At 70.0% G+C, this 115343-nt stretch carries 90 protein-coding genes, 1 pseudogene and 3 riboswitches (1 of these 94 running past the window's edge); of the genes and pseudogenes, 24 read left to right on the forward strand and 67 right to left on the reverse strand.

Going from position 1 to position 115343, the window contains the following annotated elements:
* Positions 1–236, forward strand: the end of a protein-coding gene (locus tag ACV22V_RS06120; RefSeq protein ID WP_448013245.1) for a GNAT family N-acetyltransferase. Its footprint begins 508 nt before the window's first position; only the last 236 of its 744 coding nucleotides appear in the window; its start codon lies beyond the left edge, outside the window; the stop codon is at positions 234–236.
* Positions 237–294: 58 nt separating this feature from the next.
* On the opposite strand, the gene ACV22V_RS06125 is transcribed toward ACV22V_RS06120, so the two are convergent.
* The 7 genes from ACV22V_RS06125 to ACV22V_RS06155 form a co-directional block, all read right to left on the reverse strand.
* Complete coding sequence (locus ACV22V_RS06125; RefSeq protein ID WP_059524298.1) at positions 295–750, reverse strand: MarR family winged helix-turn-helix transcriptional regulator; 456 nt, start codon at positions 748–750, stop codon at positions 295–297.
* A 126-nt stretch (positions 751–876) separates the two neighbouring features.
* Positions 877–1020: a hypothetical protein gene (locus ACV22V_RS06130; RefSeq protein WP_448013246.1), complete on the reverse strand. Its 144-nt coding sequence runs from the start codon at positions 1018–1020 to the stop codon at positions 877–879.
* A complete protein-coding gene (locus tag ACV22V_RS06135) occupies positions 1017–1388 on the reverse strand; it encodes a GFA family protein (RefSeq protein ID WP_448013247.1) in 372 nt (123 codons plus the stop codon). The genes ACV22V_RS06130 and ACV22V_RS06135 overlap by 4 nt, the downstream gene beginning before the upstream one ends.
* Before the next feature lie 168 nt (positions 1389–1556).
* Entirely contained in the window at positions 1557–2657 is a 1101-nt protein-coding gene (locus tag ACV22V_RS06140; RefSeq protein ID WP_448013248.1) for an NAD(P)H-dependent flavin oxidoreductase, read from the reverse strand.
* 193 nt (positions 2658–2850) lie between these two features.
* Positions 2851–4110 carry an MFS transporter gene (locus ACV22V_RS06145; RefSeq protein ID WP_448013249.1) on the reverse strand — a complete coding sequence of 420 codons (1260 nt, stop codon included), beginning with the start codon at positions 4108–4110 and terminating at the stop codon, positions 2851–2853.
* Positions 4107–5309 carry a YbfB/YjiJ family MFS transporter gene (locus tag ACV22V_RS06150; protein ID WP_448013250.1) on the reverse strand — a complete coding sequence of 401 codons (1203 nt, stop codon included), beginning with the start codon at positions 5307–5309 and terminating at the stop codon, positions 4107–4109. Before ACV22V_RS06150 ends, ACV22V_RS06145 begins: the two co-directional genes overlap by 4 nt.
* 118 nt (positions 5310–5427) lie before the next feature.
* Positions 5428–6354: a LysR family transcriptional regulator gene (locus ACV22V_RS06155; RefSeq protein WP_059691691.1), complete on the reverse strand. Its 927-nt coding sequence runs from the start codon at positions 6352–6354 to the stop codon at positions 5428–5430.
* Between the two features lie 143 nt (positions 6355–6497).
* Between ACV22V_RS06155 and ACV22V_RS06160 the strand changes: the two genes are divergently transcribed.
* Positions 6498–7673, forward strand: a complete 1176-nt coding sequence (locus ACV22V_RS06160; RefSeq protein ID WP_448013251.1) for a hypothetical protein — start codon at positions 6498–6500, stop codon at positions 7671–7673.
* 448 nt (positions 7674–8121) lie between these two features.
* The gene (locus tag ACV22V_RS06165) at positions 8122–9579 is read left to right on the forward strand and encodes an MFS transporter (protein WP_448013252.1); all 1458 of its coding nucleotides are present in this window, start codon (positions 8122–8124) and stop codon (positions 9577–9579) included.
* A 71-nt stretch (positions 9580–9650) separates the two neighbouring features.
* Here the strand turns inward: ACV22V_RS06165 and ACV22V_RS06170 are convergent, their stop codons facing one another.
* From ACV22V_RS06170 to ACV22V_RS06250, 17 genes are all read right to left on the reverse strand, one after another.
* Positions 9651–10544: a LysR family transcriptional regulator gene (locus ACV22V_RS06170; RefSeq protein ID WP_059691694.1), complete on the reverse strand. Its 894-nt coding sequence runs from the start codon at positions 10542–10544 to the stop codon at positions 9651–9653.
* Between the two features lie 119 nt (positions 10545–10663).
* Complete coding sequence (locus tag ACV22V_RS06175) at positions 10664–11491, reverse strand: alpha/beta hydrolase (protein WP_448013253.1); 828 nt, start codon at positions 11489–11491, stop codon at positions 10664–10666.
* 233 nt (positions 11492–11724) lie between these two features.
* The gene (locus tag ACV22V_RS06180; RefSeq protein ID WP_059524323.1) at positions 11725–12108 is read right to left on the reverse strand and encodes a VOC family protein; all 384 of its coding nucleotides are present in this window, start codon (positions 12106–12108) and stop codon (positions 11725–11727) included.
* Positions 12109–12132: 24 nt separating this feature from the next.
* Positions 12133–13095, reverse strand: coding sequence for a hydroxymethylglutaryl-CoA lyase (locus tag ACV22V_RS06185; protein ID WP_448013254.1), 963 nt, complete (start codon positions 13093–13095; stop codon positions 12133–12135).
* A 29-nt stretch (positions 13096–13124) separates the two neighbouring features.
* The gene (locus ACV22V_RS06190) at positions 13125–14315 is read right to left on the reverse strand and encodes a CaiB/BaiF CoA transferase family protein (RefSeq protein ID WP_448013255.1); all 1191 of its coding nucleotides are present in this window, start codon (positions 14313–14315) and stop codon (positions 13125–13127) included.
* A gap of 349 nt (positions 14316–14664) precedes the next feature.
* The gene (locus tag ACV22V_RS06195; protein WP_059467484.1) at positions 14665–14877 is read right to left on the reverse strand and encodes a hypothetical protein; all 213 of its coding nucleotides are present in this window, start codon (positions 14875–14877) and stop codon (positions 14665–14667) included.
* Between the two features lie 250 nt (positions 14878–15127).
* Entirely contained in the window at positions 15128–15565 is a 438-nt protein-coding gene (locus ACV22V_RS06200; RefSeq protein ID WP_059449716.1) for a hypothetical protein, read from the reverse strand.
* A 182-nt stretch (positions 15566–15747) separates the two neighbouring features.
* On the reverse strand, positions 15748–16671 hold the full coding sequence (locus ACV22V_RS06205) for an ABC transporter permease (protein WP_448013256.1): 924 nt from the start codon (positions 16669–16671) through the stop codon (positions 15748–15750).
* Entirely contained in the window at positions 16671–17543 is an 873-nt protein-coding gene (locus ACV22V_RS06210) for an ABC transporter permease (RefSeq protein WP_448013257.1), read from the reverse strand. Before ACV22V_RS06210 ends, ACV22V_RS06205 begins: the two co-directional genes overlap by 1 nt.
* Before the next feature lie 46 nt (positions 17544–17589).
* Entirely contained in the window at positions 17590–18669 is a 1080-nt protein-coding gene (locus ACV22V_RS06215; RefSeq protein WP_448013258.1) for an ABC transporter ATP-binding protein, read from the reverse strand.
* Between the two features lie 49 nt (positions 18670–18718).
* A complete protein-coding gene (locus tag ACV22V_RS06220) occupies positions 18719–19885 on the reverse strand; it encodes an ABC transporter substrate-binding protein (protein WP_448013259.1) in 1167 nt (388 codons plus the stop codon).
* Between the two features lie 263 nt (positions 19886–20148).
* Positions 20149–20724: an RBBP9/YdeN family alpha/beta hydrolase gene (locus ACV22V_RS06225; RefSeq protein ID WP_448013260.1), complete on the reverse strand. Its 576-nt coding sequence runs from the start codon at positions 20722–20724 to the stop codon at positions 20149–20151.
* 22 nt (positions 20725–20746) lie between these two features.
* On the reverse strand, positions 20747–22075 hold the full coding sequence (locus tag ACV22V_RS06230) for an MFS transporter (protein WP_059691702.1): 1329 nt from the start codon (positions 22073–22075) through the stop codon (positions 20747–20749).
* Positions 22076–22231: 156 nt separating this feature from the next.
* Complete coding sequence (locus ACV22V_RS06235) at positions 22232–23287, reverse strand: BKACE family enzyme (RefSeq protein ID WP_059524336.1); 1056 nt, start codon at positions 23285–23287, stop codon at positions 22232–22234.
* A 125-nt stretch (positions 23288–23412) separates the two neighbouring features.
* Positions 23413–24261, reverse strand: coding sequence for a TauD/TfdA dioxygenase family protein (locus tag ACV22V_RS06240; protein ID WP_059691703.1), 849 nt, complete (start codon positions 24259–24261; stop codon positions 23413–23415).
* A 10-nt stretch (positions 24262–24271) separates the two neighbouring features.
* Complete coding sequence (locus ACV22V_RS06245; RefSeq protein ID WP_059524340.1) at positions 24272–25252, reverse strand: quinone oxidoreductase family protein; 981 nt, start codon at positions 25250–25252, stop codon at positions 24272–24274.
* A 33-nt stretch (positions 25253–25285) separates the two neighbouring features.
* Positions 25286–26212, reverse strand: coding sequence for a universal stress protein (locus ACV22V_RS06250; protein WP_448013261.1), 927 nt, complete (start codon positions 26210–26212; stop codon positions 25286–25288).
* 254 nt (positions 26213–26466) lie between these two features.
* On the opposite strand from ACV22V_RS06250, the gene ACV22V_RS06255 reads away from it, so the two are divergent.
* The 3 genes from ACV22V_RS06255 (at position 26467) to ACV22V_RS06265 (ending at position 31435) form a co-directional block, all read left to right on the forward strand.
* Complete coding sequence (locus tag ACV22V_RS06255) at positions 26467–29160, forward strand: LuxR C-terminal-related transcriptional regulator (RefSeq protein WP_448013262.1); 2694 nt, start codon at positions 26467–26469, stop codon at positions 29158–29160.
* Between the two features lie 249 nt (positions 29161–29409).
* On the forward strand, positions 29410–30534 hold the full coding sequence (locus ACV22V_RS06260; RefSeq protein ID WP_448013263.1) for a porin: 1125 nt from the start codon (positions 29410–29412) through the stop codon (positions 30532–30534).
* 196 nt (positions 30535–30730) lie between these two features.
* A complete protein-coding gene (locus tag ACV22V_RS06265; protein ID WP_448013264.1) occupies positions 30731–31435 on the forward strand; it encodes a glutathione S-transferase N-terminal domain-containing protein in 705 nt (234 codons plus the stop codon).
* Positions 31436–31570: 135 nt separating this feature from the next.
* On the opposite strand, the gene ACV22V_RS06270 is transcribed toward ACV22V_RS06265, so the two are convergent.
* Positions 31571–32083: a MarR family winged helix-turn-helix transcriptional regulator gene (locus tag ACV22V_RS06270; protein WP_059818240.1), complete on the reverse strand. Its 513-nt coding sequence runs from the start codon at positions 32081–32083 to the stop codon at positions 31571–31573.
* Positions 32084–32215: 132 nt separating this feature from the next.
* Between ACV22V_RS06270 and ACV22V_RS06275 the strand changes: the two genes are divergently transcribed.
* On the forward strand, positions 32216–33400 hold the full coding sequence (locus ACV22V_RS06275; RefSeq protein WP_448013265.1) for an MFS transporter: 1185 nt from the start codon (positions 32216–32218) through the stop codon (positions 33398–33400).
* Positions 33401–33580: 180 nt separating this feature from the next.
* Here ACV22V_RS06275 and cobM read toward each other — a convergent pair whose 3' ends face one another.
* The 4 genes from cobM to cbiE are packed head-to-tail and all read right to left on the reverse strand — an operon-like array spanning position 33581 to position 37403.
* Complete coding sequence (cobM, locus tag ACV22V_RS06280; RefSeq protein ID WP_059818239.1) at positions 33581–34309, reverse strand: precorrin-4 C(11)-methyltransferase; 729 nt, start codon at positions 34307–34309, stop codon at positions 33581–33583.
* 42 nt (positions 34310–34351) lie between these two features.
* Positions 34352–35083, reverse strand: coding sequence for a cobalt-precorrin-6A reductase (locus ACV22V_RS06285; protein WP_448013266.1), 732 nt, complete (start codon positions 35081–35083; stop codon positions 34352–34354).
* Positions 35080–36168: a cobalt-precorrin-5B (C(1))-methyltransferase gene (locus ACV22V_RS06290; protein WP_059691711.1), complete on the reverse strand. Its 1089-nt coding sequence runs from the start codon at positions 36166–36168 to the stop codon at positions 35080–35082. The genes ACV22V_RS06285 and ACV22V_RS06290 overlap by 4 nt, the downstream gene beginning before the upstream one ends.
* Positions 36168–37403 (reverse strand): precorrin-6y C5,15-methyltransferase (decarboxylating) subunit CbiE, encoded by a 1236-nt coding sequence (gene cbiE / locus ACV22V_RS06295; RefSeq protein ID WP_448013267.1) that lies wholly within the window; start codon positions 37401–37403, stop codon positions 36168–36170. Before cbiE ends, ACV22V_RS06290 begins: the two co-directional genes overlap by 1 nt.
* A gap of 203 nt (positions 37404–37606) precedes the next feature.
* Positions 37607–37797, forward strand: a riboswitch (cobalamin riboswitch).
* 107 nt (positions 37798–37904) lie between these two features.
* Here cbiE and cobG point away from each other — a divergent pair.
* The 5 genes from cobG to ACV22V_RS06320 all read left to right on the forward strand — a co-directional run bounded on the left by cobG (position 37905) and on the right by ACV22V_RS06320 (position 43932).
* Complete coding sequence (cobG, locus tag ACV22V_RS06300) at positions 37905–39260, forward strand: precorrin-3B synthase (RefSeq protein ID WP_448013316.1); 1356 nt, start codon at positions 37905–37907, stop codon at positions 39258–39260.
* On the forward strand, positions 39253–39879 hold the full coding sequence (locus ACV22V_RS06305) for a precorrin-8X methylmutase (RefSeq protein ID WP_448013268.1): 627 nt from the start codon (positions 39253–39255) through the stop codon (positions 39877–39879). Before cobG ends, ACV22V_RS06305 begins: the two co-directional genes overlap by 8 nt.
* A complete protein-coding gene (locus ACV22V_RS06310; protein ID WP_059502040.1) occupies positions 39876–40610 on the forward strand; it encodes a precorrin-2 C(20)-methyltransferase in 735 nt (244 codons plus the stop codon). Before ACV22V_RS06305 ends, ACV22V_RS06310 begins: the two co-directional genes overlap by 4 nt.
* Positions 40607–42322, forward strand: a complete 1716-nt coding sequence (gene cobJ / locus ACV22V_RS06315; RefSeq protein WP_448013269.1) for a precorrin-3B C(17)-methyltransferase — start codon at positions 40607–40609, stop codon at positions 42320–42322. The genes ACV22V_RS06310 and cobJ overlap by 4 nt, the downstream gene beginning before the upstream one ends.
* Positions 42323–42576: 254 nt before the next feature.
* Positions 42577–43932: a chitinase gene (locus ACV22V_RS06320; RefSeq protein ID WP_059701198.1), complete on the forward strand. Its 1356-nt coding sequence runs from the start codon at positions 42577–42579 to the stop codon at positions 43930–43932.
* Positions 43933–44039: 107 nt separating this feature from the next.
* Here ACV22V_RS06320 and ACV22V_RS06325 read toward each other — a convergent pair whose 3' ends face one another.
* The 3 genes from ACV22V_RS06325 to ACV22V_RS06335 all read right to left on the reverse strand — a co-directional run bounded on the left by ACV22V_RS06325 (position 44040) and on the right by ACV22V_RS06335 (position 47301).
* Positions 44040–44783 carry an IclR family transcriptional regulator gene (locus ACV22V_RS06325; protein ID WP_448013270.1) on the reverse strand — a complete coding sequence of 248 codons (744 nt, stop codon included), beginning with the start codon at positions 44781–44783 and terminating at the stop codon, positions 44040–44042.
* A gap of 53 nt (positions 44784–44836) precedes the next feature.
* Positions 44837–46003: an acyl-CoA dehydrogenase family protein gene (locus tag ACV22V_RS06330; RefSeq protein ID WP_059524367.1), complete on the reverse strand. Its 1167-nt coding sequence runs from the start codon at positions 46001–46003 to the stop codon at positions 44837–44839.
* A 131-nt stretch (positions 46004–46134) separates the two neighbouring features.
* Positions 46135–47301, reverse strand: a complete 1167-nt coding sequence (locus ACV22V_RS06335) for a CaiB/BaiF CoA transferase family protein (RefSeq protein WP_448013271.1) — start codon at positions 47299–47301, stop codon at positions 46135–46137.
* Between the two features lie 272 nt (positions 47302–47573).
* Between ACV22V_RS06335 and ACV22V_RS06340 the strand changes: the two genes are divergently transcribed.
* Together ACV22V_RS06340 and ACV22V_RS06345 are read left to right on the forward strand one after the other, a co-directional pair.
* On the forward strand, positions 47574–47819 hold the full coding sequence (locus ACV22V_RS06340) for a hypothetical protein (protein WP_448013272.1): 246 nt from the start codon (positions 47574–47576) through the stop codon (positions 47817–47819).
* A gap of 169 nt (positions 47820–47988) precedes the next feature.
* Entirely contained in the window at positions 47989–48423 is a 435-nt protein-coding gene (locus ACV22V_RS06345; protein WP_175910955.1) for an NUDIX hydrolase, read from the forward strand.
* 15 nt (positions 48424–48438) lie between these two features.
* Here ACV22V_RS06345 and ACV22V_RS06350 read toward each other — a convergent pair whose 3' ends face one another.
* From ACV22V_RS06350 to ACV22V_RS06385, 8 genes are all read right to left on the reverse strand, one after another.
* Entirely contained in the window at positions 48439–48765 is a 327-nt protein-coding gene (locus tag ACV22V_RS06350) for a low molecular weight protein tyrosine phosphatase family protein (protein ID WP_059524375.1), read from the reverse strand.
* A gap of 36 nt (positions 48766–48801) precedes the next feature.
* Complete coding sequence (locus ACV22V_RS06355) at positions 48802–49374, reverse strand: DUF1993 domain-containing protein (protein WP_448013273.1); 573 nt, start codon at positions 49372–49374, stop codon at positions 48802–48804.
* 120 nt (positions 49375–49494) lie between these two features.
* Entirely contained in the window at positions 49495–49947 is a 453-nt protein-coding gene (locus tag ACV22V_RS06360; RefSeq protein ID WP_059524379.1) for a YaiI/YqxD family protein, read from the reverse strand.
* Positions 49948–50023: 76 nt separating this feature from the next.
* The gene (locus ACV22V_RS06365; protein ID WP_448013274.1) at positions 50024–50632 is read right to left on the reverse strand and encodes a vWA domain-containing protein; all 609 of its coding nucleotides are present in this window, start codon (positions 50630–50632) and stop codon (positions 50024–50026) included.
* Positions 50633–50700: 68 nt separating this feature from the next.
* Positions 50701–51798, reverse strand: coding sequence for an ATP-binding protein (locus ACV22V_RS06370; protein WP_448013275.1), 1098 nt, complete (start codon positions 51796–51798; stop codon positions 50701–50703).
* The gene (gene cobN, locus ACV22V_RS06375) at positions 51795–55610 is read right to left on the reverse strand and encodes a cobaltochelatase subunit CobN (RefSeq protein ID WP_448013276.1); all 3816 of its coding nucleotides are present in this window, start codon (positions 55608–55610) and stop codon (positions 51795–51797) included. The genes ACV22V_RS06370 and cobN overlap by 4 nt, the downstream gene beginning before the upstream one ends.
* Before the next feature lie 6 nt (positions 55611–55616).
* Complete coding sequence (gene cobW / locus ACV22V_RS06380) at positions 55617–56705, reverse strand: cobalamin biosynthesis protein CobW (RefSeq protein WP_448013277.1); 1089 nt, start codon at positions 56703–56705, stop codon at positions 55617–55619.
* A 25-nt stretch (positions 56706–56730) separates the two neighbouring features.
* Positions 56731–57789: a HoxN/HupN/NixA family nickel/cobalt transporter gene (locus tag ACV22V_RS06385; RefSeq protein ID WP_059524389.1), complete on the reverse strand. Its 1059-nt coding sequence runs from the start codon at positions 57787–57789 to the stop codon at positions 56731–56733.
* A 185-nt stretch (positions 57790–57974) separates the two neighbouring features.
* Positions 57975–58237: riboswitch (cobalamin riboswitch) on the reverse strand.
* Between the two features lie 124 nt (positions 58238–58361).
* Positions 58362–58598, forward strand: a riboswitch (cobalamin riboswitch).
* Positions 58599–58768: 170 nt separating this feature from the next.
* On the opposite strand from ACV22V_RS06385, the gene cobA reads away from it, so the two are divergent.
* From cobA to ACV22V_RS06405, 4 genes are read left to right on the forward strand one after another with little or no spacing between them, the layout of a single operon-like run.
* Positions 58769–59518: a uroporphyrinogen-III C-methyltransferase gene (gene cobA / locus ACV22V_RS06390; RefSeq protein WP_448013278.1), complete on the forward strand. Its 750-nt coding sequence runs from the start codon at positions 58769–58771 to the stop codon at positions 59516–59518.
* The gene (locus ACV22V_RS06395; protein ID WP_059691724.1) at positions 59515–59892 is read left to right on the forward strand and encodes a cobalamin biosynthesis protein; all 378 of its coding nucleotides are present in this window, start codon (positions 59515–59517) and stop codon (positions 59890–59892) included. Before cobA ends, ACV22V_RS06395 begins: the two co-directional genes overlap by 4 nt.
* A 34-nt stretch (positions 59893–59926) precedes the next feature.
* Positions 59927–60529, forward strand: a complete 603-nt coding sequence (cobO, locus tag ACV22V_RS06400) for a cob(I)yrinic acid a,c-diamide adenosyltransferase (protein WP_448013279.1) — start codon at positions 59927–59929, stop codon at positions 60527–60529.
* Positions 60530–60532: 3 nt separating this feature from the next.
* Entirely contained in the window at positions 60533–61837 is a 1305-nt protein-coding gene (locus tag ACV22V_RS06405) for a cobyrinate a,c-diamide synthase (protein WP_448013280.1), read from the forward strand.
* A gap of 24 nt (positions 61838–61861) precedes the next feature.
* On the opposite strand, the gene bamE is transcribed toward ACV22V_RS06405, so the two are convergent.
* Complete coding sequence (gene bamE / locus ACV22V_RS06410; RefSeq protein ID WP_059701505.1) at positions 61862–62401, reverse strand: outer membrane protein assembly factor BamE domain-containing protein; 540 nt, start codon at positions 62399–62401, stop codon at positions 61862–61864.
* A gap of 171 nt (positions 62402–62572) precedes the next feature.
* Positions 62573–63736: a M20 aminoacylase family protein gene (locus tag ACV22V_RS06415; RefSeq protein WP_059818211.1), complete on the reverse strand. Its 1164-nt coding sequence runs from the start codon at positions 63734–63736 to the stop codon at positions 62573–62575.
* Positions 63737–64103: 367 nt separating this feature from the next.
* Between ACV22V_RS06415 and ACV22V_RS06420 the strand changes: the two genes are divergently transcribed.
* Positions 64104–65171: a type IV toxin-antitoxin system AbiEi family antitoxin gene (locus ACV22V_RS06420; protein WP_448013281.1), complete on the forward strand. Its 1068-nt coding sequence runs from the start codon at positions 64104–64106 to the stop codon at positions 65169–65171.
* A complete protein-coding gene (locus ACV22V_RS06425) occupies positions 65140–66045 on the forward strand; it encodes a nucleotidyl transferase AbiEii/AbiGii toxin family protein (protein ID WP_448013282.1) in 906 nt (301 codons plus the stop codon). Before ACV22V_RS06420 ends, ACV22V_RS06425 begins: the two co-directional genes overlap by 32 nt.
* Positions 66046–66090: 45 nt before the next feature.
* On the opposite strand, the gene ACV22V_RS06430 is transcribed toward ACV22V_RS06425, so the two are convergent.
* From ACV22V_RS06430 to ACV22V_RS06460, 7 genes are all read right to left on the reverse strand, one after another.
* Positions 66091–67110: a GNAT family N-acetyltransferase gene (locus tag ACV22V_RS06430; RefSeq protein ID WP_448013283.1), complete on the reverse strand. Its 1020-nt coding sequence runs from the start codon at positions 67108–67110 to the stop codon at positions 66091–66093.
* Entirely contained in the window at positions 67110–67949 is an 840-nt protein-coding gene (locus tag ACV22V_RS06435) for a formyltransferase family protein (RefSeq protein ID WP_448013284.1), read from the reverse strand. The genes ACV22V_RS06430 and ACV22V_RS06435 overlap by 1 nt, the downstream gene beginning before the upstream one ends.
* A gap of 86 nt (positions 67950–68035) precedes the next feature.
* On the reverse strand, positions 68036–70288 hold the full coding sequence (locus ACV22V_RS06440) for a TonB-dependent siderophore receptor (RefSeq protein WP_448013285.1): 2253 nt from the start codon (positions 70286–70288) through the stop codon (positions 68036–68038).
* A gap of 46 nt (positions 70289–70334) precedes the next feature.
* On the reverse strand, positions 70335–71711 hold the full coding sequence (locus ACV22V_RS06445) for a lysine N(6)-hydroxylase/L-ornithine N(5)-oxygenase family protein (RefSeq protein ID WP_448013286.1): 1377 nt from the start codon (positions 71709–71711) through the stop codon (positions 70335–70337).
* Positions 71712–71745: 34 nt separating this feature from the next.
* Positions 71746–72771 carry a GNAT family N-acetyltransferase gene (locus ACV22V_RS06450; RefSeq protein ID WP_448013287.1) on the reverse strand — a complete coding sequence of 342 codons (1026 nt, stop codon included), beginning with the start codon at positions 72769–72771 and terminating at the stop codon, positions 71746–71748.
* Complete coding sequence (locus ACV22V_RS06455) at positions 72761–77755, reverse strand: amino acid adenylation domain-containing protein (protein ID WP_448013288.1); 4995 nt, start codon at positions 77753–77755, stop codon at positions 72761–72763. The genes ACV22V_RS06450 and ACV22V_RS06455 overlap by 11 nt, the downstream gene beginning before the upstream one ends.
* A 9-nt stretch (positions 77756–77764) precedes the next feature.
* Positions 77765–87454, reverse strand: coding sequence for an amino acid adenylation domain-containing protein (locus ACV22V_RS06460; protein WP_448013317.1), 9690 nt, complete (start codon positions 87452–87454; stop codon positions 77765–77767).
* 270 nt (positions 87455–87724) lie between these two features.
* Here ACV22V_RS06460 and ACV22V_RS06465 point away from each other — a divergent pair, with 270 nt between their 5' ends.
* Positions 87725–89470: a cyclic peptide export ABC transporter gene (locus ACV22V_RS06465; protein WP_059691735.1), complete on the forward strand. Its 1746-nt coding sequence runs from the start codon at positions 87725–87727 to the stop codon at positions 89468–89470.
* A gap of 215 nt (positions 89471–89685) precedes the next feature.
* Here the strand turns inward: ACV22V_RS06465 and ACV22V_RS06470 are convergent, their stop codons facing one another.
* From ACV22V_RS06470 to ACV22V_RS06500, 7 genes are all read right to left on the reverse strand, one after another.
* On the reverse strand, positions 89686–90726 hold the full coding sequence (locus ACV22V_RS06470) for an ABC transporter substrate-binding protein (protein ID WP_448013289.1): 1041 nt from the start codon (positions 90724–90726) through the stop codon (positions 89686–89688).
* Positions 90726–91526, reverse strand: coding sequence for a siderophore-iron reductase FhuF (fhuF, locus tag ACV22V_RS06475; protein ID WP_448013290.1), 801 nt, complete (start codon positions 91524–91526; stop codon positions 90726–90728). The genes ACV22V_RS06470 and fhuF overlap by 1 nt, the downstream gene beginning before the upstream one ends.
* A complete protein-coding gene (gene fhuB, locus ACV22V_RS06480) occupies positions 91523–93616 on the reverse strand; it encodes a Fe(3+)-hydroxamate ABC transporter permease FhuB (RefSeq protein WP_448013291.1) in 2094 nt (697 codons plus the stop codon). The genes fhuF and fhuB overlap by 4 nt, the downstream gene beginning before the upstream one ends.
* Positions 93613–94464: an ABC transporter ATP-binding protein gene (locus ACV22V_RS06485; protein ID WP_448013292.1), complete on the reverse strand. Its 852-nt coding sequence runs from the start codon at positions 94462–94464 to the stop codon at positions 93613–93615. Before ACV22V_RS06485 ends, fhuB begins: the two co-directional genes overlap by 4 nt.
* A complete protein-coding gene (locus ACV22V_RS06490) occupies positions 94454–95473 on the reverse strand; it encodes a TauD/TfdA family dioxygenase (RefSeq protein WP_448013293.1) in 1020 nt (339 codons plus the stop codon). The genes ACV22V_RS06485 and ACV22V_RS06490 overlap by 11 nt, the downstream gene beginning before the upstream one ends.
* A 45-nt stretch (positions 95474–95518) precedes the next feature.
* Positions 95519–95761, reverse strand: coding sequence for an MbtH family protein (locus tag ACV22V_RS06495; protein WP_059510746.1), 243 nt, complete (start codon positions 95759–95761; stop codon positions 95519–95521).
* Positions 95762–95855: 94 nt separating this feature from the next.
* Positions 95856–96524, reverse strand: a complete 669-nt coding sequence (locus ACV22V_RS06500; RefSeq protein ID WP_448013294.1) for an RNA polymerase factor sigma-70 — start codon at positions 96522–96524, stop codon at positions 95856–95858.
* Positions 96525–96952: 428 nt separating this feature from the next.
* Between ACV22V_RS06500 and ACV22V_RS06505 the strand changes: the two genes are divergently transcribed.
* Positions 96953–97075, forward strand: a complete 123-nt coding sequence (locus ACV22V_RS06505) for an HHHH-motif protein (RefSeq protein WP_257127748.1) — start codon at positions 96953–96955, stop codon at positions 97073–97075.
* Between the two features lie 65 nt (positions 97076–97140).
* Here the strand turns inward: ACV22V_RS06505 and ACV22V_RS06510 are convergent, their stop codons facing one another.
* The 8 genes from ACV22V_RS06510 to ACV22V_RS06545 all read right to left on the reverse strand — a co-directional run bounded on the left by ACV22V_RS06510 (position 97141) and on the right by ACV22V_RS06545 (position 110087).
* Positions 97141–98517 (reverse strand): calcium-binding protein, encoded by a 1377-nt coding sequence (locus tag ACV22V_RS06510; protein WP_448013295.1) that lies wholly within the window; start codon positions 98515–98517, stop codon positions 97141–97143.
* Between the two features lie 48 nt (positions 98518–98565).
* Complete coding sequence (locus ACV22V_RS06515) at positions 98566–99597, reverse strand: fimbrial protein (RefSeq protein ID WP_059524434.1); 1032 nt, start codon at positions 99595–99597, stop codon at positions 98566–98568.
* Positions 99594–100340, reverse strand: a complete 747-nt coding sequence (locus tag ACV22V_RS06520; RefSeq protein WP_448013296.1) for a fimbrial biogenesis chaperone — start codon at positions 100338–100340, stop codon at positions 99594–99596. The genes ACV22V_RS06515 and ACV22V_RS06520 overlap by 4 nt, the downstream gene beginning before the upstream one ends.
* A gap of 16 nt (positions 100341–100356) precedes the next feature.
* Entirely contained in the window at positions 100357–102810 is a 2454-nt protein-coding gene (locus tag ACV22V_RS06525) for a fimbria/pilus outer membrane usher protein (protein ID WP_448013318.1), read from the reverse strand.
* Positions 102811–102932: 122 nt separating this feature from the next.
* On the reverse strand, positions 102933–103445 hold the full coding sequence (locus ACV22V_RS06530) for a fimbrial protein (RefSeq protein WP_059524437.1): 513 nt from the start codon (positions 103443–103445) through the stop codon (positions 102933–102935).
* A gap of 834 nt (positions 103446–104279) precedes the next feature.
* Positions 104280–105746 carry an efflux transporter outer membrane subunit gene (locus ACV22V_RS06535; RefSeq protein ID WP_448013297.1) on the reverse strand — a complete coding sequence of 489 codons (1467 nt, stop codon included), beginning with the start codon at positions 105744–105746 and terminating at the stop codon, positions 104280–104282.
* A complete protein-coding gene (locus ACV22V_RS06540; protein WP_448013298.1) occupies positions 105743–108880 on the reverse strand; it encodes a multidrug efflux RND transporter permease subunit in 3138 nt (1045 codons plus the stop codon). The genes ACV22V_RS06535 and ACV22V_RS06540 overlap by 4 nt, the downstream gene beginning before the upstream one ends.
* Before the next feature lie 19 nt (positions 108881–108899).
* Positions 108900–110087, reverse strand: coding sequence for a MexX/AxyX family multidrug efflux RND transporter periplasmic adaptor subunit (locus tag ACV22V_RS06545; RefSeq protein ID WP_321849643.1), 1188 nt, complete (start codon positions 110085–110087; stop codon positions 108900–108902).
* A gap of 150 nt (positions 110088–110237) precedes the next feature.
* Here ACV22V_RS06545 and ACV22V_RS06550 point away from each other — a divergent pair, with 150 nt between their 5' ends.
* On the forward strand, positions 110238–110903 hold the full coding sequence (locus tag ACV22V_RS06550; protein WP_059524445.1) for a TetR family transcriptional regulator: 666 nt from the start codon (positions 110238–110240) through the stop codon (positions 110901–110903).
* Between the two features lie 311 nt (positions 110904–111214).
* Positions 111215–112492 (forward strand): M23 family metallopeptidase, encoded by a 1278-nt coding sequence (locus ACV22V_RS06555; protein ID WP_059818181.1) that lies wholly within the window; start codon positions 111215–111217, stop codon positions 112490–112492.
* Between the two features lie 63 nt (positions 112493–112555).
* Here the strand turns inward: ACV22V_RS06555 and ACV22V_RS06560 are convergent, their stop codons facing one another.
* The 3 genes and pseudogenes from ACV22V_RS06560 to ACV22V_RS06570 all read right to left on the reverse strand — a co-directional run bounded on the left by ACV22V_RS06560 (position 112556) and on the right by ACV22V_RS06570 (position 114919).
* The gene (locus ACV22V_RS06560) at positions 112556–113278 is read right to left on the reverse strand and encodes an amino acid ABC transporter permease (RefSeq protein ID WP_059701251.1); all 723 of its coding nucleotides are present in this window, start codon (positions 113276–113278) and stop codon (positions 112556–112558) included.
* Between the two features lie 2 nt (positions 113279–113280).
* Positions 113281–114003, reverse strand: a pseudogene (locus ACV22V_RS06565) (amino acid ABC transporter permease).
* A gap of 106 nt (positions 114004–114109) precedes the next feature.
* Entirely contained in the window at positions 114110–114919 is an 810-nt protein-coding gene (locus ACV22V_RS06570; RefSeq protein ID WP_448013299.1) for an ABC transporter substrate-binding protein, read from the reverse strand.
* Between the last annotated feature and the right edge of the window lie 424 nt (positions 114920–115343).

The following is a 115343-nucleotide window of genomic DNA, read 5'->3' on the forward strand; positions in this document are numbered from 1 at the left end:
GCGCGGTGTGTGTGGATGCGGCTTTCCGGGGCCAAGGCCTCGCGGCCGGACTGATCCGGTCGTTGGTCGCGACCATCCGCGCGCGGGCGGAAACGCCGTTCCTGCATGTGCTCACGTCGAACCACGGCGCGATCGAGCGCTATCGCGCACTCGGCTTCGTGACGCGTCGCGACATGCATTTGCTGGTGCTGGGGCCCGAGAAAACCGGGACGGGCCAGCCGGAGCGCCGGCCATAAGAACGGGTCGCGCCGGCAATCGCACCGCAGGCTCGACATCGAGCCTGCGTTTAATCGTCTATTCGTCGATCGAATTGATCAGGTTGCCGCGCAGCGTGACGATGGCCTTCTGCATCTTCGCGAATTCGTCGGGTTTCAGCCCGGTGGCTTCGACCAGATTCATGTCGAGCCCCTTCTCGCGCACGCGACGGCCGCTTTTCGTCAGGCTCACGAGCACCTGGCGCTCGTCCGACGGATCGCGGTGCCGCTCCAGATAGCCCATCGCCTCGAGCTTCTTCAGGATCGGCGTCAGCGTGTTCGATTCGAGGAACAGTTTTTCGCCGAGTTGCCCGACCGTCTGGTTGCCCTCCTCCCACAGCGCGATGATCGTGATGTATTGCGTGTACGTGAGGCCGAGCTCTTCGAGGATCGGTTTGTATGCCTTGCCGAACGCGAGATTCGTCGAGTAAATCGCAAAACACAGGAACTCGGACAGCTTCGGTGCGGCGGGCGATTGTGTTTCGGTCGGTTTCATGGGCGTTCTCCAGCGACGGCGGATCGTGTCGCAGATGGACGCATTATATATCGCGTGCGATCTTATCGGTAGCATGATTATCGTTTCCGATCAACATGACTCGACGCCCACGGCACCTGTTCCGGTTCAGTCTTGTCCGCCGTCGTTCCGACCCCGTCGGTCGCCGGTCCGCTGGCGGCTGACCGACAGCAGCGAACACTGCACCGGATGCGCGATTTCGGTCGCGAGGCCGCCGACGGCGAACAGCAGGACCATCAGCCAGCGCTTCATGCGTCCTCCACGACGGAAAGGCTTGCGCCGTCGGCGACGGTCGCATCGAGCGCATAGGGATCGACACCGTCGAGGCAACCGAGATTGACGCGCCAGCACGCGGGATCCTTGCGCGTCTGATGAAACGGATAGACGCCGCAGCGGCTGCAGAAATAGTGACGGGCCGTGTGCGTGTTGAAGCGGTAGAGCGTCAGCGCGTCCTCGCCTTCGACGATCTTCAGGTCGGCCGCGGCGAACATCGGGCTCATCAGCGCGCCGCGACGGCGGCAGAGGCTGCAGTTGCAGCGAGTCGCCGGCGCGAGCGCGGTCCGGACTTCGAATTTCACGGCGCCGCAATGGCAGGATCCGTTGAACCATGTAGCAGACATGTCGTGCTCCTCAAGAGGTCATGTCCGCTTTATAACGGGCCTTCGCCGATGCGTTGTATCACGCTGTATCCGCGCCGCGCGCGGATACAGGACGTTGCAATTTTGTCCCCGGCCATGCGCATGGCGGCTCATTCGCCGAGCACCGGCGCGCCGCGTGCCGCCGGGAAATCAGTCCAGCGCATGCTGTAACCGTGCGATGGCCGCCCGTGTCTCGCGCTCGAGCGTCGCGAACAGTTCGGCCGCCGGCAGCGACCGGGCGAGCGGCGCCGCCTGCCCGGCCCATTGCGCGCCGTAGCCGAACTCGCCGTTCGCCTTCGCGGCCGCATGCAGTGCCTTGCCGGCGTCGTATGCGATCGGATAGGCCGGCGTGGCCGGCGCGTGCGGATCGTCGCCGAGCGCGGTCAGCCGGTTCGCGATGCCGCGCGCGATCCGTCCGGAGACCGCGGTCGTCAATGTCGTGCGGCGCGCTGCGTCGCCGAGGATCGCGCGGCGATAACCGTCGTCGATCGACGTCTCCGGGCACGCGACGAAGGCGGTGCCGAGCTGCGCGGCCTGCGCGCCGAGCGCCAGCGCGGCGGCGATGCCGTCGCCGTCCATGATGCCGCCGGCCGCGATCACCGGCAGTGCGCATTCGCGCACCAGCAGGCGCGTCAGCGCGAACGTGCCGAGCCGGTCGTCGTGCGCCGTCGAGTCGAATACGCCACGGTGCCCGCCGGCCTCGATGCCCTGCGCAACGATCGCGTCGATGCCGGCCGCGACGATCTGCCGGGCTTCGTCGGGATTCGTCGCGGACGCGAACAGCGTGATGCCCGCGCGCTTCAGCACGGCAATGGCCTCATCGGACGGCAACCCGAAATGAAAGCTGACGACCGCCGGTTTTTCTTCGATCAGCATCGCGAGCATCGCATCGTCCGCGACGAAGCTCGTGTAGATCTCCGACAACGACGCCGGCGGCGTCGCGCCCTGTTCGCGGAACGCGGGCGCGAGCCAGTCGAGCCACGCGCGTTCGACGACAGCGTCGGCGCGGGCCGGCTGGTGGCAGAACAGATTGATGTTGAACGGCCGGTCAGTGAGCGCGCGCGTGTCGCGGATCATCTTGCGCGCACCGTCGGCGTTCGTCGCGCCGACGCCGAGCGAGCCGAGCCCGCCCGCATTCGACACGGCGGCCGCCAGCGCGGGCGTGCTGACGCCGGCCATCGGCGCCTGGATGATCGGGGTGCGGATGCCGAGCGTGCGCAACAGCGTCCGGTTGTCGGTCGGTCGATTCATGTCGTTGCCTCCTGCAACGTCCGGGATCGGAATGCTTCGGCCGGGTGCCGGCCGAAGCTGCCGGGTCGGGTCCGGCACGCGGTATGCGGCATGTTCACGGCGCGACGCGCATCCGAACGGTGCGCGAACAGCCACCCGCAACTGCGCCCATGCTACGCCAGCCTGCCGCCCGCGGGCCAGCCCAACCTTGCTGCTATCGATTGCGTACCCGATAGGCGAGCCCCGCGCAGGCCGTCAGCAGCGCGGCCGTCACGAAGAACACCGAATGCAGGCCGAGCGCGACGCCGATCTGTCCGCCGATCACGGGGCCGATCACCTGCCCGCCGAATTGCGCGGATTGCAGGTAGCCGAGCATCTGGCCCGTCGCGCGCTCGTCGACGGACTGCCGGACCAGCTTGCCGATCGACGGCAGCAGCCCGGCGAGCGTCATCCCCATCAGCACGCGCAGTGCCGCGAGTTGCCACCAGTGCGAGACGAACGCCTGCGGCACCATTGCGAGCGCGGTCAGCAGCAGGCAGCCGACGATTACGTTCCAGCTGCCGATACGGTCGGCGAGCGCGCCGAGCCGCGCGGCGGTCAGCATACTGCCTAATGCGGAACAGGCCATCACGACGCCGGCGACGCGCGCCAGATGACTGCCGTCGACGCCGAGCCCGCCGATATAGACCGTGATGATCGGCTCGATCGACATGTTCGCGAGCAGCACCATCATTGCCGTCACCAGGAGCGCGGCGACCGCCGTACGATCGGTGCGCCGTGTCGTAGCCTCGGTCGTCGCGCGGGCGTGTCGCGCCAGTGCGTCGGTGTCCGCGTGAAAGTCCTCCTTCACGACCAGGATCGTCAGCAGCGCGGCGACGGCGATCATCGCCCCACCCGCGAAAAACGTCCCGCGGATGCCGAGCCAGCCCGGCAGCAGGCCGCCGACGAGCGGCCCGACGAGGTTGCCCGCGAGCGCGCCGGTCGACAGAATGCCGAGCGCCCAGCCCGCACGCTCGCGCGGTGCCTGAGTGCCCACCATGACGGTCGATGCCGATGCATAGCCGCCGACGAGTCCGGCGACGAGCCTCAGTGCGACGAGCTCCTGGACGTTGTGCGCAATACCGATCAGCGACATCACGACGGCCATTCCGAGCGCAGCGCGCACGAGCATGGGTTTGCGGCCGAAGCGATCCGCGAGACGGCCCCACAGTGGTGCTGTGACTGCGGTGCCGAGAAACGTCGCGCCGAACGCGACGCCGGACCATTCGATCACGGCCGATTGCGCATCGACGCCGAGCTGCCGCACGTAGAGCGGCAGGAACGGCAGCAGCATGCTCAGGCTGACGAGCGTCGTGAACGAGCCGAACACGCACACGGCGAGATTGCGCCGCCAGTAGCGTGCGTTGCGTTCGGCATAACTGGCGGCGGACCGGCCGGCGCGCACCGTATCGGGTGCCGGGAAGGTCGTGCTCATCGCGCCCTCGCCGTGGCGGCGACGTCGACCGCGAGCGCCAGCAGCAGCGCGGCGGCCCCGACGGCGAACAACGTTTCGTATCGACCGCCGCTCGATGCGAACAGATACGACAGGCCGTAGGCGGCCATCGCCTGCATGATCGCGAAGCTGGTCGTCGCACTGCGCCATGCGCGTTTCGCAACCGACGGATGATGCGCGAGCAGTTCATTCACGCGGCCGAGCGCGAGCGGGACGATGCCGGGTGTGAACGCGCCGACCAGCACGCTCGATACGATCAGCGAGGCGGGTCCCATCCCCAGCAGCGGCAGCACGACGGCGATGGCCTCGATCGCGAATGCAATGCGCAGTGCGCGACCGAATCCCGCCCGATCGGCGAGATGCCCGCACGCGAGCGGCCCGACGATCGCGCCGAGGCCGTACAGCACCCAATACTGCGCGCCCGCGTCCACGCCCTTGTCGAGTCCGCGCGCAACGTAGTCGACGAGGAAGATCATGTGCGGGACCAGCCCGACTGCGTTGAGCCCGTATTCGACGTACAGCGCGCGCAGGCTGCCGGTCGGGAGGTTACGGGCGTGCGTGGCCGGCGACGCGACCGCCGCGGGCGACGCATCGTCCGTTGGCCAGCCGCGCCACGCGACGGCGGTCAGCAGCAGCGACACGATCGCGAGCCCGAGCCACGTCGCGGTGAGACCCTGCCGCAGCAGGATCGGCACGATCGTGCCCGACGCCGCGATGCCGAGACCGATTCCCGTAAAGATGCCGCCGCTTGCGAAACCGCGGCGCGCCGGCGGCACGTGCGTGAGGATCGCCGGCGCGGCGAGCACCATCAGGGCGCCCCCCGACAGGCCGGACGCGAAGCGCCACACGAAGAACCACAGGAACGACACGGGCGCCGCGCACGCGACGAACGCAAGGGTCGCGAGCAGCATCATCGCGCGCAGCACGGCGGTCGAGCCGGCGCGGCGCGCGAGCGCGCCGGCGACCAGCGCACCGGCCAGATAGCCACCGAGGTTGGCCGCACCCAGATAGGCGGCCGTCGACGCGGGAAACCAGTGCGCGCCGATGATCGCGGGCAGCAGCGGCGTATACGCGAATCGCGCCAGACCGATGCCGATCAGGCTCGCACTGGCGCCGGACACCGTGCCGCGCCACACGTTGAACGCGGGGGCATGCTGCCGGTCGAGAAGCGCTTGTTGCATTGAAGGACCTCCATTCGCTGCGCGGACGCATGCGCGTCCGACGGTTGAAGGAAGTCTAGATTGAACCGGGTGCCGGGAGAATCCATGCGTCGCGGAAGCCATTCTTCCGCAGTTCGGTTCAATCTTCGTCGGTGATGGTGGCCAGCCGGGCGAAGTGCTCGCGCAATCTCGGCGCGGCGAAATCGACGAACGTCCGCACCTTCGGCACCGACAGCCGTCCGTAAGGCGTGACGAGGTGGATCGGCAGCGGCGCATGCTCGCTGTCGCGCAGCACGATTCGCAGCGCGCCGTCCCGAACCTGCTCGGCGACGTGATATGAGAAGAGGCGCGTGACGCCATGGCCGGCGAGCGCCGACGCGAGCGCGCCGCGGATCGTGTTGACGATGAACCGCGGCGCGAACTGGACCACCTGTGGCAGCGCCGACTGGCCGGACGGCGGGAAGCTCCATGAATCGAGCCCGAAGTGCGTCATCGAGATGATCCGGTGCCGTGCGAGATCGGCCGGCGCGGTGATCGGCGGATGCTCCGCCAGATAGTCGGGTGACGCGACGACGACGCGTCGCACCGCGCCCACTGGAATCGCGACAAGCGTCGAATCCGTCAGATGCGCGATGCGCAGCGCGACGTCGATTCCCTCGTCGATCAGGCTGACGGGGCGGTCGAGCAGTTGCAGCCGAATCGACACGGCCGGATGGCGGTCGATGAACTCGTCGATGAGTGCGCGCAGCACGTCCTCGCCCGCGGCGACCGGTGCCGTGATCGTCAGCAGGCCGCGCGGCGCCGAGCGTTCGTCGGCGATCAGCATGTCCGCTTCCTCGAGATCCGCGAGGATACGGCGGCACGCTGCGGCGTAGCGTTCACCGGCTTCGCTCAGGCGAATCGTCCGGGTGGTCCGGTACAGCAGCGCGGTGCCCGTGTGTTCCTCGAGAAACGCGATCGCGCGGCTGACTGCCGCCGGCGAGCGGCCGAGACGGCGGCTCGCGCCTGCGAGACTGCCCTCGTCCAGCGTGGCGACGAACACCTTCATCGCATCGATTCGGTCCATGGGTGTGAGTGAGCGCGAGTGGTCGTGTCATTGGCGGCGGGAACGCCAGCGAGCAGTCTACCGTACGCTTTCGGCGATGACCGGTCGGCCTCGTCGTGCCGCTTCGTGAAATACTGCGGCCACGCGTCCTCCGGAACTCCGCAATGAGTGAAATGCCCGCCATGCCCTCGTTCTGTTGCCCGATCGTGCGTTTCGCACTGACGTGCGTCGTGGCGTTGCTGGTCGTCGGGCCGGCGACGGCCGCCTCGGCCACGAATGCCATGCACTTGCCTGGCGGGTCGCCCGTACCGGCAGCGCGCACGCCGCAACGCATCCTGTTCGTGGGCGACAGCCTCACGCACGGCCGTTACACGCCCGTGCGTTCGTACGGTGCGATGCGGTCCGGCCGCGAGGATATGGGCGGGACCGCGCGGGTCGTCGATGAAAACTTCGGGCAGACCGGGGCCCGCGCCGAACGCGAGCCGGGCCCGTGGGGCGGGATTCCGGGGATCTTCGCGCGCTTCGCCGCCGAAGCCGGACTCGACTACGAGGTTCATCTGGAAGCGATGTCGGCGACGAGCCTCGCGAAACATGACCGCGTCGCATCGGACGTGATCGATCGGCCCACGTGGGATGTGGTGGTCCTGCAGGAACTGAGCGCGAAGCCGCTGCCGCTCGCGCTCACGCACAGCCGCGCCAGCGATCCGGCCGGTTTCCGTGAGAGCGTCGCGAAGCTCGCACGCGGCATCCGTGCGGCGGCGCCGCACGCGCGTGTCTATCTGTATGAAACCTGGCCACGCGCCGATCTCGCGAAAGCGCTGGCGGGCGAGCCGGAGAGCGCCGGTTTTCACGCGCGGTACGTCGATCGTCTCGCCGACCTCGTCGCAGCGTATCGCGATGCATACGACGGCGCGCGCCGCACCGATCCGTCGATCGCCGCCGTCGTGCCGGTCGGCCGTGCGTGGCAGCGTGCGTGGACGACCGGCGTCGCCGATCCCGACCCGTATGCGCCGTCCGGCGCGCCGCTGCTGTGGTACGGCATGCGCGCGCAGAACGACCCGCCGATCTCGCGGCCCGATTATCTGCATCCGGGCGTGCTGGGCGCTTATCTGAGCGCGCTCGTGCTGATTCAGCAGATCGCCGGGGTCGACGTCCGTACGTTCGGCCCGCAGGAGCACGCTGCCGCGCAGCTCGGCATCGCGCCGGACATGGCTGCAAGGTTGCAGGCAGTTGCGTCGGATACGGTCCGCCAGGAACGCGCCGACGCCGGCTCTGCCCCCGCTGTCGATGCCGGTCGGACGGCGACAGCCGGATGCCCTGAGCCATGCGCGTCGCAATGAACGGCAATGCGGCGCGCACGGCGCATCACGTCGAGCGGTGGACGCATGACGAATGCGGAGGGCTGAGCCTGCCGCTCCACTCCGTTGCGTAGCGCCGCCGGTCCCGCCAATGCCGAACCGCTCCGCGCGGCATCGCGGCCCGCCGAATGCACGCAGTATCACCCATGGTTTTCCCTGCCCTCGTACTTCCGCAGCGGCCGGACCTTCATCCGAAGCCCGCCCGGCGGGCGTTCCGCAGCCTTTCTGCGCAGGAAAGGATGCTTGAAGCATGCGCAATTATCGTGTCGCGCAAATTCACCGACGATGTTTCGGACGATCGGCGCCACCCATGCAACCGGCCTTTCGCGGGCCTGGCGCGCACGCGCGCCGCGTCGCGCGGCCGGAGCCGCAAGGCCGGCCGCGAACGGCCGGGCGTCGCGCCACGGCAAATCGATAATCAGGAGACACGATGAACAGCCAATCCCTCGACCTCGGCGGCACCGCGGGCGACCCCGCGTCCGCCGTACCGTCCGCGGCCCGGGCCGGCGCCGGTGCGACGGCCCTGCCCGCCCGTGGCGTCACGCTCGGCGAATTCATGGACGACCTGCCCGTCGGTGCGCTGCACCGCTTCGTCGTCTGGGTGATCGGCGTCGGGCTGTTCTTCGACATGTACGAGATCTTCCTCGTCAGCACGATCGGCTCCGCGTTGCAGAACGAATATGGGCTGAGCCGGCAAAGCGCCGATTTCAAGCTGCTGCTGGCCTCGGCATTCATCGGGATGTTCGTCGGCGCGATGTGTCTCGGCAGCCTTGCCGACCGCATCGGGCGGCGCAAGGCGTTCCTGTTGACGCTCGTCTGGTACAGCGCGTTTTCGCTGATCGGCGCGTTCTCCGTGAACGCCGACATGCTGGTCGCATGCCGGTTCATGACGGGCATCGGCGTCGGCGCGATCTACCCGGTCGCCGACAGCTTCCTGTCGGAAATCCTGCCGAAGGACAAGCGCGGGCGGTTCGCCGCTTGGGGCTATACGACTTCCTACGTCGCGGTGCCGCTGGTCGGCTTCCTCGCGCTGTGGCTGAATCCGCTGCATGTCTCGGGTGTGGCCGGCTGGCGCATCATCCTCGCGATCGGCAGCCTCGGCGCGGTCTACGTGCTGCTGGTCCAGCATCGGCTGCCGGAAAGCCCGCGCTGGCTGCTCGCGCAGGGCCGCGTCGCGGATGCGCATGCCGCGGCGCGGCGCTTCGCGGACAGCGCGGGCGTGCGCGTGCCCGAGCAGTTCGCGGCATCGGCCGAACCGCAGCGTCCGCTGCGCCTCGGCGAGCGCATCGCGCTGCTGCGCCGCCGGCCTTACGGCGCGCGCTACCTGATGCTCGCGGTGTTCCACTTGTTCCAGGGCTTCGGCTATTACGGTTTCGGCACGCTCGCGGGCACGGTCGTCAAGAGCCGCGGGTTCGACGTCACGGACAGCACGCTGTTCATAGCGCTGTCGTTCATCGGTTATCCGATCGGCTCGCTGCTGTCCATTCCGCTGCTGAACTGGATCGAGCGCCGCACGCTCGTGATCGGGTCGATCCTGTCGATCGCCGCGTTCGGGCTGTGCTTCGCGTATTCCGGCAACACGGTGCTGATCGTCTACTTCGGTTTCCTGACGACCTGCGCGTCGAACGTGTTCAGCAACGCGTATCACGTGTACCAGGCGGAGATCTTTCCGGCACGTGCGCGCTCGACCGCGATCGGCAGCACGTACGCGCTGTCGCGCATCGTCAGCGGCGCGCTGCCGTTCGTGCTGCTGCCGGTGCTGGCCGCGCATGGCGCCGGCGCGATGTTCGGCGTGATCTCGGTCGCGCTCGGCATCGTTGCCGTCACGCTGCGCGTGCTGGGGCCGCTGACCTCCCGGCGCAGCCACGACGACATCAACCCGGTATGACACGGCGACCGGCACGGGGCATGCGCATGCGTGCCCCGTGCATCGCGCATGCGGCGCGCTGTTGAGCGGATTCAGCGTGCCGACATGAAATCGAACAGCTTCGCGATGTCGGTGGTCAGCACGGCGCCTGCCTTCACGCCGACCCACAACGTGCGCGTCGCCCACGCGTCGTCGAGTTTCACGACCCCGAGCCGCGCCGCGCGCTCGCCGGTCACCGCATCGCGCGGCAGCACGCCGATCCCGAGCCCGGCCTCGATCATCCGGCTCACCCCGTCGAAATTCGACACCTGGATGCGCAGCTTCAGCGAGCGCTCGGCCGCGAACGCGGCGTCGGTCATGCGCGCGAGCAGCGAACTGCCGTCGCTCAGGCCGACGTAGTCTTCATCGAGCGTATCCGCGAAGCGGATGCTGTCGTGCGCGGCGAAGCGATGCCCGCGCGGCACGAGCAGCACCAGCTCGTCGCGCCGGTACAGGCGGCGTTCGATGCCGGGCGCCGGCACGTTGTCCGCGAACACGCCGAGATCGGCCTTGCCGGCCGCGAGCGCGTCGACGATTTCGTGACTCAGCCGCTCCTCCAGGCTGACCTTGATGCCCGGGTTGTCGGTGAGAAACGCGGCGAGATCGGCCGGCAGGAACTGGACGATGGCCGACGTATTGGTCCACACGTGGATGTGGCCGCGCACGCCCGCAACGTAGTCGCTCATCTCGTGCGCCATCCGGTTGACCTGCTCGATCACCTTCGCCGCATGGTCGAGCAGTGCGCGGCCCGCCGGCGTCAGCTCGACGCCGCGCGCATGCCGGACGAACAGCGCGCTGCCGGTCACGCTTTCGAGTTCGGCGATCCGCTTGCTGACCGCGGACAACGTCAGCTGGCCGTGTTCGGCCGCCTTGGTCAGGCTGCCGTGCTCGGCGACGAGCGCGAACACGCGCAGCGACTGCAGATCGAAATGAAGCGGGTTCACCATGATGAAGGTCCCGGGAAGCACCGTGCGGGGCGCGCGTGCCGCGCCAGGCAGGCCTGAAGCGATCATACGCCCGGCCGCGCGCGGCGCGAAATCACGCAAGGCGACGCAACACGGCGCGGTCAGTGCGGCGCGATCGCCTGCAACGCAGCGAGCATCGCGCTCTCCGGTTTCGCGAGATCGTCGAGCACCGTGAAGTGCTGCATGCCGGGCAGCCATGCGCGCGCGATCCGTTCGCCGGCCGCTTCGCAGGCGTCCGCGTATTCGTGCGCTTGGCGCACGAGCTCCGGCAGCTCGGCCGCGCCGACCGCGACGACGGTCGGTGCGCCCGGCCCGATGTGATGCAGCGGGCTGTATGCGGCGATTTCCTGCGCGGTGAGCTTCAGCTTGTCGTCGAGCACGCACAGCGAGATCGGTTCGAGATCGACGAGCGGGCTGATCGCGAGCGCCGACACGACGGCCGGATGCGCGCGATGCACGGCCGTCAGGTGGCCGCCGGCCGAGTGACCGCTCAGATGGATCGGTCGTCCCGCGGTGCCGATGCCGTCGGGGTCGGCCGCGAGATGGTCGAGCAATGCGCCGATCTCGCCGACGATGTCGGTCATCGATGCGGCCGGTGCGAGCGTGTATTCGGCGAGCACGACGTCGAAGCCGCGTGCGAGCGGCCCGGCGGCCGCATACGCGAAATCCTCTTTCGCGCGGTGCTGCCAGTAGCCGCCGTGAATGAACACGAACAGCGGCGCGTCGGCCACGCCGCACTGCAGCCAGTCGAAGCGCTGCGCCGGACGCGCACCGTAACGCAGGTCGCGCTGCCCGGGCGTCGCATCGTAAAGCGCCGCGCTGCGTGCCTGGCAGGACGCGAGCACCGCGGGAAAATCGGGAATGGCTCTCGTGTTCAGGTAGGCGGCGTCGAGCGCCGCGCGGTCCATGCCGCGATAGAGGATCGTCATTCGGGAAGCGCCTGGTCGGATTGCGGATGCGCGGGACGTTCGCGGTGCCCCGCCACGAAGGCGCCGGACGGGCCGACGCCGTTGCGCCATTATGCGTAGCGCAACCGGGGCCGGCTATCCGGAATCGGCGGGGGCGGCGTGCGCCTGTCCGCTTTCGGCGGAGGACTGTCGAGCAGCGCGCGTGTCGTGCCGGCGCATGCGCGAACGGGCGGACCGGCGCAACGGATCGGCACTCAGATCAGTTCGGATATCTCGATGAGGTTCAGGTCCGGGTCGCGCACGTACACCGACCGTATTTTCTGCGTCGCGCCGGTGCGCTCGACGGGCCCTTCGACGATCGGCCAGTCGACGCGGCGCAGATGCGCGATCACGTCGTCGAGCGGCACCGACGCGATGAAGCACAGGTCGAGCGCGCCGGGCACCGGCACGTGCGCTTTCGGCTCGAACTCCGCGCCGCGCACGTGCAGGTTGATCTTCTGGTTGCCGAAGCGGAATGCGAGCCGGCCCGCACCGAAGGTTTCGAGCTGCATCTGCAGCACTTCCGTGTAGAAGTGCCTGGTCCGCTCCGGATCGACGCAGGTCAGCACGAGGTGGTCGAGGTGGTCAATCAGCGCCATGTGGTTCGCTCCTGTTCGACGCGTTCACGAGAAAGCCCGCTGCGTCGGCATGTCGCCGGTTTCGGCGCGCGGCGGCGGATGAAGGTCCGAGCGGCGCCCGGCCTTCAGGATCTGGCTCGGCACGTCATGCCCGATCAGCGCGGGCAGCCGCGCAGCCGCGGCAAGCACGGCCGCGAGGTCGATGCCCGTATCGTAGCCGTCGAGCGCGAGCATGTGGACCAATTCCTCGGTGCACGCATTGCCGGTCGCGCCCGGCGCGTACGGGCACCCGCCGAGCCCGCCGAGCGACGCGTCGAAGCGGTCGATACCGGCGTCGAGCGCGGCGAGCGTGTTGGCGAGCGCCATTCCGCGCGTGTTGTGAAAGTGCAGCGTGAGCTGCAGCGCGCCGAAGCGCTCGCGTGCGCGTTCGGCCAGCTCGCGCACCTGGGACGGATATGCCATGCCGGTCGTGTCGCACAGCGTGACGCCGTGCACGCCGAGATCCGCGAAGCGCTGCATCCACGCGAGCACGGTTTCCGCGCGCACGTCGCCCTCCATCGGGCAGCCCATCGCGGTCGACAGCGACACGTTGATCGCGACGCCCGTGCCGCGCACCGCGTCGATCACGTCGCGCAACTGCTCGAACGACTGCTCGCGGGTCATCCGCAGGTTCGCGCGGTTGTGGCTCTCGCTCATCGACATCACGAGGTTCACCTCGTCGACGCCGCACGACAGCGCGCGCTCCGCGCCGCGCACGTTCGGCACGAGCACCGTATAGACGACGCCCGGCGCGCGCACGATGCCGTGCATCACGGCCTCCGCGTCGCGCAGCGCGGGGATCGCCTTCGGCGACGTGAACGACGTGACCTCGATCTTCGCGTAGCCGCATGCGCTCAATGCGTCGACGAGCGCGATCTTGTCGTCGGTGTCGACGAACGCCGCTTCATTCTGGAAACCGTCGCGTGTCGCGACTTCGTGGATGTAGAGTCGTTGGGGAGGCTTGCTCATGTCGTCGTCCCGGAGGCTGGCCGGCCGGTTCAGATCACGCCGCGCGCGCGCCAGTCGTCGCGCGTCGCGGCATCGATGCCGATCGATTCGAGTACCGCGTCCGTATCGGCGCCGAGCGCGGGCGCCGGACGCTCGATGCGTCCCGGCGTCGCGCCGAGCTTCGGCACGATGCCCGGCACGAGCACAGGCGTGCCGTCGGGCAGCGCGGCGGCGACGATCATGTCGCGCGCACGGTAATGCGGATCGGCCGCGATGTCCGCGACGTCGTAGATGCGCCCGGACGGGATACGCGCGTCGTTCAACGCGGCGAGCACGTCGTCGAGATCGTGTCGCGCGCTCCATTCGCCGATCGCCGCGTCGATGCGCGCGACCTGCGCGACGCGTCCGTCGTTGTGCGCGAGCGCCGGATCGTGGCCGAGATCGGGGCGCCCGATCAGTTCCATCAACCGTCGGAAGATGCTGTCGCCGTTGCCGGCGATCAGCGCGTACTTGCCGTCGCGGCAGCGGTACGCGTTGGTCGGTGCGATGCCGGGCAGGCTGCTGCCGGCCGCTTCGCGCACCGCGCCGAACGCCGCGTATTCGGGCAACAGGCTTTCCATCATGTTGAACACCGATTCGTACAGCGCGACGTCGACGACCTGCCCTTGGCCGCCCTGCTGCTCGCGATGGCGCAGCGCGAGCAGGACGCCGATCACGCCGTGCAGTGCCGACAGCGAATCGCCGAGCGACACGCCGACACGCACCGGCGTGCGGCCGGGCTCGCCGGTCAGGTGCCGCAGGCCGCCCATCGCCTCGGCGATCACGCCGAAGCCGGGGCGGTCGCGATACGGGCCGGTCTGACCGAAGCCCGATACGCGCAGCATCACGAGCCCCGGGTTGATCGCGGACAGCGTCTCCCAGCCGAGCCCCCAGCCTTCGAGCGTGCCGGGCCGGAAATTCTCGATCAGCACGTCGGTCTCGGCGACGAGGCGCCGCACGACGTCCTGCCCTTCCGGCGTGCGCAGGTCGAGCGCGAGCGAGGTCTTGTTGCGCGACTGCGCGGCCCACCAGACCGACGTGCCGTCGTGCAGCAGCCGCCATTTGCGCAGCGGATCGCCGACGCCGGGCGGCTCCACCTTGATCACGTCCGCGCCGAATTCGGCGAGCATCCGGCCCGCGAACGGCCCGGCGATCAGTTGGCCGAGTTCCAGCACGCGGATACCGTCCAGGGGGCGCGTCATGGCTGTCTCCGAAGAAATCGCGTTGTCGATGACGGCGATCATGACGACGTTCGCATTCGCCGAAAATCGATCGATGCTCAACCAGCCTTTCCCGAACGGAAAGGCACGCATGACGGCGAGCCGCAGCACGTCGCGACGATGGATCGAGCGGGGAGAAAGACGTGACGACGCCTTGCGGACAGGACGCCGCGGCGGAATCGGAGAATCGGGGAATCGGAAAAGCGGGGTTTCAGGCGGTGCGCGGCGGGCACCGGCATGCGCGGGTGCGCGATGCGCACCGCCGACGCGTGTCGGCCATCGGCCGCGCGTCGGCGGGAATCAGCGGCGCTGCGTCAACGCGAGACGAGGCTCAGTAAGCGGACATCTCGACGCAAGGATCGACCTTGGACGGCGAGCAGATGACCGAATACTTGGCGCTTTCGCGCATCAGCGCCTCGCCTTCGTGCAGCGCGATCTTGATCTCGGGGTGACGCTCGTACGCGAGGAATGCGGAGCAGAAGACCGCGGACATCACGACCAGGGAAAACACGAATTTTTCAAGGGATTGGAAACGTTCGGGCATGGTTCGACCTTTCTTCTAGCCCGGGATTATATCGCGAATTAAGGGTTTTCCCTATATGTCGATCCGCATACCGAGGATGGCTTCGACCGAGGGCAGGCGGTGTTTGCGCCCTTTTTCACCGTGACACAGGTTCGAGCATCGGACGAGACGAAGGGACTGGTCGCCTTCAACGGAAGGCAGGCGACGGTTCGGCACGCATCGTCCGCACGGCATTTCGGCGGGAGCGGCGACGAAGCCCGTCGCCGGCGCGTCATTGCGGTGCCGATGCACCGCTGGCCGCGTTGCCCGGCCATGCCTTGCCGATCTTGTCGATCAGCGACTTGGCGGCGCCGGTCGCGATGGCGGCGTCGACGCCCGAGGTCTGCCACGAACCGTCGGCGGCCTGCACGAAGGTCAGGTTCGCACGCGACGGCGTGTAATCGCTGTTGCGCCACGTGATCACGACGTCGCACGCGTAGGTGCGTTCGCCGGTCTTCCTGCAGTCGCCGTCGGGCTTCGCCGAGATCACGTCGGCCGATACGGGCAGCGGCTGGCCGAACAGCGCGTTCAGGCCGCCGTGGTTTTCCGCTTCGAGCGCGCGGCGCACCGCGGCATCGACGTCGCTCGATCCGGGGCCGTCGTGGAGCAGGTGGCAGGCGGCGAGCAGCGTGGCGGCACAGCCGAGCGTCAGCAGCGTGGGAAACTTCATGGAACTCCGCGAATCGGGTGAACGTCGGGCGGCATGCGGCGATGGCCGTTTAAGCATCGCCGAGCCGGTATGCCGCGTAGTCTGCAACGTCCGCGCGTGGTTCGCGGTATCCATTTGTAACCAATTGCACGGACGGCAGAAACGGCGCGACCGCCCCGCCGCCCCGCCGCCTTCGTGCGCGGCTACTGCCGCTCCTGCTTCACGCGACTCACGAGCTGCGTCGGGCTCACGAACTGCAGCGCGATCACGACCCACACGAGCGTGATGGCCATGTAGATCATCGCCATCGCGTCGATCGACTGCGGTGCGCGCACGCCGGTCGAGAACACGGCGTAATACAGCGCGACGACGAGCGTCTGCGTGCTCGGGCCCGCGGTGAAGAAGGTCAGCTCGAACATCCCGATCGTGCGCACCAGCACGAGCAGCCCGGCCGCCAGCATGCCGGGCACCAGCAGCGGCAGCAGCACGTAGCGGAAATAGCGCCACGTGTTCGCGCCGAAGATGCGCGCGGCGGCTTCGAGATTCGGATCGATCTGCTCGATGAACGGCGTCATCACGAGGATCACGAACGGCAGCGCCGGCACGAGGTTCGCGAGGATCACGCCGGGCAGCGTGCCGGCGAGCCCGACCTTGTACATCACGGTCGCCATCGGGATCCCGTACGTGACGGGCGGCACCATCAGCGGCAGCAGGAACACCAGCAGCGCGAAGCGCTTGCCGCGGAACTGCACGCGCGCGAGCGCGTAGGCGGCCGGCACGCCGAGCGCAACCGACAGCAGCACGACCGCGCCGACGACTTCGACGGTCACCCACAGCACGCTGGCGAGCTGGAAGTCTTCCCACGCCTTCGCATACCAGTGCAGCGTGAAGCCCTGCGGCAGCGGCGTGCCGAACCAGCGCGTCGCGACCGAGTTGACCGCGACGGTCGCGATCAGCAGCATCACGTTCAGCAGGAAGAACGCCATCAGCCCCCACACGAGCGCCTTCCACGCGCGGCCGGCGACGCTGTCGCGCAGTTTCCGCGGCTTCATCGCGTTGACGGGCTGCGCGCCGGGCGGGCTGTGCTTCGGCGGCCATGCCGGCGCCGCATGATTGTCGGTCGCCATCAGCCCTTGCCTCCCGTGACCGGACCGGTATAGAAGAAGCGGCGCGCGCCGAGCATCGACGCGACCACCAGCAACTGCACGAAGCCCATCACGATCGCGATCGCCGATGCGAGCGAATAGTCGTAGCTCTCGAACGCGGCTTCGGCGGCCGCGATCGAGATCACGCGCGTCGGCCCGGCCGGCGCGCCGAGCAGCACGGCCGACGGGAACACCGAGAACGCCTGCACGAACGACAGACATGCGGCCATCGTGAGCCCCGGCACGAGCAGCGGCAGGTAGATCCGCCGGAACTGCTGCCACGGGTTCGCGCCGAGCGTCGCCGCGGCGCGCGCGAGCGTCGGGTCGATGCCGCTGATGTACGACAGCATCAGCAGGAACGCGAACGGAAAACCCGACACGATCAGCGACAGCAGCACGCCCCAATAATTGTGCGTGAGGCGCACTTCGTCCGTGTACAGGTGCAGCCCCTGCAGCGCCTGCGGAAACCAGCCGTTCGGTCCGAAATACGTGAGCATCCCGTCGGCGACGAGCACCGTGCCGAGCGTGACGGGAATCACGAGCAGCGTCGTGACGAACTTCTGATACGGCGAGTTGCGGCGCAGCGCGAACGCGACGGGCACCGAGATGCCGACGTTGATCAGCGTCGCCGGCACCGCGAGCTTCAGCGTGACGAGCACGGTCGGCCACATCGCGGTGTCGGTGAAGAACTGCACGTAGTTCGCGAGCGCGCCGCCGCCGTTCATCGGCTGGAACGACAGGACCAGGCCGTAAGCGAACGGATAGATGAACAGCGCGACGATGAACGCGAGCGCCGGCGTGACGAGCCACGCCTTCGCGTCGCGCGGCGCGCCGCCGGGCGCGAGCGTGCTCATGCGGCCTCCGGGCGGCGCGCGGCCGCGCACGCGGCGCGGCGGCCGTTCATTGCGCGTCTCCCGCATAGACGAGCGTGCGCGCCGGCGCGACGCGCAGCCGCAACCGCTCGCCCTCCGCGAATTCGCCGGCGACCCGCGCCCAGATCGGGCCGAACGGCGTGATCGCGCGGATGAGTGAGTCGCGGCCGCCGTATTCGACCGTTTCGACGGTCGCATCGAATGCGTTGTCGGCCCCTTCTTCCGCCCGCTCGATGTCGTCGGGGCGCAGCGCGACCACGACGTCCTTGCCGTCGAAACCGGCCATCGGCACGCCCGCGATGCGCACGCCCGCCGCGGCGACGTTCACGTGGTCGCCGGCCATCCCTTCGAGCGTGAACGGCAGCACGTTGCGATAGCCCATGAAGCGTGCGACGTGCAGGTTGTGCGGGCGCGTGTACACGTCTTTCGGCGATGCAATCTGCTGCACGACGCCCTCCTTCATCACGACGATCCGGTCGGCCATCGACAGCGCCTCGTCCTGGTCGTGCGTCACGTAGATCGTCGCGCGTTCGAGCTGCGTGTGGATGCGGCGGATCTCGGCACGCATCTCGATGCGCAGCTTCGTGTCGAGGTTCGACAGCGGCTCGTCCATCAGCACGAGCGGCGGCTCGATGACGATCGCGCGCGCGATCGCGACGCGCTGCTGCTGCCCGCCCGACAGCTGCCCGGGCAGCTTGCTCTCGTGGCCGACGAGCTGCACGAGTTCGAGCGCCTGCTGCGCGCGCCGCCGCGTTTCCTGCTTCGGCACGCCGCGCATCTTCAGCCCGAAGCCGACGTTCTCGAGCACCGACATGTGCGGAAACAGCGCGTAGTTCTGGAACACCATGCCGAAGCCGCGGCGCTCGGGCGGCAATACGTCGATGCGCGTGTCGTCGAGCCAGATGCCGCCGCTCGTGAGCGGCTGCAGCCCGGCGATGCAGTTCAGTGCGGTCGACTTGCCGCAGCCCGACGGGCCGAGCAGCGCGATGAACTCGCCGCGCCGGATGTCGAGATCGAGCCCGTTCAGTGCGGCGACCTGTGCGCCCTCCGCATTGGTGAAGCTGCGGCACACGCCGTCGAGCCGCAACCGTTCGAAACTGTGCTTCATTACGCGAACTCCGTCGGCGCGGGCGCCGCGGCGCCCGCGGGTTCATGCGTCATTTCGACTTCTGCGAACCGATCTCGCGGTCCCACTTCTGGAACGCGGCGACCATCGCCTGCGCGTTGAGCGGCTGCACGTGCGGACGATCCGCGAGCAGCTTCGCGTACTCGGGGCGGCCGAACTTCCGGATCACCTCCTGGCTGTGCGCGGGCGCCATCTTGAGCGTCACGCCCTTCACCGCCGGGCCCGGATAGAAGTAGCCGTCGTCGTAGGTCATCGCCTGCTGCGCCGGTTCGAGCAGGAAGTTCATCAGCTTGAACAGCACGTCGAGCTTGTCCTTCGCGACGCCCTTCGGAATCACCATGAAGTGCGCGTCGTTGACCCACGTCATGTTGTCGAATGCCTGGACCCGGAAGTCGGCCGGCACGATGCCGAGCGCGCGCGGGTTGAGGTCCCAGCCGGTCACGGTCACCGTCATGTCGCGCGTGCCTTCGCCGAGCTCCTTCATCACGGCCGACGTGCCGCCCGGGTAGTACGGCACGCAGTCGTTGAGCTGCTTCAGGAACGCCCAGGTCTTGTCCCAGCCGTTGATCGGGTCTTGCGGGTTCTTGTCGCCGAGCACGTACGGCAGCCCCATCAGGAAGGTGCGGCCGGGGCCCGAGTTCGCCGGGCGTGCGTAGATCAGCTTGTTCGGATGCGCCTTGCACCACGCGAGCAGTTGCTCGGGCGTCTTCGGCGGATCGCTGACCTTCGCCGGGTTGTATTCGAGCAGCGGGCCGGCCGGCATGTAGGTCACTTCGAGACCGAAGCCCTGCGCGAGATCCTGCATCTTGCGCGGGCCGGGCGCGTATTTGTCGAGCACGCCGGGGAACGCGCCCGCGCTGTCGGGCAACAGCTTCAGCCACAGGTTCTGCTCGATGCCGGCGGCCAGCGCGTCGGTGCCCGTCAGCACGAGGTCGATGTCGGCCCGTCCCGCGGCCTGCATCGCCTTGATCTTGCCCGGCAACTGCGGCGCGGGCGCGTTCGTGAACGTGACGTTCGAGACGAGATTCGGGTTCTTTTCCTTGAACGCCTCGATGGCCTTCTGCGTGAGCTGCAGGTTGCCCGCGACGTCGACGACATTCAGCGACACGGGAGCGGCGACGGCGGCCGTGGCCGGCAGCGTCAGGCCCAGCGCCAGGGCGATCCGGCGGACACGGCGCGCGATCGTGGTGGTGTTCATGTCTCCTCGCTTCGGTCGGTGGATGGGACCGTTCTTTCGGGAAATCATGACGGCGTTATACGATGTCGGTCAACAAAAAACCGACCCGCGCGGGGCGGGAATTTCCCTAACAAAAACCTTCCGTTTGTCGAGGATGTGCTTCTTGGCCATTGCGACGGATACGTCGCATGTTAGGACGTCGTATATCAACGGACGCCGAACCGGAATCGGTTCGGACGGACGCGCCGGCATGAAAAGCGTGCGCGGCGCGTTGCGGACGGCGCTCAGGCCGCACGGAGCGCGATCACCTCCCCGATCAATCGCTCCGCATCCTGCCATTCGCCGAAACCCGAAGCCGGGTTCAGGTGTCCGACTTCGCCGAGATCGACGAGCCGGCTGCCCCACCCGGCTGCCAGCGCCTGCGTGCGTTCGAATCGCGCGAGCGGATCGTTGCGGCTCGCGGCCACGATGCTCGGAAACGGCAGCGGCCGGGTCGGCACCGGCGTCCAGCCGTGCGCGTCGAGCGCATCCGGTGTCGGATAGCCTGCGGGCATCGGCGTATCGAGATCGGCCGGTGCGGCGAGCAGCGCGCCGTCGATGGCACGCGTGGCCTGCAGCGCCCAATGCACGGTGATCATCACCCCCGCGCTGTGCGCGACGAGGATCACGGGGCCGTCGATCGCGGCCAGCGCCGCATCGAGCGCCGCGACGCGCGCGGCGCGGCTCAGCTTGTCGGCTTCGAGCGGCGCGACGGCGCGGGCGTTCGGCAGGCGCCGTTGCAGATGCGTCTGCCAGTGATCTTCGACGTGATCGCGCAAGCCGGGCACGATCAGGATGGTGGGCGCGTTCGCCAGGGTCATGCTGCCTCCGGGAGGGTTCGGTTCAGGAAAGATGTGACGCGCGCCGTTCGCGTTCGACGCGCGCGAGATCGGCCGCGTAGCTCGCGCGTCCGATCGCGAACAGCGCGGCGGCCGCGAGCGGCACGGCGGGAATCCATTGCAGTGCGCCGACAAGGCCGGCGCGATCGGCGACCCACCCCGTCAGCAGCGGGCCCGGCGCCATGCCGAGCAGGTTGTTGGCGAGCGTGAGCGTCGCGAACGCCGATGCGTGGATCGCGGCCGGCGTGAGGTTCGCGACCATCGCGCCCGATGCGCCCGACGCGCCCGCGCCGACCAGCATGCCCGCGCAGATCAACGCGAGTTGCAGCGGCCCGGGCGGCAGCCGGAACGCGATCGCGAGGCACACGCCCGTCAGCACGCAATACGCGATCGCGGTCAGCCATTTGCGCGAGCCGTCGGCGCGTCCGACGCGGTCGGTGACGATCCCGCAGCCGACCATCCCGACGCCCGACAGCAGCACGAAGCCGGCCGCAAGCACGGCGGCACGGTCCGGCGCCATCGCGTAATAGCGGTTCAGGTAGCTCGGCAGCCAGGCGAACAGCGCGCCGGGCACGAACAGGTGCAGCCCGCTGCCGACATACGCGCAGATCACCGAACGGGATGCGAACAGCCCCGACATCAGCGCGCGCACGCTGCCGCGCAGGTCGCGCGGCGCATCGGCATGGGGCCGGCACGGTTCGACGCGGCATGCCGCGAGCCGCCGTTCGGTGACGATGCCGCGGTACGCGACGAGCAGGACGATGCCGAGCGCGGCCATCACGCCGAACGACCAGCGCCAGCCGAGATGCGCGCCGACGAGGCCGCCGAGCGCCATCCCGAACACGGAGCCGAACGCGCCGCCGGCCATGAACGCGCCGGTCAACGTCGCGCGCAGGCGCGCCGGAAAGATGCTGAGGATCAGCGCGACGCCGACGCTGCCGTACGCGGCTTCGCCGAGGCCGACGAGCCCGCGCGCCACGAGCATTTCGGCGTAGTTGGTCGACAGCGCGCAGCCGAGCGTCGCGACGCTCCACAGCGCGGCCATCAGCACGATGCTGCGCACGCGGCCGAAGCGGTCGGCGAGCACCGACAGCGGAAACGTCAGCAGCCCGACGAGCAGCGCGACGACGCCGGACAGCGAGCCGAGCTGCGTGTCCGACAGCCCCCACGCGTGCTTGAGCAGCGGAAACACGGCATTGAGCACCTGCCGCGACATGTAGTCCGACAGCAGCAGGCCGACGGTCAGCCCGAACACGAGCCAGGCATAGGCCGGCGCGCGCCGCCCGGTGGCCGCCACGTCCTGCAGCGACGGCTCGACGTGATGAATCAGCATGCGTGTCTCCTCCGGCGCCGGTGCGGCAATGCGCCGGCGCGGCTTGCGCGGCCCCGCTCCGTTCGTCGGAGCTTGCCTCGCGCACCGCGCGAGGGTGGGTGCCGCGCCACATCGATCGGCGGGCGGCGCGGGCGCGCCGCCCGGATGCGCGGTGCGTCAGGCCGCGCGCAGCGGCACGCTCAGCTGGCCGGGCCGGCGGTTCGGCGCCATCCCGAGCTGCGCGAGCGTCTCGTCGACGCCGTCGTACTGCACGCCGATCCGGTAGATCGCCTTCGCCTCCTTGCCGGTCGCGATATCGCGGCCGAGTTCGCGCGCGATCCGCACGCACTGCTCGACCTGCTGCACCGACGTCATCCGGTTGCCCTTCTGGTCGATGATCGTGTCCTCGATCCCGCAGCGCGGATGCAGCCCGAGCGCCATCGCGACGGTGTTGATCGGCAGCACGTTCTTCATCAGCGATTCGAGCGTGATGCACGCGCCGTCCGGGCAGCGCCGCACGAATTCCATGAAGTTGTACGGATTCGGGCCGTCGAAGCCGCCGCCGATGCCGACCCACGTGACGTTCAGCGGGCCGCGATAGACGCCGCGGCGGATGATCCGCTCGAGCGTCTCGAGCGCGTGCATGCCGGTGAGCTGGAAATGCGGCTGGATGCCGGCCGCCTGCAGCCGGCGCAGATGCTCGTCGACCCACCCGGGGCCGGCCGGCACGGTCATCTCGCGGTATGCGTCCCACAGCGCCGCCTCGTTCAGCGACGTGCCGGCGATGTCCTTGCGGTTCATCAGCTCGGTGATGTTCATCTGCACGGTGTTGATCGCGACCGTCACCTGGTCGGGCTTCGGCGTCAGCTCGGCGAGCATGTGGCGCGTGTCGTCGGACAGCCATTTCGCTTCTGCGCCGTCGCCTTCCGGCGCGAACGAGATCGAGCCGCCGACCTGCAGGATCATGTCGGGCACCGCCTCGCGCAGCCGGCCGAGCAGCTCGTTGAATTTCGACAGCCGCTTGCTGCCCTTGCCGTCGAGCTCGCGCACGTGCAGGTGCAGCACCGTCGCGCCCGCGTTGTAGCAGTCGACGGCCTTCTGCACGTGCTCGTCCATCGTCACCGGAATGTCTTCCGGGAAATCCGCGGGCATCCATTCGGGGCCGTACGGCGCGACCGTGATGACTACCTTGTCCTGGTTTTCCGGGTGCAGCGAATCGTCGAGAAATTGCATGTCGTCCTCCAGATGGAATCGTTGTGTTCGGGGCGTACGGGCGTGCGTGTCCCGTCGCGCCGGGCGGCAGGCCCGGCGTGTTGCATGGGGTTTCAGGAACCGGTTAAGGCGCGGGCGCGTTCAGATCAGAACGGCACGTCGCCGACGATGCCCGCGCGCTCCATCTTGCGCACGCAGGGCGGGTAGTCCATCACCGCGTAATGCTGCGTGGCGCGGTTGTCCCAGATCGCGACGCTGTTCTTCCTCCAGCGCCAGCGCACCTGGTATTCGGGGATATACGCCTGGCTGATCAGGTATTGCAGCAACTGGCCGGCGCCGGGGTTCGCGTCCTGCCCGTAGCGCACGCGCCCGGGCGTGTGGAAGTTCGTGAAGTGCGTCGTGAACGCGTTCACGTACAGCACCTTCTCGCCCGTTTCGGGATGCGTGCGCACGACCGGATGCTCGGCGTCCGGATACTGCGCCTTCAGCGCGAGACGCTTGTCGATCGGCATCGCCGCGCCGAAGCTCGCCTCGATGCTGTGACGCGCGCGCAAGTCCGCGATCTGCTGCTTCACGTGTTCCGGCAGATGCTCGTACGCGAGCACCATGTTCGCCCACATCGTGTCGCCGCCAACCGGCGGACCGTCGATGCAGCGCAGCACGCAGCCGAACGGCGGCGCCACGCGCCAGCTCGCATCGCTGTGCCACGCATTCTCGTAGCGGTCGTTCGGCTGGTCGGGCGACTTGTAGATCCGCACGAGGCCCGGGTGCTCGGGGTCGCTGCCGGCGACCGGATGATCCTCGAGCTCGCCGAAGCGGCGCGCGAACGCGACGTGCTCGGCGCGCGTGATGTCCTGGTCGCGCAGGAACAGCACGCGATGACGCAGCAACTGCGCGCGGATCTCGGCGAACAGGCCGTCGTCGTGCACGGCGTCGGCGAGGCTCACGTCCAGCAACTCCGCGCCGATCGCACAGGTCAGGGGTTCGACTCGCATGCGCGTCTCCTCAGACGATGAATACCGACGAGCCGGTCGTCTTGCGCGATTCCAGGTCGCGGTGCGCCTGCGCCGCGTCCTGCAGCGCATAACGCTGGTTGATCTCGATCCGGATGCGGCCGGCCGCGACGTGCGCGAACAGTTCGCCGGCCAGGTCGTTCTTCTCGGCCGGATCGGCGATGTAGTCGGCCAGCGCCGGGCGCGTCAGGTACAGCGAGCCCTTCATCGCGAGGCGCTGCGGGTCGAACGGCGGGATCGGGCCCGACGCCGTGCCGACGCAGACCATCAGCCCGCGCCGCTTCAGCGAATCGAGCGAGCCTTCGAAGGTGTCCTTGCCGACGCTGTCGAACACGACGTCGACGCCGACGCCGTCCGTCAGTTCGCGCACGCGTTTCGCGACGTCCTCGCGGCTGTAGTCGATCGTGTGGTCGCAGCCGTGTGCGCGGGCGACCGCGGCCTTGTGTTCGCTCGACACGGTGCCGATCACGGTGAGCCCGAGCAGCTTCGCCCATTGCGACACGATCAGCCCGACGCCGCCCGCGGCCGCATGCAGCAGGATCGTGTCGCCCGGCGCGAACGCGTGGATGCGGCGCAGCAGGTAGGCCGAGGTCAGCCCGCGCATCGTCATCGCCGCGGCCGTTTCGCATGCGATGCCGGCGGGCAGCTTCACGAGCGGCGCGGCCGGAATCAGCCGTTCGGTGCTGTACGCGCCGAGCGTGTTGAGGAAGCCGGTGTAGGTCACGCGATCGCCGACGGCGACGTTCGTCACGCCGGGGCCGACGGCCTCGACCACGCCGGCCGCCTCGACGCCGATGCCCGCCGGCAGCGGAACCGGATACAGGCCGCTGCGGAAGTACGTGTCGGCGAAATTCAGGCCGACGGCCTCGTGCCGCAGGCGAACCTGCCCGGCGCCCGGCTCGCCGACTTCGACCGCTTCCCAGCGCAGCACGTCGGGGCCGCCGGTTTCGTGGAATCGCACTGCATGTGCCATCGTGTTCTCCGTAAGTATTCAGTCGGATGCGCGTCACGCATCGTCGGATTCGTCCGCGCCCGGCGTCGTCGCGGCTGTGCCGCTCGCCGGGGGCGCGTCCAGTTCGTTCCAGTCTGCGTCGCCCAGATAGCGCCGCGCGGCCGGGAAAATCACGCCTTCGATGCGCCCCATCTGCTCGAACGCGCCGCGCGCATAGTCGGCGAGCGCGGCATCGAACGCGGCCGACGGCAACCCGTCGGCGGCGAGCCGCGCCAGCGCGTCGAGCGCGTGCGCATCGCGGCGCCGCTGGCGGTCGAGCTCGTCGAGTTCGGCCGCGGTGCTCTCCGCCCGCATGCGCAATGCCGCGAACAGGCGTGCTTCGGCGGACGCGCCGAAGCGTGCGTTCTGCAGCGCCGCGAGCGATGCCAGCGCGGCCAGCGGGTCGCCCGCGTCGCCGGTCGGCCGCGTTGCCGCGTCCGGGGTGTCGCTCGCCATCGTCAGCGCCCGCAGCTGCTCGCCGAGCGCGCGATGCGCCGCGAGACAGCGGGCCATCACGCGCGCCTCGGCCGGCGCACGCCGTGCCGGGCACACGAGCACCGGCACGCCGCTCGTCGCCAGCAGCACCCGCCGTTGCGCGGTCGCGGCAGCATCGGCATCGTGCGGCAGCGCCGCGACGGCGATCAGGTCGCAGCCGAGCTCGCCGGCGAGCGTGGCCGGCGAGGCGTCGCCGGCCCTCGGATGGCCGGCCCCCGGACGGCCGGCCCCCGCGATCGCATGGGACAGGCCCTGCGCCCGTGCGGCGGCTTCCACTTTCGCACCGTGTTCCGGCATCCGCGCTCCGGATAAACGCGAGTCCGGCGCGGCGGCGGACAGCACGAACGTGACCCGCGCGCCGACCGCACGCGCCAGTTCGAGCGCATGGCCGATCGCATCGATGCCGCCGGGCACGCCGTCGACCGTCACGAGCAGATGGCGATACATCGTGCCGCTCCGCTTATCCGGCGCTCGGTGCGCTGCGTCGCGCGCCGGTCGATACGATGTTCATGGTCCCTCCTCGTTGCATTCGTCGGTTGCGTTCGTCACGCATCGGAACCCATGCTATCGACCGGGCGGCGGTGCGGCCCCACTCGTCGCGGGGGGGATTGACGCGCGAACGCGGTTCGGTCGATCCTTCCCCCCACGCCCACCCCGGACGCTGGCCCGCACGGCATCGCCGGATTCCGACTCCTGCCCCGATGGCCCACCCACCCGATCGCGCCGACGCGCCCCCCACCGAACTCGTGCTGAAGACGACCGCGCCGCGCGTGCCGGCGCAGTTGCTCGCGCGTGCGCGGCTGAGCCTTGCCGCGCCGGCGTTCGACGCGCGGCCCGTCACGCTCGTGCAGGCGCCGGCCGGCTACGGCAAGACCTCGCTGCTCGCGCAATGGCGGCGCGAATCCCTCGCGCTCGGCCGCGCGGTCGTGTGGCTGTCCGCCGACGAGCGCGACGACGCGCCGCGCCTGCTGCAGGGGCTCGTGCAGGCGGTGCGCACCGGTTGCGCGCGGCCCGGCTTCGGGCGCCTGATTCCGGACGGCGCGGCCCGCGCGCTGGAAGGACTGACCGCCTGGCTCGCCGAAGTCGCGCAACTGTCGATCGACGCGCTGCTGATCGTCGACGACGCGGAGCGGTTGCCGCCCGCCGGCCTCGACGCGCTGACCTACGTGCTGCACAACGCGCCGCAGAACCTGCGGGTGGTCGTCGCGGCCCGGCGCGGGCTCGATCACGCGGCCGGCGACCTGCTCGCCGGCGGGCAATGCACGCTCGCGGGCCCCGACTGGCTGCGCTTCACGCTCGACGAGACGATCGCGCTGGTCGGCGCGCGCTTTGCGCAGCGGGTCGACGCCGACGCGTGCGCGCGCCTGTTCGAACGCGTCGACGGCTGGCCGCTCGGGCTGCAGCTCGCGATGGCCGCGATGGCGCGCTCGGCCGATCCGCGCCAGGCCGTCGACGCGCTTGCCGCGCGGATGGACGGCACCCGCGACCGGCTCGTCGAGCTGCTGCTCGCGAATTTGTCGGCCGACGACACCGCGTTCCTCACGCGCACGAGTGTCGCCGATCGCCTGCATCCGTCGCTGTGCGCCGCGCTGCTCGACGACGCAAACGCCCCCGACCGGCTCGCGCGGCTCGCGCGCGACACGCCGCTGTTCATCGCGTCCGACGATTCCGACTGGTGCCGGCTGCATCCGCTCGTGCGCGATACGTTGCGCGACCGCCTCGCGGCGAGCCCCGACGCCGAGCGCAGCGCGCTGCACGCGCGCGCGGCCGCGTGGCTCGACGCGCACGGGATGACGGAGGAAGCCGCGCGCCACGCGTACGCGGCCGGCCAGTTCGACACGGCATACGCGCTTGCGCAGCGCTGCCTCGAGGACGCGATCAAGCAGGGCCGCATCAACGACGTGCTCGACTGGCTCGCGCTGCTGCCCGATGCGGAACTCGACAAGCGCCCGACGCTGCGGATCGCGGTCGCCTGGGCGCTGGCACTCGGCGAGCGCCATGTCGAGGCGCAGCGCCAGATCGCCGGTATCCTGGCCGATGCCGGCACGCCGGCCGCGATGCGCTACGAATGCGCGCTGATCCTCAGCGCGGCGGCCTATTACGCGGATGAAATCGACCGGTTCGTCGAGCTGTTCGAACCGTGGGCCGACTTCGCGCCGCCCGCGGCGACGTGGCTCGCGCAGATGCACGCGAACCGCCTGTCGGCGCGCGCGATCATCGTCGGCGAACCGGCGCAGGCACGCCGCTTCCAGCAGGCCGCGCCGCGCGGCGAGACGGCGGCCGGATTCGGCTACGTCGCGCGCTGGGGCGAACTGATCACCGGCCTGAGCTACCTGCGCGAAGGCCAGATCCGGCTCGCGGACGACGCGTTGTCGCCGGCACTCGCGCGCGCGGAAGCCGACCTCGGGCGCCGCCATCCGCTGACCTGCATGCTCGCGGCGATGTGCGCGGCGATCGCGTACGAGGCCGATCGCGTCGACCAGGCCGCCGCGCTGCTCGCGAACCGGCTCGACGTGCTCGAGCACGCGGGCACGCCCGACACCGTGCTGCTCGGCTACCGGACGGCCGCGCGCATCGCGCTGCTGCACGGCGTCGAGCACCGCGCGATCGACCTGCTCGAGGCGCTCGACGCGATGGGTGTCGCGCGCCGGCTGCCGCGCCTGTCGGTCGCGAGTCTCGCCGAGCAGGTGCGCATTCACGCGGCCCGCTATCGCGAGGCGACGTGCCATGCGCTCGTGGAACGGATCGATGCGATCGCCGCGGCGGAGTTTCCATCGCACGGGCCGCTGTGGCGACGCCCCGTCGTGCTGCTGCAGGCGACGGCGCATGCGGGCGCCGCGCTTGCCGCGCGCCGCTGGGACGATGCGTGCGCGGCGCTCGACGAAGCGGCGGTGCTGGCGCGCGAGATGAGCATGGGACGCGAGCGCATCGAGATCATGGCGCTCAGCGCGTTCGCGCTCGAACAGTCCGGGCACGGCGGCCGCGCGCTGCTCGACGAGGCGATGAACCTCGCGGACATGTTCGGCCTCACGCGCACGCTCGCCGACGCGCATCCGGCCGTCGCCGACTGGGCGCGCCGCATCGGCGACGAAGCGGCCGCGGGCGACGGCCCCGTGCGGCCCGCGCAGCCGCAGCCGCGCATCGTGCCGCCCGCGCCGCGCAGCCCGGCGAGCCCGCGCGCGGTGCCGAGCGTCGTGCTGACGCCCAAGGAACGCGCGATTCTCGAATTGCTCGCGCGCAACCTCTCGAACAAGGAGATCGCGGTGGCGCTCGCCGTCGGCGAGGAAACCGTGAAGTGGCACCTGAAGAACCTGTTCGGCAAGCTCGACGCCAGCTCGCGCAAGCACGCGGTGCGCCGCGCGCTGGTGCTCGGATTGCTCGAAAGCGCGCCTTGAACGCCGCCTGCGCACGTCCGTAGCGGCCTTGCCCGGCCGTCGGCGGCCACCTCGTCGCCGGCCGCCCTTCGATTCTCCGCAACCCTGCCCCCCGCGCATGGGGGGGAGCGGCCGCGCGTCGTTGCGTAACCTTTCCGCACGGCTCGCACCGGCGTCGCCTCACGCGCCTTCCCGCCTGCCTCGATGCTTCCCCCGCTCTACCCGCCCGGGCTCGATCCCGTGCGGTCCATTACGATCCTGGAGACTTCGATGAAGACGAAACTGGCCGCGCTCGCGGCGCTTGCCGGCTGTTCGGCGCTCGCGCATGCGCAATCCTCCGTCACGCTGTACGGCGTGGTCGACACGGGCCTGCTGTACCAGAGCACGTCGGCCGCGTCGTTCGGCCCGAAAGCGCCGAACACCGGCAAGGTGTTCCGCATGAAGGACGGCGGCATCTATTCGAGCTTCTGGGGTATCAAGGGCAGCGAGGACCTGGGCGGCGGCTACAAGGTCAACTTCAAGCTGCAGGGTTCGTTCGACAGCGGCACCGGCAAGATGCAGCTGAGCGACACGCCGGGCGCCGTCGCGATCTTCAACCAGGTTGCGTCGCTCGGTGTGTCGGGGCCGTTCGGCACGTTCACGGCCGGCCGCCAGATCGTGCCGATGATCTACGCGATGGCCGACACCGACGTGCGCAACGCGCAGTTCTTCGGCAGCGTGCTGACCGCGTGGCTCGGCCTGAACACCGCGGCCGGCTGGCCGGGAACGAGCACCAACGGCGCGATCGGCGCGCTGTACGACAGCAATGCGCTGGTCTATCAGTCGCCGACGTTCGCGGGCGCGTCGATCGCGCTCGAATACGCACCCGGCGGCGTCGCCGGGCAGTTCCAGGGCGGCACGCGCGAGTCGGTCGTGCTGCGTTACTCGAACTACGGGCTCAATGCATCGGCCGTCTACTACAACGGTCACGACACGAATCCGGCGCCGGGTGTCGCGCCGACCGGCGTCGACAACAACCGCTTCGTCTACGTCGGCGCGAGATACACGATCCACGATTTCTCGGTGTCGGCGTCGTACGGCAACGGCCGGAATCCGTCGCATGCGGACAAGGTGAACCTCGACATGCTGTCGGCCGGCGTCGGCTATCGCTTCACGCCCGCGCTGCAGGTCGCCTCCGCCGTGTACTACCTGAAGGACCGCAACCGCGCCGAGAACCGGTCGACGGCCGTCGTGCTCACGGCCGACTACAGCCTGTCGAAGCGGACGATGGTGTATGCGCAGGTCGGCCACGTGAACAACCGCGGCACGATGAACCAGATGCTCGTGTACGGGCAGCCGGTCGCGCCCGGGGTCGGCACGACCGCCGCGATGCTCGGGCTGCGGCACAACTTCTGACGAAGCGGCGGCGCTCGGGCAAGGCGCGCGGCCGCCGTCTGCAACGATCGCGGGGATCGGCTACAGTGGGCGTTTTCGGCGCGCCCCGCCCGTCTGTCGAAGTGTTCGTCCCGTTCCTGTCGTGGTGTCAGGGGCGGTCGGCGATGCGCGGCAGGACGGCGGAGCGCGGATCCTCCACGTTGACGAGCGAACCTCCATGCCCGATCTGTCCGCCTTCCCGATCACGAAGAAATGGCCTGCCCAGCATCCCGACCGTCTGCAGCTGTACTCGCTGCCGACGCCGAACGGCGTCAAGGTGTCGATCATGCTCGAGGAGACCGGCCTGCCGTACGAGCCGCACCTCGTGCGCTTCGACACCGACGACCAGCTGTCGCCCGAATTCCTGTCGCTGAACCCGAACAACAAGATCCCGGCGATCATCGATCCGAACGGCCCGGACGGCCGGCCGCTGCCGCTGTTCGAATCCGGCGCGATCCTGATCTATCTCGCGGAAAAGACGGGCCAGCTGATCCCGAAGGATCCCGCGGGCCGCTACGAGACGATCCAGTGGGTGATGTTCCAGATGGGCGGCATCGGCCCGATGTTCGGGCAGGTCGGCTTCTTCCACAAGTTCGCGGGCCGCGATTACGAAGACAAGCGTCCGCGCGACCGCTACGTCGCCGAATCGAAGCGCCTGCTCGCCGTGCTCGACGCGCATCTGGCGAACCGCAAGTGGGTGATGGGCGACACGTACACGATCGCCGACATCGCGATCTTCCCGTGGGTGCGTAACCTCGTCGGTTTCTACGAAGCGGGCGACCTGGTCGGCTTCGGCGAATTCAAGCACGTCGCGCGGGCGCTCGATGCGTTCGTCGCGCGTCCGGCCGTCGCGCGCGGGCTCAACATCCCCGCACGCGGCTGAGCTGCGCAGCGGGCGCACCTCGCGGCCCGCGCTCTGCCTGGCCCGCCGCATCGCGCGGCGGGCGATTCTCCCGCTTCCTTCCGGCGTTTTCGTTTCCCGCTCGCTGCGTTCATTCGACGCGCCGATTCGGCGGCGCTATTTTTCGGCGGACGTCGACGCCGCTTCCCCCAGTCCCGCCAGCAGCTTTGCCAGCAGCGCTGAAAGCTGCGCCTGCTCCGCCTCCGACAGCGCGGCCAGCATCGCGCGCTGATTGTCGACGTGCGCGACCACCGCATCGTCGATCAGCGCGCGGCCGGCGTCGGTCAGCGCGACGAGCGTGCCGCGGCCGTCGGCCGGGTTCGGACGGCGCTCGACCCATCCGGCCTTCTGCAGCCGGTCGATGCGCGCGGTCATTCCGCCCGACGACATCATCAGCGCGTCGTACAGCGCGGTCGGCGTCAGCGCGAACGGCGCGCCGCTGCGCCGCAGCGTCGCCAGCACGTCGAATTCGCCCGGCTGCATCCCGTAGCGCGCGAACAACGGATTGAGACCGTCGCGCGCGATCACCAGCGCGGCCTCCTGCAGCCGTCCCATCACGAGCATCGACGACGCGTCCAGATCCGGGCGCTCGACGCGCCATTGCGCGAGCGCATGCGCGGCTCGATCCATTAACCCTCCTCGGCTCACCAGTTATCTTGACGTCGAGATAAATCGGCATTTATCTTGATGTCGAGACACTTTACATGAAAACGCGCGGCACCCCGGACGGACGTGTCGCGCACCGATACCGAGGGCCGTTCCATGAATCGCTTTACTTCTCCCGGATGGCGGCTTGCCGCCATCGTGCTGGTCGGACTGAACCTGCGGCCGGCGCTGGCCGCGATCGGTCCGCTGCTCGACATGATCCAGCGCGCGACCGGCATCGGCGACGGCGCGGCGAGCCTGCTGACCACGATCCCGATCCTGCTGATGGGCCTGGGCGCGCTGAGCGCGCGGCGGCTGCAGCGCGTGACGGGAATCGTGGGCGGCGTATGGCTGGGCGTCGCGCTGATCGGCTTCGCGTGCGCGTCGCGCATCGGCGCGCAGCACGCATGGCTGCTGCTCGCGAGCGCGTGCTGCGCGGGCCTCGGGATCGCGATGGTGCAGGCGTTGCTGCCGGGATTCGTGAAGGCGCATTTCGCGACGCGGATCGGCGGCGCGATGGGCGTCTATTCGACGTCGATCATGGGCGGTGCGGTGCTCGCGAGCGTCGTCGCGCCGTTCGCCGCGGCCCGCTGGGGCTGGCTGGTCGCGCTCGCGGGCTGGGCGCTGCCGGCCGCGCTCGCGGCGCTCGCGTGGCCGCTGGCCAGCCGGGGCGGCGACGCGTGGGTGTCCGTGCCGACGTCGGCGTCGATGGTGCAGGCGCGGCCGTCGCGCTCGCCGCGCGCGTGGCGGCTCGCGCTGTTCTTCGGGATCGCGACGGGCGCCTATACCCTCGTGCTGGCATGGCTGCCGCCGTACTACATGCGGCTCGGCTGGTCGCCGACCGCGGCCGGCAGCCTGCTCGGCGGCGTGACGCTCGCCGAAGTCGTCGCGGGGCTCGCGGTCTCGGCGACGATCGACCGCCTGCCCGATCGCCGGCCCGCGCTGCACGCGGCGATCGCGTCGCTGCTCGCGGGGCTGCTGGTGATGCTGGCCGCGCCGCAGGCACTTGCGCTGCCGGCTGCGCTGCTGATGGGTGCCGGTATCGGCGCGCTGTTTCCGTTGTCGCTGATCGTCACGGTCGATCATGCGGCGACACCGGCCGATGCGGCGTCGTTGACGGGGTTCGTGCAGGGCGTCGGCTATCTGATCGCCGGGTTGTTTCCGTTCGCGGCGGGCATCGTGCGCCACCATCTCGCGGATCTGTCGCCCGCGTGGGTCGCGATGGCTTGCCTGTGCGTCGTGCTGTTCGCGCTGGCGACGGGGTTCGCGCCGCGGTTTGCGCGGCGCGTTGCGCGGGCGTAGCGCGAGTCAGGCGCTGTGCGTGAAGGCGTTGACCCGGTTCGTGGCGGGTGCGCGGTCGTTCGTCGTTGTTCGGTCACGCCGGATGGCACGGTTGCCGCCGTTCGGCCAGGGGCGTTGATCGGCGGGCCGGCTCGCGAGAAACCCCGTCGCCGCGATGCCTCGCGTTCCCTGCACGCTCAATCAACTGCCGCTCGCATACAGCGTCGAATCCGCGAACCCTTCCGCATCGAGCACGCGCCCGATCAGGATCAGCGCGGTGCGCTCGATCCGCGTGTCCTGCACCTTGCCGACGATGTCGGCCAGCGTGCCGGTCACGCGTTCCTCGTCGGGCCAGCTCGCCCGGTAGATCACCGCGACCGGGCAGGCGGGCCCGTAATGCGGCAGCACTTCGTCGACGATCCGCGCGAGATGCCGCACGCCGAGATGGATCGCGAGCGTCGCGCGATGCGCGGCGAGCGCGCCGAGCGCTTCGCCTTCCGGCATCGTCGTCTTGCCCGCGAAGCGCGTGAGGATCACCGTCTGCGCGACACCGGGCAGCGTCAGCTCGACGCCGAGCGTCGCCGCGCACGCGGCCGTGGCCGTCACGCCGGGCACGATTTCGTACGGAATCCCGAGGGCTTTCAGCCGGCGGATCTGTTCGCCGATCGCGCCGTACAGCGACGGATCGCCCGAATGCACGCGCGCGACGTCCTGGCCTTTCGCATGCGCGGCGGCGAGCAGCGCGACGATCGCATCGAGGTCGAGCTCGGCCGTATTGACGACCTGCTCCGCGCGATGGCCATCGAGCACGGCCGGCGGCACGAGCGAGCCTGCGTACAGAATCACCGGGCACGTGCGCACGAGACGCTGGCCCTTCACCGTGATCAGCTCCGGGTCGCCGGGGCCCGCGCCGATGAAATACACCGTCATCGAAAAATCTCCGTCAATTCATGGGGCAGCCGGCGCGCGGCGTCACACGCGCGCGCTCGGGTCGAGGGCATCGAGCAGCGCGGCGGCCGAGTCGAACGTGCGATCGGCGTCGGGCAGCACCGGCCGGCGCAGCATCACGACCGGCAGCCTGCGTTCGCGTGCGACGTCGAGCTTGGCCTCGGTCGCGGCGCCGCCGCTGTTCTTGCTGACGACGACGTCGATGCCCGCGAGCGCGAACAGCGCGCGCTCGCCGTCGAGCGTGAACGGCCCGCGCGCGGCGAGGACCTGCGCGCGCGCGTTGCCGGGATGCGCATCGAGGCAGCGCACCAGCCAGAACTGGTGCGGCGGAATCTCGTCGAGATGCGCGAGCGGTTCGCGGCCGAGCGTGAACAGCGGCCGCCGGAACGGCGCGAGCGCGGCCTCGATGCCGGCCCAGTCGTCGACCATCCGCCAGTCGTCGCCGGGTTGCGGCGCCCACGGCGCGCGGCGCAGCGCCCACAGCGGCACGCCCGCGTCGCGCGCGGCGGCCGCCGCGTTCGCGCTGATTCGCGCGGCATACGGATGCGTCGCGTCGATCACGAGGCCGATGCCGGCGCCATGCAGGTACGCGGCGAGCCCCGCCGCGCCGCCGAAGCCGCCGACGCGCACTTCGCAGCGCAAGTCCTCGGGCACCTTGCCGAGGCCCGCGAGGCTGTAGACGTGTTGCGGGCCGAGTGCGCGCGCGATCTTCAGCGCGTCGCCGGTGCCGCCGAGCAGCAGGATGCGCGCGCTCATCGTGCGCTCCCGACGAAGCGGCCCTGCCGGTCGATCGCGAACATTTCGACCGCGACCGATGGCGGCACGATGTCGCGCGCGACCCGCAGCGCATGCGCGCAGACGATGTCGCCGAGCGGCACGCCGTCGGCCTGCGCGAGCTTGAGCGCTTCCTGGCTCGTGTTCGCCGCGCGCATCGCGGCCTGCAGCGCGGCGTTCGCGCCCGCCTCGGCCGCCCACTGCGCAAGCAGCGGCAGGTCGATGCTCGAATGGCGGCTGTGCAGATCCAGATGGCCCGCCGCGAGCTTGCTGAGCTTGCCGAAGCCGCCGCACATCGACAGGCGCGCGACCGGCGCGCGGCGCAGGTGCTTGAGCACCGCGCCGGCGAAATCGCCCATTTCGATCAGCGCCATGTCGGGCAGGCCGTAGTGCGCGCGCATCGCATCCTCGCTCGCGTTGCCGGTGCACGCGGCGATGTGCGCGATCCCGTTCGCGCGGGCGACGTCGATGCCCTGGTGGATCGACGCGATGTACGCCGAGCACGAGAACGGCCGCACGATGCCGGTCGTGCCGAGGATCGACAATCCGCCGACGATGCCGAGACGCGGGTTCATCGTCTTCAGCGCGAGCGCTTCGCCGCCCTCGACGCCGATCGTCACGTCGAAGCCGCCTGCGTAGCCGAATTCGGCCGCGAGCGCGTCGAGGTGCGTGGTCATCATCTGGCGCGGCACCGGATTGATCGCCGGTTCGCCGACCGGCAGCGTGAGTCCGGCGCGCGTGACGGTGCCGACACCCGGCCCCGCGTGAAAACGCACGCCGGGCGCGGCCGCGAGCGCGACGCGCGCGAAGACGAGCGCGCCGTGCGTGACGTCCGGATCGTCGCCGGCATCCTTGATCGTGCCGGCTTCCGCGCCGTCGGCCGTCGTCCGGCAGAACGCCAGCCGCATCATCACGTGCTGCCCCTTCGGCAGCACGATCTCGACGGCGTCGACCGCGTGCCCCGCCAGCAGCAGGCGCGCGGCGGCGAGCGACGTCGCGGTCGCGCAGCTGCCGGTCGTGTAGCCGAAGCGCAGCGGCGCCGGTTGTTCGGGGGTTTCGTCGCGCATCACGCGGGGTCCGTGAGGTCCGTTGCCGAGGCATCGGGTTTGCGCACGTCGTACAGCGTGACGGGCAACGGCTGCCGCCACGTGTCGAAGCGGCCGAGCGGCTCGGCGTGCGCGAGCGACACGCGCGTGAGCGTGCCGCCGTGCATCCCGCGCCACGCGGCGAGCGCGAGCTCGCCCTGCAGCGTGACCGCATTCGCGACGAGCCGGCCGCCGGGCTTCAGCGCCGACCAGCACGCGTCGAGCACGCCGGGCGCGGTCGCGCCGCCGCCGATGAAGATCGCGTCGGGCGCAGCGAGCCCCGCGAGCGCAGCGGGCGCGCGCCCCGCGACGAGTTGCAGCCCCGGCACGCCGAGCGCGTCGCGGTTGTGCTCGATGAAGCGCTGGCGCTCCGCATGCGACTCGATCGCGATCGCCTGGCACGACGGATGCGCGCGCATCCATTCGATGCCGATCGAGCCGCTGCCCGCGCCGACGTCCCACAGCAGTTCGCCGGGTGCGGGCGCGAGGCGTCCGAGCGTCAGCGCGCGCATGTCGCGCTTGGTGAGCTGGCCGTCGTGGCGGTACGCGTCGTCGGGCAGGCCGGGCGTGAGTGCGCGGCGCGGCGCATCGGGGCCGGCCTGGCAGTCGAGCGCGACGAGATTGAGCGCGGCGGTCTCGTCGATGTTCCAGTCTTGCGCGAGACCGTCGATGCGCCGCTCGAGCGGGCCGCCGAGGTGTTCGAACACGCTGATGCGTGTCGGGCCGAAGCCGCGCGCGGCGAGTTCGGCGGCGACCGTGGCCGGCGTGCGGCCGTCGGCGCTCAGCACGAACAGGCGCCGGCCCGGCAGCAGATGGCGCGCGAGCGTCGCGAGCGGCCGGCCGACGAGCGACACCGCGCCGACGTCCTGCAATGCCCAGCCGAGCCGCGCGGCCGCCAGCGACAGCGACGACGGTGCGGGCAGCACGCGCCATTCGTCGGGGGATAGTTCGCGCGCGAGTGTCGCGCCGACGCCGAACAGCATCGGGTCGCCGCTCGCCAGCACGCAGACGGGCGAACCGCGTCGCGCGAGCAGGCCCGACAGGTCGAATGGCGACGGCCACGCGGCGCGCTCGGCCCGCAGCCGCGCGGGCAGCATGTCGAGGTGCCGCTTCGCGCCGACGACCCGCGACGCCTCGAGCAGCGCGCGCCGTGCGCTGCGCCCGAGCCCCGCGTAGCCGTCGTCGCCGATGCCCACTACCGTCAGCCACGCCGTCATGCACCCTTCCCCATCGTCCGGTTCCATCGAGTCGCCGCACGGCGCCGGTATGGCGCCGGTGCGGCCGTCCGCATTGCGAAAGTCGGCATGGTACCGTGTTCCACCGCGCGTTTCATCTGCCGGCCCGCCGACGCCGGGCCGCATTTCGCTTCGGCCACGATGCCCGCTCGGCGGTCGCGAAGCGCGGGGGAAATCGGGTATGCTACGGCCGTTCGTTCGCCGGTGCCCTTCGGGGCCGAAGAGGGAACACAGGGCGCGCACCGCGCCGCTGTGGCTGCCCCCGCAACTGTAGACAGCGAGCCGATCTCCCCCTCGTGCCACTGGTTTCACCGGGAAGGCCGGGAGCCGGCGCCGACCTGTCAGCCAGGAGACCTGCCGGCATGAAAGTGCGTGCGTGCCAGTCGGCGTCGGGCGGGGTGTACCGATGCGTTGGCCGCGGCGCGACACTGTCCCGGTATCCCGTTGAGTTCCGCCCCCGATTCCATTCCTGCATCGCCCGTCGTGCGCCCGTCGGCTTGCCCGGGGCTCGTGCGCGTCGTCGCGGCCGCCGACGGCGGGCTGTGCCGGATCAAGCTGCCGGGCGGCCGGCTCGACGCGCGGCAGGCGCGTGCGATCGCCGCGGCCGCGCGCGCCTGCGGCTCCGGCGCGATCGACGCGACCAATCGCGCGAATCTCCAGTTGCGCGGCATCCGCGACGGCGCGGCCGATACGCTGGCCGACGCGTTGCTCGATGCCGGCCTGGGCCCGCGCGCCGGCGATGCCGCCGACGACCGCGCCGCGCTCGCCGCGAGCGACGACGTCCGCAACCTGATGCTCAGCCCGCTCGCGGGGCGCGATCCCGACGCACTGCTCGACAGCCGCGCGCTCGCGCTGCCGTTGCTCGACATGCTGACGCACGAGCCGCGTCGCGGCGAGGTGTCGCCGAAATTCTCGATCCAGCTCGACGGCGGCGAATCGGTCGCGGCGCTCGATCATCCGCACGACATCTGGCTCGCCGCGTGGCGTCGCGGCGACGGCGCGGTTCGCATCGCCGCGGGCCTGGCCGGCTGCCCGCCGGTCGCGCCCGGTGATTCGCCCGCCTGGTTCGACGTCGCGCCGGACCAGACCGTCGCGCTCGTTCGCGCACTGCTGCTCGCGTTCCTCGATCTCGCGCCGGCCGACATCACGCGGATGCGCGCGTTGCTCGCAACCGGCGGCGCATGCGCGTTGCGCGAGCGCGCGCAGCATTACGCGCCCTTCCCGCTCGAAGCCGATCCGGCACTGGCCGGCTGGCGGCGCAAGCATGCGGACGCCGCGCTGCGTTTCGGTGCACGGCCGTCGCGCGATGCGGATCGCTGCAGCGTCGGCGCGCAGTTCGTGCTCGGCCGGCTCGACGCAACGCAACTGGAACGGCTCGCGGCACTCGCCGACGCGGAAGGTGACGGCACGCTGTCGATGACGCCGTGGCAAGGCGTGTTCGTGCACGGCGTGCGGCACGAACGCACGCCGGCCGTGCTCGACGCGCTCGCGTCGCTCGGCCTCGTGTGCACGATGTCCGACCCGCTGGCCGCGCTGGTCGCGTGCACCGGCAGCGCGGGCTGCGCGAAGTCGCGCGCCGATACGAAACACGATGCGCTCGCGCTGGCCGCGCGCGTCGGCCATCCGGTCGACGTGCACCTGACCGGCTGCGAGCGCCACTGCGCGCTGCCGCACCCCGCGACGTCCACCCTCGTCGCGGTCGCGCACGGACGCTACGACCTTTACCGGCGCGACGCCGCCGCGGGCCTCGGCGCCCCGCTCGCGCGCCATCTGACGATTGACCAGGCCGCGGACCGACTGACGGGCGCGCGGCACAGCCAGGACACCACCGATGCTTGACTATATTCGCGACGGGCAGGAAATCTACCGCCAGTCGTTCGCGACGATCCGCGCCGAGGCCGACCTGTCGCAGGTTCCGCCCGATCTCGAGAAGCTCGCGGTGCGCGTGATCCACGCCTGCGGGATGGTCGATGTCGCCTACGACCTGCGCTTCTCGGCCGGCGCCGGCACGGCGGGCCGCACGGCGCTCGCGGCCGGCGCGCCGATCCTGTGCGACGCGCGGATGGTCGCCGAAGGCATCACGCGCGCGCGGCTGCCGGCCGGCAATCGCGTGATCTGCACGCTCGGCGAACCGGAAGTACCTGACCTCGCGCGGCATCTCGGCAACACGCGCTCGGCCGCGGCGCTCGAACTGTGGCGCCCGCATCTGGCCGGCAGCGTCGTCGTGATCGGCAATGCGCCGACCGCGCTGTTCCACCTGCTCGACATGATCGACGCCGGCGCGCCGCGCCCCGCGCTGATCCTCGGCTTTCCGGTCGGCTTCATCGGCGCGGCCGAATCCAAGGCGGCGCTCGACGCCGACAGCCGCGGCGTGCCGTACGTCGCGCTGCTCGGGCGGCGCGGCGGCAGCGCGATGGCCGCGGCCGCCGTCAACGCACTCGCGACGGAGGCAGAATGACGGCCCCGCGCGGACGCCTGTTCGGGGTCGGCGTCGGCCCCGGCGACCCCGAACTGATGACGATCAAGGCGCTGCGCGTGCTGCAGGCCGCGCCGGTGGTCGCGTATTTCGTCGCGAAGGGCAAGAAGGGCAATGCCTACGGGATCGTCGAGGCGCATCTGCTCGATGCGCAGACGCAATTGCCGCTCGTCTATCCGGTGACGACCGAGGCGCTGCCGCCGCCGCTCTGCTACGAGACCGTGATCGCCGATTTCTACGACACGGCCGCCGAGATCGTCGCGTCGCATCTCGACGCCGGGCGCGACGTCGCGGTGATCTGCGAAGGCGATCCGTTCTTCTACGGGTCGTACATGTACCTGCACGATCGCCTCGCGCCGCGCTACGACACCGAGGTGATCCCGGGCGTGTGCGCGATGCTCGGCGGCACGGCCGTGCTCGGCCAGCCGCTCGTCTATCGCAACCAGAGCCTGTCGGTGCTGTCCGGCGTGCTGCCGGAGGACGAATTGCGCACGCGGCTCGCGCAGGCCGACGCGGCCGTCGTGATGAAGCTCGGCCGCAACTTCGACAAGGTGCGGCGCGTACTCGACGAACTGGGACTCGCGAAGCGCGCGCTGTACGTCGAGCGCGCGACGATGGCGGCGCAGCGCATCGTGCCGCTGGATGAAGTCGATCCGATGGCGTCGCCGTACTTCTCGCTGCTCGTCGTGCCGGGGGAAAAATGGCAAGGATGACGACTCCGCCCGCGATCGTGATTCTCGGCGCGGGCGCACTCGATACCGCGCGGCGTATCCAGGCGCGTTATCCGGGCGCCGTCGTGCACGGGCTCGCGTCGCGCGTCGAGGCCGACGTGCCGTTCGACGAGCTCGGCGCGCACCTGCGCGAGCTTTACGCGCGCGGCCTGCCGATCGTCGCGCTGTGCGCGGCCGGCATCGTGATCCGTTGCGTCGCGCCGGCGCTCGCCGACAAGGGTGTCGAGCCGCCGGTGCTCGCGGTCGCGGAAGACGGTTCGGCCGTCGTGCCGCTGCTCGGCGGGCTGACGGGCGTCAACCTGATCGCGCGCGAACTCGCCGAATGCCTCGGCGTCGCGCCCGCGATCACGACGAGCGGCGAGCTGCGCTTCGGCGCGTGCGTGCTCAACCCGCCCGACGGCTATGCGCTCGCCGATCTCCAGCAAGGCAAGCGTTTCGTGTCCGACCTGCTCGCGGGTGCGGCCACGCGCGTCGACGGCGCGGCGCCGTGGCTCGACGACGTCGCGCTGCCGCGCGACGCTGCGGCCGCGCATGCGATCCGCGTGACGCCCGATGCGTGGCGCGGCGCGCGCGACGAACTCGTGATCCATCCGCGCAGCGTGGTGGTCGCCATCGAGGCCCGCGGCGTGCGGGCCGATGCGTCGCCGTCGCTTGCCGAGCGCATCGACGCGCTGCTCGATACGCACGGTCTCGCACGGCTGGCGCTCGCCGCACTCGTCGCCCCGGCGTCGTTGCTCGACGATGCGCGGGTCGAAGCGGCGGCACGGACGCTGGGCGTGCCGCTGCGCTTCGCCGATGTCGAATGCGACGAAGACGCCGATGCGGCTGCCCTGCTGGGTTCGACGTTGCGTGTGGCGCACACACTGCGCGCAACGTCCGACGGCCTCGCGTGCGCGGTCGCGACGCAACCCGTCGATCCCGCGACGCTCGGCCGTGCGCGCGGCCGCCTGACGGTGCTCGGCCTCGGCCCGGGCGATGCGGCATGGCTCACGCCCGCCGCGCGCACCGCGCTCGCGCAAGCCACCGACATCCTCGGCTATACGACCTACGTGACGATGGCCGGCCCGTTCCGCGCGGATCAGCGCGTCCACGGCACGGACAATCGCGAGGAAATGCAGCGCGCGCGCCATGCGTTCGAACTGGCGGCCGAAGGCCGGCGCGTCGCGGTCGTCTCGTCGGGTGACCCGGGTGTGTTCGCGATGGCCGCGGCCGTGCTCGAAGCGCTCGACGAAGCGCGCGATCCAAGATGGGCCGCGGTCGAACTGCGCGTCGAACCCGGCGTATCGGCATCGCTCGCGACCGCCGCGCAGGCCGGCGCGCCGCTCGGCCACGATTTCTGCGCGATTTCGCTGTCGGACAACCTGAAGCCGTGGGACGTGATCGAGACGCGCCTGCGGCACGCGGCGCAAGCCGATCTCGTGATGGCGTTCTACAACCCGATCTCGCGTGCCCGGCCGTGGCAGCTCGACCGTGCGCTCGATGCGGTGCGCGCGCATCGCGCGGCCGATACGGTCGTCGTGCTCGGCCGCGATATCGGCCGGCCCGGCGCGACGCTCACGACGACGACGCTCGGCGCGTTGCGCAGCGATCAGGTGGACATGCGCACGATGGTGATCGTCGGTTCGTCGACGACGCGGCGTTTCGCGATCGGCGACGGGCGTGAGTGGGTCTACACGCCGCGCTGGTATCGTTGAACGTCGCGCGCCACGCGCGGCCGACCATCCGATCGATATCGGTCGGAAAAATCGCCCGCTTCGCGTTTCGATAGGCGATCGAATCGGCAAGATCGTTACGTATCGGGAATCGAATAACGAAAAGAACACCTAAGTATTCACGATTCGGCGCGAATCCTCCAAGATGAGCACGCCGCCGGCCGGGGGGCATACCCGATCGCCCGCCCGGCGGCGATACGCGGGCCAGCGTATCCCTCTTCCACTTGGAGAACACAATGAACAACAACGTGTTGCCGCGATTCAACCCGCGCGCGCTCGCCGCGGGCTGCCTGCTCGCCGTGGCGAGCGTGTCCCACGGCGCCGGCGTCTATGCGCCCTTCGTCGACGTGACGCTCTACCCGACGCCGCTCGTCGACCGGATCGGCGTCCAGCAAGGCATCCAGCAGTTCACGCTCGCGTTCGTGGTCGCGGGCAGCGGCTGCGCGCCGTCCTGGGGCGGCGTGCAACCGATCGGCAACGGCGCGAGCGGCGACCTGCTCGCGTCGCTGTCGACGTCGATCGCGAGCTATCGCGCGAAAGGCGGCGAGATTGCCGTCTCGTTCGGCGGCGCGAACGGCACGCCGCTGATGCAGGCATGCTCGAGCGTGCCCGCGCTGAAGACGGCCTATCAGACCGTGATCGACACCTACGGCCTCACGCACGTCGACTTCGACATCGAGGGCGCATCGCAACAGGACAGCGCCGCCGTCGCCCGCAACTTCCAGGCCGTCGCGCAACTGCAGTCCGACTACGCGGCGAAAGGCAAGCCGCTGCACGTCACGCTGACGCTGCCGACGATGCCGACCGGGCTCACGCAGGATGGCGTGAACGTCGTCACCGCGGCCATCGCGAACAAGGTTGCGTTCGACGCGGTGAACCTGATGACGATGGACTACGGCCCCGCGAACATCGACATGGGCGCGGCCGCGATCAGCGCCGCGCAGGCGCTCTATACGCAGCTCGACACGGCGTTCAAGTCGGCGGGCCAGCCGAAAACGGGCGCGCAGCTGTGGCAGATGGTGGGCGTCACGCCGATGATCGGGATGAACGACGTGCAGGGCGAAACCTTCACGCTCGCGAATGCGCAGAGCGTGTTGAATGCGGCGATCGGCAACGGCTACGGTTTCTTCGGCAACTGGTCGGTCGGCCGCGATCAGCCTTGCCCGAACAACGGCGCATATGTGGCGCCGACCTGCTCGGGTATCGCGCAGCAGCCGTATGCGTTCGCATCGATCTTCCGCAAACTCGACGGCAAGTGGGGCACGGGCGTCACGCAGGATCCGAACTACGGCGGCGGCTCGAACGGCGGAACGCCGCAGCCCGGCGCGCCCTGGTCGGCCGGCCAGGTCTATACGGCCGGCGCGACGGTGACCTACCAGGGCACGACGTACCAGGCGCAATGGTGGACACAGGGCGACGTGCCCGGCCAGGCGGCGGTATGGAAGCCGGTCGGCGGCGGCACGCCCGTGTGGTCGGCAACGACCGCGTACCAGGGCGGCACGTGCGTCACGTACCAGGGCGCGAAATACTGCGCGAAATGGTGGACGCAGGGCGACAACCCGAGCGCGGGCGGCGTGTGGGTGAAGTCGTGACGGCGCGGCGCACCGGCGCGTGACGCGCCACGGCCGTTCCCGGATGCCGCCCGGCATCGCGGCGAACGGCCGCCGAAGCAGCCCTCCGCCGTGCTTCGCGCTTCTTGCTAGCCGCGCCCCTGCTCGGCCAGCAGCCGCGCCTTGGCGTCGACCAGCAGCGCCGCATGCATGTCGCGATGCTGGCGGATCCGCTCGGTCGGCCCGACGATCGACAGCCCGTACCAGTCGCCGTCGAGCGTCAGCGCGACCGCGATCGCCGACAGCTCGGGCGCGCTCTCGCCGAGGTTCTCGGCCCAGCCGAGTTCGCGAAACCGCGCGGTTTGCGCGACGAGTGCCGGCAGGTCGGCCACCGTCGCATCGGTGAAGCGTTCGAACGACAACTGCGCGCCGAGCGCCTGCTGCGCGTCGCTCGCGAGCGACGCGAAGATCGCCTTGCCGATCGAGTTCGCATGCAGCGGCCGCAGCTCGCCCGGCTGGCGCGTATAGCGGATCGCCTGCTCGGATTCGACGACGTCGAGATACGTGACCGACGCGCCCTGGATCTTGCCGAGCACGGCCGTCTCGTGGCTCGCGTCGCGCAGCGCGACGAGATGCGGATGCACGATGTCGACGACGGGATCGGTCGCGTCGATCGCGGCGGCGATCGTCTGCAGGCGCCGCGTGGGATAGTAGCCGCCGCGCTTGCGCACCTCGTACAGATAGCCGCGGCTCACGAGCGTGCGCGCCATCGCCAGGCAGCTCGACGCGGGCACGTTGAGCAGGCGCGCGAGTTCGGTGAGCGGCAGCGGCCGCCGTTCGGCGGCGAACAGCTCGAACAGGTCGAGCGTGCGGGCAACGAGTTTGACGTCCATGACGAGCGCTTGATTCGGAACGGGAAACCGCGCGCCGGGCGGGCCGCCGCGCGTCAGTACGACTTCGGCAGCCCGAGCACCTTCTCCGCGATGTAGCACAGGATCAGTTGCGGGCTCACGGGCGCGAGCCTCGGAATCATACACTCGCGCAGATAGCGCTCGACGTGGTATTCCTTCGCATAGCCCATCCCGCCGTGCGTCGCGATCGCCGTCTGGCACGCCTGGAACGCGGCTTCCGCGCCGAGGTACTTCGCGGCGTTCGCCTCCGCGCCGCACGGCTGCCCCGCGTCGTAGCGCGTCGCGGCCTTCATCACCATCAGCCACGCGGCTTCGAGCTGCATCCAGGCCTGCGCGAGCGGATGCTGGATCGACTGGTTCTGCCCGATCGGCCGGCCGAATACGACGCGCTCGCACGCATACTGCGTCGCGCGCCGCAGCGCGGCCTGCCCGAGGCCGATCGCCTCGGCGGCGATCAGGATCCGTTCGGGGTTCAGCCCGTGCAGCAGGTAGCGGAAGCCGTCGCCCTCGTTGCCGATCAGGTCGTCGCGCGGCACGCGCAGGTCGTCGATGAACAGCATGTTCGAATCGACGGCCTTGCGGCCCATTTTCTCGATCTCGCGCACCTCGACGCGCGAACGGTCGAGGTCGGTGTAGAACAGGCTCAAGCCATCGGTCGGCTTCGCGACCTGGTCGAGCGGCGTCGTGCGCGCGATGATCAGCATCTTGTTCGCGACCTGCGCGGTCGAGATCCAGATCTTGCGGCCGCTCAGCACGTAATGGTCGCCGTCGCGACGCGCCTGCGTGGCGAGGTGCGTCGTGTCGAGGCCGGCATCGGGCTCGGTCACCGCGAAGCAGGCCTTGTCGCGGCCGGCGATCAGCGGCGGCAGGAAGCGCGCCTTCTGCGCGTCGTTGCCGAACACCTGTACCGGGTTCAGCCCGAAGATGTTCATGTGGACGGCCGATGCGCCCGACAGGCCGGCGCCCGACGCGCTGATCGTGCGCATCATCAGCGCCGCCTCGGTCATCCCGAGCCCGGCGCCGCCGTGGGCCGGGTCCATCGCGATGCCGAGCCAGCCGGCCTCGGCGAGCGCCGCGTGAAAGTCGGACGGAAACCCGCCCGCGCGATCGCGTTCGAGCCAGTAGTCGTCGCCGAAGCGTTCGCAGATTTTCTCGATCGCGCTTTCGATCGCGCGCTGGTCGTCGGTCAGGTCGAACTGCATGGATTGCCCTCCAGGAAAACGTGAACGGCCGCGCCGATCCATGCGGGCATGAGGTGTCTCCTCTTGCAGCGGTGCGGCGCGGCGTGATGTGCGAAGGGGGCGCGAGCGGGCGGCGCCGGCCGCGATGCGGGTCAGTTTCGACGCGGGCCGTCGTCGTCGCGCGCGTCGTCGGCGAACACCTGCGCCGCGTGTTCGTTCAGTGCGGGTGGTGGCCGCCGGTACGTGGCCGGCGTGCGGCCGAGCTTGATCGGCGACGCGATGCCGCGATGCCGGCCCAGTTCGACCTTCATCCGCCGATGCGCGACGTGCGGATGGTCGAGCGCCGCATCGAGCCCGAGCACGGGCGCGCACGGCACGCCCCGGCGCATCAGCTGCTCGGCGAGTGCCGCGCCGTCGTGTGCGGCCAGCGCCGTTTCGAGCAGCGCGCGCAGTGCGGCACGGTTCGCACTGCGCGCGCGGTTGTCGACGAAGCGCGGATCGTCGAGCCAGTCGCGCGTGCCGAGCACGTCGCACAGCGCGGCGAACTGCCCGTTGTTGCCGACCGCGAGAAAGATGTCGACGCTCGCGGTCGGAAAGCTGTCGTAAGGCGTGATGTTCGGATGCGCGTTGCCGGTGCGCGCCGGCGCCCTGCCCGAATGGAAGAAGTTCGGCGTATGCGGATGCAGGATCGACAGCGCGCAGTCGAACAGCGTCGATTCGACGAATTGGCCACGCCCGCTCGCATCGCGTTCGCGCAGCGCCATCAGCACGCCGAGCGCCGCGTTCAGCCCGGTGACGAGATCGACGATCGGCACGCCGACGCGCAGCGGCGCGCCGCCCGCCTCGCCGTTCACGCTCATCAGCCCGGCCAGCGCCTGGACGGCCGCGTCGTAACCGGGCAGCCCGCCGAGCGGGCCGTCCGCGCCGAAGCCCGACACGCGGCAATGGACGAGACGCGGAAAGCGCGCGTGCAGCGTCTCGAAGCCGAGGCCCCAGCGCTCCATCGTGCCGATCTTGAAGTTTTCGACCAGCGCGTCGGCGTGCTCGAGCAGGCCGAGCAGGCGCTCGCGATCCTCCGGCTTCGTCAGGTCGAGCGCGATGCCGAGCTTGTTGCGGTTCACGCCGAGGAAATACGACGCCGTGTCGCCGTCGAACGGCGGCCCCCAGGTGCGCGTCTCGTCGCCCGACGGGGGTTCGACCTTGATCACCTCCGCGCCGTGGTCGGCGAGAATCTGCGTCGCGTACGGGCCGCCCAGCACCCGCGACAGATCGATGATGCGCAACCCCGCCAACGCGCCCTGCTGCTCCAGCTCCGCCATGCGTCTCGCTCCTGCTTCCGGTTGATCGGACCGCCGGTTCCGTCGTGCCGACAGGCGGCGACACGCTTTCCCGGACCCGAATGATAATTCGTGTGCGTGAATTTATATTCACACTCGGGAATTTCGTTGTCAAGCCGGGCATGCCCCGGCAGCCGGGCGGAGAACGCGGTCGCCCGCAACTGGGGACGACACCGAACGCCGGCCGGTTGCGGCGCCGGGCCGCGGTTCGCTAAGCTGGCGGAGAGTGCTCACTGAAGACAGGCGGACCTTTCATGAAACACATGCTGCTCGCGGCCATCGTGCTGGCGTCGACGCTGGGCGTCGCCCGCGCGCAAACCCAGACTTACCAGTTTGGCGAAGGACAATCACAGCCGCGGGCCGCCGCGCCGACGACACGGCCCGCGCCCACGCGACCGCACGTGAACCCGCCACCGCATCAGCACCGGCGCGCCATCCACAAGCGGCGCCACGGGCGGTCCGGGAAACCCGCGCGCACGGGGTTCTACACGCACGCGTGACGCGATGCGCGATGCGCGATGCGCGCGACAACGCACGGAACTGTCACGAACGCCCGGTATGATCGGCGCGGCGGCGTGCATGCCGTCGTGCCCGACGATCGGGCGACAGGCCGGCAACGCCGGTCGACGACCATTTCCCTCCACGATTCAGCACCTGTTTTTGCCGAACATGAATACCGGGCCGGATACCGTCGCGAGCATCAAGGAACGCGCCACGATCGTGTGCCGCCAGCGCAGCAGCGTGCTGCTGGTCGCCCGTACCGCGGCGCGCTGGTCGCTGCCGGGCGGCACGATCCGGCGCGGCGAGACGCCGCTCGAGGCCGCGCAGCGCGAGTTGGCGGAGGAAACGCGGCTGGAGGGGCTCGCGCTCGACTATGCGGTGCAGTTCGGCGGCCTCACGAAACTTCATCACGTGTTCGTGGCCGACGTGCCGAAACATCTGACGCCGCGCGCGAGCAACGAGATCGCGCGCTGCAAGTGGTTCGACGTCGAACGGCTCGAGACGCTGCGCGCAAGCGTGCCGACCCGCAAGATCATCGAACTGCTGCACCTCGACCGCTTTCCCGCGCACGCGCACGCGGACGGGCCGTTCCGCTCGCGCTGAACCGGCCCGCGCGGCTCACCCGCGCAGCAACGGACCGGCCTTGCGTTCGAGCAGCGCAACCAGTTCGGGCTGCATGTATGCGTAGCGGTCGGGAATGTCGAGGCAGACGATCTTCTTGTGCTTCAGCCGGATGCCGAATCGGGCGGACAGCTTCGCCTTGTGCGCCCGCTCCATCACGAACACGATCTCGGCCCATTCGAGTTGCTCGGCGGATAAGCGCGTCTGCGCGTCGGGCGCGAGGCCCGCGGAGTCGGTTTCGACTCCCGGCCACGCGGCGAACACCGCCTCGGCCGTCGGGCTGCGCAGCCGGTTGCGGCTGCAGATGAACAGGGCCCGTGTCATGCCGGTGCGCGGTGGCCGGATGGTCCGCTCGACCGGTCAACCCTGCGGAATCGTGCCGGGCCGCACGTAGGCCAGCATGTGCGGCACGTAGTCGGCCTTGCCGAGCTCGACGCCGTGATGGCGCAGGATCGCGTACGCGGCGATCGCGTGAAAGTAGAACTGCGGCAGCGCCCAGTCGCGCGCGTACTGTTCGCCCGTCATGTCGAACGCGGTGCCGTTCGGCAGTTCGAGCGCGATCGGCAGCGCGGCGCCGCCGTCGAGTGCGTCCGGCGCGAGTTCGCCGAGGAATGCGATCGTGCCGGCGACGATCCCTTGCGCATCGCTCAGCGTGCCGGGCTGCGCGTCGGCATGCCAGCCGGCTTCCCGCAACGCCAGCAGCGCGTCCGGCAGCGGTTCGCCGCGCAGACGGTAGACCGGCTCCATCGCCTGGAAACAGGAAAACCGCACCTGGGCGGCGAGCGGATACATGTCGGGCGCCAGCTTGAGCGTCAGCAACGCATCGGGCGCGTTGCCCTCGGCCTGCCGATGCGCGGCGGCCTTGTCGAGCCACGCGGATTGCGCGCGCAGCATCTGGGTGAAGGTCGGAACGAGAAGTTGGGTCGGTGACATCCATGCTCTCCGATGAGGCGTTCGCGCCACGATATCAATGTCGGCGCGAATCCGTATTCTGCCGTAGCCGACGTTTCGACGCGAAACCGGTGACGTATCGCACGACCGGCGCCCGGTATGTCACGGTTTGCCGTGGCGTGCCAGGAACCGATCGAATTGCGACGCGAACGCCTTGCCGTCGCGTACGCTGAACGGGGCCGGGCCGCCCGTATCGATGCCCGCGCTGCGCAGCTGCTCCATCATCGCGCGAGTCGACAGCCGTTCCTCGATGTTCTCGCGGCTGAACCAGTTGCCGCGCGGGTCGAGCGCATGCGCGCCCTTGTCGAGGACGGCAGCGGCCAGCGGGATGTCGGCCGTGATCACGAGATCGCCGGCTTCCGCGAGTTCGACGATCCGCGCATCGGCCACGTCGAAGCCGGCCGGCACCTGCAGCGCCTTGATGAACGGCGACGGCGGCGTGCGCAGGAACTGGTTCGCGACCAGCGTCACGCAGATCTCGGCACGACGCGCGGCGCGAAACAGCATGTCCTTGATGACGGCGGGACACGCGTCGGCATCGACGAGTACTTGCATGGCAGGCATTCCGGTGGGTAGAAACGGCGATCATAGCGCAGCGCCGGCGCGTCGCCGCGCACGGCTGCCCACGCGATCAGCCGGCAGGCCCGGCGCACAGCGACGCGGCCGTCATCCATTGCGCGCCCCAGGCATCGGCGAGCCGCCTGCCCTGCCCGATTCGCACGGCCGCATCGTCGAAGTCGACGAACACGACGTGATCGGCGGCCGCCGGTCTCGGCGGCGTTTCGCGCGTGCGGCCGTCGGACAGCACCCACAGCCAGCGCTGTTCGTCCGGCGTACGCCGCGCGGCGCCCGCGAGCAATTGCGCGGCGGCCGCGATGCCGTCGGCAAGCGGCGTGCCGCCGCCGCCGTCGACCGGTTCGAGCCAGCGCGCATTCCACCAGCGCGGCACGGCCGGGCCGAAGCGCCGCGCGGCGCCGTCGCCGCCGAAGCAGATCAGCGCCGTTTCCACGCGGTCGCGCGCGGCCTGATCGAAGTACGCGACGATCAGGCCTTTCGCGAGCGCGAGCCGATCGTGCGCCAGCATCGACGCCGAACAGTCGAGCACGAAGCAATGGAGCGCGCGCGATGTGCCGGCCCGCTTGCGGAAACGCAGATGGTCGGCGTGCAGCGGGCCGCCGCGCTTCGCGGCGAGCGTCGCCGGCCATGCAACGGCCGTGCCGGCACGCACCGTACCCGGCACGCGCGCGGCAGCGCCTGGTTGCCATCGAGGACCGCGAACGGTATTCGCGGCGGCGTCGGCTCGATGGCTCAGCGTTTTTTTAGCGGCAGCGGCACCACGCTCTTCACGTCACGCAGTCCAGCCGGCTCGGGCGGCAGGTAGCCCCAGTCGCCTTGCGACGCGGTTGCGTCGTTTCGTGCCGCGCCCGATGGATGGCCGGGCTGCCGGCGCGTGTCCGGCGACGGACGGTCATCGCGATCGTCGCGGTCGCCGCCGCCCTCCGCATGCGACTGCGTCGCGCCCGACGACGGCGGCGTACCCGCATGGCGCCGATGCCGCAGCACCGCGTCGGCCACGCGTTCGACGTGCGACACCGTCACCGCGTCGGCCTGCTCCAGCGCCGCGAGCGCGCGCGCGGCGCGCAGCATCACGAGGTCGGCGCGCAGGCCGTCGACGGCCGCATCGATGCACAGCGCGCTGACGCGCGCATGAACCGCGTCGCCGAAATCCAGCACCGGCAACCGTGCCCGCGCCGCGCGGATCCGGTCGCCGAGTTCGCGCTGCGCGGCCGCGTGACGTGCGCGAAACGCGTCCGGGTCGAGATCGAACGCGAGACGCGCCTTCACGATCTGCTCGCGCTGCGCGGCGTCGAAGCAGTTCTCGAGTTCGACCATCAACCCGAAGCGGTCGAGCAGTTGCGGGCGCAGTTCGCCTTCTTCGGGATTCATCGTGCCGACCAGCACGAAGCGCGCGTCGTGCGCATGCGACACGCCATCGCGCTCGACCACGTTCACGCCGCTCGCGGCGACGTCGAGCAGCGTATCGACGAGCCCGTCGGCGAGCAGGTTCACCTCGTCGACGTACAGCACGCCGCGATGCGCGCGCGCGAGCAGGCCCGGCCGGAAGCGCACGCCGTTTTCGGCGAGCGCATGGGCGAGATCGAGCGTGCCCGTGACCTGTTCGTCGCTCGCCGACAGCGGCAGCGTGACGAATGCCCCTTCGGGCAGCAGTTCGGCGAGCGCGCGTGCGGCGGTCGATTTCGCGGTGCCGCGCGGCCCGCTGACGAGCACGCCGCCGAGCGACGGGTCGATCGCCGCGAGCAGCAGCGCCTGCTGCAGCGGTTGCTGCGCGACCAGCGCCGCGAACGGAAATACCGCGCGGGCGCGATGCGTCGTCGAATCGGTCATCGCCGTCCTCCTTCCAGACATTGTTCGCTGTCGAGCCAGACCGCTTCGATCCGCTCGCGATAATCGCCCGGCTCCTGCCACAGCCCGCGCTGCATCGCTTCGACGAAGCGTTCGCAGATGCCGTGCAGCGCCTTCGGGTTGTGGCGTTCGAGGAACGCGCGCGTGTCGTCGTCGAACAGGTACGCGTCGGCGACGAGCGCGTACTGGTGGTCCGACAGCACGCGCGCGGTCGCGTCATAGCCGTACAGGTAATCGACGGTCGCGGCCATTTCGGCCGCGCCCTTGTAGCCGTGGCGCTTCACGCCGTCGAGCCATTTCGGATTGACGACGCGCGAACGGATCACGCGCGCGATTTCCTCGCGCAGCGTGCGCATCTTCGGCGCCACCGGGTTCGCATGGTCGCCGTGGTAGATGCTCGGCTGCCGCCCGGACAGGTGCCGCACGGCCGCCGTCATCCCGCCCTGGAACTGGTAGTAGTCGTTCGAATCGAGGATGTCGTGTTCGCGGCTGTCCTGGTTCTGCACGACGACGTCGATCGTCGCGAGCCGTTCGCCGAACACGTCCGGCGCGGCGTCGCCGGCGCTGTTCTGCGCGTATGCATGGCCGCCCCACTGGCGGTATGCATCGGCGAGATCGGCATCGGTCTGCCAGCGGCGCTGGTCGATCAGGTCCTGCAGGCCCGCGCCGTAGCTGCCCGGCCGCGCGCCGAACACGCGCCAGCCGGCACGCCGCCGCGCTTCGTCCGGTGCCACGCCCTGCTCGATCCATTTCGCGCGTTCGCGCTCGACGCGCGCGCGGATCGGGTTCAGTGCCTCGGGCTCGTCGAGCGCGGCAACGGCCTGCACGGCCGCGTCGAACAGGTGCATCAGGTTCGGGAACGCGTCGCGGAAGAAGCCCGACACGCGCAGCGTCACGTCGATGCGCGGCCGGTCGAAGATCTCGATCGGCAGGATCTCGAAGTCGGTCACGCGATGGCTGCCGTGCGCCCATTTCGGCCGCACGCCGAGGAGCGCGAACGCCTGCGCGACGTCGTCGCCGCCGGTGCGCATCGTGGCCGTCCCCCAGACCGACAGGCCGATCGCGCGCGGATAGTCGCCGTGGTCCTGCAGATGGCGTTCGATCAGCTGCTGCGCGGACTTCAGCCCGAGCGACCACGCGGCCTGCGTCGGCACCGCGCGCGTATCGACCGAATAGAAATTGCGGCCCGTCGGCAGCACGTCGGGCCGGCCGCGCGACGGCGAGCCGCTCGGCCCCGGCGGCACGAAGCGGCCGTCGAGGCCGCGCAGCAACTGGCGCAGTTCCTCGCCGCCGCACGCGTCGAGGGCGGGCAGCAGCGTCGAGCGCACGCGCTCGAGCACGGCGAGCGTGCTCGGCCAGTCGCCGGGCGGCGTGGGGGCGGCATCGGCGCCGGTCTCGCCGGAAACGGCCGCGCACAGCCCATCGAGCCAATGCTGCGCGAGCCGTTCGAGCCGCTCGCGCGTGTCGCCGGCATGGCGCCACGGCGATGCGTCGAGCGCTTGCAGAACGGCCGGCCGCGGGCCCGTCCACGGCGCGGCCCAGTCGGCCGCGAGCGGATCGAAATCGTCGCCGAGCGCGAGATCGCGCGCGAGCGCGCCGATCAGCCCCGCGCGTTCGCCCTTGCCGTCGCCGACCGGAAAACGCGCGAGCGCGAGCAGCGTGTCGCGTCGCTGACGGTCGGCGGGCGACACGCCGAACACGTGCAGCCCGTCGCGAATCTGCGCTTCCTTCAGTTCGCAGAGCCATGCGTCGACGCGCGTCAGCAGCGCATCCTCGTCGCCCGCATCGCGCGGCGGCGACACGCTCAGTTCGTCGTGCAGACGGTGTTCGGCGATCGTCGCGAGAATCGTCTTGCGCAGCAGCTTCGCGCGCCGCGCATCGACCATCAGCGCTTCGTAGTATTCGTCGACCTGCCGTTCGAGATCCTGCAGCGGGCCGTAGTTTTCCGCGCGCGTGAGCGGCGGCATCAGGTGATCGACGATCACCGCCTGCGCGCGGCGCTTCGCCTGGCTGCCCTCGCCCGGATCGTTGACGATGAACGGATACAGATGCGGCAGCGGCCCGAGCGTCAGGTCGGGCCAGCACGCGTCGGACAGCGCGACGCTCTTGCCCGGCAGCCATTCGAGGTTGCCGTGCTTGCCGAGGTGGATGACCGCGTCGATGCCGAACGCATCGCGCAGCCAGAAATAGAACGCGAGATACGCGTGCGGCGGCACGAGATCCGCATCGTGGTAGCTCGCATAGTCATTCTCGCCGCGCGAGCGCGACGGCTGGATGCCGACGAACACGTTGCCCGCGCGCCAGCCGGCGATCGTGAAGCGCCCCTGCCGCAGCGTCGGGTCCGCTTCGGGCGGGCCCCAGCGCGCGTTCAGCGCGTCGCGCACCGCGGCCGGCAGCCGCGCGAAATGCGCGACGTAATCGGCCAGCGCGAAGCTCTGGAACGCGGGGCGCATGGCGCGCACGGCCGGGTCGTTGGTCACGCCTTCGGTGAGTCGCGCGATCAGCGCGTCGCCATCGGCAGGCAGGTCGGCCACGGCATAGCCCGCATCGCGCAGCGCCGCCAGCACGCGCAGTGCGGACGCCGGCGTGTCGAGCCCGACGCCGTTGCCGATCCGCCCTTCGCTTTGCGGATAGTTCGCGAGGATCAGCGCGATTCGCTTGTCGGCGTTGTCGAGCGTGCGCAGCCGGCACCAGCCGCGCGCGAGCGCCGCGACGAACGCGACACGTTCGGCGTCCGGCTGGTAGCGCACGACGTCGACTTCGGTGTGCGGACAACGATACGCCAGCCCCTTGAAGCTCACCGCGCGCGTGACGATGCGCCCGTCGACCTCGGGCAACGCGATGTGCATCGCGATGTCGCGCGCATGCAGCCCCTGGTTGTCGGCCACCCACGCGTCGCGGTTGCCGCCGGACAGGATCACCTGCAGCACCGGCGCATCGCCGGCGAGCACGTCGGGCTCGGGGCTGTCGATCGCACCGGCCGCGAAGGCGGTGGTGTTCAGCACGAGCGCGACGCCGTGCGTGTCGCACAGCTGCGTGATGACCTCGCGGCTCACCGCATCCTTCAATGACGTGACCGCGATCGGCAGCGGATTGAGCCCCTCGCGCACGAGCGCATCGGCCAGCGCGTCGAACACGGAGGTGTTCGCGGCCTGCCAGTGCGCGCGATAGAACAGGATCGCGACGACGGGCGCGCCGGGCGTCCAGCGCGCACGCCAGTCGTCGACGCTCGCCGGGTCGCGCGCCGGGTGATACAGCGCGGCGGCCGGCAGCGGGCGCGGCAGCTCGGGTTCGTCGCCGAAACCGAGCGTATGGAACGCGATGCTGCGCAGCAACGCTTCGGCGTTGTGCATGCCGCCTTCGCGCAGATAGCGCCACCACATCCGGCACAGGTCGGGCGCGACCGTGCTCTTCGCGACGAGGTTCGGGTCTTCCTGCAGGTCGCCCGAGAACATCGCGAGCTGCTGCTTGCGTTTCGACGCGAGCGACACGGCCTGCTCGATCCCGTACGGCCAGTATGCTTCGCCGCCCAGATGATCGATCACGACCGTCTTCGCATGACGCAGCACGTCGTCGACATAGAAATCGACCGACGCCGGCTGACGCAGGAACGTCACGTTCGCGAGCCGCACGCTCGGAAAGCCGGCGGGAAGTTTCGGCACGACGCTGGCCAGCAGCGACAGCGTCGTGTCGGCCGAGCTGAGGATCACGATGTCGGCCGGCTGCTGGTCGATCCGGACGACGCCCTGCGTATCGTCGACGAAGCCGCCCGGCGTGGTGCGCAGCAGATGCATCGCGCGTTACGCCTGTTGCAGGTCGGCCGCGCACGCGGCGTCGAACGCGCGCTGCAGCGCGGCCGCGTCGAGATCCTCGCCGATCAGCACGAAGCGGCTCGCCCGCGTTTCGCCGTCCTGCCAGCGACGGTCGAAGTAGCTGTCGAAGCGGCGGCCGACGCCCTGGATCACGAGCCGCATCGGCGCATCGGGCAGCGCGGCGAAGCCTTTCGCGCGGTAGATCGTGTGCGTCTCGACGACACGCTGCAGCGCGGCGATCGTCGCCTCGCGCGTGCCCGCATCGCCCGCCACCACCACCGAATCGAAATCGTCGTGATGATGGTCGTGATCGCCGTCGTCGGCCGAGCCGTGATGGTCGTGCCGCAGGTGGATCGTTTCCTCCGACGCCGATTCGAGCCCGAGCAGCATCGCGACGTCCAGTTCGCCACGCGTCGCGCGCACGATCTTCACCTGCGGCGGGATTTCCTCGCGGATCGCGGCTTCGACCTCGGCGAACCGCGCGTCGGCGACGAGGTCGGCCTTGTTCACGATCACGAGATCGGCGGACGACAGCTGATCGGCGAACAGTTCGTGCAGCGGCGATTCGTGGTCGAGGTTCGGATCGGCGCGGCGCTGCGCGTCGACGGCCTGCGGGTTCTCGGCGAACTGGCCGCTCGCGGCGGCCGGACCGTCGACGACGGTCACGACCGCGTCGACCGTGAAGCTGTTGCGGATCGTCGGCCAGTTGAAGGCCTGCACGAGCGGCTTCGGCAGCGCGAGGCCCGACGTCTCGATCAGCACGTGATCGATGTCGGCGCGGCGCTCGACGAGCGCTTCCATCACCGGATAGAACTCCTCCTGCACGGTGCAGCACAGGCAGCCGTTCGCGAGTTCGTACAGCTGGCCCGACGCTTCGCCCTGCCCGCCGTCCGCGTCCTCGCAGCCGATGCCGCAGCCCTTGAGGATTTCGCCGTCGATGCCGAGCTCGCCGAATTCGTTGACGATCACCGCGATGCGGCGGCCTTCGGCGTGCTGCAGGATGTGGCGCATCAGCGTGGTCTTGCCGCTGCCGAGAAAGCCCGTGACAATCGTGACGGGAAGCTTGCGTAAGGTCATGGTGGATCCTGTGTCGAAAAGAGAGTCAGGCCGAGAGCGTCACGTCGATCTCGTCGTAGCGTTTGAGGCGGTAGATCGCGGCCGACACGATCCAGCACGCGAGGAACAGGCCGATCACGACGTAGCCGAGCATCCCGAAATGCGATGCGACCATCGTCGAGAAATTCCACACGGGCCCCTGCAGCGACAGTTTATCCGCGAGCAGCGCGAGCACCTCGATGCCGCCGATCAGCGCGGCGACCAGCACCGACACGAACGTGATCGTCATGTTGTAGTAGATCTTGCGGATCGGCCGCACGTACGCCCAGCGGTACGCGCCCATCATCAGGATGCCGTCGGTCGTGTCGACGAGCGTCATGCCCGCGGTGAACAGCACCGGCAGCACCATCACCGACCAGAACGACAGGCCGCCCTGCACCTGCGTGGCCGAGATGCCGAACAGCGCGATTTCGGTCGCGGTGTCGAAGCCGAAGCCGAACAGGAAGCCGACCGGATACAGGTGCCAGCTGCGCGACACGAGGCGGAACAGCGGCCGGAACAGGCGGGCCAGCACGCCGCGCTGGTTCATCAGCATGTCGAGGTCGGCGTCGACGATCGCCTCGCCGCGGCGGGCCGCGCGAAACGTCCGGTAGACGGAGATCAGGATCAGCAGGTTGGCGGCCGCGAGCACCAGCAGGAAGAACGCCGACACGCTCGTGCTGATCACGCCGCCCCAGGTCTTCATGCTCTCGAAACGCGCGAGCGACGCCGCGGTCAGCGCGACCGCGACCGACATCACGATCACCACCGTCGAATGGCCGAGCGAGAAGAACAGGCCCGCGCCGAGCGGGCTGCGGCCCTCCTGCATCAGCTTGCGCGTGACGTTGTCGATCGCGGCGATATGGTCGGCGTCGACCGCGTGGCGCAACCCGAACACGTAGGCGAGCAGCGCGGTGCCCAGCAGCACGGGCTGGTCGCGAAACGCGACGAAGGCCCAGATCCACGCGCCGACGTTGAAGGCGACGAGCAATGAATAGATCGCGACGATTTTGCCGCGCAGCCCGGATGAGCTGTCGTTGAACAGGCGGAAGAACGAGTCGAGCATGATGCTCCTTTGCGAACGGTCGACATGATGAATGCCAACACGGCCGTCGTCGGCCCCGCCCGCGCCGCCGATCGTTCTTCGCCCCGGCCCGCGCGCGCTGCGGCTGACGGGTCGGCAAAGGAAGCGGGCAGCGTTCGGGCGTCGGGCGTGCTGCGGCCGTGGACGATGCGCCGCCTCCCCGCGGCGCTGAACCCCACGTTCTGGCCGGTATCCGGGCTGACGAACACGCCGCTTCGCCTTCCCGGATGCGCGGCATCCAGTGGCGGTCGTCCGCATGCGGCAGGCATGCGGCGAAGCGGCGCTGCATCGCGCTAAGCGCGATGCGTTCGCTTACCGTTGCGGGGGCAGCACAGGTTGGCTCGACCGCGGTGCAGCCAGGCTCCCTGTTTCCCGTTTAACTGCGCGCGCCGGAGGAGCGCGCGCGAGCACCAAAACGCGTGCGAGTGTAGGCGGCGGTGCGGGGAGCGTCAAGGCGGAACGGGCCGCCGCGGTGCGTTCGGCCCGGCCGCGGCATCGTGCCGGGGGCGCTCGCGGCGCCCGCGGAGCGGGTTCGCGCGGGCCGACCGCTGTGCTATCGTATGCGCCGCGTTCGGTGCTCGCATGCGCATTCCGCGCACGCAGTTAAACGGGAAACAGGAGGCGGAAGTCCGCCCGGCCTGTGCTGTCCCCGCAACGGTACGCCGCCCGCGCGCCGCGGTTCCCCCCGCACGCGCCCAGGCCGCCCGCGATGCCACTGCCCTTCAGCGGGCGGGAAGGCTGCGGCCTGGCAAGCGGCCAGCCCGGATACCGGCCGACGCAAGGGGCGAGCCCGCTGCTCGCCGAACGCCCGATCCGCGGGGGACGGATGGGGTGCGCTTCCCGCCCGCGTTCGCGCGGGCTTCGCCCGATCCATCATGCCTTGCCTGTCCGCCGGCCGCCGATGTGCCGCTCGCCGTCCCCTTTCCACTGCCACGACACGGTGTGCGCCGTGCCGCGTCCGATGAGCCGCGCCTGGCTCGTCGGCGCCGGCCCCGGCGACGCCGATCTGCTGACGCTGAAGGCCGTGCGCGCGATCGCCACGGCCGACGTGCTGCTCGTCGACGACCTCGTGAACCCCGACGTATTGCGCCATGCGCGCGCCGACGCGCGCATCGAGCACGTCGGCAAGCGCGGCGGCCATGCGTCGACGCCGCAGGAGGCGATCGTCGCCGCGATGCTCGCGCACCTGCGCGCGGGCCGCAGCGTCGCGCGGCTCAAGGGCGGCGATCCGTTCGTGTTCGGCCGCGGCGGCGAGGAGCTGCTCGCGCTCGGCGAGGCCGGTTTCCCGGTCGAGGTCGTGAACGGCATCACGGCCGGTATCGCGGCTCCGGCCGCGCTCGGCATTCCGGTCACGCATCGCGGCGACGCGCAGGGCGTGATCTTCGTCACGGGCCACGGCGCGGGTGCCGACGAGCCCGACTGGCGCGCGCTGGCCGCGACGCGCATGACGATCGTGATCTACATGGGCATACGCCGGCTCGACGCGATCGTGGCCGCGCTGCGCGACGGCGGCGTGCCCGGCGGCATGCCGTGCGCGGCGATCGAGAACGCGACGCGCGACGGACAGCGGCACGTGCTCGCGACGCTCGACACCGTCGTCGAACGCGTGGGCGCGACCGGTATCGGTTCGCCCGCGATCGTCGTGATCGGCCGCGTCGCGGCGCTTGCCGACGATCCGGCCGTGCGCGCGGCGCTCGGCGGCCGCGCATGATGCGCGTCGCGCTCGGCGTCGGGTTTCGCGCGGACGTGACGGCCGCGCAACTCGATGCCGCGATCCGCGCGGCGCTGAAGCACTACCCCGATGCCGAGCCGGCCGTCGTCGCGACGCTCGCCGACAAGGCGCGCGCCCGGCCGCTGCGCATGCTGTGCGCACGCCGCGGCTGGCCGCTCGTCGCGTTCGACGCGGCGCAGCTCGCGCAGTGCCCCGAACCGCCATTGAGCGGCCCGTCGGCGGCCGCGCTCGCACGTTTCGGCGTCGCGGGCGTGGCCGAACCGTGCGCGCGGCTCGCGGCGCCGCGGGGCCGGCTGCTCGGCCCCAAATCCATCCTGGGCGGCGTGACGGTCGCGCTCGCCGGCCCGCTCTGAACCCTTTGTTTCGCTTTCGACAGGACGATTCCCGATGAAGACCGATGCCGAATCCCATCAGCGGATGACCGAACGCCGCCGCGCCGGCCATGAAAAAAAGCAGGCCGCCGCCACCCAGGAAAAGGGCCTGCTGATCGTCAACACCGGCAACGGCAAGGGCAAGAGCACGGCCGCGTTCGGCATGGCCGTGCGCGTGCTCGGCCACGGCATGCGGCTCGGCGTCGTGCAGTTCATCAAGGGCGCGCTGCACACGTCCGAGCGCGACTTCCTCGGCGCGGTCGCGCAATGCGACTTCGTGACGATGGGCGACGGCTATACGTGGAACACGCAGAATCGCGACGCCGACATCGCGACCGCGCGCAAGGGCTGGGACGAGGCGCGCCGGATGATCGAAAGCGACGAGTACCGGATGGTGATCCTCGACGAGCTGAACACCGTGCTGAAGTACGAATATCTGCCGCTCGACGAAGTGCTCGCGACGCTCGTCGGGCGGCCGGATTCGGTGCACGTCGTCGTCACCGGCCGGCATGCGCCCGATGCACTGATCGATGCGGCCGACCTCGTCACCGAAATGCGGCTCGTCAAGCATCCGTACAAGGAGCAAGGCGTGAAGGCGCAGCCCGGCGTGGAGTTCTGAGCGATGCCGGCCTGCCCCGCGCTGTTCGTCAGCGCGCCCGCGTCCGACCAGGGCAAGACGTCGGTGACGGCCGGCCTCGCGCGGCTGCACCGGCGGCTCGGCCGGCGCGTGCGCGTGTTCAAGACCGGGCCGGATTTTCTCGATCCGATGTTGCTCGAACGCGCGAGCGGCGCCCCCGTGCATGCGCTCGACCTCGGCATGGTCGGGGAAGCCGGCTGCCGTGCGCTGCTCGCCGATGCCGCACGCGACGCGGACCTGATCCTGATCGAAGGCGTGATGGGATTGTTCGACGGCACGCCGAGCAGCGCCGATCTCGCGGTCGCGTTCGGCGTGCCGGTCGTCGCGGTGATTGCCGCGAAGTCGATGGCGCAGACGTTCGCGGCGATCGCGTTCGGGCTCGCGCGGTTCCGCCCCGAGGTGCCGTTTCACGGCGTGCTGGCGAACCGCGTCGGGTCGCCGCGGCACGCGGAACTGCTGCGGCAGGCGTTACCCGACGACTTGCGCTGGCTCGGCCACGTGCCGGCCGATGCGGGCATCGCGCTGCCGGAGCGGCATCTCGGCCTGCACCAGCCGGCCGACATCGACGACCTCGATGCGCGGCTCGAGCGCGCGGCCGACGTGCTCGCGCAGACGGCGCTCGCCGAATTGCCGCCCGCCGTTTCGTTCGCGGCGCCGGACGTCCGCGCCCCGCTGCCGCGTGCGCTCGCCGGCACGCGGATCGCGATCGCGCGCGATGCGGCGTTCTCGTTCATTTATCCGGCGAATCTGGCGCTGCTCGATGCGCTCGGCGCGCAGCTTCGGTTCTTTTCGCCGCTGGCCGACGAACCCGTGCCCGCCGATTGCGATGCGCTGTTCCTCCCGGGCGGCTATCCGGAACTGCATGCGGCGACGCTTGCGGCGAATGCCGTGACCGCGCGGACGATTCGCGCGCACGCGGCGGCCGGGCGGCCGATCGTCGCGGAATGCGGGGGGATGGTGTATCTGTGCGAATCGCTGACCGACGTGGACGGCGCGACGACGCCGATGCTCGGGCTGCTGGCGGGCCATGCGACGATGCAGCGCCGGTTCGCGGCGCTCGGGATGCAGCAGCTGGACCCGCGCACCGGGCCGATGCGCGGTCATACGTTTCATTATTCGCGGCTCGATACGCCGCTGGCGCCGGTGGCGATCGCTGCGCGGCCCGACGGCGCGCCCGGCAGCGGCGAAGCCGTTTATCGCTCAGGCCCGATCGTCGCGACGTACATGCACATGTACTGGCCGTCGAATCCGGAAATGGCGGCCGCGCTGTTCGGCGGCACGGCATTCTGACGCAAACCGTGGAAGGTCGCGATGTCAGTGCTTTTCGCGGCCCGGCGCTTCCGAGCGTGAAGTCCGGATCACGGTGCCGTCGGGCGAGAAATGCGCGTTGAACATCGCGTCGCCCGATACGCCGCCCTCGGCCCAGTGCCAGCTCCACACTTCTTCATGGCTCAACGCGTATTGCGCGACCTCGGTCGGCTTGCCGAGCAGTTGCCGTACGTCGTCCTTCGACATCCCCGGCACGACCTTCGCGATGTTTGCCGCCGTCAGGGCCTGCGTGATCGACACGAGCCGGCCGTCCGGCCCGAAATCGAGCATGTACGTGCTCGTGCCGTACGGGCCGCGCGGATACTCGAAGCGCTGCGAGCCGTCCTCGCCCTGCCTCACCATCTCGGGCTTGCCGGCCTGGCGCAGCACGTCCTCGGTCGTCGAGACGCCCGGCTGCAGATTGCCGAACGCCATCGGATCGGGCTTGATCGCATTCACCGCGTCAGCCACCTTCTGGTCGTCGCAACCGGCCGCCAGAACGCCGACCGCGCAGGCCGTCAGCACGGTCAAAAACTGTTTTCGCATGTCATCCACACCTGTATTCATCGAGCCGATCTGGCGTCGCGCGCAGCGTAGCACGCGGCCCGTCACGTCGATGTCAAGGAGCGTCAAATTCGCGCGCATCCCGCGCGCCCGGTTTCACGGCCGTGCTGGCGCGGTGCCGGACGGCGGCGCCCGCGTCGATGCGCCGCGGCGTCACACCAGGAACGTCTCGGCCAGCTTGACCCAGTACGATGCGCCGGTCGGCAGCGCGGCGTCGTTGAAGTCGTAACCGGGGTTGTGCACCATGCAGCCGCCCTCCCCGTCGCCGTTGCCGATGATCAGGTAGCAGCCCGGCCGCTTCTCGAGCAGGAACGCGAAATCCTCGCTGCCGGTGAGCGGCACCATTCCGTCGATCAGGTTCGCCTCGCCGACCCACTCGCGCGCGACGCCGCGTGCGAACGCGGTCATCTGCGCGTCGTTGACGAGCACCGGGTAGCGGCGCTGGTAGTCGATCGTCGCGGTCGCGCCGAACACCGCAGCCTGCGCATGAACGACTTCCTTGATGCGCGTCTCGAGCAGGTCGCGCACTTCCGGCTTCAGCGCGCGCACGGACAGGCGCATCTGCGCGCGGTCGGGAATCACGTTCGGCGCCTCGCCCGCATGGATCGCGCCCACCGTGACGATCGCCATGTCGAGCGGCGACACGTTGCGCGACACGATCGTCTGCAGCGCAACGACGATCTGCGCGCACACGACGACCGGGTCGATCGCCCTGTGCGGCACCGCGCCGTGGCCGCCGCGCCCCTGCACGTCGACGATCACGGTATCCGACGACGCCATGAACGGCCCCGGCAGGAAGCCGAACTTGCCCGTCGGGAAGCCCGGCATGTTGTGCATCGCGAAGATCGCGTCGCACGGAAACTGCTCGAACAGCCCGTCGTCGAGCATTTTCTTCGCGCCGCCGAGCCCTTCCTCGGCCGGCTGGAAAATCAGGTTCAGCGTGCCGGAAAAGCGGCGCTCGCGCGCCAGGTGCTTCGCGGCCGCGAGCAGCATCGCCGTGTGGCCGTCGTGGCCGCACGCGTGCATCTTGCCGGGGATCGTGCTCTGGTACGGCAGGCCGGTCGATTCGTGGATCGGCAGCGCGTCCATGTCGGCGCGCAAACCGAGCCGCTGCGTGCCGTTGCCGACCTTCAGCTGCGCGACGACGCCCGTGCCGCCGAGCCCGCGATGCACCGTATAGCCCCACGCCTGCAACTGCCCGGCGACGAGGTCGCTCGTCGCGAATTCCTCGAAACCCAGCTCGGGGTGGGCATGAATGCGGTGCCGGATCTCGATCATTTCGTCGGCGAGGCCTGCGGGGATCACGCTGTGCGTCACGGTGTCGTCTCCTGGGTTCCGTGGGGAAGGTGCAGGCAAGGATAGTCGGTTGAGCAGCAACCGGACAGACAGAAAGTCGTCACGGCGGCAACCAGGAGTTGCCTGTCGATCGTCGTGGCGCGCGACGAATGCGCGACGGATCGTACGGCGGAAGGAAACCGGCCATTCGGGCGACTGCCGCCTGCGGTCGGGATTCGCGACACTGCGTGTTCCGTCTCGATTTTTCAGGTGGGAGGGCGTGTTGGTTGCCGTTCGTCATTCCGGAATAATTCCGTCACATCAACTGGTTGAGCATCTTTGTTCATTTTTTGACGGCCGTACATTTTTTGTGTACGCTCGTGAAAAAGTGAACAGGCGATCCACCCCGATGCCCAAGAACGCCACCCTGCCGATCTCGGAACAGCACGTGCTCGACGAAGCCTGTGCCGCGTTCGGACGCGCGACCCGGCGCTTCGACGCCCGGCCCGTGCGCGTGCCGGCTGCATACAACGCGCATGCCGACGCGATGATCCGCTTCGGCATTGCCGGGCAAACATTCGAGATGCCGGTGGCGGTGAGCGTCGGCGTCGAATCGCTGCACGGCGCGCTCGCCGCGTTACGCCGCCGCGCGCCTCTCACGTCCGCCGAGCGGCCGCTGATGCTGGTCGCGCCGTACTTTTCGGCCGACCTGGCCGCCCGCCTGATCGAGCACGACATCCCGTTCATCGATACCGCCGGCAACGCATGCCTGATCCAGCCGGAGGCGACCGTGATGATCTCCGGCCGGCCGAAACCTGCACGCACGCCACGCCGGCAGGCATCGCGCGCGACGACGCCCAAGGGGCTCGCCGTGATGTTCGCGCTCGCGACACAGCCGAGCCTCGTCACGCAACCGCTCCGCGCGATCGCCGCCGCGTCGGGCGTCGCGCTCGGCACGGTCAATCTCGCGATGGACGATCTGATCGCACGCGGCCTCATCGCGCAGCGGCGCAACGGCGCGCGCGCGTTTACCGACTGGTCGCGCTTCGTGCAGGAATGGGTCGCGCTGTACCCGAGCCGCCTGCGCGCGAAATTGCCGAGCCGGCGGTTTGCCGCGCTCGCGCCCGACTGGTGGCGCGGTTTCGATTTCGCGGCATTCGACGCGCGGCTCGGCGGCGAACCCGCGGCCGACCTGCTGACGCACGACCTGAAGCCGGCCGCGGTCACCGTCTATACGCACGGCGCGGTGTCGAACCGCCTGCTGCTCCAGGCGCGCCTGCGCCCGGACGAGCGCGGCGACGTCGAGCTGCTCGAAGCATTCTGGCCACCGTCGCCGGCGCTCGACTGGCGCGAGCAGGACGTGCCGCTCGTGCCGCCGCTGCTGATCTACGCGGATCTCGTCTCGTCCGGAGACAGCCGCAATCTTGCCGCCGCCGAACACATCCATGACCGATACCTCGCCCACCCGCCCGCTTGAAGTCGACGCGCGCCGGCCGCTCGAACCGGCGGCGGTCGCGTTGCTGCAGGCGGTCCGTACGGCTTGCGCGCAGCTCGACGCGGCATTCGTCGTCGCCGGCGCAACCGCGCGCGACATCCTGATGTGGCATGTCCACGGCATCCGGCCGGTGCGCGCGACGCGGGACGTCGACGTCGCCGTGTGCGCGGTGAGCTGGCCGTTTCACGAACGGCTCGTCGATGCGCTCGTCGCGACGGAGCAATTCGCACGCGCGCCGAAGCATCAGCAGAAACTGCTGTTCGACAGCGGCACGCAAGGCTTTCGCACGGAGCTCGATCTCGTGCCGTTCGGGCCGCTCGAGGCCCCCCCCGGCGAAATCGCATGGCCACCGGGCGGCGATTTCGTGCTGAACGTGCTGGGCTTCCAGGAAGCGGTCGATACGGCGCTGGTCGTGTCGATCGCGGCCGACATCGCGGTGCCGGTGGCCAGCCTGCCGGCCCTGACGCTGTTGAAGTTGCTCGCGTGGAAGGACCGGCGCGCACGCCAGAACAGCGACGCGTACGACCTGCTGTTCCTGCTCACGCATTTTCACGACGCGGGTAATCGCGAGCGCATCTGGGACGTCGCGCCCGACCTGCTCGAGCAGCACGGTTTCCAGCCCGAGCTGGCCGCGGCCGCGCTGCTGGCGCGCGACGCAAGGCGGATTGCTTCGCCGCACACGCGCGATGCGATCCGCGCGCTGTTATCCGACGCGGCGATCTACGCGACGCTCCGGCAGGATCTGCAGGCCCGCGCGTTCGCGCTGCTGCCGGGCGAATTCAACGATGACGCCGACCGGTATCTCGACGCGTTCCGCGACGCTTTTCTCATCGATTCGCCCGTTCCCCGGACGTGACGTGCGGCCGCGCGACAAACGCCGTCACGCGTTCCGCATGCTTCGTCACGGCAACCGGAACGTGTCGAAGAATGTATCGCGCTCCATCACGGTGAGCGCCGCGCGCTTGTGCGGGAAGTCGAACTCCTTCAGCGTGTAGAACCCGAGCCGGTGCATGTACGCGATATGCCGCACGTGATCGACGCGCGGCTCGCCGACGAGCCGCTGCGTGCGCGGTTCGTCGACGAACATGTAGTGCAGCACCCCGCTCCACCACGCATGCAGCTTGCCCGCGCTCTGGAAGCGCGAGTCGCCGATCAGCAGATGCAGCCCGCGATCGAAGTCATGCGCGTCGTAGAACGGTGCGAGGCGGTCCTCCTTCGCCCAGTAGAACTCGAAATAGCCGAACGGCGTATCGTCGAAATAGCCGATCATCGGATGCATGTGCGGATCGGCGAGCCGCTCCGCGAGATAGGCGGCGTGCTCGTCGAGCGTGCCGCGCTGATCCCAGAAATGCGCGACGCGATCGAGGTTCATCCAGTCGCTGAACAACTGCGCATGCGCATCGATGTCGACGGTGCGCAGGCTGAACGTCATCCCGACCTGCGGCATGTAGCGCGCATAGATCTCGCCGGCCGGCGACGGCGGCCGCACCGGATGCCGATGGCCGTTCGTGAGCGTGTAGCGCAGCGGCATCCCGCCCGATGCGGGCGCCTTCAGCCACGGCCGCGGGTTCTGCCAGAACGTCGCGCGCGATGCGGTGAGGCGCAAGCGGTCGCCCACGATCCGTGCGTCGTCGATCACGCCGTCGCGCACCGCGCGCGCGACGTACGACGCGATAGCCTCCGGATCGGCGCCGCCGTGCGGCACCGACACCGTCGCCGCATCGTGCCGCGTGTCCGTATTGAACAGCGCGACGAACTCCGCCAGCAGCGCGGCCGGCGCATCGTCGGGCCGCCACGCGTCGAGCGTGCGCTCGGCGGCGGGCGGCTCCTGCCCGTGCGCAGCGCCGTCGAGCGCCGCGGCCACCTCGCCTTCGACGGCGTCCGCTTCCTTGTCGGCCGGTTTCGTCAGCGTGTCTTCCATCACAGTGCTCCCGCGTCGTGGCGATCGGCGAGGATGTGCAGCCCCCGCTCGAGCGCCGGAAACAGGCTGCGCTGGAAGTTGTTCCAGCGCAGTTCGAGAATCGTGTCGTCCGGCGCGATCGGCGTGTCGAGCACGTCGCAGATCACTTCACCGGAATCGATGCCGTTGTCGACGTAGTGAAACGATGCGCCCGTCATCGTCACGGGTTCGACGCGCGAGGTCGTGCCGCTCGCCCAGTCGACCCGTTCGCCGCGCGCGCCGTGCAGCGCGTCGAGCGTCGCCCATGCGCCGCGCCGCTGGTACGGCGAATCGTCGGCCGTGATGCCGGGGTGGATGTTCGCGATGCGGCGATGAAAGCGCACGCCGGGACGCACGAGCTCGTCGAGGATCACGAGCAGCCCGTCGAGCACGACCACGTCGGCGTCGAGTTCGAGCAGGCGTTCGAGCAGGCGGCGCTCGAACGCCTGCTTGCCCGTCACGCGCTCGCGCGCATCGCGCGGCAGCCGGCGGTACGTCGACGCAATCGTGCAGAACAGTTCGTCGACCGGCCTGCCCTGCACGGTCAGCCCGTCGGGCAGGATCCATGGTCGGCCGGGCGTGCGTGCGAAGCCGTAGTCGGCGACCTTCGCGCGATCGGCCGGCGAGCCTTCGTCGTCGTCGACGATCACGCCTTGGAGCGCATAGCGTTCGCCGAGCGGCGAGTCGTTCAGACGCTCGACGAGGAATTCGAGCGGCGCCTTCATGTAGCGCGTGCCGCCCTGGTAAGCGACCGGCTGGCCGGCGCGATCGGCCGCGCCGTTGCGCAGCGACTGGATGTAGACGAGATTTTTCTTCGGCATGGAGGCGTCGTGGAAAAAGCGGACGACGGCGCCGCGGCCCGCCCGCGCCGGCCCGAAGGCCGGCCGGCGCGCCACGGCGCGCGGCGTCACCAGTTGTATTTCGCGGTGGCGATCACCGTGCGGTCGGTCCCGAAAACGCAGACGCTCGTCGACTGGCAACCGCTGATGTAGTGGCGGTTGAACAGGTTCGTCCCGTTCACGGCAAAGCGCCAGTTGCGCGTGTCGTAATGCACGCCCGCGTCGAACAGCGTGTAGCTCGATACCGTCAGCGAGTTGTCCGCCGCACCGGCCGACGCACTCTGGTAGCGCACGCCGCCGCCCAGGCCGAAGCCCGTGAGCGGCCCCGTGTGCCACGTCCAGTCCGCCCACAGCGACGCCATCTGGCGCGGCCGCGGAATGTCGACCGGCCAGTTGTTCAGCGACGCGTCGTTGGCCTTCACGTTCTTCACGTCCTGGTAGACGTAGGACGCGATCAGCGACAGGTTCCGCGTGAGCTTGCCGGTCGCGTTCAGCTCGATCCCGCGCGAACGCACTTCACCGGTCTGGACCGAGGTCGTGCCGGACGGATCGAGATTGAGCGGCGTCGACGTGAGCACGTTGGTCTGGTTGATCTGGTAGATCGCCGCGCTCAGCATCAGGTTCTTGCCGGGCGGCTGCCAGCGCAGGCCGGCCTCGATCTGCTTGCCGCGCGTCGGCTGCGGCAGCCCGCCGCCATACAGGTTCACGCCGATCAGCGGGTTGAACGACGTCGCGTAGCTGACGTACGGCGACAGCCCGTAGTCGCCCTGGTACGTGAGGCCCACGCGGCCGGTGAACGCCGTGACGTCGGCCTTCGACTGCGTGCCGCCCGCGCGGTCGTCCATCCGCTGGTTGACCCAGTCCTCGCGGCCGCCGAGCGTCAGCGTCCAGCGGTTCCACTTGACCTGGTCCTGCACGTACAGCCCGAACGTGTTCATCGTCGTGTACGTGTTGGTGCGATACGTGGTGTTCGGCGGCGAGAACACGGACAGCGTCACCGGCGTATAGACCGGGTTGTAGATGTTCAGCGTCGACGCGGCGGCCAGCCATTCGCTGTCGGTCGCGGTCTGCCGGTTGTACTGGAAGCCGAGCAGCAGCGTGTGCTCGAGCGGCCCCGTGCCGAAGCGGCCCTGCAGGTTGTTGTCGATGTCGAAGCGGCTGTAGTTCGTCTGGAACACGCCGGCCCAGCGGTTGATGTCGGTCAGGCTGCCGTCGGCGAAGCCCGCGCCGAACACCGAGCCGTTGTCGAGCGACAGGTGCATCCAGCGCACGTTCTGGCGGAACGTCCACATCGGATTCAGGTTCCGCTCGAACTGGTAGCCGAGCGACCACTGCTTCTTGCGGTAATAGTTGAAATCCGGGTCGCCGCCGTAGACGTCCTTGTCGAGCTGCCCGTTCGGGTTCGGCAGCACCGTGCCTTGCGCCGGCAGGAAGTTCGACGAGATGTCGCCCCAGTCCTGCAGGTACGTGGCGGACAGCGTCAGCGACGTATCCGCGTCCGGGCGCCAGCGGAACGACGGTGCGAGCGCGACGCGCTGGTCGTTGTTCGGGCCGGTCAGCGCGTTGCCGTCGCGGGCGACGCCGACGAACCGGTACGCGTACTTGCCGTCCGCGTCGAGCTTGTCGCCGACGTCGATCATGAACTGCTTGCGCGCGTAGTTGCCGAACTGCACGCCGGCTTCGCGCACGCGCTCGCCGTCGGCCGTCTTGGTCTGCACGTCGATGATCGCGCCCGGGTCGCCGGCACCGTACAGCACCGACGTCGGCCCGCGCAGCACGGTGATGCTGTCGATCATGTACGGATCGACGCGCCAGCTCGACAGGTTCAGCGTGTTCGGCACCTGCAGGCCGTTCACGTACGCGGTCGGCGTGAAGCCGCGCAGCGCCGCGTACCAGTCGGAGCGGTTGTCCGAGCCGTACGACGAGAAGCCCGGCACGTAGCGCAGCGCCGCGTTCACGTCGGTCGCGCCGGTCATCTCGATCTGCTGCGCGGTGACGACGTTGATCGTCTGCGGAATCTCGTTCAGCGCGGTATCGGTCTTGGTGCCGGTCCTGCTGCGCTTCGCGACGAGCCCGACCGTGCCGTCGCCTTCCGAGCCCGCGTTGACGTTGATCGCCGGCAGCGTGCCGGATGTCGAGCCGTTCTGCGCGCCGGCCGATGCGCCGACCGCCGCACCGTTCTGCGCATTGCCGCCCGACGCCGCGGCGCCTGCGTTCACGGCCGGCGCCGTCTGGGCATATGCGTGCCCTGCCGCCATCCCGAACGCCACGCTCGCCGCGGCTGCGATCGCACGCACACGCGTGCCTGTTGCCCACTCCATCTTTCTCTGCTCCACTTTCTTGATGCGGTCTCCGACCGCGCCTTTGTCAATGAGCGAAAGCCATGCGGCCCGCGCTCGCCCCGTCTTGATGTCGTTGTTCATGCAGTGCCCGGGCCGCGCCATCGTCATGGGCGGGCGCGATCCCTTCCTCGAGCGACGCGCAGATCTCGTCCGCGCGGCGCGCCAGGACCGACAGCAGCGTGTCGGACAGGCCGTGGCTGTCTTCGCAGCAGCCTTGCAGATAGATGCGCGGCGCGAAGTGCGCGGGCGTCGCGAGCAGGTAGTCGCGCGTGACGTCGCCGCGCGTGAGCGCATCGCCCAGATGCGGCGCGAGCCCTTCGAGCAGCGCCGAATGCGTGTCGCGCCGGTAGCCGGTCGCGAGCACGAGCGCGTCGAACCGTTCGACGCGCGTCGCGCCGTTCATCCGGTCGCGCAGCGTCAGCTCGATGCGGCCGTCGCCGGCGCGCACCGCGGCCTCGATCGCGCTGTTCGCGAGCAGCGCGTGGCGCGGCGTGCCGTCGATGCGCTGCAGGTACAGCATTTCGTAGATCTGCTCGATCAGCGGCCGATCGACCACCGCGTAGTTGGTGTCGCGATAGCGCTCGAGCAGCGCGCGGCGCGCGTCGTGCGGCTGCGCGTAGACGACGTCGGTGAATTCGGGGCTGAAGATCTCGTTGACGAACGGGCTGTCGTCGGCCGGTTTCAATGCGCCCGCGCGCATCACGAGGCTCGCGTCGACGTGCGGGAAACGGCGCGCGAGATCGATGAACACCTCGGCCGCGCTCTGCCCCGCGCCGATCACCGCGACGCGGCGGCGCTCGCCGTCCGGCGCGGCGACCAGCCGGTCGATATCGGTCAGGTACGACGACGAATGGATCACGCGATCGCGGCCGAGCGCGGCGAACGCGTCCGGCACCGCCGGCGTGCCGCCGACGCCGACCGACAGCGCACGCGTCACGCGCTGGCGCTCGCGGCCGGCCGCGTCGCGCGACAGCACGCGCAGCGCGTCGATCCGCGCGCCGTCGCCGCGCACGGGCTCGATCGCCGTGACGGTTTCGCTGTAATGGACGTGCTCGTCGAAGGCGTCGGCGACCCAGCTCAGGTAGTCGTGGAATTCGACGCGGGTCGGATAGAAGTTCTTCAGGTTGACGAATTCGTTCAGCCGGCCGCGTTCGAACAGGTAGTTGATGAACGTGTAGCGGCTTTTCGGATCGCGCATCGTGACGAGATCCTTCAGAAACGAGATCTGCATCCGGCAGTCGTCGAGCAGCATGCCGCGATGCCAGCCGAATTCCGGCTGGCGTTCGACGAAGCAATGCGCGAACGGACGCGCGCCGTTGCGTTCCGCGAGGCGCACGGCCAGCGCCAGGTTCGACGGCCCGAAGCCGACGCCGATCAGGTCGAATACGGTTTCTCTCTGCATGTCTCTCAGCTCCCTTGTCGGTGAATCCGGCCCGTCAGACGTGACGGCCGGAGAAGAAGGTCTCGCGCAGCGTGCGCATCCACAGCGGCTGCCCGTCGGCGAGCGCCAGGCGGCGCTGCCGCGCGAAGCCGTGCCGCGCGAGGGTGTCGACGACCCGCGCGCGGCCGGCCGGGACCGCGCAGCCGACCGCTTCGGTGCGCGAATCGTCGAGAAACAGGTAATGCACGACCGACGGCAGCCAGCCCGCCACGCAATGCGGGCCGCGCCAGCGCGATGCGCCGACCAGCATCCGCAGCCCGCGGTCGTAATCGCGCGCGCCGACGTGCGGCGCGAGCGGGTCTTCCTTCAGCCAGAACGCCTCGACGTACGCGAACGGTTCGCCGTCGAAGCAGCAGACGAGCGGGCTCACGTGCGGATCGGCATCGGGCGCCGTGCCGTCCACGCCGGGTTGCGTGCCCGGCCAGCCGTCGCGCACGCGCGGCTCGTCGAACCAGTGCGCCAGGCGCGCGGCGTCCTCGCCCGGCTGCCAGCCGCGCAGCGTGAAGCGCACGCCGAGCGCAGGCAGGTCGCGGGCATACACGTCGCCGCGCGGTGCGGGCGGCCGGCGCGGATGCCGCCGGCCGTCGGTCAGCATCGGCAGCGTCGCGCATGGCAGCGGCGTGCCGACGCGCCACAGATCGGCCTGCTGCGCCCAGCCTTCGCGCATGCACAGGCCGCCGTCGGCGAGCACGCCGCTCGCGCGAAGCGCGTCGAGCGCGACCGCCGGCCACGCGGCCGGGTCGAGCCGGATCGCCGCACGGCGCGCGTCGTCGGAAAACGCGGCGGCGAGCGCGGCCAGCAACGCGCGACGCTGGTCGCCCGGCGCCGCGCGATGGTTGTACGCGACGAGGCGCAGCGTGCCGTCGTCCGCGAGCTGCGCGCGCAGCAGCTGCGCGCCGATGCCGTCGCCGTGCGCGACGCGGATCTCCGCGTCGTCGCGCGCGGCGAACAGGCCGTCCGCGAACGCGAGGCGGCACGTGTCCGGCATCGTGAATCCGTCCGGACGCACTTCAGCCAGCATCGCGCACCTCCTGCTCCGTTTCGGCCGACGCATCGAGATGCGCACCGAGCGCCGCGAGCGTCGGCGACGCGAGTACGTCGGCCACCGTCAGCGCGTGCCCGGCGCGGCCGGCCGCGTCGACGAAGCGCACGACGTCGAACGACGTCGCGCCGGCTTCGAACAGATCGGCATCGGGCGGGGGCGCGGCCGTCGCGAACGTGTCCGACCACAGTGCGGCGAGCGCGGCTGCGGCGTCCGGCGCGCGCGATGCCGCCGTGACGCGCGTCGCCGCGCTGCCGGCCGGTGCGACTGCGACCGCCGCCGACGCGGCGAACAACGCGTCGGGCGCGCCGAGCGCCGCTTCCGGCGCACCGGCGAAACGCGCGACTTCGTCGTGATAGAGGTCGACGAGCGCATCGACGAAAGCGCCGTCGAGCAGTTCGTCCGCATACGAGAACGCGGCGCTCACGCGGCCGTCCGGATGCTCGACGACGTCCAGCTCGAGCGTGAACACGACGCGATGACGCACGTCGTCGAACCCGGCGAGCGCCAGGCCGGCCCAGTCGCGCGCGGCGGCGCCGGTCGGACGCAGGTAGTTGAACATCACCTGGAACAGCGGATTGGCGTTTGCGGCACGCGGCGCGCGCAGCGCGGCGACGACGTCGGCGAACGGCACGTCGGCATGCGCATATGCGGCGAGCGCCGTATCGCGCACCTGCGCGAGCACGTCCGAACGGCACGCTGACGTGTCGAGCCGCGTGCGCACGACCACGGAATTGATGAAGAGACCGAGCGCATCGCGCGCGGCATCGCCCGTCAGCTCGCGCGTCGACGCCAGCACGCCGACCGGCTGATCGGCCGCACCGGTCACGCGGAACAGCGCGGTGTTGAGCGCCGCGTGCAGCAGCATCGGCAGCGTCGCGTGCGCGGCGGACGCGGCGGCGCGCGCGGCACGGATCAGCGATGCGTCGAATTCGAACGCGACGCGCGCCGCACGCCATTGCGGGGCGGCCGGCGCGTTTGCGCGCTGCGGCAGTATGGGCGGCGGTAGATCGGCCAGCGCGTCGCGCCAGTACGCGACGCGGGCCGGGTGGCACGGCGCGGGCAGCGCGAGCGACGTGTCGTGAGGCGGTGTCGATACCGATTCCGCTTCGCCGCGCACGAACGCGACATAGCTCGCGCGCACCGCGTCGAGCCACAGCTCGATCGATTCGCCATCCGAAACGATGTGATGGATCGTCACCGACAGCACGTGATCGTCCGCGCCGAGCCGCAGCACGCGTGCGCGCCACAACGGCGCATCGGCCGCGAGATCGAACGGTGCGAGCGCGTCGGCATCGGTCAGCGCCGCCGCGCGGGCGAGCGCGTCGGATTGCGCCGACAGATCGATGACCGGCATTTCGATGGAAACGTCTGCATCGATCCGCTGGCCCGGCAGCATGCCGTCGCGCGCGACGAGCCGCGTGCGCAGCGCCGGATGAGCGGCCGCCGCGGCCGAAAACGCCGCGTGCAGCGCATCGACGTCGAGCGGACCGCGCACGCGCAGCGCGACCGGAATGGTGTACGCGGCGCTGTCCGGCTGCGCGCGCCACAGGAACCACAGGCCGAGCTGCGCGGGCGACAGCGGCCATACGCCGTGCGCATCGGGTTTGACCACCGCGACGCCCGGCGCCGCGGCACCGGCGTGCGCGGCGCGCGGCGCGTCGGCGATCTGGCGCGCGTATTGCGCGAGCACCGGCGCTTCGAACAGCGCGCGCACCGGCACGTCGCGGCCGAGCCGCTCGGCGACGCGCGTCGCGACGCGCACCGCCGCCAGCGAATGGCCGCCGAGTTCGAAGAAGTGATCGCCGCGACCGACGCGCTCGACGTTCAGCACGTCGCGCCAGATCGCCGCGAGCGCGGTTTCGTCGCCGTCGTGCGGCGCTTCGTATGCGCGTTCGACGCGCACCGGCGCCGGCAACCGTGCACGGTCGACCTTGCTGTTCGCGTTGCGCGGCAGCGCGTCGAGCACGATCAGTTGCGCGGGCACCATGTAGTCGGGCAGCGTGCGGCGCAGATGCGCGTCGAGCGTCGCGGCCTCGACCGGTTGCGCGGCCGCCTGCGCGTCGGCGGTCAGTTCGACGTAGGCGACGAGCTGCGCCTGCGCACCCTGCCCGTGCACGACCGCGCACGCTTCGCGCACCGCATCGTGCGCGGCCAGCTGCGCCTCGATCTCGCCGAGCTCGATGCGCAGCCCGCGCAGCTTCACTTGATGATCGACGCGGCCGATGAAGTCGAACACGCCGTCCGCGCGACGCCGCACGAGATCGCCCGTGCGGTACAGGCGCGCGCCCGGCACGCCGTACGGATCGGGCACGAAGCGCTCGGCCGTCAGCGCGGGACGATCGAGATAGCCGCGCGCGACGCCGATCCCCTCGCCGCCCAGGTACAGCTCGCCGATTACGCCGACCGGCAGCGGATGCAGCCGCGCGTCGAGCACGTGCGCGGTGCGCGCGCCGACCAGCGTGCCGATCGGCAGATACGCGGCGTCGCCCAGCTTCGCGAGATCGTCGCCCGGGCGGAACATCCACAGCGTCGGCGTGATCACGGTTTCGGTCGGGCCGTAGCCGTTGACCACGCGCACGTTCGGCATCGCGCGGCGCAGCATCGCGAACGCTTCGCGCGACGTGGCTTCGCCGCCGACGGTCAGCGAGCGCAGCGTCGGCGGCGCGCCGTGCGCGAGCGCCCATTCGGCGAGCTGCGCGGCGCAGCCGGGCGGCACGTAGGTCATCGTCACGCCGTCGCGGATCATCATCGCGCAGGTTTGCGCGGGCGGCCACAGCACGTCGGCCGTCACCGACACGGCAGCGCCCGACAGGTATTGCGAAAACCAGCCTTCGTGCGCGCCGTCGAAGTTGACCGACTGGAACAGCAGGAACACGTCGTTCTCGCCCGCGCCGTAGCGCTCGGCGATCGCCACGCAATGCCGCGCGAACGCCGCGTGATCGACGATCACGCCCTTCGGCTTGCCGGTCGAGCCCGACGTGTAGATCGCGTAGGCCGCATGGCCGGGCAGCACGTCCGGCAGCGCGACGTCCGCGGCTTCGTCGAGTGTGTCGACTTCGTCCGCGCGCCAGACGCGCAGCGCCGGCAGCTCGGGCAGCGATGCGGCGCTCGCGCCGTCGGTCAGCACGTGCGCGATGCCCGCATCGCCGACGATCTGCGCGAGGCGTTCGCGCGGATGGGCCGGATCGAGCGGCACGAACGCGGCGCCGGACTTCAGCACCGCGATCAGCGCGACCAGCAGGTCGACCGAGCGCTGCAGCGCAACGCCGACGCGCATTTCAGGCCGCACGCCGGCCGCGACGAGGTTGCGCGCGATGCGTGCCGCGCGCGCGTCGACCTCGCCGCGCGTCAGCGCGCGATCGACGTCGGCGACACCGCGTGCGTCGGGCCGTGCCCGCGCATGCGCGGCGATGCGCGCGTGCACGGGGACGAACGGTTCGGCTTCGGCCGCACCCGCCGGCGCGTTCCACGCGAACAGTTGCGCGCGCTCGTCGGCCGGCAGCCAGTCGAGATCGCCGACCGGCACGTCGGGGCGCGCGAGCGCATCGCCGAGCAGCGTGACGAAGCGCGCGGCCAGCCGCGCGATTGCGTCGCCGTCGAACAGGTCGAGCGCATGGATGAACGCGGCGTCGAACGTGCCGTCGGGCGTCGCCTCGACGGAAAGCGTCAGGTCGAATTTCGCGGACGGCGTGCCGGACGGCAGCAAGGTTGCCGATGCCGCGCCCAGCGCCGGCAGCGCGCGACGCTCGCCGTATGCGGCCATCACCTGGAACAGCGGATGATGGCTCGCGCTGCGCGGCACGCCGAGCGCGTCGACGACCTGCTCGAACGGCACGTCCTGGTGCATCTGCGCATCGACGAGCGCGCGCTGCGTGCGTGCGACCAGCGACGAGAAATCGCCGTGCGCGGGCACGTCCACATCGATCGCGAGCGTGTTGACGAAGAAGCCGATCAGGCCGGTCGTTTCCGCGCGTTCGCGGTTCGCGGCCGGCACGCCGACGCAGATCCGCGCATCGCCGGTCGCACGCGCGAGCAGCGCATCGAGCGCCGCGAGCAGCACCGCGAACGGCGTCGCGCCCGACGCGGCCGCGAACGCGCGCAGCCGCGCACCGATGCGCGCGTCGAGCGAAAACACGTGACGTGCACCGCGCGCGCTGCGGCGCGCGGGCCGCGCGGCCGCGCCGGGCAGCGTCAGCACGCCGCGCTGCGGGTCGAGCCGCTCGCGCCAGAACGCCAGCTGCCGATCGCGCTCGCCCGCATCGAGCCAGCGGCGCTGCCACAGCGCATAGTCCGCGTACTGGATCGGCAGCGGCCCGAGCGGCACCGGCTCTCCCGATGTATACGCGCGATAGAACGCCGCGAGTTCGAACAGCATCACGTCCGACGACCAGCCATCCGACACGATGTGATGAACGGTCAGCGCGAGCCAGTGATGCGTCGCGTCGAAGCGGATCAGGTGTGCGCGCACGAGCGGTGCCGCGCCGAGATCGAACGCGGCGGCTTCATCGGCCATCGCGACGCTCTCGGCGCGCGCGACGCGCTGCGCGTCGGGCAACGCTTCGAGATCGGTCTCGCGCCACGGGCAGCGCAGCGGCGGATGGATCGCCTGCGCGACGCCGTCCTCCGTTTCGTCGAAGGTCGTGCGCAGCGCTTCATGGCGCGCGATCAGCGCATCGCACGCAAGCCGCAGCGCATGCGCGTCGAGCGGACCCGTCAGCGCGAGCCGTTCGGTGACGTGATAGGCGTCCGGCGCGTCGATCAAGCGCGCGTGCAGCCACAGCCGCGTCTGCGCGAACGATGCCGGCACGCGCTCGGAGCGCGGCGTGCGCGGCGGGATCGGCAGCATGCGGAAATCGATGCCGGCCGCGCCGAGCTTGTCGATGAACACCGCGCGCTGCGCGTCGGGTAATTGCGCGAAGCGCGTCGCGAGCGCGAGCCAGTCGGGTTGAGCCTTCGTCATCCGTCGTCCTTATTGGGTTTCCAGTTCGCCGAGCAGCGCATCGATCGCGCTCGCCGCGTCGGTCTCGCCGCGTGCCGCGCAGGCCGCGTCGATCGCGTCCGCGCAGCGTGCGAGCGTGCGGGTGTCGAACAGCGTGCGCAGCGGCAGCGCGAGGCCCCAGTGCAGGTTCGCCTGCGCATGCGCTTGCGTCGCGAGCAGCGAGTGGCCGCCGAGCTGGAAGAAATCGTCGTCGCGGCCGATCGCGTCCACGTGCAGCACGCGCTGCCAGATCGCCGCGAGCGCGCGCTGCGTGTCGGTCGCGAGTTCGACGGCCGCGGCCGCTTCGCGCACCGGCGCGGGCAGCGCATGGCGGTCGCACTTGCCGTTCGGCGTGACTGGCAGCGCGTCGAGTTCGATCAGCTGCGACGGCACCATGTAGGCCGGCAACTGTGCGCGCAGCGAATCCAGCAAGGCGGCACGGTCGAGCGGCCCCGCGTCGCCACATGCGACGTAGCCGATCAGCTGCGCGTCGCGCACGATCACGACCGCGTCGTGCACGCCGGGCGCCGCGCGCAGCAGCGCCTCGATCTCGCCCGGCTCGATCCGCTGGCCGCGCAGCTTCACCTGCGTATCGACGCGGCCGAGGTAATCGAGCGCGCCATCGGCGCGACGCCGTGCGAGGTCGCCGGTGCGATACATCCGGGCGCCCGGCACGAACGGATCGGGCAGGAAACGCTCGGCCGTCAGCCCCGGGCGGCCGAGATAGCCGCGCGCGAGGCCCGCGCCCGCCAGATACAGTTCGCCGGTCGCGCCGGCCGGCACGGGCTGCCAGGCCGCATCGAGCACGTGCAGCTGCAGGTTCGCGATCGGATGGCCGATCGGCACCGCGACGGCGCCGGCGTCGTCGGGGCCGCAGGTCCAGTGCGACACGTCGATGGCGGCTTCCGTCGGCCCGTACAGGTTCACGAGCGTCGCGTTCGGCACGAGGCGCGCGACCTTCGCGACGAGTTCGGGCGCGAGCGCCTCGCCGCTCGCGACGATCAGGCGCACGCTGTCGCATTGCGCGGCGGCGGAAAAATCGTCGAGATACGCGGCGAACGCGGCCAGCATCGACGGCACGAAGTGCAGCACCGTCACGCCGTGCGCATGGATCGCCGCCGCGAGGCGGGCCGGATCGCGGTGGTCGCCGGGGGCGGCGATCGCGAGCTTCGCGCCGGTCGCGAGCGGCCACACGAATTCCCACACCGACACGTCGAAGCCGAACGGCGTCTTGTGCAGCACGACGTCGTCGCGCGTCAGCCGGTACGCGTGCTGCATCCACGCGATGCGGTTCGCGAGCGCGCCGTGCGAGTTGCCGGCGCCCTTCGGCTTGCCGGTCGAGCCGGACGTATAGATCAGGTAGGCGAGCTGTGCGTCGTCGATGTCGGTTGCACAGTCGGCGGCGGCGGCGTCCACTTCGCCTGCCTCGTCCGCGAGCAGATCGGTCACCGTCAGCAGTTGCGTCGTCGCGTCGTCGCCGAGCGCGGCCTCGACCTGCTCGCGCAGATGCGCCTGCGTGATCGCGACCGCGGGCCGCGCGTCGCGCAGCAGGTACGCGATACGCTCGGCCGGATAGTCGGGATCGACCGGCAGGTACGCGGCGCCGGCCTTCAGCACGCCGACGAGCGCCGTCACCATGTCGAACGAACGCTCGACGCACAGCGCAACCGGCGTGTCCGGCCGCACGCCGCGCCGGCGCAATGCGGCGGCGACGCGCGTCGTGTTCAGGTCGAGCTCGCGATAGGTCGCGCGCTGCACGCCACCATGCGCATCCGCGTATTCGAGCGCGATCGCGTCGGGCGTCGCCCGCGCGGCGGCCGCGAATTGCAGATGCAGCGGTTTGCGTTGCGCGTCCGGCCACGTCCGCGCGGTGTCCTGCGCGCGCGCCAGTGCGTCGCGCGTCGCGTCGTCGGCGATCGACAGCGTGCCGAGCAGCGCGTCCGGCGTGCGGGCCAGCGCATCGAGCGCGCACGCGAACGCGCGGTGCCAGCGTTCGACCTGGTGCGTATCCACGCGCGCGGTGTCGTAGCCGTAGTCGATCGTCAGTTCGGCGCCGCTCTCGATCACGAGCGTCAGCGCGAAGTCGGTCGACTCGATGCTGCGCACGCCGCTCAGTGCGAGCGCGCGCGGATCGGCGTCGCGCGCCGTGTCGTCGACGGGATAGTTCTCGAACACGACCAGCGTGTCGAACAGTGCGCCGCCGGCGCCGCGTGCCCAGCGCTGGATGTCGGCGAGCGGCGTGTGCGCATGCTCGGCCGCAGCCGCGTTTTCGCGCTGCAGCGCCTGCAGCCAGTCGGCCGCGCGTTGTTGCGGCGCGGGTGCGGTGATGACGGGCAGCGTGTTGATGAAGAGACCGAGCACCGTGTCGACGTCCGCGAGCGCATCGGGACGGCCCGCGACGGTCGCGCCGAACGCGACGGCCGGCTGGTGCGTCATGCGTTGCAGCGCGAGCGCCCAGGCGCCCTGCACCAGCGTGTTGACGGTCAGCTTCAGCGCACGCGCCGTTTGCGCGACACGCGTCGTCGCAGCCGCGTCGATCGTCGCGCGCCACGTGACCATCTGCGCATCCGCGCGGTCGGCCACGCGCTCGGCGATCAGCGTCGGTGCGTCGAGACGCGCGAGGCGCCCGGTCCAGAAACGCTCGTCGGCCTCGCGGTCGCGCGTGCCGAGCCACGCGATGAAGTCGCGATAGCGCAGCGCCGGGCGGCTCGCGAACGGCGACACCGCGTCGGGGTCGCGATAGTCGCGCAGCACGTCGGCAAGCAGGCGCGCCGTGCTCCACCCGTCGAGCAGCACGTGATGGCGCGTCCACACGACGCGCCACGCGTCGTCCGTCACGCGGATCAGCGTGAGCCGCATCAGCGGCGGCTCGCGCCAGTCGAAGCCGCGCGCGCGGTCGGCCGCGAGCCACGCGTCGAAGTCGGTGTCCAGCGTGTCGCCGCGCATGCGCCAGTCGAGCTGTTCGACCGGCATCCGCGCATGGCGATGCACGCATTGCAGCGGTGCGGCCTCGTCGGGCATCACGCTGGTGCGCAGGATGTCGTGGCGTGCGATGGACGCGGCGAACGCGGCCGCGAGCCGGTCGGCATCGAGCGCCGTCGCGGTCGCGACGAGCTGGTTCACGTAGCTTGCATGACCCGGCGCGAACAGCGCATGGAACAGGATCCCCTGCTGCATCGGCGACAGCGGATACACGTCGTCGATCGTGCGCCAGTCGAGCGGCGCGCGCTCGATCGCGGCCTGCGTGAGGCCGGCGGCCCGGGCGAGCGGAAAATCGCCCGGCGTCGCACCGCCGCCGCGATGCGCGACACGCGCTGCGCATGCGTCGGCGAGTTCGCGCAGCGCGGCGGCAAAGCGATCCGCGAATGCATCGATCGTCGCGCGCGCGAACTGCGGCGCACCGTAGACCCAGTGAATCTTCAGCGTGCGTGCGCCGTCGCGGTCGGTATCGAGGTATGCGTGAATCGCGAGCGTGTTGCCGAGCGGCCCTTGCGGGTCGCGCTCGATGCCGGTGCCGCCGAAGCGGGGCACGAGCGTCGCGTCGCGCGGTGCGTCGAACTGGCCGAGATAGTTGAACGTGACGCGCGGACGCGGCACGGCGGCCAGCGCCGCACGCGTCGCCGCGTCGCCGTAATGCTCGAGCACGCCGAAGCCGAGCCCCTTGTGCGGCACCGCGCGCAGCGTGTCCTTGACGGCGCACAGCGTGTCGCGCGCGGTGGCTTCGACGGGCAGCGTGACCGGATAGTGGCTCGTCAGCCAGCCGATCGTGCGGCTCGCGTCCGCGTCGTCGAACAGCGCCTCGCGGCCATGCCCCTCGAGTTCGACGCGGCACGACGCGGCGCCGCTGGCGCCGGCCAGCGCCAACGCGAGCGCCGCGCCCAGCAGTTCGATCGTCTGCGTGCGATATGCGGCGTGCGCGTCGGTCAGCGCGGCGCGGGTCAGCGCCGCGTCGATCGTCTGCACGACGACGGCCGCGTCGGCGTTCGTCGCCGGTGCGTCGGGATGATCCGGCACGAGATCGTCGCCCTCCGCCATGCCGGTCCAGTAACCAGTTTCGTCGGCGAACGGCGATGCCGGATCCGTCGCGGCACGTGAGAGGCGCGCGGCCCAGGCATCCGCACGCAAGCCCGGCTGGGACAGGCGAACCGGCGTGCGCTCGCATGCGGCGCGATACGCGGCGTCCAGGTCGTCGAGCAGGATGCGCCACGACACACCGTCGACGATCGCGTGATGAATCGCCAGATACAGCCGCGTCGCGCCGTCCGGCAGCCGCGCCGCACATGCGCACGCGAGCGGCCCGCGGCCGAGATCGAGGCGGCGCTGCAAGGCGTCGAAGCGCGTCAGCGCGTCGGCTTCGTCGCGCGCGGAGACCTCGACGAACGGAAGCGCGTCGTACGGTTTCGCCGCGTCGCTCGCGTGCCAGTGGCCGTCCGCGCCGCGTGCGAAGCGCTGGCGGAATGCGTCGTGATGCGTCAGCAGCGCGTCGAATGCACGTGCGAACGCATCGGCGTCGAACGGGCCACGCACGTCGAACGCGACCGACTGGTTCCAGTGGCCCGGATGCGGCACGTCGAGCGCGAAGAAGCGTTGCTGTGCCGGCGTCAGGATCGCCGCTGCGGCAGCCGTTGCGGCCTGAGCCGGCGCCGATGTCGATGCCGACGGCGCGGCGGCGACGTCCCCGGTTTTCGCGATGCGCGCAAGTTCGGCGATCGTCGGCCCGTCGAACAGCTGCTTCGGCGTGAAGCGCACGCCGCGCTTGCGGGCGCGTGCGATCACCTGCAGCACCAGAATCGAATCGCCGCCGAGCTCGAAGAAGTTGTCGTCGCGGCCGACGTGCGGCGCCTTCAGCACCGCCTGCCAGACTTCGGCGAGCGCCGTTTCGACCGGGCCCTGCGGCGCGTCGCCGACGGCAACCGCCACCGGCGCGGCGGCCAGTTCGCGCAGCGCCGCGCGATCGATCTTGCCGTTCGCCGTCACCGGCAGGCGCGCGAGCGCGACGAACTGCGCGGGCACCATGTAGTCGGGCAGCGTCGCGCCGAGTGCCGTACGCATGGCGGGCTCGTCGAATGCCGCGCCGTTGCGCATCACGACGAACGTCGCGAGCCGCAGGCGGGCGTCGTGTTCGACCGCGAGCGTCTCGGCCTGCGCGATCGGACCGGCCGCGCGTACCGCCGCGCTCACCTCGCCCGGTTCCACGCGATAGCCGCGAATCTTCACCTGGTCGTCGATGCGGCCGAGGAACGCGAGACGGCCGTCCGCGCGCAGGCGCACGCGGTCGCCGGTGCGATACAGGCGCGCACCGGGCGTGAACGGATCGGGCACGAAGCGCTCGGCGGTCTGCGCCGGTCGGTTCAGGTAGCCGCGCGCCACGCCCGGCCCGCCCAGATACAGCTCGCCCGTTGCACCGGCCGGCACGCACGCGCCGAATGCGTCGAGCACCAGCGCGCGCGCATTCGGCAGCGGCAGGCCCAGCGGCACGCCGCTCGCGGGATCGCGCGCATCGGCGCCGATCGACGCGGTGTCGCACGCGATCGCGCCGACGGTCGCTTCGGTCGGCCCGTAATGGTTGACCACGCGGCAGGCCGGCGCGAGCGCGGCCAGGCGCGCGACGAGCGCCCACGTCAGCGTTTCGCCGCCGGTCACGAGCGCGTGGCGCGGCAGCACGTCGGCCGGCACGCGCGCATCGAGCAGCGCCTGCAGGTGGCTCGGCACGATCTTCAGCACGCCGACGTCGCGGCGGCGCATCTCGTGTGCGAACAGGTCCGGATCGAACGCGCACGCGGCCGGCAGCAGGTGCAGCGTGCGGCCTGCGCACAGCGCGCCGAACAGCGTCGTGTGGCCGAGGTCGGCGGCGACGGTCGACACCATCGCGAACGACGCGTCCGGTGCGAATGCAAGTTCGTCGAGCATCCCCTGCACGTAGTCGGCCAGTGCGCCGTGCGACACGACGACGCCCTTCGGCGTGCCGGTCGAACCCGACGTATAGATCAGATAGGCGCCCTGCCCGGGATGCGGCGCGACGCGTACGCCGGCCGCATGCGCGAGCGTCGCGTCCTGTGCGAGCGCGTCGACATCGAGCGGCTGCGCGGCGCTGCCGGCCGGCCACGCGGCCCCATCCCGCCCCTGCGCGACGAGCGCCCAGCGTGCACCGCAGTCGGCGGCCGCGGCCGCGACGCGTGCGGCCGGCTGGGCCGGGTCGAGCAGCACGGCCAGCGCGCCGGCCTTCAGCGCGCCGAGCAGGCCGACGACGAAGCGGACGGAACGCTCGATGCAGACGATGACGGGGGCTTCGGCCGTGGCACCGCGCAGCGTCAGCGCATGCGCGATGCGGTTCGACGCATCGTCGAGTTCGGCGAACGTCAGCGACGTCGACGCATCGGCGAGCGCGACGCGATGCGGATACGCGGCAGCCTGCCGCGCGAAGGCGGCGACGACGTCGGCGTGTTCGACGTTCAGCGCACGGCCGTCGCGCGGCTGGCGCGACACCGGCGACGCATCGCACGGCAGCGCGGCCGTCGTGCGGTGCGGTTCACGTGCGGCGGACGCGACGAGCGCCGCATAGCTGTCGAGCCACGCGCGCGCGGTGTCGGCATCGATGCAGTCGGTCGCATAGGCGGCGACCAGTTCGATGCCGTGCGCGTCGTCGGTGAAATCCAGCGCGAAGTCGAAGCGCGCGGCGAGATCAGGCCCCGGCGTCGCAACCGCGGTCGCGCCCGGCAGCACGCTGTCGTGCCGCGCATCAAACTGCTGCGCGAATTTCACGCGCAGCCATTCGTCGCCGCGCTTGACGGGCGGCTTCACCGCATCGACGACGCGCTCGAACGGCACGTCCTGGTGCGCGACCGCGTCGAGCGCCGCCGTGCGTGCCGCGTCGACCAGCGCGCGGAACGGCAGCGTCGGCGCCACCCGCACGCGCAGCGCGACCGTATTCAGGAACAGCCCGAGCAGCGCGCGCGTTTCCGGGCGCTGGCGATGCGCGACCGGCACCGCGACGACCACGTCGGTCTCGCCGGTCACGCGCGACAGCCATGCGTCGAGCGCCGCCAGCAGCACCGTGAAGACCGTGGCCTGCGCGTCGCGCGCCAGACGCCGGACGTCGGCAGCGACCGCGTCGGGCAGGCGGACCGACACGCGTGCGCCCTGCAGCGTGCGCGTCGCGCCCGGCTGGCGGTCGACCGGCAGTGCGAGCGGGCCCGGCACGTCGCGCAACGCGCCGCGCCAGTAGTCGAGCTGACGCTCGCCTTCGCCGCCGGCGAGCATGTCGCGCTGCCAGTCCGCGTAGTCGGCGTACTGGATCGGCAGTGCCGGCAACGACGGTTCGCGGCCTTGCGCATACGCGCGGTACGCGGCCGACAGCTCGTCGAATGCGCAGCGCGAGCTCCAACCGTCGGTGATCGCATGGTGCGCGGTCAGCAGCAGCCGGTGGCGGTCGTCGGCGAGCGCGACGAGCGTCGCGCGCAGCAGCGGCCCGTTCGACAGATCGAACGGCGTGCCGGCGTCCCGCTCGGCGAGGCGCGCAGCTTGCGCGTCGCGCGCGGCCGGCGGCTGGCCGCGCAAGTCGAGCGTCGCGATCGTGACCGGCAAGCGGGCATGGATGCGCTGCATCACGATGCCGTCGTCGTTGTCGACGAGGGTCGTGCGCCATGCGTCGTGCCGCTCGATCACGTGATCGAGCGCGCGCTGCAATGCGGCGCGGTCGAGCACGCCGTCGATCGTCCAGTGCGCGGCGATGTGATACGCGGCGCTGGCGTCGCGCGTTTGCGCGAGCACCCAGAAGCGCTGCTGTGCGAGCGATGCGGTGCGGTCGACGTACGGGGCGCCCGATGCGGCGGCATCGGCCGGCGCGCGGCGCGCGGCAATCGCGGCCAGCGGCGCGCCCGTTTCGCGTTCCGCGCGATCGACGTGCGCGGCCAGCTCCGCCAGCGCCGGATCGGCGAACAGCGTGTCGAGCCGCAGGTTCACGCGCAATGCGGCGCGGATCGCGGCCTGCAGTTGCATCGCGGCGAGCGAATCGGCGCCCAGCGCGAAGAAGCGAGCGTCGCGCGACGGCGTCGCGTCGAGGCCGAGCAGCGTTTGCCAGAGGCCGGCGATCTGCTGCTCGGTCGGCGTGCGCGGGGCGTCGCCCGCGGGCCGTTCGGTGTCGCGGGCGGCGGCGATGCGCTCGCGTAGCGCGGCACGGTCGATCTTGCCGTTCAGCGTGTACGGCAGCGCGTCACAGCGCACGAACCGGTGCGGCTGCCACGCGGCGGGCAACTGCGCGCCCACGTGCGCCTTCAGCGCGGCATCGTCGGCGGCCGCGCGCAGCGCGACGCACGCGATCAGCCGCGTCGGCCCGTTGCCGGTTTCGGCGATCACGGCCGCGTCGGCCACCGCCGGATGCGCGCGCAGGCACGCGGCGATTTCCGCGGGCTCCACACGCACGCCGCGCACCTGGACCTGGTCGTCGAGACGGCCGAGATAATCGAACGCGCCGTCGACGCGCAGACGTGCGAGGTCGCCGGTGCGGTACACGCGGGCACCGGGTTCGCCGTGCGCATCGGGAATGAAGCGTTCGGCCGTCAGCGCCGGACGGCCGTGATAGCCGCGCGCGAGACATGCGCCGCCGAGCAGCAGCTCGCCGCCCTCGCCCGGTTCGCCGGACTCACCGCCATCGATGCGCGCGACGCGCGGGCCGATCGCGCGACCGATCGGCAGCGACGCATATGCATCGTCATCGGCCAGCACCGGCATTTCGCCCGGCTCGACCGGCCACAGCATCGGGGAGATCACGGCCTCGGTCGGCCCGTAGCCGTTGATCAGGCGAACCGACGGGAACGTGCGGCGCACGAATTCGAATGCCTGCTGCGGCAGCGCCTCGCCGCCGAACGCGAGCACGCGCAACGCCGGCGGCACGCCGTCGCGCGCGGCGACGGCCGCGAATTCGCGCAGATACGCGGGCGGAAACGCGGCGACGCTGACGGATTCACTCATCATCAGCGCATGGGCGGCGTCCGGCGCGAACGGCTGCGGCGGCGCAATCGTCACGCTCGCACCGACGGCGAGCGGCGCGAGCCAGCATTCGTGCGCGGCATCGAAATTGACCGACGCAAAATGCAGCAGGCGGTCGCCGCCCTCGATCGGCAGCGCGGCCGCGAGCGCGTCGCAATGCGCGGCGAGCGGCCCGTGTTCGACGATCACCGCCTTCGGCGTGCCGGTCGAGCCCGACGTATAGATCATGTAGGCCGCCGAGCGCGGATGCACCGGCACGTCCTCGTCGTCGACGAAGGCGGCGGCCGCCGCATCCGCGGACATCGCGTCGAACGCGTGTTCGAACGGCGCGCCGAGCGCCGCGCGGCCGGCCGCGTCGACGATCCCGTGGCGCAGTTGCGCATCGCGGACGATCCAGTCCAGACGCGCGGCCGGATGACGCGGGTCCAGCGGCACGAATACGCCGCCCGCCTTCAGCACGGCAAGCAGCGCGACGAACAGCTCGCACGAGCGTTCGACGCAGACGCCCACCCGCACTTCCGCGCCGACACCGGCCGCGCGCAACTGGCGTGCAAGGTGCGACGCACGCGCATCGAGCGCGCCGCGCGACAGGCGCAGGTCGTTCTGGAAAGGCGCGACGAGCGCGGGCGCGTCGGGCGCGCGGCGCGCCAGTTCGCGAATTCGGTGATGCAGCGCAGTCGGGAAACTCGTCATGTGCGTGAAGTCCTTCGGTCCGGCCGCTTCGGCCAAGTCTCGGGGCCGCATGGGGCGGCTTCACTGGTGTGACGAACGGCGCGGCCGATTTTTTACCGTTTTGCGCGCAAAGCCAGAACGGATGCATTTTTTGAAGGCACCGCTAAATATTTGCGCGGCCCGTTCGTCTATCAGGGAGGAAAGCCGCGACCGGGCCCGTCCGGTGCGCTCCTTCGCATCAATCCTGCCGTTTCCGCATATTTGCCTGCCCTTCATTTACCGACGTTGCCGATGACCGCCGCCCACGAGCCCGCTTCCCCGCCGTCCCTCGACGCCTCCCCCGGCCGCCCCGCGGCCCGCCTGATCCTCGCGCTGCTGCGCGAAAGCCGCGCGTCGCTCGCGCTGGCGCTCGTCGCCTGCGTGCTCAACGGCGTCGCGAGCGTGCTGCTCGTCGCGACGCTGAACCGCGCGCTCGCGACGCCCGGCGCGGCCGACGCGTCGCTCGCGTGGCGCTTCGCGCTGTGTGCGGTGATCGCGCTCGTCACGCGCATCGTGTCGGGCACGCTGTTCGCCCGGCTGTCGCAGGACACGATGGCGCGGCTGCGCGTGCATCTCGCGCGGCGCGTCGGCGCGGCCGAGCTGCGCGACATCGAGCGGATCGGCGCGGCGCCCGTGCAGTCGGTGCTGACCGACGACGCGACCAACGTGTCGATGCTGTTCTTCGCGCTGCCGAACCTGGTGATGCACGGCTCGATCGTGTTCGGCTGCCTCGGCTATCTCGCGTGGCTGTCGTGGCCCGTGTGCCTGCTCGCGCTGACCGCGATCGTCGCGGGCTCGCTCGGCTATCACACCGGCGACCGTCGCGCGATCGCGTCGCTCGAGGCGGCCGGCCAGGCGCAGGATCGCCTGTTCGGCTATCTCGGCTCGCTGTTCTCCGGCGCGAAGGAACTGAAACTGCACGACGCGCGCGCGCGCCAGTTCGTCGACGGCCAGCTCGGCGCGGCGATCGGCGAGGTGCGCGACCATCGCCGCCGCGCGTTCAGCGCGTATGCGGTCGGCGTCGGCTGGATCATCTTCCTGTTCTACGTGTTCCTCGGCGCAGCCGCGTTCTGGCCGCAGCTCGGCGTGCATGCCGATGCGGGCACGGCGGCCGGCTACGTCGTCGTGTTCCTGTTCATGCTGGTGCCGCTCGACGGGCTGCTGAACAACCTGCCGACCGTCAATGCGGCGCGCGTGTCGCTCGGGCGCATCGAGGGCGTGATGGCCGAATTCGGCGCGCTGCGCACGGTGCCGCCCGCCAGCGACGCCCCCGACGTGCCGCCGGCCGGCGCCGTCACGCTGCGCGGCGTCACGCACGCGTATTTCCACGAACGCGACGAGCGGATGTTCCGGATCGGGCCGATCGACCTGACGATCCGGCCGGGCGAGCTCGTGTTCATCGTCGGCGGCAACGGCAGCGGCAAGACGACGCTCGCGAAGGTCCTGACGGGGCTCTACGAGCCGGAGGAAGGCGCGATCGAGGTCGACGGCCGGACGATCGGCTGGCGCGAGCGCGCCGCGTACCGGCAGCGCTTCAGCGCGGTGTTCAACGACTTCCACCTGTTCGATGCACTGCTCGGCATCGTCGATCCCGACGATCCGGCGCGTGCGCAGGCCGATGCGCGCGCGAACGCGCTGGTCGCGAAGCTCGCGCTCGATCACAAGGTGAAGGTCGTCGACGGCGCGTTCTCGAACCGCGCGCTGTCGACCGGGCAGCGCAAGCGGCTCGCGCTCGTCGTCGCGTATCTGGAAGACCGGCCGTTCTACCTGTTCGACGAATGGGCGGCGGACCAGGATCCGTCGTTCAAGGCGGTGTTCTACGAGCAGCTGCTGCCCGAACTGCGCGCGCGCGGCAAGGCCGTGATCGTGATCACGCACGACGATCGCTATTTCGATCTCGCCGACCGCCTGCTGAAGCTCGACAACGGACAGATCGTCAGCGACACGACGCCCGCGCGGTCGCGCGCACGGGATGGCGCCGATGCGCTCAGCGCGTAAGCATGCGTGAGCACCGGCTTCCTGCGTGCCGCAATTGCCGCGCGCGCAGGCGGCTGGTGCTCGGCTCGGCGGATCGAAAGAAAGCGGAAAAGGCGAAAGGAATTATCGTTCGGTGTACTGGACTATGCGTGCCGCCGTCGGGATGCCGCGACAAGCGAATGCCTGCGCGACTTTCGTTCACGCGCTGCCCTGCCCGCGAGCGACAAGCCGCGCGTTCAGCGCACGGCCGGCAGCTTCAGCAGCGTATCGGTCATCACGTCGGCCAGCTTCAGCGCCGACATCGGGCCGCCGAACCCCCAGATGTTCCGTTCGACGAGCGCGATCCTGCGTTCACGCAGCGCAGGCACGAAACGCCACACCGGCGAATCGAGTTTCGACGACAGCGGCACGTCCATCCCCGTCGCGGTGACGAACAGCACGGCGAGATCGCGTTGCCGGAGCAGATCGGCGGACGTCACGTAAAGCGTGCCTTCCCGCGTCGGCTTCTTCGGCCACGGGTCGAGCCCGAGCGCGCGCGCGAGGCCAGCCGACGTGCTGTTGCCGGTATACGCCCAGTAGCGATCGGGCAACCCGAGATCCTGCAGCAGTGCGATGCGTTCGCCGCCGCGTCCCGCCGCCCTGAGCCGCGATGCGTTGCGCGCGATCCCCGCGTCGAGTTGTGCTTCGACCGCCTTCGCGCGCGCATCACGCCCGGTCACGGTGCCGATCGTCCGGAAGATCTGGCGCATCCAGTCGAGCTGCGTGACGGGCACGCCGTCTTCCGACACGTTCGGGCTGAACTGGAACAGGATCGTCGGCGCGATCCGGTCGAGCGCGGCAAAGATCGGCGCATGCCGGAAGCCGACGCCGATGATGAGGTCGGGCTTCACCGCGGCGATCGCCTCGAGCCCCGGCTCCTGACGCGAGCCGATGTCGGTCACGTGCGCGAGCCGGTCGCTCTCGTAGCCGAGCCAACCCGGATAGAACGCGGTATCGGCCATGCCGACCGGCACGATGTCGAGCGCGATCACGCTTTCGGCGAACATGAAGTCGAGCGCGACCACGCGTTGCGGCCGCACGGGCATCGTCGCGCTCGCCTGCGATACGACGGGGTTGCCGGCGAGCGAGCGGCCCGGTTGAGAAGACATGCCGCCCTGCCCGCCGCGCGCGTCGTTCGCGACCGCGGCGGCCGGCGCGGCCAGCGCGCCGCAGCATGCGGCGCCGAGCGCGGCCAGTGCGCCGAGCGCATGGCGACGGCCGGCATGCGGCGCCGGCATCACCGGATCGCGTCCTGCTCGGCCAGCGCCGCGTCGTCCATCGTCAATAGCAGCGGGCAGCTTCCACACAGTTGCGTTTCTCCAGGAATTTCATAGCGCAGGCAGCACACGCGGCGCGCGCGAAACGGCGTCGGCAGCAGCGGCGAGCGCGGCACGGCGTCGCGCACCGGCAGGCGCAGCGGATTCGGCTCGCCGTCGACGCAGGATGCGCCGAACAGCCAGTCGGCATCGCGAGCGGGATCGGCCGCGCATGGCAGCGAACGGTACGTGTCGAGCAGATAGTCGAGCAGGTTGCCCGCGTTGCTCCACAGCACGCGCGGCGTGACGCGGCCCATCGCCGCGAGCAGATCGATCACCGCGCCGAGATGCGCGACGAGCCCCGCGTAGCGCGGCGCGGGCGCGACGCACGGCGCGCCGAGCGCGTCCGGCGCGAAATACATCGCGGCCGGCATCCCGTCGTCGAGCGCGACGAACGTGCGCTCCGGCGCCATGTCGAGCGGCCGGCCCAGCGTCAGCGCGGCGACCACGCCGGCAGGCGCCGCGCGGCCGAAGTAGTACTTGCTCCATTGCGACATCAGCGCGCGCGCGTGCTGCGCCGGATCGCCGCCGTAGTGACGGACCATCGCGTCGAGCAGCGCATCGCGATGATCGGGCAGCGCGCCGACGGGCACGACGATCCGGCCCGGCGCATGCGCGTCGTCGGGCATCCCGAGCCACGCCGCGTCGAGATGCTCCGCGAACGGTTCGGGCGCGAACGCGGAAAAGCACGTGGCGCGTGCGCCGTCGAGCGCCGGCGTCATCGCCCCGCGCGCCGGGCGCGGCGCCCCTCGAGGATCAGCAGCCCGAGCAGATACGGCGCGCCGATCAGCGCGGTCAGCACGCCGGCGGGCACTTCGCGCGGCGCGACGACCATGCGGGCGGCCAGGTCGGCGCACCCGAGGATCAACGCGCCGCATGCGGCCGCAAGCCACAGCCGCGTGCGGTGCCGGCGCGCGCCGAGCATCGTCGCGACGTGCGGCGCCATCAGCCCGATGAAGCCGACCGGCCCGACCGCCGCGACGGCCGCGCACGCGGCGAGCGTCGCGACCGTCAGCGCGAGCGGCCGCAACGCGGTGACCGGCAGGCCGAGCGCGGCCGCCTGGTCGTCGCCGAGCGCGAGCATGTCGAGCGGCCGCGCGAGCCATGCGAATACGGGGACGGCGAGCACGCACCACGGCAGCAGCATCGACACCTCGCCCCACCCGCGGCCATAGGTGCCGCCGACGAGCCACACGACGAAGCGCGCGGGCTGCACGCTTTCCTGCGTGATCAGCCATTGCGCGAGCGTGGTCCACAACGCGCCGATCACGATGCCGGTCAGCGCGACCGCGAGCGGTGCGTAACGATGCCGGTGATTCAGCACGAGCGTAATCGCGAGCGACAGCGCACCGCCGGTCAACGCGGCCACGGCGAGCGTCACGTGCCCCATCAGCGGCCACGTCGACAGCGCGAACAGCGTGACGAGCCCCGCGCCCTGCGTGACGCCGAGCACTTCGGGCCCGGCGAGCGGGTTGCGCACGACGCTCTGCATCGCGACCCCGCTCGCGGCCAGCAACGCACCCGCGAGAAGCGCGCACAGCAGCCGCGGCAGGCGCAGGTCGATCAGCATCCGCGCGACGGCATCGTGACCCGCCAGCGCGGCGGACCAGCGTGCCGGCGACAGCCATTCGGGACCGGCCGACACGCCGACGCACACGACGACCCCGCCGGCCGCGACGAACAGCGCGGTGCGCAGCGGCCAGCCGAGCCGCTCGAGCCAGGCGACCATCCGCGTCGACCCGCTGCCGGCCGCGCGTTCGGCCTGTGCGTGCAGCACGCCCGACCATGCGGCGCCGCGCCGGATCATCGCGAGCATCAGCGGTGTGCCGACGAGCGCGATCGCGACGCCGGTCGACAGCGTCGCGTCGAGGCCCGACGCGAGCACCGCGCTGTCGGTGACGAGCACGAGCGCGCCGCCCGCGAGCGCCGACAGCGGCACCAGCACGCCGAGCCGGGCCGCGCGTGCGCCGCGCACCTGGCGCAGCAGGTTCGGCGCGACGAGCCCGACATACGACAGCGGGCCGGCGATGCTGACGGCCACGCTCGTGAACGCGACCGCGACGATCGTCGCGGCGAGCCGCGCCGCGTCGACGCGCACGCCGGCCGCGGCCGCCGCCTCGTCGCCGAGCGCGAGCGGATTCAGCGGCCGGATCACGAACGGCAGCGCCAGCAGCGGCACGACGAGCCAGCGCATGGCGAGCGCGAGCCCGGTCGCGCCGGGTTGATAGAGACTGCCGTTGGTCCACAGCGCCGCGCCCGCGATGTTCTGCTCGAAAAACGCGAGCACGAGCGTCGACAGCGCCGCGAACAGCAGCATGCAGACGCTGCCCGCGAGCACGAGCCGCAGCGGCGTCGCGCGCCAGCCGCCCGCCGCGACGATCGCGCACGCGGCGGCGATCAGCCCGCACACGAATAGCAGCGGCACCGACGCGACACCGGCGAGCGCCGGCACCAGCATCGCCGCGAGCAGGCCGAGCTGGGCGCCGCCCGTCACGCCGAGCAGGTCGGGCGACGCGAGCGGGTTGCGCGTGAGCGACTGGAACAGCGCGCCCGCGATGCCGAGGCAGCCGCCCGCGACGAGCGCGGCCGCGACACGCGGCAGGTTGAGGTCGAACAGGAACACGCCCGCGAGCGCGGCGGCGTCGCTGCCCGGCACCGCGTTCCACCACACGCGCAGGTCCGGTGCAACGCGCAGCACGGCCAGCGCCGCGATCAACGCGACGAGGCCGAACGCGAGCACGCCGGCACGGCGGCCGGATGCCGCGCGCTGCCCGCTCGCCGCGAGCCGCTTGCGCATCGCGAACGTCGTCATACGGCGATATCCCGTTGAACGGCGCGATCGAACGCGCCCGCCGTGCCGGATGCCGGCGGCCCGTAGGCCGGCACGCACATCGGCGCGCCCGTTTGCGGATGCGCGAGCTTCAGCATGTCGACGCCGAACGCCGCGCGTAGCCGCGCCGGTTCCAGCATCGCGTCGGGCGAGCCCTGCGCGACGAGGCGGCCGGCACGCATCAGCACGATGTCGTCGCTGTACGCGGCCGCCTGGTTGAGGTCGTGCAGGACCCACACGATCGTCAGCCCGCGCGCGTGGTTCAGCGCGCGCAGCGCGTCGAGGATGTCGAGCTGGTGATGGATGTCGAGATAGGTCGTCGGCTCGTCGAGCAGCACGATCGGCGCCTGCTGCGCGAGCGCCATCGCGATCCACGCGCGTTGCCGCTCGCCGCCCGACAGCGCGCCGACGTCACGCTCGGCGTCGCGGGCGAGGCCGCTCGTGACGAGCGCCTCGTCGATCGCCGCATGGTCGACGCGCGACAGCCCGCGCAGGAAACCGCCATACGCGTAGCGGCCGTACGCGACCAGCTCGCGCACGGTCAGCCCCGACGGAATCTGGTTGAACTGCGCGAGCATCGTCAGCTCGCGCGCGAGCGCGCGACGGCGAAACGACGCGAGCGGCCTGCCGTTCACGTCGATGTGGCCCGCACGCGCGGGCTGCAGGCCCGCGAGCGTGCGCAGCAGCGTGCTCTTGCCGCAGCCGTTCGGGCCGCACAGCGCCGTCACGCGGCCGGCCGCGATCGACAGGTCCAGCCCGTCGATCACGACATGGTCGCGATAACCCACCGTCAATCCGCGCGCGGCGAGCGCGGCGGGACTACGCGTCATCGGTCCTCCGTTCGGCCGCGCGCGGGACCGTGTAACTTTGCGCCATCGCGACGACCACCTTGCGCGGCCCGTCGAACGGGTCGCGTGCGTGCGCGGTCAGCATGTTGTCGAGCATCAGCACGTCGCCCGTCCGCCACGGGAACACGATGCGCCGGCGATCGAGCACGTCGCGGATTTCCGCGAGCGCGTCGGCCTCGAGCGGTGCGCCGTCGCCGTAATACACGTTGCGCGGCACGTTCTCGAGCCCGACAGCGTCGACGAGCGCTTCCTGCATGTCGTCGTCGAGCGCGGACAGGTGAAACAGGTTCGCCTGGTTGAACCACACGCGATCGCCGGTGCGCGGATGGCGCGCGACGGCCTGGCAGCGTTCGCGCGTGCGCAACAGCAGTTCGCCGTCGTCATCGGTGCGCCATGCGCATTCGATTCCGCGCGCCGCGCACATCCGCTCGACCTCGGCCGGCTCGTCCGTGCCGAACGACTGCTGCCAAGGCAGGTCGAGCCCCTGGCCGAAATTGCGCACGTACAGCAGCTCGCGCTGCTCGAAGCGCGCGACCAGCGCCGGATCGAGCGCGCGATAGACGGCGCGGCTGTCCGCGATCGGCGTCGCACCGCCCGTCGGCGCCGCGAGCGCGCAATGGAACCAGATCCGCAGTGGCCACTCGCGCGTGTACGACTGCTCGTTGTGCAGCGGAATCGCGCGATGCGGCGGGTATTCGGTCGACGTGTAGACGGCGCCTTCGACCTGTCTGCGCGGCGTCGACGCGTATTCGTAGCCGATCAGCGGATCGCCGAACAACGCCGCGAACTGCTGGAACGCATCGATCGACGGCACGTGAAAGCCCGTGAACAGCACACCGCCCGCCCGTTCGAGCGTGTCGGCCGCGATCGCATGCGCGAGCGGCGCGATCTCGTCGATCGACATGCCGTCGGCGCCGCGCGGCGACACGACGGTGGGCAGCCCCGGCTCGATATGCAGGTCGTCGAGCGTCGGCAACGAAAGCAAGGTCATGCAACGTCCTCTTCAGGTGGCGCGCCGCGCACGCGGCGCAGCGGGTCACGACGCGCGCGTCGCGCGATCGCCGTCCATCGCGCGGCGCAGGCTCGCGGGGCGCATGTCGGTCCAGACGGTCTCGATGTGCGCGAGGCAGTCGGCCTTGGGGCCGCGCACGCCGACCTCGCGCCAGCCGGCCGGCACGGGCCGGAACGTCGGCCAGATCGAATACTGTTCTTCGTCGTTGATGACGACCGTGTAGACGAGGTCGTCGGTGTCGGCGGAAGGCGTCGTGGCTTGCGTCATGATCGAAAAAAGCGGGAGGCGGTTGAGGGAGGCGAAGCGGCGAATCGTCGGATCGGCCGCTCCTGTCTTGAAGACGATTGGCCGGCGCGTTTTTTTACCGACGCCGCGCGCGGCCGCCGAGGAATGCCGGGCACGCGTCGCCGCGATGGCACGCGTCGAGGCATTCCGCGCAGTGCCGCTCCGCGTCGCGCACCATGAAATGCACGAGCGTTTGCGACACGTTCAGCGCGCGCGCCGCGGTCTGCAGCGTCTCCTCGCGCAGCCGCACCATCTCGAACGCCGCGCGGCTGCGCGCCGGCAGGTCGTCGAGCGCGGCCCACACGCGGCGCAGCGTGTCGCGCGTCATCAGCGCGGCTTCGGGCGTCGGTTCCGGCGACGGCACGTCGAAGCCGTCGTCCTCTTCCGTGTGGTAGACGTTCTCGAGGCTTTGCCGGCGGCATGCGTCGATCGATGCGTTGCGCACCATCCGCGTCACGTACGCGACCGGCTGGCGCACCGCGTCCTGGTTCGGGAATTCGACGAGCTTCACGAACACGTCGTGCACGACGTCCTCGGCGCGGCTCGCACAACCGACGAAGCCGCGCGCGACGTTGACGAGCATCGCGCGATGGGAAATCAGCACGTCGAGCAGCGCGCCCTGCGCATGCGGCTCGGCGGTGCGGCGCGCACGCGGCGCGGGGTGCGACGGCCGGTCCGGATAACTGCCGAGGAACGGGTTCGCCGTTGCCGCTGCCGGTCGTTCGAGCACTTCCGCCATAGCCATCGATCTGCTCCGTCCAATTCCGAGATAGCGCAATTTAACGTAAACGCAAATCATTCTCAATCCGATTACCGAATGTCCCTTCCAGTTATCGGGATTTGTCTGATCAATTGGCGGAATCGTTGCCCGGGTGGAGGGGACGCACGGCGGCTGGTTCGGTACGTGGTGATTGGCCCATCCGAACGGCGCGACCGACCTGCGACCCATCGACACGATCTTTCACGCGTCTGACAAAGCGCCTGCAGGTCCCGATCGGCTGGCATGGCGATCGTTACTGGGACGGCAATCGCTACTGGGAGCGCCGTGACTGGGAAGCGCAGCATCCCCGCGGATAAGACGACCATCGGGACGACGGACGCGACGATCAGCGGCCGCAGTGGTAACGCGTTCCCTCTTCCCGTGATTCACTTTTCAACGATCAGGACTGCAACATGAAAACGCTACTGAAATCGCTCACCGCCGCCGTGCTCGTGCCGGCCATCGCCGAAGCGCATCCGCACCGCGTGTGTCACTTCGATCATCACCATCACAGGGTGTGCCGCTGGGTGCGGTAAACGAAACAAGGCGCCGGAAAACCGGCGCCTTGTTTCATCGCTTCACCTGCGTGCGACCACGCTCGCTAGCGTGCGGCCTGCAACCGCGGCAGGCATCGCGCGAGCTGCGCCGGGCTGACGGGCATGCGGCAGGCGCCTCGCTGCATCGCTGCGTTCGGCTTCGCCATCAGCACGCGTGACGCCGCCTTCCGCGGTGAAGCCCGCACCCGCAATGCGTCGGCGCCCGGGCTCGCCGGCTGTAACGCGCGCAGGGTCGCCGCATCGATGTGCACTTGCCAGAACTGCGGCCTAGAGTCGGGATCGCCGTCGCGATCGCCCTGCCCAGTGATAGTCTGCCCGTCGGGGCTCACGCCGATCACGTTGGCCAAGTTCAGCGTGCCGACCGACAGGCCGGCCGCTTCGAGCAACGCAACGAGGCTACGCATGCCGCTTTGCGGCGTCCACACGAAGACGCGCTCGATACCGGTCTGCCGGTTGCTCGATGCGCCGATGACGACCCGCCCGTCCGTACTGATCGATAACGCGTAGCTGCTGTCGTCACCGTCGAGAAAACCGAGCCGCTGGATGCTGTCGCCGCCGTTCGTCCATAGCACCGCCTCCGAGTCGACCCGTTGTCCATCCGGCGTGACCACCAGGGTGCCAAGCGCGCCGGCGATCGTCCGTTCGTCTTCGGTCACGCCACGGGCCTGATCCATTCTCGCCACGCCCGCGTTGATCGTCGGCAATAGTCGTTCACCGATTCGTTCTGTCCAAAGGAACGCACGCGAGCCATACACGCCGTCGACATTGCCGGCGAACCCGGCTGCCGCATTCCCTGACGAGGTCATCGACAGGAGATGCACGATATAGTCGCCGCCCGGCAGCAACTCGCGGAAACCCCTCGGCTGGTCCCACATGAACCGTGCATTCCGGCCGTCTGTCGTCGTAAAGCGGCCCGCCATCCTCGTGCCGCCGAGGTTCGCGACTTCGACCGATGCGCCCTGGCCCGCCGTATCCGGAACGAGTTTCTGCGTGCGACCGTCACCGGGCCATCGCACCGCCCATCGATCGAGATTGCTGCTTTCCGTCTGGCGCGCGCTGATCGATCCGCCGATCACCTGCCCGTCGGCCGACACCGTTTGTGCCATCGAGTCATAGGCGTTCGCCGGCGCGGCCAGCCGCTGCCAGCCCGTCGCGGCCGACCACGAGAAGGCCATCGAGTTACCGGGCTGCGCTTCGCTCCAGTAGGAACCGATGATCGTCTTGCCGTCCGCGCTGACGGCATTGCCGTCGTACCGCATGTCGCGCGGCCCGCCCAGGTCGCCGATCACGGTCAGCGAATAACCACCCGCCGATATCGTCTGTGCGTGAGCCGCGCCCACCGTCGAAGCAACGAATAGCGTCGCCGCCATGGTGCCCTTCAGATGCATTTTCATCTCCCCCGAAAAAAGACGCTCGGCCATCGGCCTGCCTTGCACGGCATATATCCGCTCGGGCCGCGCTCGCGTGCGTCAGTAGATAAACAACCGGATCGTCGCCGTGCCGTTGAACGGACCGATCTTCGGCGGTCCGAACGCCTTCAGAACGGCATCAAGCGTCACGCTCTGGTAGTTCACACTTCCCGGCATCTGGGCGAGCACGAACTGTTGGTTGAACGCAATCGCCTTGCCGTTTCTGTCCTCGATGCCGATGCCGAAATTGCTCTTCGGGTCCGGCACGAGCAGCCCGTTCTGCACCGTCTGCGATGTCTCGAAGTAGCCGTCCACGCGCACCGCCACGTTGCATTGCTTGGTCAGCGCGAGACTGAACGACTTGCGCGGCACCGCTGGCAAGAAGCCGTTGCCCGTGGCCTGAACCTGGCCGAACTTCACGATGCCGGGTTCAGGCGTGACCTTCACATCGACGAGACAAGGCGTCGGTTTCAGTTTCTGCAGGCCGCTCAGCTTGTAGCGAAAGCTCGGATTGATGTAGTTCAGACCGCCCCTGCCGTCGAACTGGAACACCGCATAGATGTCGGATGGCGGCTGCGACCAGTTGCCGCGCTTGCGCACCACGATCTGATAGGTGATGCTCAGCGGAAACTTTTCGCAACGCCCTGCCTTGACCTCCGCGTCGCTCAGCTTGCATTCCTCCACATAGGTTTTCGTCTGTACGCCATCGCCGGGCTGACTGCTGCGGCCGAAGTAATCTTCACCAAGATAGCGAATGCCGATTTCGAGACCCCACGCAGCCGGGGTCTGCTTTTCAGGGTTCGCATAGAAATAGATCCATTCACCGTACGTCTTCTCCCTGCCGCCGAGATCCTTGTAGCAGTATCCCGTCGTCGTGCGCGGCGGCGACACCCAGATCACGTACCCATCCGGTGCATCGGTCGGATACGACGCAACATTGCCGATCGCTTCCGTCAGCGACACACCGCCGTTGTTTGCGATGCAGCGCACAGCCCACGCCGGCTGCGCCAACGCAAAGAACAGCCCGATCACACACCACCTGAGCCACGCCCGCATTCTCGACTCGATCCTGTTTCGTCGCATGCCGCTCATTTCTTCACGCTCTTGCACGCACCCGCGTCGCACGCATACTCGACCGCCACCTGGCCGCCGTAATCGTCGATGTGCGTGACGAACAGCGTCGACGGCGTCGCCGCCTTGAACGGCACGTCGGCCGTGCTCATCGGGCTCACCATCACCGGCTCGATCGGCACCGGCGTCTTCTGCGCGCCCGCCGTCACCTCGATCACCGTCACGTGGTACGGCGTCGGGTTGTCGAACACGAGCCGGTGCGCCCCCGCGTCGACGCGCAGCGTCATCGGCAGTGTCCAGTCCTCGTCGCGCGCCGGCTGCACGGCCTTCGGCCGGTAGAACAGCTTCATCTGCGTATGCAGCGCGATCTGCAGCGTGTTCGGCGTATCGGACTTCGGCGGCACTTCGCGGATGTTCAGGTAGAAGACCGATTCGCGATCAGCTGGCAGCTCGGTGCCCGGCAGCCTGGCGATCCGCAGCACGTTGCGCTCGTTCGCCTCGACGCGCTGCAGCGGCGGCACGACCATCAGCGGCGACGTGATCTTGTTGCCCTTCGCGTCCTCCAGCCACGACTGCACGAGATACGGATACGTCGTGCTCTTGTTCGTGATGGTGACGATCGCGGCCTGTTCGCCTTCGTTGAAGATCACGCGTGTGCGGTCCGGCACGATCGCCGCGTGCGCGACACCGGCCGCCAGCGCGCCGGCCGCGGCCAGCATGCACGACGCGCGTCGCAGGAAGGAAAGAGAGAAAGCTGGGTTCATCGCTGGATCCGTGAAATCATCGTTCGGCCCGTGCGGCCGCTGCATGCGACTCGCCGGGCGTCTGGCACGTCACCGGAATCGGCGTGCCTTCGAGTTGAAGCTGATTGGGCAGTGCGTCCACCGTGCACAGCGTGCGCTCGCCCGCGCGCACCGCGAGCGCGGATTTCGGCTGAACCTGCGTCAGGAACGCCGCACCGCCCTCGCCGACGATGCCGAGCTCCTTGCCGTTCGCCGCGTCCTGCACCGACGCGCCGAACGGCAGCGGCTTGCCGGCCGTGTCGGTCAGCGTCAGGTACAGGTTGCTGCCGCGCGCGACGTTGAACTTCGCGAAGCCGATCGCGCCGTCGGTCAGCACCATGCGCTGGATCGGGTTCGACACCTGCACTTCGAGCGGAAGCTTCTCGACGTTGACGGTCGCGTCGTACACGTTGTACGGCGAGATCCCGTCGAGCACCGCATAGCCGCGCGAGTCGGTATGCGTGAGCGTGCCGGACAGCGGCACGTCGGGCACGCCGTCGGTCGAGACCAGGAGGCGCGTATCGCCGGCGTTGCCGTTCGCGTGCGCGGACACGCCATATTGGGTCGCGACGAACGAGCCGTCGACTTCGAGCGACGCGGCCGCATACGCGTTGGCGAGCGTCGACGCCTGCGCGGTCAGCTGATACGTCGACGTGCGCTGGCGGAAGCTCGCGTTCGCCGCCGCGCGGCCGTCGGTCGCGCCTGCGTTGACCTGGTAGGTGCGACCGTCCGGATCGTCGTAGATGTAACCCGCGTTCACGCTCGTGCTGCCGCTGCCCGTCGTCAGGTTCGACGTGACGGTGTGGCGGCCGCCGATCGGCAGCGTCGCCGTCACCGAAAACTGATTGCCGCTCGCGCCCGCGCTCTGCGTGCGGAACGCCGACACGCTGACGTTCAGGTTGCGCAGCGCGCCGATCGAGAACGCGCGCGTCAGCGTGAGGCCCACGCGCTGCTCGGACGAGCGCGCCCAGTAGGTCGTCTGGTCGTACGAGAAATAGGTCGACGTGTCGCCGAAGCGCTTCGACATCGTCGCCGAGTAGCGCTGCTTGCTGTTGGCGAGGCCATACGCGGTCGGGTCGCCGGAGAACTGCGCGAAGTTGGTGTACTCGCGCTCGGAAAAGCGATAGCCGAAGAAGCGCACGTCCGCGTCGAGCCCGTCGAAGTGCTTCGAATAGTTGATGCGGTACGAGTTGCCGTTGCGCGTCGCGCCGTTCCACCACAGCCGCGCGCGCGCGTGCGTGACGTCGGCCGATACCGCACCGAACGTGCCGAAATCGCGGCCGACGCCGAGCGCGATCGACGTATAGCCCGATGCCGCGATGAAGCCGCCGTACACCGTGACGTCGAGCGGCAGGCCGTACGCGATTTCGCCGAAGCCGAAAAACGGCGTGATGCCTGCGCCGCCGAACTGCCGCGGCTTGCCGACGGCGGCCTTGTAGCGCAGTTGTCCGGTGCGCGCGAGGAACGGCACGGCGGCGGTCGTCACCTGGAAGCGCTGCACGCTGCCGTCCTCTTCCTCGACCGCGACGTCGAGCGTGCCCTGCACGCTCGTGTTGATGTTCTGCAGCGCGAACGCGCCCGGCGACACGCGCGTCACGTACAGCACGCGCCCCGCCTGCGACACGGTCACGGTCGCATTGGTGCGCGCGACACCCGAGATCAGCGGCGCATAGCCGCGCAGCGAAGGCGGCAGCATGCGGTCGTCGCTGCGGATCGACGCGCCGGTCAGCGCGAACGTGTCGAAAATGTCCGAGCTCAGGTAGTCGTCGCCGAACGTCACCGTCGACTGGATCGACGGCAGCGCGCGAAATGCGTAAAGCCGGCTGAAGCGGAACGTGCGGTCCGCGTACGCCGTGTTGCCCACGTTCGACTGCGCCTGGTAGTCGCCGCGAAAACGCCACGCATCCCAGTTCGCGCCGATCGTGCCGTAGGCCTGGATCGAATTCGTCTGCGCGCCGCCCGCACCGAAGCTGCGGTTCGTGTTCGCGATCACGCGATAGTCGAGCATCGCGCCCGGAATCCCCTCGGACCAGCGCTCCGGCGGCAGATAGGTCGAGTCGGTGAACTCGAGCGCGGCCTGCGGAATCGTGATCTTGAGGCGTCCGTCGCTCTTCAGGTAGCGCACGGTTGCCCCCTCGATCGCGCCGAGATCGACGCAACGGCCGCCCTGGAAGCGCGGCAGGTCCTTCGCGAGCGACGGCTTCAGTCCGAACTGCGCGACGAGTTCCGGCGGCAGGCACGGCTTGCCGGCGCCGGACGCATCGAGCGCGATGAACTGGATCGCCTGCAACCCGTAGAACAGGTCGTTGACCTGCACGTCGAGCATGTATTCGCCCGGCAGCGTGAAGTCGGCCTGGGAGAACTGCGACAGGTCGACGTTGTTCGTGCCGTCGATGTCGAGGAACGACGAATTGAATTCCGTCGCATGGCTCTGGCTGCCGACCACCAGCACGGAGACGCAAAGGAAGGAATGTCTGATTCGCACGCGGCGCTACCGGAAGTCCGAGGAAAAGGAAGCGGGAAGGAAACGAGGACGGAGAAAGGGTGCGCGCACCCCTTCTCCGGTACGGACGCTTACTGGTAGCGAACCGTGAAGTTCGCGACGCCGTCGGCGGTACCCGGCGTGACGCCGGCTGCCGTCGCTTCGTACATCGCCGCGAAGCGTGCGACGTTCGTGCCGTTCTGCAGCACGGTCGGCGCCTTTTGCTCCGCGCCGTTGTCGAGGTATTCACCCGACGCAGACTGCAGGCGGATGCCGACGTTGGTTGCCGAGCCGATCGTGGCGAGCAGCTTCGGCTGGCCCGCGCTCGACGTGCCCGTGAACGTGAAGTACGCGTTCTGCGCGATGCTCGTGTCGCAGTCGGTCAGCTTGATGTCGAAGTTGGTCGGCGTGGACTTGTCGCCGGCCTGCTTGAACGTGTGGGTCGGCACCTTGCCGAGGTTCACGGTCTGGTTGACCGAACCCGAATCGATGCCGCATGCGCCCGCGACGATCTCGCCCGTGAAGTTGATCGTGCCGGTGCCCTCTGCGAAGGCCGAGGTGGACAGGGCTGCGAGTGCGACAGCGGTCAGGAGGGATTTTTTCATGACGTTTTCCGTGTGAATTGCAAAGGGAATGACGACGTGGCGGATACAAAAGGCAGCGTGTGGTTGGCTCCCGTCCGTCACGAGGCGGCATTATCGAGATAGGAATGAAAGAATTCTGTAAATGATTGTCAAATCGCCCATGACAATCTTCAATTCACCCATCTTCAAACGCACTCTTTCCCTGAAATTCACAATTCCGATATTTTCGTCTGAAGTCCTTTTTAATTTTCCGGAACCTACTGAAAATTAACGGCATTTCTTTTTCTCGAATGCCGACACCCCACTCCGCCTTTCCGGGCAAGGCTTTCCAATATCACCAACCGTGAAAGACAAAATTCTGTCCAATCCCGCCATCGTTGTTCGACCGCAACGATAGCAATCGTCGATTTTCAACTGACAGGAAATTAACGAGCGATTTTCGTCAGCTGCAATTTTCGCGCAAACGATTGCGCAATTCGTACAAACGTTTTACCGCGACACTTTGCCACCCCGCATTATTCGCAATACGTGAATTAATCGAATCGTCAATCCCGGATTAAAAGCCGCGTGTCGTGCCGTGCGCCGCCACGACATTCGGCGCCCGTTTGCGACGATGCGCGGACGACGTTTCAGCGGATTGGTCGGGATCGGAAAGAAGGAAGTCCGGCATGCTCGGGCCGGGATGCGTGTCGAGTCGAAGGCGGGCCCTCGGCTCGACAGCCAGGAGAAAAGCGTGGAAGACGAAGCGCGGATGTCACGCGTCGGCGATCTCTGCCGGTACCCCGACAAAGGCGATGCCAACCGGGGGCGACGGCATCTCGCGATGCGCCATCGCCGCCCGGCCCGGCCGGAGCATCACACGGCAGCCGCCCCGGCAGATGCCGGCGCCCATCCGCCGCCCAATGCGCGATACAACGCGATCGCATTCGCGAGCCTGCGCTCCTTGAGCCGGATCAGCTCCTGACCCGACTCGTACGTGCTGCGCTGCGCGTCGAGCAGTTCGAGATACGTCGCGACGCCGCCCGCATAGCGGCGCTCGGCGAGCTTCAGCCGCGCGCCGTCGGCCGCGTAGACGTCCTGCTGCGCGGCGAGCTGGCGATCGATCCAGTCGCGCGCGGCGAACGCGTCGGCCACTTCGCGGAATGCGGTCTGCACGGTCTTCTCGTATTCGGCGACCGCGATGTGCTTGCGTGCGTTCGCGACGTCGAGATTCGCGCGATTGCGGCCGCCCGCGAAGATCGGCAGCGTGATGCGCGGCGCGAACGTCCACACGCTCGTGCCGCCCGCGAACAGGCTCGAGAACGCATCGCTGACCGAACCGTAATCGGTCGTCAGCGCGATGCGCGGGAAGAACGCCGCGCGCGCGGCGCCGATCTGCGCGTTCGCAGCCTTGAGCCGCGACTCGGCCTGCCGGATGTCCGGCCGCCGTTCGAGCAGCGCGCTCGGCGCGCCGGGCGCCACCGGCGCGATCGCGAGCGAGTCGAACGCGGTGCCGTCGGCCGGCACGGTGCGTGCAAAATCGCCGGCGAGCAATTGCAGCGCGCGCACCGACTGCGCGTGTTCGCGCTGCAGCGCGGCCTGCGACGCACGCGCGGACGCGACCAGCATCTCGGCCGAGCGCAACTCGATCGCGTCGCTCGTGCCGGCCGCGTAGCGGCGCTGCGTGAGCGCGGCGATGCGCTCGCGCGCGTCGAGCGTACGCTGCGCCAACGCCAGTTGCTCGCGCAACGACCGTTCGGAAACATACGCGCCGGCGACTTCGGCAATCACGCCGATACGCACCGTGCGCTGCGCGTCGGCCGTCGCGAAATACTCGGCGAGCGCCGCGTCGGACAGGTTGCGCACGCGGCCAAACAGGTCGAGCTCGTACGCGCTGACGCCCACGCCCGCACGATACAGCCCGCTCACCGCGCTCTCGCGCACGACCGGGTCGTACTGGCGCGTGCGTTCGTAGCCGAGGTTCGCGTCGACCGACGGCATCAGGTCCGCGCGCTGCACGCCGTACAGCGCGCGCGCTTCGTCGAGCCGGCCGGCCGCGATCCGCAGGTCGCGGTTGTTCGCGAGCGCCGCGTCGATCCACGCCTGCAGCGCAGGATCGGTGAAATATGCGCGCCAGTCGTCGAGCAGCGCGGCATCGGCGGACGCAGCCGCCTCGACCGCCTGCGGCGTGTCGCCATCGACCGGCGTGTAGCTGGCCGGCACCGGCGCCGCCGGCCGCTCGTAGCGCGGCGCGAGCGAGCAGCCGGCAAGCGCGAACGCGAGTGCCGCGGCCAGCGCGACCCGAGCCCGCGGCGTCGCGCACGCCTTCAGGTAAAACGTCATTGCGAACCCTCCATCGTCGCCGGTTGCGATCCGCCGCGCCGGCGCGGGCCGACGTCGAACAGGCGACCGACGCTCACGAAAAACAGCGGGACGAGAAACACCGCGAGCACCGTCGCCGTGATCACGCCGCCGAGCACGCCGGTGCCGATCGCCATCTGCGCGCCGGACGCGGCGCCCGATGCGAACGCGAGCGGCAGCACGCCGACGCCGAACGCGAGCGACGTCATCACGATCGGCCGCAGCCGCAGGCGCGCGGCCTCGAGCGCGGCGTCGACGAGCGACATGCGCTGCGCGACCAGATCCTTCGCGACTTCGACGATCAGGATCGCGTTCTTCGCGGACAACCCGATCGTCGCGATCAGTCCCACCTTGAAATAGATGTCGTTCGGCATCGCGCGCAGCGTGACGCCGAGCACCGCGCCGATCACGCCGAGCGGCACGACCAGCATCACCGCGAACGGGATCGACCAGCTTTCGTACAGCGCCGCGAGCGCGAGGAACACGACGAGCACCGACAGCGCGAACAGCATCGGCGCCTGCGTGCCCGACAGCCGCTCCTCGAACGACTGCCCCGACCACGCGTGGCCGATGCCGGCGGGAAGCTGCGCGGCGAGCCGCTCGATCGCGGCCATCGCCTCGCCGCTGCTGTGCCCCGGCGCGGCCGAGCCGTTGATCGTGAACGACGGATAGCCGTTGTAGCGCGTGAGCTGCGGCGGCCCGAGCGTCCAGTGCAGCGTCGCGAACGCCGCGAGCGGCACCATCTCGCCGCGCGCGTTGCGCACGCGCAGCTTCTTCACGTCGTCCGGATCGAGCCGGTGCAGCCCGTCGGCCTGCACGATCACGCGGCGCACCTGCGTGCCGTGCATGAAGTCGCCGATGTAGTCGGAGCCGAACATCACCGCGAGCGTCGTGTTGATCTCTTCCATCGACACGCCGAGCGCCGATGCCTTCGCGCGATCGATGTCGAGTTTGAGCTGCGGCGCGTCCTGTGTGCCGGCGAACATCAGGTCCGCGAGCGCCGGATCCTTGCCGCCCGCCGCGAGCAGTTGCTCGCGCGCGGCACTGAACGTCGCGTAGTCGAGCCCGCTGCGATTCTGCAGCCGGAAGTCGAAGCCGCTCGTCGACCCGAGATCGGGCAGCGCCGGCGAGTTCATCGCGAACACCGTGGTGTTCGCCGCACCCGCGAAGCGCTCGTTGATGCGCGCGACGATCGCCTGCACGTGATCGCGCCCGGCCTTGCGTTCCTTCCAGTTCTTCAGCGTGACGAAGATCATCCCGCCGTTCGGCCCTTCGCCGTACAGGTTGAAGCCGCCGAGCGCGAACGTGTACGCGGCCGGCTCGTTGTGGCGAACATACGACTCGACCTCGCGCACGCTCTGCATGGTTTCCGCGAGCGGCGTGCCCTGCGGCCGGATCACCATCACCATGAAGTTGCCCTGGTCCTCGTCGGGCAGGAACGCGGTCGGCAATTGCGTGAGCATCAGCGCGGCGGCCGCCGTCAACGCGCCGTACACGACGAGCCAGCGCACCGGCTTCTTCAGCATCGTGCCGACGCGTGCCGCATAACGCTGCGTCGCACGTGCGACCAAGCGGTTGAACCCGCCGAAGAAGCCGCGCTTCTCGTGATGGTCGCCGGACACCGGCTTGAGCAGCGTCGCGCACAACGCGGGCGTCAGCGACAGCGCGAGGAACGCCGAGAAGCCGATCGATACCGCGAGCGCGAGCGCGAACTGCCGGTAGATGTTGCCCACCGCGCCGCCGAAGAACGCCATCGGCACGAACACCGACGTCAGCACGACCGTGATGCCGACGATCGCGCCGCTGATCTGCGTCATCGCCTTGACGGTCGCGTCGTACGGCCCGAGCCCCTCCTCGACCATCAGCCGCTCGACGTTCTCGACGACGACGATCGCATCGTCGACGAGAATGCCGATCGCGAGCACCATCCCGAACATCGTCAGCACGTTGATCGAGAAACCGGCCGCATACATCGCGCCGAACGTGCCCGCGAGCGCGACCGGCACGACGAGCGTCGGAATCAGCGTCGCGCGCAGGTTCTGCATGAACAGGAACATCACGAGGAACACCAGCACGCCGGCCTCGATCAGCGTCGTGACGACCTTGTTCATCGACACGCGCACGAACGACGACGTCTCGTACGGAATCTGGTATTTCACGCCCGGCGGGAAGTACGCGGACAGCGCGTCCATCGTCGCGCGCACGCGCTTCTCGGTGGCTACCGCGTTCGAGCCAGGCGCGAGCTTGATGCCCATCCCGGTCGCGACCTTGCCGTTCACGTACGACGGATAGTTGTAGTCGTTGCCGCCGAATTCGATGCGCGCGACGTCGCGCAGGTAGAGCGCGGCGCCGTCCGGCAGCGTGCGCAGCGCGATCGCGCCGAAGTCGGCCGGCGTCTTCAGCGGTGCGTCGGCGAACACCGTCGCGGCGATCGGCGCGCTGTTCGGCACCGCGCTGCGGCCGATGTCGCCGATCGTCACGCGCGCGTTGTGCGCGCGCACGGCCGACGAGATATCCGACGCGGTGAGGCCGTGCCCGGCCATCTTCACCGGGTCGGGCCAGATCCGCATCGCATATTCGGCGCCCCAGAACTGCACGCGGCCGACGCCGTCGACGCGGCGCAGCGCCTGCACGACGTTCGCCGACGCGTATTCGCCGAGCTGCACGTCGGTCATCCGGCCGTCGTCCGACGTCAGCGACACGACGAGCTGGATGTTGTCGGCGGCCTTCTCGACCTGGATGCCGTCGCGCCGCACGGGTTCGGGCAGCCGCGCCTCGACCGTCTTCAGCCGGTTCTGCACCTCGACGGCCGCGAGATCGGCGTTGACGCCCTGCTTGAACGTCAGGTACAGCGACGCCGCGCCGGCGCTGCTCGTCGCGGACGTATACAGCAGCCCCGGCGCGCCGTTCATCTCGCGCTCGATCAGCGCGGTCACCGATTCCTCGACGACCTGCGCGGACGCGCCCGGGTACGTCGCATAAATGCTGACGACGGGCGGCGCGATGTCCGGATACTGCGCGACGGGCAGCGCGCGTATCGCGAACGCGCCGCCGAGCATGATGAAGAGTGCGATCACCCACGCGAAGACGGGGCGATCGATGAAGAAACGTGCCATGTTGGTCTCGGTGAACCGGTCAGGTTTGACGGGCGGCCGCCTGTGACGCGGCCTTCGTCGGCGTTGCCTGCTCGACGGGCTTGACGGCGGTATCGGGCGCGAACTGCGCGGCGTTGTCGACGATCACGCGCTCGCCGCCGGCGAGGCCGCGCGTGATGCGCCAATCGCGTCCGCTCATCCGGTCGGCGACGACCTCGACGTCCTGCACCTTGCCGTTCGCGCCGACCACGCGCACCGACGTGCGGTCGGCCGTGCGCAGCAGCGCATCGCGCGGCACGAGGATCGCGCGCTGATCGACGGCCGCGTCGAGCGCGATCCGCACGTACGCGCCCGGCAGCAGTTCGCGTTCGGGATTCGGGAACAGCGCGCGCATCGCGACGGTATCGGTGGTCGGGTCGACCGCGAGATCGCTGAACAGCAGCTTGCCCTTCAGCGGATACGCGGTGCCGTCGGCGCGCAGCAGCGTCACCGTGACGTCGTGCTGCGCGATGCCCGTCGCGCGCCCGCTCTTCACCGCGCGGCGCAACGCATCGACGTCGGCCGCCGGCTGCGAGAAATTCACGTAGATCGGATCGAGCTGCTCGACGGTCGTGAGCGGCGTTGCCTGGTCCTGGCCGACGAGCGCGCCTTCGGTGACGAGCGCGCGTCGCGCGCGGCCCGAAATCGGCGCGGTGACGGTCGCGTAGTCGAGTTGCAATTGCGCGCGGGCGAGCTCGGCCTTCGCCGAAGCGACGCCGGCCTTTGCCTGCGTGTCGTCGGCAACGGCCTCCGTGTGATCGCGCTCGCTGACCGCGCGGTCGCGCACCAGGTCGTCGTAACGGCGACGCTTGTCGCTCGCCGCGAGCGCGGCGGCCTGCGCCTTCGCGAGCGCGCCCTGTGCGGCGTCGCGCGCGGCCTTCAGAGGCGCGGGGTCGATGCGGAACAGCACCGCGCCCTGCTTCACTTCCTGGCCTTCTTCGTAAGTCCGCGCGGTGACGATGCCCGCGACCCGCGCGCGCACCTCCGCTTGCCGATACGCGTCGAGCCGGCCGGGCAATTCGACGGTCATCGGCACGGCCGTCGGACGCACCGTGACGACCGTCGCGCGTTGAATGGCCTCCGGCGCCTTGTCCTGTTCGCCCTTTCCGCATCCGGTCACGAGCAGCATGGCCGCGAGCGCGAACGGCGCCAGCCGGAGGCGGCGCCCCAGGGAGCGTTTGTTATTCATGTATGACCTCGGATCGTTCGCCGCCGATACAATGCGGCGGCTCAGGGTGGCCGATTATAATCAGTCACGACTGATTAAATGCAGGCGGTTGCAATCGGGCCGCCTTACTGTCTCAATAAAACGACAGCGAACTGTAAGGAAATTCACGACATGGCCCGCAAGACCCGGGAAGAATCGCTCGCCATCAAGCACCGGATCCTCGACGCCGCCGAGCTCGTCCTGCTCGAAAAAGGCGTCGCGCAAACCGCGATGGCGGACCTCGCCGAGGCCGCCGGAATGTCGCGGGGCGCCGTGTACGGCCACTACCGCAACAAGATGGAAGTGTGTCTCGCGATGTGCGACCGCGCGTTCGCGCGCACGTCGGAAGGCTTCGACGCGGTCGACAACCTGCCCGCGTTCGCCACGCTGCGCCGCGCGGCATCGCACTACCTGCAGCAATGCGGCGAGCCGGGCGCGATGCAGCGCGTGCTCGTAATCCTCTATACGAAGTGCGAACAAAGCGAGGAGAACGGCGCGCTGCAGCGGCGCCGCATGCTGCTCGAGCTGCAGATGCTGCGCATCACCAAGGCGCTGCTGCGCCGCGCGATCGCGTCCGGCGAACTCGCCGCCGATCTCGACGTGCATCTCGCGGCTGTCTATCTCGTGTCGCTGCTCGAAGGCGTGTTCGCATCGATGATCTGGACCAACCGGTTGCGCGGCAATCTGTGGACCGACGCGGAAGCGATGCTCGACGCGGGCTTCGACGCCGTCCGGACATCTGCCGCGCTGCGCGTGCGCGCGCAAAAATTGCCAGCCGAACCCAAAGCCGCGCAATAAATGCTGATTTAACCCGATTTACCGCAGTGCGAAACGAATGCGCTGACCCTCTTTAAAATTTTTAACGTTTCGCGGAACATCGGTAGACTGACGCTGTCATCTTTCTTTAGCGTCTTCGTGATAATCCGGGTGCGACCCGGAAAGTTCACGCCGCCGTTCGAAGCGGGCCTGCCCGCGAGTTGGGTCGAACGGAAACGACACAGGCCCCTGGCGGGGCCTGTTTTGTTGCACGCCCGTCGCCCGCCCCGTCGCCACCCGACGGATATGCCGCCGATGGCTCCCGCCCACACCTCTTTGAACCGCTTTCCTGGATGTGGACACCCTTGGTCAAGCCTGCCGCAACCCCTGATGCTTTCGCGCCCGGCCGCGCGCAGCGCCTCGTGCGCGCGCTCGTGCCGGCCGCCGTGCTCGGCGCCCTCGCCGCCTTCGGTCTCGCCGCCGCGCTGCCGGCCGTCTCGCAACTGCCGGGCGCCGTCGATTCGGGCACGGCCGCGCTGCCGCAGCGCGTGCTGTCCGACACGCCGTTTCCCACCGCGCAGCATTTCGTGACGAGCGAACTCGCGCGCACGATCGGCGAGCGCAACGAACTCGATGAACGCGGCGAACGCAGCCTGCAGCCGGGCCTGTTCGCGCCGCTCAGCGCGCACCGCAACGACATGCTCGGCTATACGAACCTGTTCCAGTTCGCGGCCCCCGAACAGCAACACGGGATGCGCGCGGGCGACATCGAACTCACGCTGTCCGATACGCTGAACCGTCTCGACGTGCCGCCCGAGGTGCGCATCCAGCTCGGCGATCTCGTCACCGGCAAGGTCGCGATGCGCGCCAGCGCCCAGCGTGGCGACTACTACCGCGTCGCGTACGACACCAACAACGGCACGCCGCACCTCACCGCGCTCGAACTGCGCGTCGCGGGCCGCACGTTCGGCGCGATCTGGTTCCGCGCGCCGGGCGCCGACCACGGCGCGTACTACACGCTCGATGGCGCACCGCTCGAAGCAGCCGCGTTCACGATGCCCGTCAAATGGACGCGCATCAGCTCGTTCTTCGGCGAACGCGTCCACCCGCTGTCGCAGGCGATGGCGTTCCATACCGGCGTCGACCTCGCCGCGCCGTCGGGCACGCCCGTCAATGCGGCGGCCGACGGCGTCGTGTCGTTCGTCGGCACCGATCCGGGCGGCTACGGCCACTACGTGATCGTCGATCACGCGGACGGTTATTCGACCTACTACGCGCATTTGTCCGCGTTCGCGCGCGGGCTGAAGACCGGCGAAACCGTGAAGCAGGGCCAGCGCCTCGGCTCGGTCGGGATGACCGGCGCCGCCACCGGGCCGCACCTGCACTTCGAGGTGCGCGTCGCGAACGATCCGGTCGATCCGCTCGTCACGCTCGCGAGCGCGCAGACGGGGCTGTCCGACATGCAGCTCACCGCGTTCCGCCAGGAAGCGGCGCAATGGCGCTTCCGCCTCGCGTCGATCAGTACGACGCCGTTCGCATTCGCGCAGACCGACGGCCCGCTGTGGGGCGACTTCGCGACCGGTCCGTCGACGCTGCGCGCGGTCTTCGATACGCACTACAGCGCGTCCTGACGCAGGCGCGCCGAAGCACCATCTCGCCCGTCGCCGTTCGAGCGGCGGCGACGCGGGCGGCCTTCACCGCGCCGGTTCCGTGCGCTCCGCCGCCCGCGCGAGGCGCTCCGCACGCGGACGCCGCGACAGCAGCCAGCGCGCCGCGCCGTCGAGCGACGTGCACAACACGAGATAGATCGCCGCGACGAACAGGAAGATCGGCGCCGGATACACCATCAGCCGGTTGTTCACCTGCGTCGCGACGAACGACAATTCCGGCACGCCGACGATATACGCGAGCGACGTGTCCTTCACGAGCGCGACCCACTGGTTGACGAACGACGGCGTCATGATCCGGATCGCCTGCGGCAGCAGCACGTAGCGCACGGTCTGCCAGCGCGTGAGCCCGAGCGACAGCCCCGCCTGCCACTGCCCGTCGCCGGCCGCGACGATGCCCGCATGCACCGCATGCGCGAGATAGGCACCGCCGATCAGCGCCAGCGCGCACACGACCGTCGCGAGCCCCGGCACGTCCATGTGCAGCAGCATCGGCATCAGGAAATACGTCCAGAAGATCAGCATCAGCACCGGAATCGCGCGGAAGAAGCCGATGAACGCGAGCAGCAGCACGCGCAGCGGGCCGCGCGCGAGCGCCATCGCGACGCCGAGCGCCACGCCCAGGATCGCCGACGCCATCGCCGACGCGATCGCGAGCACGAGCGACAGCGCGGCGCCGCCGAGCGGGCCGTCCGGGAACGCGCCGACGAGCAGGTACGGCAGGTTGTCGAGCAGCAGCGAGATGTCCATCGTCAGCGCCCCGCCCCGAGCCGGTCACGCCATTGCGTGGCCGCATAGGCGCCGGCCTCGATCGCTGCCACCGCGACGATGTACAGCACGGTCGCGACACCGAACGCAGCGAAGGTCCTGAACGTCTCCGTCTCGACCTGCCGCGACGCATACGACAGCTCGGCGACGCCGATCGCCATCGCGAGCGACGAGTTCTTCACGAGATTCATGTATTGGCCGAACAACGGCGGCAGCGCGATGCGCACGGCCTGCGGCAGCACCACGTAGCGCAGCGACTGCATCGGCGTGAGGCCGAGCGCCGCGGCTGCGTCATGCTGCGCGCGGCGCACGCCGCGCAGCCCGGCTTCGCATTCCTCGGCGACGAACGCGGCCGTGTACGCGCTCAACCCGAACCAGCCCGCGACGAACTCGAACGACGGCCACGCGAGCGTGAGCGGGCCCGCGCTGAGTTGATGGCGCGCGTTCAGCCACGCGACCCACGTCTCGGGCAGCAACGACGCCACGCCGAAATACCAGAACAACAACTGCACGAGCAGCGGCGTGTTGCGGAACGCGACGACATAACCGGCCGCCAGCGTGCGCGGCACCGTGCCGCGCGCATGCCGCATGACGGCGAGCAGCAGCCCGCCGATGGTCGCGGCGAGCGCCGACGCGGCCGCGAGGCCGAGCGTCAGCAGGAAGCCCTGCCAGAGCTAGGACAGATATTTGGGAGCCAACCCGAGCATGTCGTGGTGCGGGTGCGAAGCGCGCGATCGAAAAGAAACGGAAAGCGCCGCGATCCGTGCGCACCGGCGTGGCCGGCGGCGGAACGCGGCGCACCTGGCGTGCGACTCAGGTCTTGTCGCCGATGCGGAAGATGCGCGTGAGCGGCGTCTTCGTCGTCGGACCGAACCACGCGTCGTAGATCTGCGTCGCGCGGCCGTTTGCCTCGAGGCCCTTCAGCGTGTCGTTGACGAAGCCGAGCAGGCGCGTCTCGCCCTTCGGCACACCGACGCCCATGTAGTCATTCGAGATCGTGAACGCCGGGATCTCGTAGTTCTGCTTGTCGGGCACGTTCGCGAGCAGGCCGATCAGTTTCGGCCCGTCCTGCGTAATCGCCTGCACGTTGCCGGCGCGCAGCGCGGCGAACGCGAACGGCGTGTCGTCGTATGCGACGATCGTCGCCTTCGGGAATTTCTCGCGCAGCGTGATTTCGTTCGTCGTGCCCTTGTCCGCGCCGACGCGCAGGTTGTTCAGCTGGTCGGCCGATTTCAGTACGCCCTTCTTCGCGAGAAACTGCTGGCCCGACGAGAAATACGGGATGCTGAAGTCGACCTGCTTCGCGCGCTCGTCGGTGATCGTGAAGTTCGCGAGCACCAGATCGACCTTGCCGGAAGTCAGGAACGGAATGCGGTTCGCGGGATTGGTCGGCTGCAGCTTCACGCCGAGCTTGTCGGCCAGCGCCTTCGCATAGTCGACGTCGAGGCCGACGATGTGATTGCTCTTGCCGTCGACATAACCGAACGGCGGATTGCTGTCGAAGGTCGCGACGCGCAGCACGCCGGCCTTCCTGATGTCGTCGAGACGGTCCGCGTGCGCGACCGTGCCGGCCGTGACGAGCGCGGCCCCGACGAGCCACGTAGCGAGAGTGTGGAGTTTCATGAGCACGACCTGATTTGATTTGTCATGAGGGCCGCCGCGGATCGCGCGACGGCCGGTTCGAGGAACATCGCGACGGAGTGTGTCGTCGCGAAGCCGCTAACGTATCAGCGCATGCGGCAATTCCGAACCAACAATTGGTGCTTTGCTCTGCGGGTTTCGTGATGACGCTCGAGACTGCGTGCGCCATCGCGCGCTTCAAAAAAAGACGCCCGCTGCACGCAGCGGGCGCGAATCCCAGTCAAGGAGGTGTCACACGAACTACGGGTTCAGAATAAAGGCATCGCACGCGATGGACAACGAAGCGATTCCGATATCGATATCGCGCGTCCCGCGATGCGCTTGCGCGTGTCCATGCGAAGACGGCGCGCATGAAAAAAACGGCGCGCCGCCTGTGTGGCGGAGCGCCGTCCCGTTGCACGTTGCC

This window comes from Burkholderia sp. AW33-5 (genome assembly GCF_053427615.1).

What these genes read in the sequence shown, in the direction of transcription:
- ACV22V_RS06125 (WP_059524298.1), bottom strand. Translation starts at nt 750, where the DNA reads ATGAAACCGACCGAAACACAATCGCCCGCCGCACCGAAGCTGTCCGAG.
- ACV22V_RS06130 (WP_448013246.1), bottom strand. Translation starts at nt 1,020, where the DNA reads ATGAAGCGCTGGCTGATGGTCCTGCTGTTCGCCGTCGGCGGCCTCGCG.
- ACV22V_RS06135 (WP_448013247.1), bottom strand. Translation starts at nt 1,388, where the DNA reads ATGTCTGCTACATGGTTCAACGGATCCTGCCATTGCGGCGCCGTGAAA.
- ACV22V_RS06140 (WP_448013248.1), bottom strand. Translation starts at nt 2,657, where the DNA reads ATGAATCGACCGACCGACAACCGGACGCTGTTGCGCACGCTCGGCATC.
- ACV22V_RS06145 (WP_448013249.1), bottom strand. Translation starts at nt 4,110, where the DNA reads ATGAGCACGACCTTCCCGGCACCCGATACGGTGCGCGCCGGCCGGTCC.
- ACV22V_RS06150 (WP_448013250.1), bottom strand. Translation starts at nt 5,309, where the DNA reads ATGCAACAAGCGCTTCTCGACCGGCAGCATGCCCCCGCGTTCAACGTG.
- ACV22V_RS06155 (WP_059691691.1), bottom strand. Translation starts at nt 6,354, where the DNA reads ATGGACCGAATCGATGCGATGAAGGTGTTCGTCGCCACGCTGGACGAG.
- ACV22V_RS06160 (WP_448013251.1), top strand. Translation starts at nt 6,498, where the DNA reads ATGAGTGAAATGCCCGCCATGCCCTCGTTCTGTTGCCCGATCGTGCGT.
- ACV22V_RS06165 (WP_448013252.1), top strand. Translation starts at nt 8,122, where the DNA reads ATGAACAGCCAATCCCTCGACCTCGGCGGCACCGCGGGCGACCCCGCG.
- ACV22V_RS06170 (WP_059691694.1), bottom strand. Translation starts at nt 10,544, where the DNA reads ATGGTGAACCCGCTTCATTTCGATCTGCAGTCGCTGCGCGTGTTCGCG.
- ACV22V_RS06175 (WP_448013253.1), bottom strand. Translation starts at nt 11,491, where the DNA reads ATGACGATCCTCTATCGCGGCATGGACCGCGCGGCGCTCGACGCCGCC.
- ACV22V_RS06180 (WP_059524323.1), bottom strand. Translation starts at nt 12,108, where the DNA reads ATGGCGCTGATTGACCACCTCGACCACCTCGTGCTGACCTGCGTCGAT.
- ACV22V_RS06185 (WP_448013254.1), bottom strand. Translation starts at nt 13,095, where the DNA reads ATGAGCAAGCCTCCCCAACGACTCTACATCCACGAAGTCGCGACACGC.
- ACV22V_RS06190 (WP_448013255.1), bottom strand. Translation starts at nt 14,315, where the DNA reads ATGACGCGCCCCCTGGACGGTATCCGCGTGCTGGAACTCGGCCAACTG.
- ACV22V_RS06195 (WP_059467484.1), bottom strand. Translation starts at nt 14,877, where the DNA reads ATGCCCGAACGTTTCCAATCCCTTGAAAAATTCGTGTTTTCCCTGGTC.
- ACV22V_RS06200 (WP_059449716.1), bottom strand. Translation starts at nt 15,565, where the DNA reads ATGAAGTTTCCCACGCTGCTGACGCTCGGCTGTGCCGCCACGCTGCTC.
- ACV22V_RS06205 (WP_448013256.1), bottom strand. Translation starts at nt 16,671, where the DNA reads ATGGCGACCGACAATCATGCGGCGCCGGCATGGCCGCCGAAGCACAGC.
- ACV22V_RS06210 (WP_448013257.1), bottom strand. Translation starts at nt 17,543, where the DNA reads ATGAGCACGCTCGCGCCCGGCGGCGCGCCGCGCGACGCGAAGGCGTGG.
- ACV22V_RS06215 (WP_448013258.1), bottom strand. Translation starts at nt 18,669, where the DNA reads ATGAAGCACAGTTTCGAACGGTTGCGGCTCGACGGCGTGTGCCGCAGC.
- ACV22V_RS06220 (WP_448013259.1), bottom strand. Translation starts at nt 19,885, where the DNA reads ATGAACACCACCACGATCGCGCGCCGTGTCCGCCGGATCGCCCTGGCG.
- ACV22V_RS06225 (WP_448013260.1), bottom strand. Translation starts at nt 20,724, where the DNA reads ATGACCCTGGCGAACGCGCCCACCATCCTGATCGTGCCCGGCTTGCGC.
- ACV22V_RS06230 (WP_059691702.1), bottom strand. Translation starts at nt 22,075, where the DNA reads ATGCTGATTCATCACGTCGAGCCGTCGCTGCAGGACGTGGCGGCCACC.
- ACV22V_RS06235 (WP_059524336.1), bottom strand. Translation starts at nt 23,287, where the DNA reads ATGCAATTTCTCGACGATTCGCTGCACCCGGAAAACCAGGACAAGGTA.
- ACV22V_RS06240 (WP_059691703.1), bottom strand. Translation starts at nt 24,261, where the DNA reads ATGCGAGTCGAACCCCTGACCTGTGCGATCGGCGCGGAGTTGCTGGAC.
- ACV22V_RS06245 (WP_059524340.1), bottom strand. Translation starts at nt 25,252, where the DNA reads ATGGCACATGCAGTGCGATTCCACGAAACCGGCGGCCCCGACGTGCTG.
- ACV22V_RS06250 (WP_448013261.1), bottom strand. Translation starts at nt 26,212, where the DNA reads ATGTATCGCCATCTGCTCGTGACGGTCGACGGCGTGCCCGGCGGCATC.
- ACV22V_RS06255 (WP_448013262.1), top strand. Translation starts at nt 26,467, where the DNA reads ATGGCCCACCCACCCGATCGCGCCGACGCGCCCCCCACCGAACTCGTG.
- ACV22V_RS06260 (WP_448013263.1), top strand. Translation starts at nt 29,410, where the DNA reads ATGAAGACGAAACTGGCCGCGCTCGCGGCGCTTGCCGGCTGTTCGGCG.
- ACV22V_RS06265 (WP_448013264.1), top strand. Translation starts at nt 30,731, where the DNA reads ATGCCCGATCTGTCCGCCTTCCCGATCACGAAGAAATGGCCTGCCCAG.
- ACV22V_RS06270 (WP_059818240.1), bottom strand. Translation starts at nt 32,083, where the DNA reads ATGGATCGAGCCGCGCATGCGCTCGCGCAATGGCGCGTCGAGCGCCCG.
- ACV22V_RS06275 (WP_448013265.1), top strand. Translation starts at nt 32,216, where the DNA reads ATGAATCGCTTTACTTCTCCCGGATGGCGGCTTGCCGCCATCGTGCTG.
- cobM (WP_059818239.1), bottom strand. Translation starts at nt 34,309, where the DNA reads ATGACGGTGTATTTCATCGGCGCGGGCCCCGGCGACCCGGAGCTGATC.
- ACV22V_RS06285 (WP_448013266.1), bottom strand. Translation starts at nt 35,083, where the DNA reads ATGAGCGCGCGCATCCTGCTGCTCGGCGGCACCGGCGACGCGCTGAAG.
- ACV22V_RS06290 (WP_059691711.1), bottom strand. Translation starts at nt 36,168, where the DNA reads ATGCGCGACGAAACCCCCGAACAACCGGCGCCGCTGCGCTTCGGCTAC.
- cbiE (WP_448013267.1), bottom strand. Translation starts at nt 37,403, where the DNA reads ATGACGGCGTGGCTGACGGTAGTGGGCATCGGCGACGACGGCTACGCG.
- ACV22V_RS06305 (WP_448013268.1), top strand. Translation starts at nt 39,253, where the DNA reads ATGCTTGACTATATTCGCGACGGGCAGGAAATCTACCGCCAGTCGTTC.
- ACV22V_RS06310 (WP_059502040.1), top strand. Translation starts at nt 39,876, where the DNA reads ATGACGGCCCCGCGCGGACGCCTGTTCGGGGTCGGCGTCGGCCCCGGC.
- cobJ (WP_448013269.1), top strand. Translation starts at nt 40,607, where the DNA reads ATGACGACTCCGCCCGCGATCGTGATTCTCGGCGCGGGCGCACTCGAT.
- ACV22V_RS06320 (WP_059701198.1), top strand. Translation starts at nt 42,577, where the DNA reads ATGAACAACAACGTGTTGCCGCGATTCAACCCGCGCGCGCTCGCCGCG.
- ACV22V_RS06325 (WP_448013270.1), bottom strand. Translation starts at nt 44,783, where the DNA reads ATGGACGTCAAACTCGTTGCCCGCACGCTCGACCTGTTCGAGCTGTTC.
- ACV22V_RS06330 (WP_059524367.1), bottom strand. Translation starts at nt 46,003, where the DNA reads ATGCAGTTCGACCTGACCGACGACCAGCGCGCGATCGAAAGCGCGATC.
- ACV22V_RS06335 (WP_448013271.1), bottom strand. Translation starts at nt 47,301, where the DNA reads ATGGCGGAGCTGGAGCAGCAGGGCGCGTTGGCGGGGTTGCGCATCATC.
- ACV22V_RS06340 (WP_448013272.1), top strand. Translation starts at nt 47,574, where the DNA reads ATGAAACACATGCTGCTCGCGGCCATCGTGCTGGCGTCGACGCTGGGC.
- ACV22V_RS06345 (WP_175910955.1), top strand. Translation starts at nt 47,989, where the DNA reads ATGAATACCGGGCCGGATACCGTCGCGAGCATCAAGGAACGCGCCACG.
- ACV22V_RS06350 (WP_059524375.1), bottom strand. Translation starts at nt 48,765, where the DNA reads ATGACACGGGCCCTGTTCATCTGCAGCCGCAACCGGCTGCGCAGCCCG.
- ACV22V_RS06355 (WP_448013273.1), bottom strand. Translation starts at nt 49,374, where the DNA reads ATGTCACCGACCCAACTTCTCGTTCCGACCTTCACCCAGATGCTGCGC.
- ACV22V_RS06360 (WP_059524379.1), bottom strand. Translation starts at nt 49,947, where the DNA reads ATGCAAGTACTCGTCGATGCCGACGCGTGTCCCGCCGTCATCAAGGAC.
- ACV22V_RS06370 (WP_448013275.1), bottom strand. Translation starts at nt 51,798, where the DNA reads ATGACCGATTCGACGACGCATCGCGCCCGCGCGGTATTTCCGTTCGCG.
- cobN (WP_448013276.1), bottom strand. Translation starts at nt 55,610, where the DNA reads ATGCATCTGCTGCGCACCACGCCGGGCGGCTTCGTCGACGATACGCAG.
- cobW (WP_448013277.1), bottom strand. Translation starts at nt 56,705, where the DNA reads ATGACCTTACGCAAGCTTCCCGTCACGATTGTCACGGGCTTTCTCGGC.
- ACV22V_RS06385 (WP_059524389.1), bottom strand. Translation starts at nt 57,789, where the DNA reads ATGCTCGACTCGTTCTTCCGCCTGTTCAACGACAGCTCATCCGGGCTG.
- cobA (WP_448013278.1), top strand. Translation starts at nt 58,769, where the DNA reads ATGAGCCGCGCCTGGCTCGTCGGCGCCGGCCCCGGCGACGCCGATCTG.
- ACV22V_RS06395 (WP_059691724.1), top strand. Translation starts at nt 59,515, where the DNA reads ATGATGCGCGTCGCGCTCGGCGTCGGGTTTCGCGCGGACGTGACGGCC.
- cobO (WP_448013279.1), top strand. Translation starts at nt 59,927, where the DNA reads ATGAAGACCGATGCCGAATCCCATCAGCGGATGACCGAACGCCGCCGC.
- ACV22V_RS06405 (WP_448013280.1), top strand. Translation starts at nt 60,533, where the DNA reads ATGCCGGCCTGCCCCGCGCTGTTCGTCAGCGCGCCCGCGTCCGACCAG.
- bamE (WP_059701505.1), bottom strand. Translation starts at nt 62,401, where the DNA reads ATGCGAAAACAGTTTTTGACCGTGCTGACGGCCTGCGCGGTCGGCGTT.
- ACV22V_RS06420 (WP_448013281.1), top strand. Translation starts at nt 64,104, where the DNA reads ATGCCCAAGAACGCCACCCTGCCGATCTCGGAACAGCACGTGCTCGAC.
- ACV22V_RS06425 (WP_448013282.1), top strand. Translation starts at nt 65,140, where the DNA reads ATGACCGATACCTCGCCCACCCGCCCGCTTGAAGTCGACGCGCGCCGG.
- ACV22V_RS06430 (WP_448013283.1), bottom strand. Translation starts at nt 67,110, where the DNA reads ATGGAAGACACGCTGACGAAACCGGCCGACAAGGAAGCGGACGCCGTC.
- ACV22V_RS06435 (WP_448013284.1), bottom strand. Translation starts at nt 67,949, where the DNA reads ATGCCGAAGAAAAATCTCGTCTACATCCAGTCGCTGCGCAACGGCGCG.
- ACV22V_RS06440 (WP_448013285.1), bottom strand. Translation starts at nt 70,288, where the DNA reads ATGGAGTGGGCAACAGGCACGCGTGTGCGTGCGATCGCAGCCGCGGCG.
- ACV22V_RS06445 (WP_448013286.1), bottom strand. Translation starts at nt 71,711, where the DNA reads ATGCAGAGAGAAACCGTATTCGACCTGATCGGCGTCGGCTTCGGGCCG.
- ACV22V_RS06450 (WP_448013287.1), bottom strand. Translation starts at nt 72,771, where the DNA reads ATGCTGGCTGAAGTGCGTCCGGACGGATTCACGATGCCGGACACGTGC.
- ACV22V_RS06455 (WP_448013288.1), bottom strand. Translation starts at nt 77,755, where the DNA reads ATGACGAAGGCTCAACCCGACTGGCTCGCGCTCGCGACGCGCTTCGCG.
- ACV22V_RS06460 (WP_448013317.1), bottom strand. Translation starts at nt 87,454, where the DNA reads ATGACGAGTTTCCCGACTGCGCTGCATCACCGAATTCGCGAACTGGCG.
- ACV22V_RS06465 (WP_059691735.1), top strand. Translation starts at nt 87,725, where the DNA reads ATGACCGCCGCCCACGAGCCCGCTTCCCCGCCGTCCCTCGACGCCTCC.
- ACV22V_RS06470 (WP_448013289.1), bottom strand. Translation starts at nt 90,726, where the DNA reads ATGCCGGCGCCGCATGCCGGCCGTCGCCATGCGCTCGGCGCACTGGCC.
- fhuF (WP_448013290.1), bottom strand. Translation starts at nt 91,526, where the DNA reads ATGACGCCGGCGCTCGACGGCGCACGCGCCACGTGCTTTTCCGCGTTC.
- fhuB (WP_448013291.1), bottom strand. Translation starts at nt 93,616, where the DNA reads ATGACGACGTTCGCGATGCGCAAGCGGCTCGCGGCGAGCGGGCAGCGC.
- ACV22V_RS06485 (WP_448013292.1), bottom strand. Translation starts at nt 94,464, where the DNA reads ATGACGCGTAGTCCCGCCGCGCTCGCCGCGCGCGGATTGACGGTGGGT.
- ACV22V_RS06490 (WP_448013293.1), bottom strand. Translation starts at nt 95,473, where the DNA reads ATGACCTTGCTTTCGTTGCCGACGCTCGACGACCTGCATATCGAGCCG.
- ACV22V_RS06495 (WP_059510746.1), bottom strand. Translation starts at nt 95,761, where the DNA reads ATGACGCAAGCCACGACGCCTTCCGCCGACACCGACGACCTCGTCTAC.
- ACV22V_RS06500 (WP_448013294.1), bottom strand. Translation starts at nt 96,524, where the DNA reads ATGGCTATGGCGGAAGTGCTCGAACGACCGGCAGCGGCAACGGCGAAC.
- ACV22V_RS06505 (WP_257127748.1), top strand. Translation starts at nt 96,953, where the DNA reads ATGAAAACGCTACTGAAATCGCTCACCGCCGCCGTGCTCGTGCCGGCC.
- ACV22V_RS06510 (WP_448013295.1), bottom strand. Translation starts at nt 98,517, where the DNA reads ATGGCCGAGCGTCTTTTTTCGGGGGAGATGAAAATGCATCTGAAGGGC.
- ACV22V_RS06515 (WP_059524434.1), bottom strand. Translation starts at nt 99,597, where the DNA reads ATGAGCGGCATGCGACGAAACAGGATCGAGTCGAGAATGCGGGCGTGG.
- ACV22V_RS06520 (WP_448013296.1), bottom strand. Translation starts at nt 100,340, where the DNA reads ATGAACCCAGCTTTCTCTCTTTCCTTCCTGCGACGCGCGTCGTGCATG.
- ACV22V_RS06530 (WP_059524437.1), bottom strand. Translation starts at nt 103,445, where the DNA reads ATGAAAAAATCCCTCCTGACCGCTGTCGCACTCGCAGCCCTGTCCACC.
- ACV22V_RS06535 (WP_448013297.1), bottom strand. Translation starts at nt 105,746, where the DNA reads ATGACGTTTTACCTGAAGGCGTGCGCGACGCCGCGGGCTCGGGTCGCG.
- ACV22V_RS06540 (WP_448013298.1), bottom strand. Translation starts at nt 108,880, where the DNA reads ATGGCACGTTTCTTCATCGATCGCCCCGTCTTCGCGTGGGTGATCGCA.
- ACV22V_RS06545 (WP_321849643.1), bottom strand. Translation starts at nt 110,087, where the DNA reads ATGAATAACAAACGCTCCCTGGGGCGCCGCCTCCGGCTGGCGCCGTTC.
- ACV22V_RS06550 (WP_059524445.1), top strand. Translation starts at nt 110,238, where the DNA reads ATGGCCCGCAAGACCCGGGAAGAATCGCTCGCCATCAAGCACCGGATC.
- ACV22V_RS06555 (WP_059818181.1), top strand. Translation starts at nt 111,215, where the DNA reads ATGTGGACACCCTTGGTCAAGCCTGCCGCAACCCCTGATGCTTTCGCG.
- ACV22V_RS06560 (WP_059701251.1), bottom strand. Translation starts at nt 113,278, where the DNA reads ATGGACATCTCGCTGCTGCTCGACAACCTGCCGTACCTGCTCGTCGGC.
- ACV22V_RS06570 (WP_448013299.1), bottom strand. Translation starts at nt 114,919, where the DNA reads ATGAAACTCCACACTCTCGCTACGTGGCTCGTCGGGGCCGCGCTCGTC.